This window comes from Mycobacterium lehmannii, assembly GCF_001499925.1.
In the GTDB taxonomy this organism is placed as follows: Bacteria; Actinomycetota; Actinomycetes; order Mycobacteriales; family Mycobacteriaceae; genus Mycobacterium; species Mycobacterium lehmannii.
This window is the reverse complement of record NZ_LQIR01000069.1, coordinates 1-112549: the sequence shown is the minus strand read 5'-3', so window position 1 is coordinate 112549 and position 112549 is coordinate 1. Positions and strand designations below refer to the sequence as shown.

The window sequence follows — 112549 nt, the reverse complement described above, 5'->3', positions numbered from 1 at the left end:
TCGCCCGCATCACGTTCAACCGACCGGAGAAGGGTAACGCGATCGTCGCGGACACACCGCTGGAGTTGTCCGCGCTCGTCGAACGCGCCGACCTCGACCCGAACGTACACGTGATTCTGGTTTCCGGTCGGGGCGAAGGGTTCTGCGCCGGATTCGATCTGTCCGCCTACGCCGAGGGATCGTCGTCTGCCGGTGGCGGTAGCCCCTACCGCGACACCGTGCTGTCGGGCAGGACGCAGGCCGTCAACCACCTGCCGGATCAGCCGTGGGACCCGATGATCGACTACCAGATGATGAGTCGGTTCGTCCGTGGCTTTTCCAGCCTGATGCACTGTGACAAGCCGACGGTGGTCAAGATCCACGGTTACTGTGTCGCCGGCGGCACCGACATCGCGCTGCACGCCGATCAGGTGATCGCCGCTTCAGACGCCAAGATCGGCTACCCGCCGACCCGCGTGTGGGGGGTGCCCGCGGCCGGGATGTGGGCCCACCGCCTCGGCGATCAGCGCGCCAAACGCCTTCTGCTGACCGGGGATTCGATAACGGGTGCGCAGGCCGCCGAATGGGGGTTGGCGGTCGAGGCGCCGCCGCCCGAGGAGCTGGACGCGCGCACCGAACGGTTGGTGGAGCGGATCTCCCGCGTACCGATCAACCAGCTGATCATGGTCAAGCTGGCGATGAACTCCGCGCTGTATTCGCAGGGGACGGCCAACAGCGCGATGGTCTCCACCGTCTTCGACGGCATCGCCCGCCACACCCCAGAAGGGCACGCATTCGTGGCACAGTCACGCGAACACGGCTTCCGGGAGGCGGTCCGGCAGCGCGACGAGCCGTTCGGTGACCACGGCCGCAGGGCTTCGGAAGTCTGATGGCGAAGTCGCTGTCGCGGATGACCGCCCGCTCCGTCGTGCTGAGCGTCCTGTTGGGGGCACATCCGGCATGGGCGACCGCGAGTGAACTGGTCAAGCTCACAGCAGATTTCGGCATCAGGGAGTCAACGGTGCGGGTCGCGTTGACGCGGATGGTCGGCGCAGGCGATCTGGTTCGTTCCGAGGACGGCTACCGGTTGTCCGACCGCTTGCTGGCGCGGCAACGACGGCAGGACGACGCCATCAACCCACGGACGCGGCCGTGGCGCGGCGACTGGACCACGGTGGTGATCACCAGCATCGGGTCCGACCCCCGCGCCAGGGCCGGTTTGCGAAGCACGTTGCAAGACGGCCGATTCGCCGAACTGCGCGAGGGGGTGTGGCTGCGACCGGACAACCTGGACACCGCGCTGCCAACCGAGGTGTTGCATCGGGTACGGCTGTTGGTTTCCCGTGACGCCAAACCCGCCGAGTTGGTATGCCTGCTGTGGGATCTGCCGGCCTGGGCGCGGGAGGGCCAGTCGTTGCTCGACGAGATCGGCTCGGCGCCCGAGGTTTCCGACCGGTTCGTCGCTGCGACCGCAATCGTGCGTCACCTTCTCACCGATCCGGTGTTGCCGGAGGAACTGCTGCCCGACGACTGGCCGGGCGCGGCGCTGCGCTGCGCCTACAACGACTTTGCCGCGGAGTTGTCTGCGCGGCGCGATAACACTGGATTGTCGCTCACGCGACGCGACCAACTGATGGAGGCGAGATGACGGGCGGAGTGCGGGTCGAGAAGAACGGCGCCGTGACAACGGTGATCATGAATCGACCCGAGGCGCGCAACGCCGTCAACGGCCCTGCCGCCGCCGGGTTGTACGCCGCTTTCGACGAGTTCGACAAGGACGACTCGGCCGCCGTCGCGGTGTTGTGGGGTGACAACGGAACTTTCTGTGCCGGAGCGGATTTGAAGGCATTCGGAACGCCCGATGCCAACCCGGTACACCGCACCGGCCCCGGCCCGATGGGTCCGAGTCGAATGGTGTTGTCCAAACCGGTGATCGCGGCGGTCAGCGGCTACGCCGTGGCCGGCGGTCTGGAGTTGGCGTTGTGGTGCGATATGCGCGTCGTCGAGGAGGACGCGATCATGGGGGTGTTCTGCCGGCGTTGGGGTGTCCCGCTGATCGACGGTGGGACCGTGCGGTTACCGCGGTTGATCGGCCATAGCCGGGCGATGGACCTCATCCTCACCGGCCGTGCCGTCGACGCGGCGGAGGCCTTTGCGATGGGTTTGGCCAACCGGGTGGTGCCCCCCGGTGAAGCGCGCCAGCGGGCGGAGCAACTCGCCGCGGATCTGGCCCAGCTGCCGCAGCAGTGCATGCGCGCCGATCGGCTGTCGGCTCTGAGCCAGTGGGGCCGCTCGGAGCCCGAGGCGATGGACTTCGAGTTCGGCAGCATGTCGCGCGTCGCCGCCGAATCCCTGGAGGGGGCAGCCCGTTTCGCGGCCGGTGCGGGCAGGCACGGCGCCAACGCCTAGCGCAGCCTGCGGACCGTCGACGCGGCGCGAGCGACCGCAAAGTGCCGCAGACCCGCGGCGTGTCTTGTGCAGACACGGCCTCTCGCGCAGAAGAGAGCGGGGTTTCAGCCCTTGGTGATCGTGTTGTTGTTGCCGGTGTCGTTGATGTTCGGATCACCGTCTTTGTAGGTCACCGTGTTGTTGAGGCCGACGACGCTGATCTCCTTGCCGACCCGCTCGAAGGTGACTTTGTTGTCGGCGCCGCCGATGTTCACATTCGCGCAGGTGCCCTTCACCGTGAGGGTGTTGTTCGACCCGCCGATGTTGAGCGATTTGCCGTCGGCGCAGTCGATGTCGGCGGTCGTGCCGAACGAGCCGTAGTTGATCGTGTTGCCGACCTCGACCTGGGCGCCCGACGTGCCCGCCGTCGCGGTGGGGGTGTTGGTGTCTGAGCTTTCGGATCCGCAGCCTGTGAACAGAAACGCGGCGGCGGCCGCACCGATGAGGGGATAGGCGATGGATGTGGCTCGCATGCTCATGCGGGTACCCGGTTGATGCGGTTGGTCATTCCCAGTTCACGTCCGCGGTCCAAGACGATCGGGTTGCCGCTCTTGTACAACACGGTCTGGTCCCACCCGTAGACCGTGATGTCGTTGATCACGTTGTCGGCGACGACGACATTGCCGTTGCCCTGCATCGTCACCGCCCAGCAGGTGCCCAGCGTGGTGATCTGATTGTTCGCGCCGTTGACGAGCAGCGTGGAGTTGGCGCAGTCGATCGTCTCGACAACGCCGATACCGGTGATGGTGGTGTCGGTTCCCTGATGGCGACCGACGACGCTGTTGTCGGCGCACTCGCGCGCCAACGGGTTGCAGACCACCGGTTCCGCCTGCGCCACGGGAGCGGCGAGGATCAGCGGGAACACCACGGCGGATGCCGTCAGTGACCGAGTCACAGCTGTCCACATCATGGAGGAAGCGTACGTCGCGACCGGCGAGATCCACAGACGTTCACCCGAGTCGCTATTGACGGTCGCGCTAGGTAGCGTGAGCGGCGATGCGTTGGCGGTTTCCGATTGCTGTCGCGGCGGTCGTGGCGGTGGTGACGGTGGCGGGGTGTGCTGAGACCGTCAGCGGAACCGCGCAGCGAGCCACGCCGGCCGTACCGGATCCCGAACGGAACTACGGTTACGTCGACGACCGCTGCGCCCTGCTCGACGACGACACCGTCGAGGAGATCCTGGGCGCCGAGAGCGTCGTGCGGCCCTACAGCGGAGCGGTCTGCCAGTACGTGGCGTTCCGCGGCGACGTGACGATCGACGCGACGTTCTCCTGGTTCCAGACCGGAAACCTCGATCGCGAACGCGCGTTGGCCACCGAGCGCGGCGCGAAGATCACCGAGACCGTCATGGAACGCCATCCGGCGTTCGTCGCGCGCCGCGACGTCACGGGCGCGGCGTGCTCGGTCACCGCCGCGGCGGGCAGCGGGGTGCTGAGTTGGTGGGTGCAGTTTCGCAATCAGCGCGCCGGTGATCCGTGCCGGGAAGCCCACCAGCTCCTCTCGGCCACCCTGAAGTCGGAGATGTGACCCGTGCCCGCGCGCTGGACTCGCCGACTCGTCGCGCTCGCCGCCTGCGCCGCCACGCTGACGGCCTGCGGATCGTCCGATGACGCGCCGGCCTCTCCGGCGCCTGCGAACCCGGACGGCGGATTCCGCAGCGTGGACTGCAACGGGATCACCGACGCCGACATCGCGGCGGCCGCCGGGACGGACGGGTTCACCAAGGCCGTCGTCAGCGACGCGGGCTGCTTCTGGCAAGAGAACACCATGTTCGGCACCGTCGGCGCGGGGATGGGCATCTCGACCTGGTGGTACCGCGGCAGCGATATGGACACCGAGCGGTCGTTGGAACAACAGGCCGGCCGCACCTTGACCGAACTCTCCGTCGACGGCAACAAAGGCTTCAAGGCGTTCGACGGAAATGCGTGCAGCTTCTATGTGGCCAAGGGTGGCGACGTCATCACCTGGTCCATCCAGACCATGAACCCCGCAACGCTGCCCGACCTGTGCTCGATCACCGAGCAACTCGCCGAGCTCAGTCAGGAGCGCGTCAACTGACTGCGAGCGTACTAGAGGTGTTAGTTTTCTCCGGGTATCAACCAGGACAGACCAGACGGCAGGGGGCGAGGCGCGCATGGCACAGCCGCCGAGCACGTCGACCAGGAAGGCCCCCCGGCTCAGTCGCGAGACGATCGTCAACGCCGCGCTGACCTTTCTGGATCGCGAAGGCTGGGATGCGCTGACCATCAACGCGCTCGCCACCCAGCTCGGCACCAAGGGCCCGTCGCTCTACAACCATGTCAACAGCCTCGAGGACCTGCGCAGAACAGTGCGGATGCGCGTTGTCGGCGATCTCATCGGCATGCTCACCAACGTCGCGGACGGCCGCACTCGCGACGATGCGGTGACCGCGATGGCCAGTGCTTACCGCAGCTACGCGCATCACCATCCGGGACGGTATTCGGCCTTCACCAGGATGCCGCTCGGCGGCGACGACCCGGAGTTCACCGAAGCCACCCGGGCGGCCGCCGCGCCCGTCATCGCGGTCCTGGGCTCCTATGGTCTCGAGGGTGAGAACGCGTTCTATGCGGCGTTGGAATTCTGGTCGGCGATGCACGGTTTCGTCCTGCTGGAGATGACCGGGGCGATGGACGGTATCGACACCGACGCGGTGTACAGCGATATGGTGATGCGGTTGGCCTCCGGGATGGAGCGTCGTTAGCCACATACGCCACAGGCCTCCGGAGAAGGTCTTCTGACCTGCGGTTAGGGCATAATCGACGGGTTTGGAGCGCTGCCCCTGTCCTGGTATTGTGGACGATCGTGCCTGGCAGATAAGGCGCTTCGCGGGGCCGTGTACGAAAAGGACCTGCTAAGCGTGCCTGCACGCCGGGCCAATTCGCATGTCGCCATGCTCCGAGAATTGAGGCAATGCTTCGAATTGTTTCGGGCGGGCGCGTGCGACACACCCGGTCGCGGGGTACGTGCCCGGGGTAAAAGCGCAGTACACAGACTTGACCAGAACTTAAGAAGCAGCAACACAGAAAGCCGGTAGATGCCAACCATCCAGCAGCTGGTCCGCAAGGGTCGCCACGACAAGCCCGCCAAGGCGAAGACCGCGGCCCTCAAGGGCAGCCCGCAGCGCCGCGGAGTGTGCACCCGCGTGTACACGACCACCCCGAAGAAGCCGAACTCGGCGCTTCGGAAGGTCGCGCGCGTCAAGCTGACCAGCGCGGTCGAGGTCACGGCCTACATCCCGGGCGAGGGCCACAACCTGCAGGAGCACTCGATGGTGTTGGTGCGCGGCGGCCGTGTGAAGGACCTGCCCGGTGTGCGCTACAAGATCATCCGCGGCTCTCTGGACACCCAGGGCGTGAAAAACCGCAAGCAGGCGCGGAGCCGCTACGGCGCCAAGAAGGAGAAGAGCTGATGCCGCGCAAGGGACCGGCGCCCAAGCGTCCGTTGGTCAACGACCCGGTGTACGGGTCGCAGCTGGTGACTCAGCTGGTCAATAAGGTTCTGATGGACGGGAAGAAATCGTTGGCCGAGCGCATTGTTTATGGTGCGCTCGAACAGGCCCGCGACAAGACCGGCACCGATCCGGTGGTCACCCTCAAGCGCGCTCTGGACAACGTCAAGCCGGCACTCGAGGTTCGCAGCCGTCGCGTCGGTGGCGCCACCTACCAGGTTCCCGTGGAGGTGCGTCCGGATCGCTCGGTCACGCTGGCACTTCGTTGGCTGGTCAGCTTCTCCAAGGCCCGTCGCGAGAAGACGATGATCGAGCGCCTGGCGAACGAGATCCTCGACGCCAGCAATGGTCTGGGTGCCGCCGTCAAGCGGCGTGAGGACACCCACAAGATGGCCGAGGCAAACCGCGCGTTCGCGCACTACCGCTGGTGAGCGTCGAAGCTCGCTTCGGCGCGCGAGCGTAGCGAGCACGGCGATCCAGACCAGCCTTTAGACCGTTTACTTCCCGAAGGGAATGCTGTGGCACAGAAGGACGTGCTTACCGACCTGAACAAGGTCCGCAACATCGGCATCATGGCGCACATCGATGCCGGTAAGACCACGACGACCGAACGCATCCTGTACTACACCGGTGTCAACTACAAGATCGGTGAGACGCACGACGGCGCTTCGACCACCGACTGGATGGAGCAGGAGCAGGAGCGCGGTATCACCATCACCTCCGCGGCTGTCACCTGTTTCTGGAATGACAACCAGATCAACATCATCGACACGCCGGGCCACGTCGACTTCACCGTCGAGGTGGAGCGCAGCCTGCGTGTGCTCGACGGCGCCGTCGCGGTGTTCGACGGTAAAGAGGGCGTGGAGCCGCAGTCCGAGCAGGTGTGGCGCCAGGCCGACAAGTACGACGTGCCGCGCATCTGCTTCGTCAACAAGATGGACAAGCTGGGCGCGGACTTCTACTTCACCGTGCGCACCATCGAGGAGCGCCTCGGCGCCACGCCGCTGGTGATTCAGCTGCCGATCGGCGCGGAGAACGACTTCATCGGCGTCGTCGACCTGGTCGAGATGCGCGCCAAGGTGTGGCGCGGCGAGACCGCCCTCGGGGAGAAGTACGAGGTCGAGGACATCCCCGCCGACCTGGCCGAGAAGGCCGAGGAGTACCGCACCAAGCTGCTCGAGGCGGTCGCCGAGACCGACGAGGAGCTGCTGGACAAGTACGTCGGCGGCGAGGAGATCTCGGTCGACGAGATCAAGGCCGCGATCCGCAAGCTGACCGTCAACTCGGAGCTGTACCCGGTGCTGTGCGGCAGCGCGTTCAAGAACAAGGGCGTGCAGCCCATGCTCGACGCGGTCATCGACTACCTGCCGTCGCCGCTGGACGTCGAGTCCGTGCAGGGTCACGTGCCCGGCAAAGAGGACGAGGCCATCAGCCGCAAGCCGTCGACCGACGAGCCGTTCTCGGCGCTCGCGTTCAAGATCGCGGTGCACCCGTTCTTCGGCAAGCTGACCTACGTTCGCGTCTACTCCGGCACCGTCGAGTCCGGTTCGCAGGTCATCAACTCCACCAAGGGCAAGAAGGAGCGGCTGGGCAAGCTGTTCCAGATGCACGCCAACAAGGAGAACCCGGTCGAGCGGGCTTCCGCGGGGCACATCTACGCGGTGATCGGTCTCAAGGACACCACCACCGGTGACACGCTGTCGGACGCCAACGAGCAGATCGTGCTCGAGTCGATGACGTTCCCGGACCCGGTCATCGAGGTGGCCATCGAGCCCAAGACCAAGAGCGACCAGGAGAAGCTCGGTACGGCGATCCAGAAGCTGGCCGAAGAGGACCCGACGTTCAAGGTCCACCTGGACCAGGAGACCGGCCAGACCGTCATCGGCGGGATGGGCGAGCTTCACCTCGACATCCTCGTCGACCGGATGAAGCGCGAGTTCAAGGTCGAGGCCAATGTGGGCAAGCCGCAGGTGGCCTACCGCGAGACCATCAAGCGCAAGGTCGAGAAGGTCGAGTTCACCCACAAGAAGCAGACGGGTGGTTCGGGCCAGTTCGCCAAGGTCATCATCGACCTCGAGCCGTTCACCGGCGAGGACGGGGCGACCTACGAGTTCGAGAACAAGGTCACCGGCGGCCGTATCCCCCGGGAGTACATTCCGTCGGTCGACGCCGGCGCGCAGGACGCCATGCAGTACGGCGTGCTGGCCGGCTACCCGCTGGTCAACCTCAAGGTCACGCTGCTCGATGGCGCCTACCACGAGGTGGACTCGTCGGAAATGGCCTTCAAGGTCGCAGGTTCGCAGGTGCTGAAGAAAGCGGCACAGGCTGCGCAGCCGGTGATCCTCGAGCCGATCATGGCGGTCGAAGTGACCACACCCGAGGACTACATGGGTGAAGTGATCGGTGACCTGAACTCCCGCCGTGGTCAGATCCAGGCCATGGAGGAGCGATCGGGTGCCCGCGTCGTCAAGGCGCTGGTACCGCTGTCGGAGATGTTCGGCTACGTCGGCGACCTTCGGTCGAAGACCCAGGGCCGGGCTAACTACTCCATGGTGTTCGACTCGTACGCCGAAGTTCCGGCGGCCGTGTCGAAGGAGATCATCGCGAAGGCGACGGGGCAGTGAGGACACGAGGGCGCCAGCCCGAGGCCCGGAGCTGGCTCGGAGTCGAGCAATCGATCATCGCGAAGGTGACGGGGCAGTAACCCCGGTTGGTTCGCGGCGAGAAACAACTGCAAAGATCAACACTGCTTTAGACAAGCACTAACAGTCCAGGAGGACCACACAGTGGCGAAGGCGAAGTTCGAGCGGACGAAGCCGCACGTCAACATCGGGACCATTGGTCACGTTGACCACGGCAAGACGACGCTGACCGCAGCAATCACCAAGGTGCTGCACGACAAGTTCCCGGAGTTGAACGAGTCGCGCGCATTCGACCAGATCGACAATGCGCCTGAGGAGCGTCAGCGCGGCATCACGATCAACATCTCCCACGTGGAGTACCAGACCGACAAGCGCCACTACGCGCACGTCGATGCCCCCGGTCACGCCGACTACATCAAGAACATGATCACCGGTGCCGCCCAGATGGACGGCGCGATCCTGGTGGTCGCGGCGACCGACGGCCCGATGCCGCAGACGCGTGAGCACGTGCTGCTTGCCCGTCAGGTCGGCGTGCCCTACATCCTGGTCGCGTTGAACAAGGCTGACGCGGTCGACGACGAGGAGCTCATTGAGCTCGTCGAGATGGAGGTCCGCGAACTGCTGGCCGCCCAGGACTTCGACGAGGAGGCCCCGGTCATCCGCGTGTCGGCGCTCAAGGCGCTCGAGGGCGACGAGAAGTGGGTCAAGTCGGTCGAGGAGCTCATGGAGGCCGTCGACGAGTCGATCCCGGACCCCGTCCGCGAGACCGACAAGCCGTTCCTGATGCCCGTCGAGGACGTCTTCACCATCACCGGCCGCGGCACCGTGGTCACCGGTCGCGTCGAGCGTGGCGTGATCAACGTGAACGAGGAAGTCGAGATCGTCGGCATCCGCCCCGACACCACCAAGACCACGGTCACCGGTGTCGAGATGTTCCGCAAGCTGCTCGACCAGGGCCAGGCCGGCGATAACGTCGGTCTGCTGCTGCGCGGCATCAAGCGTGAGGACGTCGAGCGCGGTCAGGTCGTCGTGAAGCCCGGCACCACCACGCCGCACACCGAGTTCGAGGGCCAGGTCTACATCCTGTCCAAGGACGAGGGCGGCCGGCACACGCCGTTCTTCAACAACTACCGTCCGCAGTTCTACTTCCGCACCACGGACGTTACCGGCGTCGTGACGCTGCCGGAGGGCACCGAGATGGTGATGCCCGGTGACAACACCGACATCTCCGTCAAGCTGATCCAGCCCGTCGCGATGGACGAGGGTCTGCGCTTCGCGATTCGCGAGGGCGGCCGTACCGTCGGCGCCGGCCGGGTGACCAAGATCGTCAAGTGATCTAGTTCTGTCGCGAAGCGGCGCTCACCTATCCGGTGGGCGCCGCTTTCGTCTGTGTGCTTCGCGAGACGTACAAGGGGGCTGCGATTCTTCGACGATCGCGACCCTGGTGTACGTCTCGCGAATGTGGGGAGTAACGCACGCGGACGCCGCGACGATGTACTTCGCGTATGCCCTGGTCGGGGCGAAGAAGGGTAAGGGTTCATGTTCGGTCGTCTCACCACGCTCGCCAGCGCCGCCGCGATCGCCGGCGCCGCATTCGCGGGTATTTCCACGGCTTCGGCTCAGGCCGCGCCCGGCTGCCCCGATGTGCACTGGTTCGGCGCCGCGGGGTCCGGACAGCGTGACGGCGATCTGAGCTCGAACGCCGGAATGGGCGACGACATCTACCAGTCCTACCTCGACGTGCAGCAGCTGGTGACCGCCGACGGGCGGACGATGACGGCCGAGGCCGTCGCATACCCGGCGATCGCGGTGCCCGATGACGACGGCGGCGTCGGGGAGTGGCTCGGCTTCATGGGCAGCGTCGACACCGGCGCAGCTGCTCTCGAGTCGCAGTACACGGCGTTCACCCAGCGTTGCCCGGAGTCGAAGGTGGTGCTCGCCGGCTATTCGCAGGGGGCGATGGTGGTGCACCGCAATCTGCACGCCGCGGGGACGAACCCGAACGTGGTGGCTGCGTTGCTGATCGCCGACGGTGACCGCCTGCCCGCCGACCCGACCATCAACATCGGCTCGGTTAGCAGCGTCCCCGGCGCCGGCAAGGGAGTCGCGCAGGACTGGCCGATTCTGGCTCACGCACCCAAGCCGCTCCCGCCGGCCATCGGCGCCCGAACGATCAGCGTGTGTGAGCTCGGCGATGCGGTCTGCGACTATGACCCCGACGCCGAAGAAGTGTCGAAGGTCGCGACGCTGATCCACACCAGCTATACGAAGTCTTCCGGTGGATACCGCTGGACTCAGCCGCTGTATCAACTCATCGGCCCCGGCCCCGTTACGCCTGATGTGCCCGAGGCTCTCCCGGTCATCCCGCTGGCCGCGGCGACGCCGATGGCTGCGACGGCGCCGAGCGAGTAACCGCTCGCCGGGCGGGTCCACAGCACGACCGCACCCGCACCCAGGAGAAGCGCACCGAGCGCGGCAAGTATCGACTTGATCGCCCGTGCAGCTGGTATTCCGTTGTGCTGCAACACTTCCAGTACGGTCGATCTAGGGCCAGCGATGCCCCTGCCGCCTCTCCGGCCCGCTCGGGACGCACCACCGCCTGCGTCGCGACCGTCGTGAACGCATAGACCAGTCCGAGAGTCAGACCGCACGCGCTGAGCGCGAGCAGATAGAGCGCCCACCCGCGGGATCCGGCGAGTGCGCAGAGGCTCACGGCGGCGACGACCGCCGCGCACCCATCACCACTACCGGTGCGCGACGGGTGGCGAGCCTGCCGGCCAGCACACCGCCGATGGCCGCGCCCGCCGGCCGGCCCAGAAAAATCAGCCCGGCGGTCAACGGGTCCAGTCCACGAACGTCCTGCAGGGACACCGTGGACAAGAAGATGGTCACCGCGTACGCGATGTTGGCGACCGCGGCGGCCAACACCAGAATCGTGAATCTCGCGTTGCGGGCCAGCGACAGATCGACCAGCGGCCACCGGACTCTGTTTTCGACGACGACGAAGGCGGCCAGCGCAAGCAGTGATCCGGAGAACGCGATCAGCGTCGTCGCCGAGACCCACCCTCAGCCGGGCGCGCGATCAAAGGTCAAGGGGAACAATCCGATTCCCGTGCTGATGAGCGCCAGCCCGGACACGTCGATTCGCGAGCGACACCAGGGTCAGAGGCAGGTTGAGCCAGAAGATCCACCGCCAGCCGATGGTAGCGGTGAACAGCCCGCCGATGAGTGGGCCTGCCGCGTTCCCCAAAGCCGCTATGCCATAGGCCAATCCGATCGCGTGGCTGGCCTTGCGGCTCTGGTAGGCGTTGGTCAGCACGCTGACGGACACCGGGGAAGATCAAGGCTGCGCCGATCCCTTGCCACCTGGAAGGCAATCAGCACGCCCAGAGACGGCGCCAGCGCACAGGCCACCGAAGCCGCCCCGAACAACGCGACGCCCGTCAGCAGCGTCCTTCGTCGGCCATCCGGGGAAGGGCGAGATTCATCGCGAAGTAGTCGATCTGCACACAGAACAGTGCCATCGCGACGGCCGTCAGGGTCCTCCTCGACCGGGTCTCTGCTCCCGACGGCATCGCCCGACGATACGGCTCCCAGGCGGTCGATTGGCGTTAATCTGACACGCAGGCCGCGGACGACGGGAGCGTGACAGGCGATGTTGTGGCGTTACATCAAGGTCCAAGCCTTCGTGCTGCTGTGCGGGATCGTCGGGCCGATCTTCCTGGTGATCTACTTCGCCACGGGCAGCGACCCGATGCTGAAGTGGATGTTCTGGACGGGCTTGCTGATCACCGCCGCCGACGTGCTGATCGCGCTGGCGATCACCGCGGGGGGAGCCCGATCGGCCGCCAGGACCGCCGAACTCGAGCAGACGGGAGTGCTGGCGCTCGCCCAAGTCACCGGTATTCACGAAACCGGAACGCGGATCGACGAACAACCGTTGGTGAAGCTGGACCTACAGATCGCCGGACCCGGCATCGTGCCGTTCGCCAGCCAGGATCGGGTGATCGCCTCGATCGCGAGGCTGCCGATGATCACCAACCGGAAACTGGTCGCGCTGGTCGACCCGATGACGAGTGAGTATCAGATCGATTGGGAGCGAAGCGGCTTGGTCAGCGGGATGATGCCCGCCACCTTCACCATCGCCGAGGACAACCGGACATACGATCTGACGGGTCAAGCCGAGCCGCTGATGGAGATTCTGCAAATCCTCAAGGCCAACAACATCGGTCTTAACAACATGATCGATCTGCGATCGAATCCCGCTGCGCGCCAACAGGTTCAAGAAGTGGTGCGCCGGGCTGCCGCACGCCAGGCGCGAGCCGCCGCAGCGCAGCCTCCTCCTGCCGCACCGTCCGCGACGGCCTCCACCGCGCCCCCTCAACCGTCGACCGCGCAGCGCTTGCAGGAACTGGAGACGCTGCGCGCGATGGGGTCGATCTCCGAGGACGAGTACTCGGCGAAGCGCCAGCAGATAATCGCCGACCTCTAGCCTTTGTCCGAAGTCACGCGGGCTTCTAGAACACGTTCCAGTTCGGCTGTTAACCTGTCGGAGGACTCTCACCTCCGGTGAGCGACCGCGAATGTCCGCGCCGGGGCGGCGTGTTGCGTACAGACACGGTCGCTCGCATGGGGCAGGTTCCTGGAAGGAGCAGCGGTGACGGGGATCAACCGACCACTGGAAGGCCGAGTGGCCTTCATCACCGGGGCCGCACGCGGCCAGGGCCGGGCGCACGCGGTTCGTCTGGCCACCGAAGGCGCCGACATCATCGCGATCGACATCTGCGCCCCGATATCGGAGACCATCACCTACCCGATGGGGACCTCCGAAGAACTGGCCGAGACGGTGCGCGCGGTGGAAGCGACGGGCCGCAAAGCGCTCGCCCGCGAGGTCGACATTCGGGACCTGGCCGCGCTGCAGCAGGTGGTGGCCGACGGTGTCGAGCAGTTCGGCAGGCTCGACATCCTGGTCGCCAACGCTGGTGTGCTCAGTTGGGGCCGCATCTGGGAGATGTCGGAAGAGCAGTGGGACACCGTCATCGACGTCAATCTGAACGGGACGTGGCGCACCATCCGGGCGGCGCTGCCTGCGATGATCGCGGCGGGTAACGGCGGATCGGTCATCATCGTCAGTTCATCGGCCGGGCTGAAGGCGACCCCGGGCAACGCGCATTACGCGGCGTCCAAGCACGGTCTGACCGCGCTCACGAACTCGTTGGCGATCGAGGCCGGCGAGTTCGGAATCCGGGTGAACTCGATCCATCCGTACTCCATCGAGACGCCGATGGTCGAGAAGGACGCGATGATGGCCATCTTCGCCAAGCATCCGAGCTATCTGCACAGCTTCGCGCCGATGCCGTACAACCCGCTCGACGAGGAGAACAAGGGTCTTCAGGGCTTCATGGAACCCGACGAAGTGGCCGACGTCGTCGCGTGGCTCGCCGGTGACGGATCGAAAACGCTTTCCGGCAGCCAGATCGCCGTCGACCGCGGCGCGATGAAGCACTGAAGCTAATTCGCTAGAACGGCCGCGAACTGGTCGACGGCCCAGTCGATCTCGTCGTCGGTGATCACCAGTGGAGGAGCGAACCGCAGGGTCGAACCATGGGTGTCCTTGACGAGGACGCCGCGGCGCGCCAAGCGCACGCTGACATCCTTGGCGGTACCCGAGCCCGGATCGATGTCGACGCCGGCCCACAGGCCCTTGCCGCGGACCGCGGTGACACCCCGGCCGATCAACTGCCGCAATCTCTGGTGCATGTGCGCGCCGAGTTCGGCTGAGCGGCACTGGAACTGGCCGCGCTGCAACATCGCCACCACCGTGGAGCCGATCGCTGCGGCCAGCGGATTTCCACCGAAAGTGGAGCCGTGCTCGCCGGGATGCAGTACACCGAGGATGCCGGAGTCGGCCACCACCGCCGACAATGGCATCACGCCTCCGCCGAGCGCTTTTCCGAGCAGGTAGACGTCGGGAACCACGTCCCAGTGCTCACAGGCGAACGTCTTCCCGGTGCGGGCCAGGCCGGACTGAATCTCGTCGGCGATCAACAGCACGTTGCGCTGTGAGCACAGCGACCGCAGACGCGGCAGGAAGTCGTCGGGCGGGACGATGATTCCGGCCTCACCCTGGATCGGTTCAATCAGCACGGCGACGGTGTTGTCGTCGATCACGTCGGCGAAGGCGTCGGTGTCACCGAACGGCACGGCGCGGAATCCTGGGGTGTACGGGCCGAAGCCGCGCCGGGCCGTCTCATCGTCGGAGAAGCTGACGATTGTCGTGGTCCGGCCATGAAAGTTGTTGTGCGCCACTACGATATTCGCCGCGTTGGCGGGGATGCCCTTGACGTCGGTGCCCCATTTGCGGGCCACCTTGATCCCGCTTTCGACCGCTTCGGCGCCGCTGTTCATCGGCAGCACCATGTTCTTGCCGCAGAGCCCGGCCAGTGCCGCACAGAAGGGTGCGAGCCGGTCGGAGTGGAACGCGCGGCTGACCAACGTCACGGTGTCCAGTTGCGCGTGTGCGACCGCGGTGATCTCCGGATTGCGGTGGCCGAAGTTGACCGCCGAGTAAGCGGCCAGGCAGTCCAGGTAGCGACGGCCCTGAACATCGGTGATCCACGCGCCCTCGGCGCTGGCTGCCACCACCGGTAGCGGGTCGTAGTTATGCGCCACACAGTGGTCGTCGATCGGGATCGCGGCACCCGTCGCTTCCAGCGTGATCACGAATGCACCTCCAACGTGCAGCATTTGATCGATCCGCCGCCCTTGAGCAGTTCGGAGAGGTCGACGCCGACGGGGTTGAACCCGGCGTCGCGCAGTTGGGCGGCAAAGTCGGTCGCCGCGGTCGGCAGCACGACGTTGCGACCGTCGGACACCACGTTGAGGCCGAAGGCGTAGGCGTCGGAACTGGTCACCTCGATCGCATCGGGGAACAGCGTTCGCAGGCTTACCCGAGAGGCGTTGCTGAACGCGGGCGGGTAGTACGCCACCGTAGTGTCGTCGAGCACCGCGAGGGCGGTATCGAGGTGGTAGAACCGAGGATCGACCAACTCGAAGCTGTACGTCGGTCGCCCGACCAACTGCGCGATCTCGCCGTGTGCACGTCGATCCGTCCGAAACCCGTATCCGGCCAACAGGATCGAACCGGCGACGAGAAGGTCGCCCTGACCCTCGTTGGTGTGGCGCGTCTGTACGGGTGCGTATCCATGGCGGACCATCCAATCGCCGTACGCAACCGCCTCGCCAGCGCGCTGCGGGTAGGCGAAGTTCGCGACCACCGCTGTAGCGCCGACCACCAGGCCGCCGTTGGCGGCGTACACCATGTCGGGCAGTCCGGAGACCGGCTCGACGAGGTCGACGACGTGCCCGAGTTCTTGGTACGTGCGCCTCAACGTCTCCCACTGGGTGAGGGCCAGCGCGGTATCGACGGGCGTTTCGATGTCCATCCACGGGTTGATCGAGTACTCGACAGCGAAGTGTGTCGGCGCGGTCATGACGTAGTGGCGCGCTCGAGCTTCACGTCTGCGGTGGCGACCCGACCGCGAGGGCGTCGCGACACTGAAAGTCGTCATGAATCAACGGTAGAGACGGTTTCTGCTGCAATCCATTGTTGTCTATTGCGTGTCTAGCAGCAATTTATTGTGTACAGTCACGCCAAGCGGTGATTTATTGTGCGGAGGTGACCGTGGACCGCCTCGACGCGACCGACGAGCAGATCCTCGCGGCGCTGACCGATGACGCCCGCGCGACATACGCCGAGATCGGGGAGCAGGTCAATCTGTCCGCGCCCGCGGTCAAACGCCGGGTCGACCGCATGCTCGACAACGGCGTCATCCGCGGCTTCACGACCGTTGTCGACCGGGCCGCCCTGGGCTGGACCACCGAGGCGTACGTGCAGGTCTTCCGTCACGGAACCATTGCCCCAGAACAGCTGCGGGCGGCGTGGATCGACATCCCCGAAGTCATCAGCGCAGCCACCGTCACCGGCACCGCCGACGCGATCCTGCACGTCGTGGCGCGCGACATGCGCCACCTCGAAGAGGCGTTGGAGCGCATCCGTTCGGCCGCCCACGTCGAGCGCAGCGAGAGCGTCGTCGTGCTGACCAACGTCATCGACCGCGATCGCGGCTGAGCGCCATTGCCCGGGGTGGCGGACAAAAGGCAGTAGGGATCGTGTAAGAAACTGCCCATGACCACATCAGCGGGCATCGTCATCGTCGGCGGCGGACTCGCGGCCGCCCGCACCGCCGAACAGTTGCGCCGGTCGGAATACAGCGGTCCGGTCACGATCGTCAGCGACGAGGACCATCTGCCCTACGATCGGCCCCCGCTGTCGAAGGAGGTGCTGCGCTCCGAGACCGACGACGTCAGCCTCAAGCCCGCGGAGTTCTACGAGGAGAACGACATCACCGTGCTGCTGGGCAACGGCGCGCGGTCCGTCGACACGGCCACCCAGACGTTGACGCTCGCCGACGGCACCGAGCTGCCCTACGACGAACTCATCATCGCTACGGGCCTGGTGCCCAAGCGCATTCCGTCCTTCCCCGACCTCGCAGGAATCCACGTGCTGCGCAATTACGACGAGAGCGTGGCCCTGCGGCAGGAGGCCGGTTCGGCTCGTCGCGCCGTCGTCGTCGGAGCCGGCTTCATCGGCTGCGAGGTGGCGGCGAGCCTGCGCAAGCTCGGCGTCGATGTCGCGTTGGTGGAGCCGCAACCGGCGCCCCTGGCGTCGGTTCTCGGCGAGCAGATCGGTGAGCTGGTGGCCCGGGTGCACCGCGCCGAGGGTGTCGACGTCCGCTGCGGCGTCGGCGTTTCGGAAGTGCAGGGCTCGGATCGCGTCGAGACGGTGGTGCTCAGCGACGGCACCGAACTCGAAGCGGATCTGGTGGTCGTCGGCATCGGATCGCGCCCGTCGACCGACTGGCTCGAAGGCAGCGGCCTCAAGCTCGACAACGGGGTGGTCTGCGACGACCACGGCCGCGCCAGCGCGCCGCATGTCTGGGCCATCGGCGACGTCGCGTCATGGCGACACAACCTCGGCCACCAAGTGCGCGTTGAGCATTGGAGCAACGTCGCCGACCAGGCCCGTGTCCTGGTGCCGACGATGCTCGGGCAGGAACCCCCGACCGCGGTCTCGGTGCCGTACTTCTGGAGCGACCAGTACGACGTCAAGATCCAATGCCTCGGTGAACCGGAGGCCGAAGACGTCGTCCACGTCGTCGAGGACGACGGTCGCAAATTCCTCGCCTACTACGAGCGTGACGGTGTGGTGGCCGGGGTCGTCGGCGGTGGCATGCCGGGCAAGGTGATGAAGGTGCGCGCCAAGATCGCCGCGCGCGCACCCATCGCCGACCTCCTCGGCTGACTAGAGCTCGCCGAGGTAAAAGCGGGTGCCCTGGTCGTCGGTGCACAGCGCGGACTTCCCGTAGGACTGCTGCGACGGCTCGTCGATGACCGTGCCGCCCGCCTCCCGCACCCGCGCCGCCGCGGCATCGATGTCGTCGACCGTCCACATCGGCACGGTCACCGCATCTGCGTTACCACCTGCGACGCCGGACATCGGATGCGTCTCGCGCACCCCCCAGCCATCGTCGACGTGCCCGGGTTCGAAACTCCAGAACAAGAACCTGCTGTAGAACTCCTTGAACGCGCTGGAGTCCGGAACCTGATAGGTGATGTACGAAAGTTCCCCCGGCCCAGTGCCGTTGAGGGCTGGACGCGGTGTGCCCGGCGCCGGCCGGAAGACCGCGAATGCCATCCCGGTGGGGTCGGTGGCGTCGATGACGGTACCGAAGTCGAACTCCTGAGTCCGGCCCACGCTGCCGCCGCCGTCGACGATCGACTGCCGCGCGCCGTCGAGATCGGTGACCGCATAGCAGCACAGCATGCCCTGCGGCCTGTCGACGCTGAAGATGCCGATCCGCTGGTCGGTGTTGGTCACCTGGTGGGTCACGGGGTCATAGGTCCAGCCGAGCACATGACCGTAGAACCGCGCGGCCGCCTCGGCGTCTGGCACCCACACCGACACGTAGCCGACGTCACCGTGCTGGATCGGGACGGCCGCAGCCGTCACGGGCCCGGTGAGCATCCAGCGGTGGCCGAACGGATCGACGATCGCTGCGCTGCGCGCGCCGTAGTTCTCGTACGGCTCGCGCTGCACCTCGGCGCCGTGCCTGCGAGCCCGTTCGAGCACCGTGTCCGTATCGGCGACATGCAGCATCAAGCTCACCGAAACAGACTGCCTTGCAGGAGCTCTCAGCCCGATCTCGGGATACTCGTCGGCGAGGTAGAGCACGCCGTCGCCGATCGCCAACTCGGCGTGGCCGATGCGGCCGTCGTCCATCTCGAAGGGTTCACCGACCACCGCGGCGTCGAACGCGTCGACGTACCACGCGATCGCATCGCGAGCATTGCGGACCGTCAGGTACGGAAGTGCCGCCGACCGGGGGACCGTTGGCGCGACGGTCGGCTCGGACAGTTCGGCGATGGCGGTATCGGTTCCACTCATGACGACCTCCTCGGTTCGATTCGGTAGGGAAAGCGCCGACTCCAGTCGGGCGCGCAGCGCGGCGGCGAAAGCCGGGTCGGGGGCGACCGGAAGTTCGTCGCCGCGCAGCACGGCCAGCGGATCGTGGCTGTTGTTCACGACTGCCTCCCTTCCGGTTCCGGGTAGTGAGCGCGAAACGCTTTGCGGGCCCGCACCAGCAGCGCCTCTGTCGCGTGCACCGTGCGGCCGATGAGCTCGGCGCACTCGGGCACCGAGCAGTCGTCCATGTAGCGCAGTGCCAGAACCGTGCGGTGCTGCTCGGGCAGCTTGGCGAGCACGCTTTCGGCGACGATGCGGTCGAGTTCGGCGTCCCAGTCGTCGGGCGGCTCGACGGGTTCGGGCAGTTCGGCGACCGGCGTGGTGAACCGGTCGTGGCGGCGCCGGTAGTGGTCGGCCAACTTGTGGCGCGCCACCCCGAGCAACCACGGCACGGTCATCGGTGGCGGAGCGGCTTTTCTGGCGGCGTCCATCGCCGCCAGAAAAGTTTCCGACGTCAGGTCTTCGGCGGTTCCACGGTCACCACAGCGTCGGACGAAGTATCCGTACACCACTGGTAGGGATTCGTCGTACAGCGCGAGCAGCTCCCGTGGAGCGTCGGTGCCATTCGGTTCGGCGCTCACACCCATATCGTCGCCGTTACGCGCCGAACTCCGACGGTTCCGGCGGAACTTTTTTGCGCTGGCGGACAGGGTTGCAGGATCAGCCCCGGTATTCGGGAGTCCACCGCACGTCGGTGATCCGCTGCGCCAGCTCGTCGGGCTTGCGGGTGGGTGCGAAGCCGTCGGCGACGGCTTGTGTCGCGACCGCCTGCGCAATGCGTATGGCCACATCGGGGATGTCCGACCACGCGGGCAGCAACGGTGCCCCGGCATCGACGAGCGCGGGGGACGCGTCGCCGAGCGCCGCGGCCGCGGCCCGCATCATCTCGTCGGTCACCCGTGTCGCCTGCGCCGCGGTGACGGCCAGGCCCATCGCGGGGAAGATGTAGGCGTTGTTGCATTGGGCGATCGGCCGCTCCACCCCGTCGCGTTCCAGCGGAGCGAACGGCGAACCCGTCGCCATCAATGCGCGTCCGCCGGTCCAGGTGTCGAGTTCGGCTGGGTGGGCCTCGGCCCGGCTGGTGGGGTTGGACAGCGGGAAGATGATCGGGCGATCGACCTTGGCAGCCATTTCGCGCACGATGTCCTCGGTGAACGCCCCTGTGGCGGTTGATAATCCGAGTAGGACGCCGGCATCGACATGATGGATGACGTCGGCGAGTTGAGCCGGCCCGGACAAGCCCCAGCTCGCCACCCGCCCGGCGGGTTGGGCGAAGGCCCGCTGGCCGGGGGACAGGTCGGTGCGGTCGTCGGTGAGCAGACCGTTGATGTCCACCACCCAGACCTGTGCCGACGCCTGCTGAGCCGACAGGCCCTCGCTGACCATCTGACGGTGCACCATCTGGAGCACCCCGATGCCTGCCGAGCCGGCGCCCAGCATCACCACCTGCTGCTGTGACAGCGGGCGTCCCACCACCTTGGCCGCGCCGTGCAGCGCGCCCAACGTGACCGCGGCGGTGCCTTGGATGTCGTCGTTGAAGGTGAGCAGCTTGTCGCGATAGCGCTGAAGGATCGGCAGCGCGTGCGCGGTGGCGAAGTCCTCCCACTGCAGAAGGACGTCGGGCAGCTCGTCGCGCACCGTGGTGACGAAATCGTCGATGAACGAGTAATACTCGTCGTCGCCGATGCGGCGGTGCCGCCAGCCGAGGTATTGCGGGTCTTCGAGCAACTCGACGTTGTCGGTACCCACGTCGAGTAGGACGGGCAGCGTGCGGGCCGGGTCGATGCCGCCGATCAGGGTGTACAGCGAGAGCTTGCCGATGGGAATACCCATGCCGCCGATGCCCTGATCGCCCAGGCCCAGGATGCGCTGCCCGTCGGTGACGACGATGACGTCTATCTCCCGCCTCGGACGGTTGCGTAGCATCTCGCGCAGGAACTCGCGGTCGGGGTAGGAGACGAACAGCCCGCGCGGGCGCCGGTAGATTTCGCTGAAGCGCTGGCACGCCTCGCCGACGGTCGGTGTGTAGACGATCGGCATGGTCTCGGCGATATGGTCGCGCAGCACGCGGTAGAACAGTGTCTCGTTGCGGTCCTGCAGGTTTCGAAGATAGATATGCCTGTCCAGCGGCTCGCGACGCCGACTGAACTCGCGCCATGAATGTTCGGTCTGCTGCTCGAGGCTCTTCTCGGCGGAAGGAAGCAGCCCCAGCAGACCGAATTGGCGGCGTTCTTCGTGGCTGAAAGCCGTGCCCTTCGTCCACAGGGAGTCGTAGAGCAGATCGTGGCCCGTCTTCTGTTCGGCGCTGTACTCGGCCATCGGCGTCCTTTCGCGACCGCCCCAAGCTATCGCGGTGGCCGAGCGCGCCGAGGTGATTCAGCGATCGAGTGCCCACAGCCCGTCGGCGACGGTGTCGAATGCCGCACCGAGCGCCTGAGCCAGGGAAACCTTCTCGTCGGCCAGCCAGTGTTCGTACGCCGAGAGCGCGACGCCGAGCATCGTCCACGCCACCGTCTGCGGTATCAGATCGCCTGCGGTGGCTTCGAGGCGTTTGGCGACGAACTCGGCAACTACGCCGCGCCAGCCGGCGTACATGGTCATCGAGTAGGCCTGCAGCGCGGCGGTCTCCAAAATCACCCGCATGCGCATCCGGTGGCGCGCCGTCTCGGCGGCATCGAAGCTGTTGAACGCCAGCAACGCGGTGCGCAGCGCCTCGCCGATGGGCACCTCGGGATCGAGATCGGCCAGCAGGTTTCGCATGTGGGCCAGATGAGCGTCGAAATCGCCCCAGGGCAGGGCATTCTTGGACGGGTAGTAGCGGAACAGCGTGCGCCGCGCGATTCCCGCGGCTTCGGCGATGTCGTCCACGCTGACGTCATCGAACCCTTGTGCGGCAAAGAGGTCGATGGCCACGTTGCTGATGTGGTCCCACGTCGTCGAGCGCCGGCGGCCCACCCGGTGCTGGTCCGGCCCCATAGGGGGTCCCCTTTCCATTTAGGCACTCGATGCCATATTATTGCGACCTCGATCACAGTTGTCGAGAACCGGTGATAACGAAAGGCGCAGCCATGGAGGGCCAAATGGAACCGCAGCAGCAGGACCAGACCGACGAGCTGGTTACCGAGACGCTCGTCGAAGAGGTGTCGATCGACGGGATGTGCGGGGTCTACTGATCGTGACCTCGTCGTCGGCGGTGCCCGAGGAAGGCATCGCATTCGACCCGGAGCTCGGCTGGCGGCTGCACCACCAGGTGGCGGTGCGGCCGGAGCCGTTCGGGGCGCTGCTCTACCACTTCGGGACGCGCAAGCTCTCATTCCTGAAGAACCGGACCATCGTCGACGTCGTCAACACTCTGTCCGACCATCCCGACGTCCGATCCGCCTGCCGTGCCGTCGGTATCGACGACGCGCAGCAGGCGCCGTACCTGCAGGCACTCGGCGTGCTTGCTCGATCGAAAATGCTGGTGCCGCAATGACATCGACCGAAGCCGTACGTGTGCCCAAGCTGGTCGACCAGTTCGAGCACGGACTCGACGCCCCGATCTGCCTGACCTGGGAACTGACCTACGCCTGCAACCTCGCGTGCGTGCACTGCCTGTCGTCGTCGGGTAAGCGCGACCCGCGCGAGCTGACCACTGCGCAGTGCAAGGACATCATCGACGAGCTCGAGCGCATGCAGGTCTTCTACGTCAACATCGGCGGCGGCGAGCCGACCGTGCGTTCGGACTTCTGGGAGCTTGTCGACTACGCCACCGCCCACCACGTCGGGGTGAAGTTCTCCACCAACGGGGTGCGCATCACGCCCGAGGTCGCGGCCCGGCTGGCCGCCAGCGACTACGTCGACGTGCAGATCTCCCTCGACGGCGCGACCGCGGAGATCAACGACGCCGTCCGCGGGGCGGGGTCCTTCGCGATGGCGACCAGGGCCCTGCAGAACCTGGCCGATGCCGGTTTCAAGGACGCCAAGATCTCGGTGGTCGTGACCCGCCACAACGTCGACCAGCTCGACGACTTCGCCGCTCTCGCAGCGAAATACGGTGCAACGCTGCGGATCACACGGCTGCGCCCGTCGGGTCGGGGTGCCGATGTCTGGGACGAGCTGCACCCCACCGCCGACCAGCAGGTCCAGCTCTACAACTGGCTGGTCGCCAAGGGTGACCGGGTGCTCACCGGCGACTCGTTCTTCCACCTCGCCGGGTTGGGTGAACCCGGCGCGCTCGCCGGGCTGAACCTGTGTGGCGCGGGCCGGGTCGTCTGTCTGATCGATCCCGTCGGCGACGTCTACGCGTGCCCGTTCGCCATTCACGACCGGTTCCACGCCGGAAACATCCTGACCGACGGCGGTTTTCAGAATGTCTGGCAGAACGCGCCGCTCTTTCGTGAGCTGCGCGAACCGCAGTCGGCCGGTGCGTGCGGCAGTTGCGGGCACTATGACAGCTGCCGCGGCGGGTGCATGGCCGCCAAGTTCTTCACCGGGCTGCCGATGGACGGCCCGGACCCCGAGTGCGTGGAGGGCTACGGCGCTCCCGCCCTGGCTCAAGAACGGGTCAAGCCGAAGTCCAGCGTCGACCACTCGCGATCGGGTCCGGTGATGCTGAAGCTGCTCACGACGCCTCCCCGATCCGATGTCGGCGCCGGGGCGCCTCCCCGATCCGATGTCGGCGCCGGGGCGCCTCCGAAACGTCTCTGCAACGAAAGTCCGGTGTGATCATGGCCGACACCTGGTTCGAAACGGTCGCCGCCGCTCAGGAGCGGGCGAAGCGCCGGCTTCCCAAGCCGGTCTACTCGGCGCTCATCGCCGCCAGCGAGAAGGGCGTGACGGTCTCCGACAACGTCGAGGCGTTCGCCGAGTTGGGCTTCGCGCCGCACGTCGTCGGCGCCACGGAGAAGCGCGATCTCGCCACCACCGTGATGGGACAACAGATTTCGCTGCCGGTGCTGATCTCCCCGACCGGCGTGCAGGCGGTCCACCCAGACGGTGAGGTCGCGGTCGCACGCGCGGCCGCCGCGCGCGGCACCGCGATGGGCCTGTCGTCGTTCGCCAGCAAGCCGATCGAGGAGGTGATCGCGACCAACCCCAAGCTCTTCTTCCAGGTGTACTGGCTGGGCGGGCGCGACGCGATCGCGGCACGGGTCGAGCGCGCGCGGCAGGCGGGTGCGGTCGGTCTGATCGTCACCACGGACTGGAGCTTCTCGCACGGCCGCGACTGGGGCAGCCCGAAGATCCCCGAGCAGATGGACCTGCGCACCACCGTGCGCATGCTCCCAACTGGGCTGACCAAACCGCGGTGGATGTGGCAGTGGGGTAAGACCCTGCGGCCGCCGAACCTGCGGGTTCCCAATCAGGCCTCGCGAGGCGAGGAGGGCCCGCCGTTCTTCGCCGCGTACGGCGAGTGGATGGGCACCCCGCCGCCGACCTGGGAGGACATCGCCTGGCTGCGCGAGCTGTGGGGCGGTCCTTTCATGCTCAAGGGCGTGATGCGTGTCGACGACGCGAAACGTGCTGTGGACGCCGGTGTTTCAGCGATCTCGGTGTCCAATCACGGCGGTAACAACCTGGACGGGACGCCGGCATCGATTCGCGCCCTGCCGCCGATCGTCGAGGCGGTCGGTGACGACATCGAGGTGGTGCTCGACGGAGGCATCCGGCGGGGCAGCGACGTGGTCAAGGCGGTCGCGCTCGGTGCCCGCGCGGTCATGATCGGGCGGGCGTACCTGTGGGGTCTGGCCGCCAACGGGCAGGCCGGTGTCGAGAATGTGCTCGACGTCCTGCGGGGAGGCATCGATTCTGCATTGATGGGTCTGGGTCGCGCGTCGGTACATGATCTTGGGCCCGACGACGTCCTGGTCCCTCCCGGGTTCATCCGGGAGCTCGGCGTGCCCGGAGGTTCGGCCACCTGACGGCGGGCCCTGCGGTCGGGAACGTGCTGGTACAGGCGGGGCGCAGGGGGCTGGGGGGACGACGCCGGCGCCGGCGGCGAGAAATTCGGTGAATCAATTGCTGCGCATGCTTCAACAATTGGCGCACGACAGGTGAATTCGGCCTACCATCGGCGGGTGCCATCTGTCAGCTCGCTCGCGAATGCGACGTCGAAGCAGCTGCAGAGCAAGCCGTCAGCCCTCCTCGTGCCCGTCGGATCCACCGAGCAGCACGGCCCTCATCTCCCGCTGGACACCGACACCCGCATCGCGACGGCCGTTTGTGGGGCGGTTGCTGACCGGCTCGCCGACACCGACGGCGTGAACTGGATGGTCGCCCCCGCCATCGGTTACGGCGCGAGCGGCGAGCACGAGGAGTTCAGCGGCACCGTTTCGATCGGGACATCCGCGCTGAGGCTGTTGCTGGTGGAGTACGGCCGGTCGGCATCCCGGTGGGCGTCACGGCTGGTCTTCGTCAACGGCCATGGCGGCAACGTCGAAGCGCTGGCCGCCGCGACCGCTTTGCTGCGCTACGAGGGCCGGGACGCGGGATGGTGCTCGTGCACGGTGGCGGGTGCCGATGCGCACGCGGGCCATACCGAAACCTCTGTATTGCTACATATTTCGCCGCAGGACGTCCGTATCGACGAGCGGGTGCCCGGCAACATGGCGCCCCTTCGCGAGTTGATCCCCGAACTGCGGCGGGGCGGAGTGGCCGCGGTCAGTGAGGTCGGTGTGCTCGGCGATCCCACCACCGCGACCGTGGAGGACGGCGCCCGCATTTTTCCCGATATGGTCGAAACATGCCTTCGGCGGATCACGCGCTGGGCGCCCGACCGCGACGGGATGCTCACATGACGGGACCGCGACTGCCCGACGGTTTCGCCGTTCAGGTGGACCGCCGGGTGAAGGTGCTCGGCGACGGGTCGGCCCTACTCGGCGGCTCCCCGACCCGCCTCCTTCGGTTGGCGCCGGCGGCGCAGACCATGCTCAATGGCGGCAGGCTCGAAGTGCACGACGCCGTCAGCGCCCAGTTGGCCCGGACCCTTCTCGACGCGACGGTCGCGCACCCCCGTCCCGCCAGCGGCCCTTCGCACCGGGACGTGACCGTAGTGATACCGGTGCGCGACAATGCTTCTGGGGTCCGTCGGCTGCTCACCGCCGTGCGCGGTCTGCGGGTGGTCGTCGTCGACGACGGCTCTGAGACACCACTCGAGGCGGCCGACTTCGCCGACGTCCACGCCGGGGTCCAGGTGGTGCGACACGAGCGCAGCCGCGGACCCGCGGCCGCCCGCAACACCGGTCTGGCCGCGTGCACGACCGACTTCGTGGCTTTCCTGGACAGCGACGTCGTACCACGGCGCGGCTGGCTGGAGGCGCTGCTGGGCCACTTCTGTGACCCCGCCGTGGCCCTGGTCGCACCGCGCATCGTCGGCCTCCGCGAACCGGACAATGTGGTCGCCCGCTACGAGGCGGTGCGCTCCTCGCTGGACCTGGGTCTGCGGGAGGCCCCGGTGATGCCCTACGGCACGGTGTCCTATGTACCCAGTGCCGCGATCATCGGCCGGCGGGCCATGCTGGGGGAGGTCGGCGGCTTCGACGAGACGCTGACCTCGGGTGAGGATGTCGATCTGTGCTGGCGACTCATCGAATCCGGTGCGCGTCTGCGCTACGAGCCCATCGCGTTGGTGGCGCACGACCATCGGACCCAACTGCGAGAGTGGTTCTCGCGCAGGTCTTTCTACGGTGAAGCCGCCGCGCCGCTGTCGGTGCGTCATCCCGGTAAGACCGCTCCGCTGGTGATCTCGGGCTGGACGCTGGTGGCCTGGATGCTGATGGCGATGGGTTCGTCGATCGGATATCTGGCCTCGATCGTCGTCGCAACCATCACCGGCAGGCGCATCGCCAAGTCCCTGTCGAGTGTGGAGCCCGAACCCAAGGACGTCGCGGTCGTGGCCGCACACGGACTGTGGTCCGCAGCGATGCAACTGGCATCGGCGATCTGCCGGCACTACTGGCCGGTCGCGCTCGTCGCGGCGCTCTTGTCCCGACGATGCCGACAGGTCGTGCTCGTGGCCGCGGTGGTGGAAGGGGTCGTCGACTGGCTGACCCGGAGCCGAAACACCGAAGACGAAACCCAACGGGTCGGCCTGCTCACCTACATCGCCCTCAAACGCCTCGACGATATCGCCTACGGGGCAGGTCTGTGGACTGGTGTTGTCCGTGAGCGTCATCTCGGTGCGCTCAAACCCCAGATCCGGACCTGAGGCGACCCTGCCGCGTGCGCAGTGCTCCAATACCTCCCCTCCGCAGTGACGTCCTGATCGTCGGTGCCGGCAGCGCCGGATCCGTTCTGGCCGAGCGGCTCTCCGCCGACCCGGCATGCACCGTCACCGTCGTCGAATCGGGTCCCGGGCCGTCCGACCCCCGGGTCTCGGCGCAGATCAACGACGGGCTACGGCTGCCCATCGGCACCGCGAGTTCAGTGGTGCGGCGGTACCCGACCACCTTGACCGTCGATCCGCTGCGTCATGCGATGCTCATGCGTGGCGAGGTGGTCGGAGGATCGGGCGCCGTCAACGGCGGCTACTTCTGCCGTGGGCTCCCGTCGGATTTCGACGACTGGCGCCTGCCCGGCTGGGCATGGCCGGATGTGCTCCCGCACTTCCGGGCCATCGAAACCGACCTCGACTTCGACAACGCCATACACGGCTCGGAAGGGCCGATACGGATACAGCGTGTCACCGAATTCGATGGTTGCACAGCGTCGTTCGTGACGGCGGCCACCGAAGCCGGGCATCCGTGGATAACCGATCTGAACGGTTCGACGGACGACGCGCCGGTGGGCGCCGGAGTGGGCGCGGTGCCGCTGAACATCCACCAGGGTGCCCGCATGGGTCCCGGCGGGGCCTTCCTGCAACCGGCTTTGGACCGTGCGAACCTCACCTTGCTCACCAATACCCGCGTGCACCGCATCCGCATCACCGCCGGGCACGCGGTCGGCGTGGAGTGTGCAAGCCAGGACGGTGCCACTTATCTCGAGGCGGACCGGATAGTGCTGTGCACCGGAGCAATCGGGTCGGCGCACCTTCTGATGCTCTCGGGCGTCGGCCCCCCCGAAACCCTCGAGCGGGTGGGAATACCGGTGGCAGCGAATCTGCCGGTGGGAGCGGTGATGTCGGACCACCCCGAGTGGGTGCTGCCGGTGAACTGGACGGAGACACACGGACTCCCACCTCTCGAGGCCGTGCTCACCACCGACGACTGGCTCGAAATCAGGCCGTACACAGCCGGTTTCGGAGCTATGGTGAGCGGGCGGCGCGACGACTCCGGCGACCATCCCCATATCGGCGTGACATTGATGCGGCCGAAGTCGCGAGGCGTCGTCACGGTTGTCAGCGACGACCCCGATGTGCCTCCGGTCATCGAGCACCGCTACGACAGCGAGCCCGACGACGTCGAGAAGCTGCGCGCCGGAATCGCGTTGTCCCGCGATCTCGTCGGGGCAGTCGAGGTTGGGCAGGCGTCATGGTCGACGTCGCAGCATCTCTCGGGGACCGCACCGATGGGCGACGATGACGACGACATCGCGGTGGTGGACCCGAGGTGCAGCGTGCGCGGGGTCGAGGGGCTCTGGGTGGTCGACGGGTCCGTGCTACCGGTGATCCCCAGCCGCGGCCCGCACGCCACCATCGTCATGGTCGGGCACCGAGCGGCCGAGTTCATCGTCTGACCGTGAGACGACCCTCTCAATGAAGCGAAATTGCCTTCCGTCTCGGCCGGGTGCCCACAGCGCGATGAACGCCGCGGCAACGGCGCAGAGGACACCGAGGGCGATCAGCGAGATGTGCATGGCTTCCAGGAAGGCCAACTGCGCGAGCTCAGAGAGCCGGTCGCCCTGCGGACCCAGCCGCGCGGCCACTTCGAGCGCCTCAGCCAACGAGTTCGATGCGGGCGTGCGGAGCGCCTCGGGTAGTGCCTTCAGATGCGGCGCGAGCCGGTCGCTGTACTGCGCGGCGAGCACCGAGCCCGCCACCGCGATACCCAGAGCCGCGCCGACCTCGCGGGTGGTGTCGTTGACCGCCGACGCGACACCTTGCTTCTCGTTGGGCACCGCACCCATGATCGCCGAAGTTGTTGGCGCCGTGCACAATCCGATACCGGTGGACATGATGAGCAGCGGGAGCGCCAAGTCCAAGTACGGCGAGTCGACCTCGAGTGTCCTCGCATAGAACAGCCCCGCCGCGATCAATGCCAGACCCGTCGACACCACGAGGCGGAGACCCAGTCGCGGCAGATACCACGGTGTGGTGATGCTGAGCAGCAGAACCGGAGCCATCAGGGGAGCCAACGCCAACGCGGTCTGCAACGGGGAGTAACCCAGCAGCAACTGCATGTATTGCATTGAGACGAAGAAGAATCCGAAGTTGGCGAGGAAGAAGAACGTCACCCCGACGGCGCCGGTGGTGAAATCTGGCTTGGCGAACAGGCGGATGTCGAGCAGCGGATGCGCGCTGCGCAGCTCCCATACCGCGAAAGCGGCCGCCAACGCCACCCCGACAGCCATGCATCCGTACACCACCGGATGGGTCCAGCCGCGGATCGGCGCCTCAAGGACGCCGTAGACGAACACCGCGACGGCCCCGCCCACCAGCACCGCACCGGGCCAATCCAATGGCGTCGCTTCCTGATCGCGAGACGAGGCCACCGTGCAGGTGAGCACGAACAGTCCGAGACCCGAGACGACGAATGCCCAGAAGATCGACTGCCACGACCAGAAGTGAAGTAGCACACCGGATCCCAGGAAGCCGACCACCGCACTCGAGCCCGCGACGCCCGCCCAGATGCCGACGGCTTTGTTGCGCTCCGCTTTCGGGTATGCGGCCGTCAACAGCGACAGGGTGGCGGGCATGACGAACGCCGCGCCGACGCCGGCCACGGCCCGGGCGATGATCAGCGCCAGCGGACCGTCGACGATCAGCGGCACGCCCGAGGCTAGCGTGAAGATACCGAGACCCGCGAGCAGAGCACCGCGGCGGCCGTACCGGTCGCCGATCGCGCCGGCCGGCAGCAACAGACACGCCAGCACCAGGGTGTAACCGTCGACCACCCACGTCAGCTGCGCCTGGGTGGCCGTGGTTTCCACCGCGATGTCGGGCAGGGCGGCGTTGAGGGCGACCATCGAGCTGATCACCAGCGCGACGCCCATGCAGGCGACGGTGAGTAGCCAGACGCGCGAACGGGAGGACAGGTCTGCGACGCTCGCGCCGATATCCTGGTCAGACCGGCTGAGGGTGTCGACCATACGTCGCTCTCTTCCGAAGGAGATTTTCGAGACTAACAGTCTTGTTGGGAGACCGATAGTCTTGTTCCCGGCGAGGAGGTGGGTTAAACGATGAGCGGGGCGAGCACCGACCCGAGGCCGGCCCGGTCGCGCGCCCGCCTGCTCGACGCGGCGACGACGCTGCTGCGGGCGGGCGGTCCGAGCGCGGTCACGATCGACGCGGTCACAAGAACCGCCAACGTCGCGCGGGCCACGCTGTACCGTCACTTCCCGAGCGCCAACGACTTGATGGCGGCGGCGTTCATGAGCCTGCTCAATCCGGCGCCGATGCCGCCCGCCGAAGGCAGCCTGCGCGACCGGCTGATCGCGGTCGTCGTCGGGTGGGCGGAGTCGATCGCCGAGGTGCCCGCGATGATCACCGCCATGACATGGATGGCGTCCGGTCCCGACGTGGGGACGTACTCCGAAGTGCAGCAGTCGGATTCGGATGCCGTGGGCACCCTGAGGTCACGCATCATCGCGCTGTATTCGGCACCCTTCGACGCGATCCTCGACGGCGCCCAAGCGGCCGAAGAACTCGACGAGGTGGACCGGATCCAGACGATCGCACTTCTCATCGGCCCGCTGATTCTCGGGAGGCTGTCGACGGTGGCCGACTTCGACTACCGCGCGTGCGCGGAGGCCTCCGTCGACGGATTCCTGGCCACCCACGAGAAGAGGCCGAGCGAGATCACTTCAGCGAGTATCGAATCGGAAGATGTTTGAGCCCTCCGACGAACACTGTCGCGGCTAGTTCGGGTTCCCCGGCCAGCTCGATCGAGTCCAGCCTCGGCAGCAGTTCGGTGAATAGGCTGTTCATCTCCATACGCGCCAACGCGGCACCGAGACAGAAGTGCACCCCGTAGCCGAACGAGAGATGCTTGTTGGGATCGCGGCCGACGTCGAACTTGAACGGTTCGTCGAAAATCTCCTCGTCGCGATTGGCCGAAGCGTAAGCGAGATAGACGGATTCGCCCTTGGCGATCGGGACACCACGGACCTCGGTGTCTTCGGCGGCGGTGCGCATGAACTCCTTGACCGGCGTGGTCCAGCGGATCATCTCCTCGACCGCGGTGCCCATCAATTCCGGTTGTGCCTGAAGCCGTGCGAGTTGGTCGGGATTGTCGATCAACGCGCGGAGGCCCCCGGAGATCGCATCCTTGGTGGTGTCGTGGCCTGCGGTGGCCACGATGACGTAGTACGACGCGGTGTCCACATCGGAGAGCGGCTCACCGTTGATGGTTCCGTTGGCGATCGCCGAAGCGAGGTCATCGGTCGGGTTCGCCCGGCGTGAGGCGGTCAGCTCGTGGAAATAGGCGAAGAACTCGATCACCGTCTGCAGCTTCTCCTCGGGGGTGGTGCCGCGCTGGTACTCCTCGTCGTCGCCGCCGAAGATCTCCTGGGTCAGCTTGAGCATGCGCGGGAAGTCCTCCTCGGGCAGGCCGAGCAGCGACAGGATCACATAGAGCGGGTAGTGCACCGCGATGTCCTCGACGAAGTCGCACTCGGGCCCGATGTCGCGCATCTTGTCGACGTAGCGCTTGGCCAGCTCGTCCACCCGAACCTTCAACTCGCGCATTGCCTTGGGGCGGAACCAATCCGCGCCGATCTTGCGGACATCGCGATGATGCGGGTCGTCCATGTGGATCAGCGTTCGCAGTCCCATGCCCGCTTCCAGCTGTGCCCGTGCCAGGTCGTCGGCTTCGGCGGTCGCAAGCAGTGGCCGCGGCTCGCTCAGCCACAGGTTGTTGTCGCGCTCGATCGCCATGATGTCGGCGTGCTTGGTGATCGCGTAGAACGGCCGGTACGGCGGGTGGTCCACATAGGGCACCGGGTTGTGGGCCCGAAGATGAGCAAAGGCGGCATGCAGCCGATCGCCGTCGGCATAGGCCTTGGGATCGGCGAAGACCTTCGCGGCTTCCTGTGATTTCTGGTCCATCGTCGGCGTGCTCATGGGCTCCCTCACATCCGGTATAACGAACTTGACGGGTGTCAAGCACAGTCTATGTGACCGACACCACTTCGCGCCGCGAGGGCGGCTCCCATCACCACAACGGGTTCGACTTCAGCGCAGCGAGTATCTGATCGGCAGGTGTTTGAGTCCGCCGACGAAGATCGTCGCGATGAACTCCGGATCGCCGGCCAACTCGATCGATTCCAGCCGTGGCACCAGCTCGGTGAAGAAGCTGTTGATTTCCATACGTGCCAGCGCGGCACCGAGGCAGAAGTGCACGCCGTAACCGAATGAGAGGTGCTTGTTGGGGTCACGGCCGACGTCGAAGCGGAACGGCTCGTCGAAGACGTCCTCGTCGCGGTTGGCCGAAACGTAGGACAGCAGCACCGATTCGCCCTGCCTGATCGGCACACCGCGCACCTCGGTATCGGCGGTGGCGGTGCGCATGAACTCCTTGACCGGAGTGGTCCAGCGGATCATCTCCTCGACCGCGGTGCCCATCAGCTCGGGGTGGGCTTTCAACCGAGCGAGCTGGTCCTGGTTCTCGATCAGCGCCAGCAGACCGCCCGAGATCGCCGCGCTCGTGGTGTCGTGGCCTGCGCTGGCGACGATGACGTAGTAGGACAGGCAGTCGACGTCGTTGAGGTACTCGCCATCGATCTTCGCGTTGGCGATCGCCGAGGCCAGGTCGTCGGTGGGGTTGGCCCGGCGCTCGGCGGTCAGCGCGGTGAAGTAGCGGAAGAAGTCGGTGATGACCTCGTGCAGTTCCTGCGCGCTCTTGCCGCGGGTGAACTCGTCGTCGTCGCCGCCGAACATCTCCTGGGTGAGCTTGAGCATGCGCCCGAAGTCGGATTCGGGCAGGCCGAGCAGCGACAGGATCACGTAGAGCGGGAAGTTCACCGCGACCTCTTGGACGAAGTCGCATTCGGGACCTTTTTCGACCATCTTGTCCACGTAGATCTTGGCCAGTTCGTCGACGCGGGCCTTCAGCGCGCGCATCGCCTTGGGCCGGAACCAGTCCGCGCCGATTTTGCGGATGTCGCGGTGCAGCGGGTCGTCCATGTGGATCAACGTGCGCAGTCCGCCGCCGGCGGCGAGGTTGGCCTGTGACAGATCGTCCGTGGCGGCCGTGACGAGCATCGGGCGCGGCGCATTGATCCAGAGTTCGTTGTCGCGCTCGATCGTCATGATGTCGGCGTGCTTGGTGACGGCCCAGAACGGTCGGTAGTCGGGCACGTCGACATAGGACACCGGGGCGTTCTCGCGCAGGTGGGTCAATGCGGCGTGCAGGCCCGCCTCGTCGGTGTAGGCCTTCGGATCGGCCAGCACCTTAGCGGCGTCCGCGATGATCGGCGTGCTCATAGGTTCCCTCGCTCGGGGTCATTCTTGACAGCTGTCAAGTATGCACTCTAAGCGATGGTCCGGGCCGGGGGATCCGCGCCGCGTCAGTACGCTCGCGAGGTGGCGAGTGCAAGGGGCGGCCAGCCTGTCCGGCGCGGGGTCGGTCGCGCTGCGGCGGCGCTCGTCCTGTTGGCCGCCGCGGTCTCCGGTTGCGCCGAGGGTCAGACCGCTGCGGTGGAGGTGCCCGACGACCCCGGGGTGGTGCGAACCGTTGCGGGCGCGGTCCGCGGGACCGTCGCCGACGATCACCGGTACTTCGCTGGAATCCCTTACGCCGCACCGCCTCTCGGTGTACTGCGCTGGCAGTCGCCCGCGCCGGTCGAATCGTGGACGGGATTCCGTGACGCGACTCGCCCCGGTTCGCGCTGCATCCAGGACACCAGCTCCGACGTCGACCGACGCCCGCCCAGCGAGGATTGCCTGACCCTCAACGTCTGGACGCCGCCGCCGTCGGACGAACCGCAGCCGGTGATGGTGTGGATCCACGGAGGCAGCTTCCTGAACGGCAGCGGAGACATCTACCCCGCGCGGCGGTTGGCCGGTCGCGGCGTCGTCGTCGTCACGCTCAACTATCGCCTCGGGGCGCTGGGCTTCCTCGCTCATCCCGCGTTGGGTTCCGGCGGCGACGTCGGCAACTACGGCCTCGCCGACCAGCAAGCCGCGCTGCGGTGGGTCCGCGAAAACATCGCCGGATTCGGCGGGGATCCGGACAGGGTCACGATCGCCGGCGAATCGGCGGGCGGGATGGCGGTGTGCGACCACCTCGTCGCGCCCGGGTCCCGAGGGTTGTTCAGCGCGGCGATCATCCAGAGCGCGCCATGTCAGGCGCAGTACGACCTGCCGGCCGCCCAGGAGGCCAGCACCGCATACGCAGCCGATGTCGGATGCGCCGATCCCCGCGTCGCGGCGGATTGCCTACGGTCTCTGCCCGCCGATCGGCTAGCGGCCCCGCTGACGTACGCCCGGTTCGGGACCGAACGCCTGAGTGGTCCGGTGGCGGGCACCGAGGCGCTACCCGAGAAGTCGTTCACCGCAATCACCAGCGGTGAGGCCGCCCGGGTGCCGGTGATGATCGGCACCACGCAAGACGAACACACGCTGTTCGCGGCGCTGCAGGCGTTGCGCGGGCGGACATTCGACGCCGCGACCTACCCCGGACTGCTGGCCGAGGCGTTCGGACCGCACGGGCCCGCCGTGGCGGCGCGGTATCCGCCGGAACGGTACGGCGGGAACGTCGCGCTGGCGTATTCGGCGGCGGTGACGGCGGCCGAATACGCGTGCGTGACCGACCGGATGGCCGACGCCCTTGCCGACCAGCCCGTCTACGCCTACGAATTCGGCGACCGTGACGCGCCGGCACCCGAACCGTTGCTCGAGGCGCCGTTCCCGGTGGGGGCGGCGCATTCGTTGGAGCTTCGCTACCTGTTCGACGTCGGCGGCGCACCACCGCTGGACCCTGCCCAACAGCGGTTGTCCGAGGAGATGGTCGACTACTGGGCGCGGTTCGTCGCGACCGGCTCACCAGGGCCCGGTTGGCCGGAGCTGACCAGCGGGCCCGCGGGTGAGCGGATGTGGCTGCAACCGGACGGCAGCCGCGTCATCACCGATTTCGAGCAGAAACACCAGTGCGCGTTCTGGGCCGGCCTGGGAAGCTGAACCCGGACGGACGCGGACTCGACGGCACCGCTGCAGTCACGGGTACGGTGGCCCTCCGGGCCCGGCGTCAGGGCCAGCGGGTATCCCGTGGCCAGGGATTTGGAGCGTGCCGTTTTCTAGGGCATACTGTTCGGGTTGCCTTGAGCCGGGACGGTGCCTGTTCGGACCGCGTGGCCGGGGCATACGACCGGCGCCCAACCGGGCGCATCCGGTGCCAATCTCGATCGCGAAGATTTTCCGAGCGGACGAGTGCGTGTGCGGGCGACACACCCGACCGCGGGGGCCGGTGGACCACAGACAGAAGAACAGCGGCGGCATGCAGCGTGACTGCGCCGGTGAGAACGGCCCGATTCCGGGCCCAGTATGAGTGAGGTAGGAGAAGCGTGGCGGGACAGAAGATCCGCATCAGGCTCAAGGCCTACGACCACGAGGCGATCGACGCCTCGGCGCGCAAGATCGTGGAAACGGTCACCAGAACCGGCGCCAGCGTGGTTGGTCCTGTGCCGCTGCCGACCGAGAAGAACGTGTACTGCGTCATCCGCTCCCCGCACAAGTACAAGGACTCGCGGGAGCACTTCGAGATGCGTACTCACAAGCGGCTGATCGACATCCTCGACCCGACGCCGAAGACCGTTGACGCCTTGATGCGCATCGATCTGCCGGCCAGCGTCGACGTCAATATCCAATAGACATCTCAGTAGGAAGTGATACCAGGACATGGCTAGCGGTAATAAATCCGCCGCCCCGCGGCGTGGCATTCTGGGCACCAAACTGGGCATGACGCAGGTGTTCGACGAGAACAACCGGGTCGTGCCGGTGACGGTCGTCAAGGCCGGGCCCAATGTGGTGACGCGTATCCGTACCCCGGAGCGCGACGGCTACAGCGCGGTGCAGTTGGCCTACGGCGAGATCAGCCCGCGCAAGGTCAATAAGCCTGTCACGGGCCAGTATTCGGCCGCCGGGGTCAACCCGCGCCGGCATCTGGCCGAGCTGCGGCTCGATGACGAGTCCGCCGCCGCCGAATACGAGGTGGGCCAGGAGCTGACCGCCGAGATCTTCGCCGACGGCAACTACGTCGACGTGACCGGCACCAGCAAGGGCAAAGGTTTCGCAGGCACGATGAAGCGGCACGGTTTCCGCGGTCAGGGCGCCAGTCACGGCGCGCAGGCTGTGCACCGCCGCCCCGGTTCGATCGGTGGCTGCGCCACGCCCGGCCGCGTGTTCAAGGGCACGCGCATGTCGGGCCGCATGGGCAACGACCGCGTGACGACGCTGAACCTGGTGGTGCACAAGGTCGATGCCGAGAACGGCGTGCTGTTGATCAAGGGCGCAATCCCCGGCCGTAACGGCGGGCTCGTGATGGTCCGCAGCGCAATCAAGAGGAGCGAGTAATGGCTCTCAAAGTTGATGTCCACACGCCGGCGGGAGCGAAAGACGGCTCCGTCGAGCTACCCGCTGAGCTGTTCGACGTCGAGGTGAACATCGCGTTGATGCACCAGGTGGTCACCGCGCAGCTGGCCGCGGCGCGGCAGGGCACGCACTCCACCAAGTCGCGCGGTGAAGTCCGCGGCGGCGGTAAGAAGCCGTACCGGCAGAAGGGCACCGGCCGCGCGCGCCAGGGCTCGATTCGGGCGCCGCAGTTCACCGGCGGAGGCATCGTGCACGGCCCCAAGCCGCGCGACTACAGCGAGCGGACCCCGAAGAAGATGATTCGGGCCGCCCTGCGCGGTGCGCTGTCCGACCGGGCGCGCAATGACCGGATCCACGCGGTCACCGAGATCGTCGCGGGCCAGACGCCGTCGACCAAGAGCGCCAAGGCGTTCCTGGCCACGCTCGTCGCCGACCGCAAGCTCGAGAAGAACAAGGTGCTCGTGGTGATCGGCCGCGCCGACGAGGTCAGCGCCAAGAGTGTGCGCAATCTCCCGGGCGTGCACGTGATCTCACCCGACCAGCTCAACACGTACGACGTGCTGAACGCTGACGACGTGATCTTCAGCGTGGAGGCGCTCAACGCCTACATCAGCGCCAACCAGACTGCGAAAGAGGAGGTGTCGGCCTGATGGCGACCGTCACTGACCCCCGCGACATCATCCTGTCGCCGGTCATCTCCGAGAAGTCGTACGGGTTGATCGAGGACAACGTCTACACGTTCATCGTGCATCCAGACTCGAACAAGACGCAGATCAAGATCGCGATCGAGAAGATCTTCGGTGTCAAGGTCGACTCGGTGAACACCGCCAACCGGCAGGGCAAGCGCAAGCGCACCCGCACCGGATACGGGAAGCGCAAGAGCACCAAGCGCGCCATCGTCACGCTGGCCGCGGGGAGCAAGCCCATCGACCTGTTCGGAGCACCGGCTTGATTTCGTCAAGCCGGCGACTGAGGAAGACCTAGAGAATCATGGCAATTCGCAAGTACAAGCCGACGACCCCCGGTCGCCGCGGTGCCAGCGTCTCCGACTTCGCTGAGATCACTCGCGACCACCCGGAGAAGTCGCTGGTTCGGCCGCTGCACGGCAAGGGTGGTCGAAACGCGCACGGCCGCATCACCACCCGGCACAAGGGCGGTGGACACAAGCGTGCCTACCGGGTGATCGACTTCCGTCGCCACGACAAGGACGGCGTCAACGCCAAGGTCGCGCACATCGAGTACGACCCCAACCGCACCGCCAACATCGCACTGCTGCACTACTTCGACGGGGAGAAGCGCTACATCATCGCCCCCGAGGGTCTCAAGCAGGGCACCGTCGTCGAGTCGGGGCCCAACGCCGACATCAAACCGGGTAACAACCTGCCGCTGCGCAACATCCCCGCGGGCACCCTGGTGCATGCGGTGGAACTGCGGCCAGGCGGCGGCGCCAAGCTCGCGCGCTCGGCCGGCGCCAGCATCCAGTTGCTGGGCAAGGAAGGCACCTACGCGTCGCTGCGTATGCCCTCCGGTGAGATCCGCCGCGTCGACGTGCGCTGCCGCGCCACCATCGGCGAGGTGGGCAACGCCGAGCAGGCAAACATCAACTGGGGCAAGGCCGGTCGCATGCGGTGGAAGGGCAAGCGCCCCTCCGTCCGTGGCGTCGTGATGAACCCGGTCGACCACCCCCACGGCGGTGGCGAAGGTAAGACCTCCGGTGGTCGTCACCCGGTGAGCCCGTGGGGCAAGCCCGAAGGCCGCACCCGCAAGCCGAACAAAGCGAGCAACAAGCTCATCGTCCGTCGCCGGCGCACCGGCAAGAAGCGCTGAGAGTAGGCAGGTACAAGGAATATGCCACGCAGCCTGAAGAAGGGTCCGTTCGTCGACGACCATCTGTTGAAGAAGGTCGACGCGCAGAACGAGAAGAACACCAAGCAGGTCATCAAGACCTGGTCGCGTCGGTCGACCATCATCCCCGACTTCATCGGGCACACCTTTGCGGTGCATGACGGCCGCAAGCATGTCCCGGTGTTCGTCACCGAGGCGATGGTCGGGCACAAGCTCGGCGAGTTCGCCCCCACCCGCACCTTCAAGGGTCACATCAAGGATGACCGGAAGGCGAAGAGGCGCTAATGACTACAGCGATTGAATATCCGTCCGCGACGGCGAAGGCGCGCTTTGTGCGCGTATCGCCGACGAAGGCGCGCCGCGTCATCGACCTGGTGCGCGGTAAGTCGGTGTCCGAAGCGCTGGACATCCTGCGGTGGGCTCCGCAGGCGGCCAGCGAGCCGGTCGCCAAGGTCATCGCGAGCGCCGCGGCCAACGCGCAGAACAACGAGGGCCTGGATCCGTCCACTCTCGTGGTCGCGACCGTCTACGCCGACGAGGGGCCGACCGCCAAGCGCATCCGGCCACGCGCGCAGGGCCGTGCGTTCCGGATTCGCAAGCGCACCAGCCACATCACGGTGATCGTGGAAAGCAGAGTGAGCCAGGAGCAGCGTGGCGGCGGCCAGTCGGCCAGCGCGGCTCGGGCGCGTCGCGCTCAGGGCAGTAAGGCCAAGAGCGCTGAAGCGGCCAAGAAGGCTCCCGCCAACAAGACCGCAGAGCAGGCGCCCGCCAAGAAGGCACCAGCCAAGAAGGCCGCACCCAAGAAGTCGGCCGAGGGCACCAAGGCTGAGAAATCGACTGCTGAAGCGTCCGATGCGAAGGAGGGCTCGGAGTAGTGGGCCAGAAAATCAATCCCCACGGCTTCCGGCTCGGTATCACCACCGACTGGAAGTCCCGGTGGTACGCCGATAAGCAGTACAAGGATTACGTCAAGGAAGACGTCGCGATCCGACGGCTGCTGGCCACCGGTCTCGAGCGCGCCGGCATCGCCGACGTGGAGATCGAGCGCACCAGAGATCGCGTGCGCGTGGACATCCACACCGCACGCCCGGGCATCGTGATCGGCCGCCGTGGCACCGAAGCCGACCGTATTCGCGCCGACCTGGAGAAGCTGACCGGCAAGCAGGTGCAGCTGAACATCCTCGAGGTGAAGAATCCCGAGTCGCAGGCGCAGTTGGTGGCCCAGGGCGTTGCCGAGCAGCTGTCCAACCGCGTGGCCTTCCGCCGCGCCATGCGCAAGGCGATCCAGTCCGCGATGCGTCAGCCCAACGTCAAGGGAATTCGCGTGCAGTGCTCCGGTCGCCTCGGTGGCGCCGAGATGAGCCGCTCGGAGTTCTACCGCGAAGGTCGCGTGCCGCTGCACACGCTGCGCGCCGACATCGACTACGGCCTGTACGAGGCCAAGACGACGTTCGGCCGTATCGGCGTGAAGGTGTGGATCTACAAGGGCGACATTGTCGGTGGCAAGCGTGAGCTGGCCGCGGCCGTGCCCGCCGGTGCGGATCGCCCGCGTCGTGAGCGTCCTTCGGGCACCCGGCCGCGTCGCAGCGGCGCATCGGGCACCACCGCGACGAGCACCGAAGCCGGCCGTGCCGCTTCGGGCGGCTCCGAGAGCGGCACGGCTCCGGCCGGAAGCGTCGCAGACAACGCCGCGGCTTCGCAGGCCGCAGCTGCGGCCGAGACGCCGACAGAAAATACGGAGAGCTGAATCATGTTGATTCCCCGCAAGGTCAAGCACCGTAAGCAACACCACCCGAGGCAGCGCGGCATCGCCAGCGGCGGCACGACGGTGAGCTTCGGTGACTACGGTATCCAGGCGCTCGAGCACGCGTACATCACCAACCGGCAGATCGAGTCCGCTCGTATCGCGATCAACCGGCACATCAAGCGTGGCGGAAAGGTGTGGATCAACATCTTCCCGGACCGCCCGCTGACCAAGAAGCCGGCCGAAACCCGCATGGGTTCCGGTAAGGGTTCGCCCGAGTGGTGGGTGGCCAACGTCAAACCGGGCCGCGTGCTCTTCGAGTTGAGCTACCCCGATGAGGCGACCGCCCGGGCGGCGCTGACCCGTGCGATCCACAAGCTGCCGATCAAGGCACGCATCGTCACCCGAGAGGAGCACTTCTGATGGCAGTGGGAGTGACGCCGGGCGAACTGCGCGAGCTGACCGACGACGAATTGAAGGATCGGCTGCGCGAGTCCAAGGAAGAGCTGTTCAACCTGCGCTTCCAGATGGCGACCGGCCAATTGTCGAACAACCGCCGGCTTCGTACGGTGCGTCAGGAAATCGCGCGCGTGTACACCGTGCTGCGCGAACGTGAGTTGGGTCTGGCCTCCGGACCCGTGGGTGAGGATTCGTAACAATGGCAGACAACGCTGCAAAAGGGCCCAAGTACACCCCGCGCAAGGACGAGGAGCGGGGCCGCCGCAAGACGGCCATCGGGTACGTGGTTTCGGACAAGATGCAAAAGACCATCGTGGTCGAGCTGGAGGATCGTAAGAGCCACCCGCTCTACGGCAAGATCATCCGCACCACCAAGAAGGTCAAGGCACACGATGAGGACGACAGCGCGGGCATCGGCGACCGGGTGTCGCTGATGGAGACGCGTCCGCTGTCGGCGACCAAGCGCTGGCGGCTCGTCGAGATTCTCGAGAAGGCCAAATAGGCTGGACCGCAAGGAAAACCCCCGAACACTTCAATGTGTCGGGGGTTTTCGCTCTGCGCTCAGTCTTCTGCAGGCCGCAGGACCGCCAGCACGGTCAGGAGCAATATCTTGAAATCCAAAAGCAGCGACCAGTTGTCGATGTAGTAGTTGTCCCATTCGGCGCGGTCGGCAATCGAGGTCTGTCCCCGGTAACCGTGCACCTGGGCCCAACCCGTCATGCCCGCCTTCACCCGGTGGCGTTGGCCGTAGCGACGCACGTGCATCTCGAACAACTCGACGAACTCCGGCCGCTCGGGGCGCGGACCCACCAGGCTCATCTCTCCACGTAGCACGTTGATCAGTTGAGGCAGTTCGTCCAGCGATGCCTTGCGCATGATGCGGCCGATGCGGGTGCGTCGGTCCTCGCCCTCGACTCCGCCCGGCGCCGTACCCTTCTCGGGTTCGAAACCCGCAGCGGCCTTCTCGGGTTGTCGCATGGTACGGAACTTCAAGCACCCGAAGACCTTTCCGTCGCGTCCGATCCGCTCTTGACTGAAGAAGATCGGGCCCGGCGAGCTGAATTTCACCGCCATCGCGAGCACGAGCAGCAACGGCGAGATGAGCACAAGTCCGACCAGCGCGGCCACGCGATCACCGCCATGCTTGACGGCGAATTGCCAGCCTTTCGGATTGACGCGGGTCAGCACCATGAGCGGTACGCCGCCCATGTGCTCGATTCGGGTGCCGCTGCCCACCGAGTCCATCAACCGCGGCACCACGCGCACACGCAACCCGAGTTCCTGAGCCAATTGCGCGGTCCGCGAAAGGTGTTCGTCGGGCAACGGCGACGGGGCGATGATGAGCTCCTCGGCCCGCGTGGCGCGCGCGGCGCTTTCGAGTTCGTTCGTACCACCCAGGTAAGGGACGTCGAACATCTCGACATCTGTGGGCCGCGTGTCGTCCAATACACCGACCGGGCACATGCCGTAGTCCCGGATCTGACGCATGCGGGAAATGAGCTGATGGGCGACCGGACCGGAGCCGACGACCAGTGCCGGCCTGCCGACTTCGAACCTTCTGCGCAGCCATCGGTTCACCAACGACCGAGCCAGGCGCACCACGGGAATGAGAATGGCGGCGAACACCCAGATCTTCAGGACGAGCTCGCTCGGGCGGACATACGGCGTGAGAACCTCACCGACCGGCAGCCGGGGCACCAGGAGCACCATCAGCGTCAACGTGGCCAAAGCGGCCACCGCGATCGACGTTGCCACGGGCTCGAACTGGTCCAGGAAGCCCTCGTTCAGCTTCTGTCGATACATCGACCGGGTGGTCATCACGATCAGCAGCATCGGGACGAAAAGCCACGAGAACAGGGCGATGTTGCGGTCCTGCTCCATGTCGCCCGGGATCCACCACTGGGCCAGCGCCACTGCGGCCACGGCCAGGATGGCGTCGATCGCCACGGTGATCACCGAGTACCACGGATCGACACGGAGAACTTCGACCCAGCGGGGTGTCGGATTGGGCGAAGGAGCCGGCACGACCTTCAACCGCGGCACCGTCGGACGGCTACTAGGCGCGTGCTCCGAGACATCCGCCTTAAGCTGCATTTATCACTCTCTCGGACGGAACTGGCAACTATGTTAGATGCACTGTACCGACCCCGATCTCAAAAAGCGCAGTCACGGCAATCGTTGAACACGCGCGTTGGCGTACCACGGATATCCAGGTTTGCTGAAGTTCCGTTATCGGGCGTTTGAAGTGGGAGGGACGCTGAAAATTCGTTCCGTAGTCAGTTGCGCGAGGTCGCTCAAAATCTGGACATGGCCGGTGCTCCACTGCCTTGGCTTGCTGTCGGACACACACAGCGTGCCGATCGCGTGGCCATCTTGATCGATCAGGGGTATGCCGAGGTAGGCGGCCATCGCACCGCCGCGCACCACGGGGTGGTTCATGAACACGGGGTCGGTCCGTGCGTCTTCGATGACCAGAGCGGCTCCATCGGCCACGGTGTACTGGCAGATGGATTGGTCGAACGGCATCGCTCGGTCCTCGATCGAGAGCTTGCCCATCCCGGCGGTGCTCTTGTAGAACGTACGGTCGGCATCGACCAGGCTCACCGCCGCAAACGGGGTCCCCAGCGCTTCTGCGGCCGCTCGGGAGATCCGGTCATAGGCAGGGTCCGGCGGCGAGTCGAGTAGTCCGGTCGAGCGCAGTGAGCTCAGTCGATCGGGGTCGTTTACCACCGTCGACACGTCCGGCATGGCATCGCTGTTCAGCACTCCTGATTCGGACAGGTGCGAGAGCAGTTCCTTCGCCGAGACGTTTGTGCGCATCTGGTCGGCGACCATTTGTGCTGCGACCGCACGTGCGACGTAGGTTTCCACGTCCGTGCCGGCATTGCGTGCGCATTCTTCGAGTTGGCGGTTGAGCCACTCATCGAAACGCCGAAACGAGCGAGTCACAATGCGAAACGGTATACGAATTGGCCGATCTGCAAGTGTTGGTCGAATATCCACCGGTCGCGGGCGTCGTCGCGTCCGCTAACCGATCCTGGTGGCGATGCCGTCGAGCAGTTGACCCAATCCGGAACGGAAGTCGGCGGAAGGGTCGTTGTCGGTGGGGTCGAAGACACCCTCATGCAGCGCTGCGGCCAGTGCCGGGAACTTCTCCGGGTCGAGCAGGCCCCGAAGGAGCGCCGGATAGCCCGGCCAATCGGTTCGACCAGCCTCGATGTCGGCTGCCGCTGCGCCACGGACGAAGTGCAGGACCGCCATGACCGCGGCGAACTTGTCACGCTCGCTGAGCCCGGTGTCGGCGAGGGCGGCCAGCCCCGCGTCCAGCCACGCCACCTGGCCCGGATCGGCCGGCGGCCCGGCAGACACGGCCTGTAACACCCACGGGTGCCGGTGGTAGACGTCCCACAATCCGTCTGCCCAATTCGTCAGTGCCTCAGCCCAATTGGCGGGCGCACCGGTCGGTGGACGGCCGACCGCAACAGCCGACATGAAGATCACGAGCTCGTCCTTGTTGGCGACATGTCGGTACAGCGACATCGTGCCGCACCCCAGACGCTCGGCCAGTCGGGCCATGGACAGTGCGTCCAGACCGTCGGCGTCGGCCAGTTCAACGGCGGTACGCACAATGCGCTCCCGGTTCAGTCCAGTGGAGCGTGCGGGCTCGCTCGGCTCATTCCAGAGGAGCTTCAGTGCACGCGGTAGGGATTCGCTCATCGATGGTCAGCCTAAGCCACTGGACATCGAGCGCGTATGCCGTACGCTCTGTGCGTATGTCATACGCATCTCGTCAGACTTCTCGCCGGTGGGCGCTTGCACTCGCGGTCGTCGTGGCGTGCTTTCTGGGCTTCTCCGTACCCCCGTATCTGGCCGGCGGCACCCGGGTGCCCGCCACGTTCTGGCTGCACTACCCGCTGTTGGTGTTTCACGTCATGTTCGCGAGCGTCGCGATGGTCGCGGCGGTGGTGCAGATCTGGCCTCGGCTTCGTACTTCTCACCCGGCACTGCATCGCCGTTGCGGTCGCATCTACGTCGTCGCTGCACTTCCGGCCGCCGTGTCCGCGATGGTGATCGGCGCGGTCACTCCGTTCGGACCACTTTTGGCTGTCAGCAACGTGACGTTGGGCGCGTTGTGGCTGTGGTTCACCGCGAGGGGCTATGCCGCGGCCCGGGGTCGCCGTATCTCCGAGCACCGGCGGAACATGGTGCGCAGCGCGGCGCTGGCACTGTCTGTCATCACCAACCGAATCTGGACGCCTGTCATCTATGTCTCCTTTCAACCGTTGCAGGACAACGTCTTTGGTGGCAATGCCGAACATTTCCAATGGTTTGCCGCCGGAGTCGGTGCATGGCTGGGGTGGACGGTCCCTCTCGGAATTGTTCAGTGGTGGCTGACCAGACGGGCGGTGACGGCGTCGTCGTCGAATCGTCAGCTAACCGAGACACCCCACGTGTAATCTCCGGGCCACACTGCGACGCGACACCGGACAAGGCTGGGCATGGCAACCGAATTCAACGGCAAGATCGAACTCGACATCCGCGACTCGGAACCGGACTGGGGCCCGTACGCCGCACCGACCGCCCCCGAAGGCGCCCCCAACGTGCTCTACCTCGTCTGGGACGACATCGGTATCGCCACATGGGACTGCTTCGGCGGCCTCGTCGAGATGCCCACGATGAGCCGTATCGCCGAACGCGGCGTTCGACTGTCGCAGTTCCACACCACCGCGCTCTGCTCGCCGACCAGGGCGTCCCTGTTGACCGGCCGCAACCCGACGACCGTCGGCATGGCGACGATCGAGGAGTTCACCGAAGGCTTCCCCGGCTGCAACGGGCGGATCCCGTTCGACACCGCACTCCTGTCCGAAGTGCTGGCCGAACACGGATACAACACCTATTGCGTCGGCAAGTGGCATCTGACGCCGCTCGAGGAGTCGAATCTGGCTTCCACCAAACGACATTGGCCCCTGTCGCGCGGCTTCGAGCGGTTCTACGGGTTCATGGGCGGCGAAACCGATCAGTGGTACCCGGAGCTGGTCTATGACAACCACCCTGTCGCGCCGCCGGCGGCACCAGAGGAGGGTTACCACCTGTCAAAGGATCTGGCAGACAAAACCATCGAGTTCATCCGCGATGCGAAGGTGATCGCACCGGATAAGCCGTGGTTCTCGTACGTCTGCCCAGGAGCCGGACACGCCCCGCATCACGTCTTCGCCGAGTGGGCCGACCGCTACGCCGGCAAGTTCGACATGGGCTACGAGCGATACCGCGAGATCGTGCTGGACAACCAGAAGAAGCTCGGCATCGTGCCCTCCGACACTGAACTCTCGCCGATCAATCCGTACGGAGACGTCAAGGGGCCCAACGGTGAACCGTGGCCGACACAGGACACGGTGCGGCCATGGGACGAGCTCGGCGACGACGAGAAGCGCCTTTTCGCGCGCATGGCCGAAGTGTTCGCCGGATTCCTGTCCTACACCGATGCGCAGATCGGTCGCATCATCGACTATCTGGAGGACTCGGGTCAGCTCGACAATACGATCATCGTCGTCATCTCCGACAACGGCGCGAGCGGCGAGGGCGGCCCGAACGGCTCGGTGAACGAGGTCAAGTTCTTCAACGGATACATCGACACCGTCGAGGACGGCCTCCGTCTCATCGACAACCTCGGCGGCCCGGAGACCTACAACCACTATCCGACCGGCTGGGCGATGGCGTTCAACGCACCGTACAAGCTTTTCAAGCGCTACGCCTCACACGAAGGAGGGATCGCGGACCCCGCAATCGTCTCCTGGCCCAAGGGGATCGCCGCACACGGCGAGGTGCTAGACAGCTACATCAACGTCTGCGACGTCACACCGACGATCTATCAGCTCCTCGGCATCACCCCGCCCGACACGGTCAAAGGAGTGCCCCAGAAGCCGCTGGACGGGGTGAGTTTCGAGGGGGCGCTGCGGGATTCGTCGGCGGCAACCGACAAGCGCACGCAGTTCTACACGATGCTCGGCACACGGGGGATCTGGCACGACGGCTGGTTCGCCAACACCGTGCACGCCGCATCACCGGCAGGCTGGTCACATTTCGACAGCGACCGATGGGAGCTGTTCCATATCGAAGCCGACCGCAGTCAGTGCCACGACCTGGCCGCCGAAAACCCGGACAAGCTCGAAGAACTCACCAAGCTGTGGTTCGCCGAGGCTGACAAGTACAACGGGCTGCCGCTTGGCGACCTGAACATTTTCGACACCATTTCGCGGTGGCGGCCGGGGGTGGCGGGCCGGCGCGACTCGTACCAGTACTACCCCGGCACCGCCGACGTCGGAATGGGAGCCGCGGTCGAGATACAAGGGCGGTCGTTCGCGGCCATGGCCGAGATGGTGATCGACACGTCGGGCGCCGAAGGCGTGATCTTCAAACACGGTGGCGCGCACGGCGGTCACGTGATGTTCGTGCAGGACGGGCGGCTTCATTACGTGTACAACTTCCTGGGCGAGGACGAGCAGCGAATGTCGTCGCCGGATGCGGTGCCGTTGGGGCGGCACTCGTTCGGGGTCGCGTATGTGCGCACCGGAACCGCCGAGGGCAGCCACACCCCGATCGGAGACGCGGCTTTGTATATCGATGACCAGCAGGTCGCGACGTTGCGCGAAATGCGCGTCCATCCGGGGACGTTCGGGCTCGCCGGCGCGAGTCTGAGCATCGGCAGGAACGCCGGATCTCCGGTTTCGGGCTCGTACAGGCCGCCGTTTGCGTTCACCGGTGGCACCATCGTCGAGGTCAACATCGACGTCTCGGGCAAGCCGTATCTGGACCTGGAGAGGGAGTTCGCGCGCGCCTTCGCGAAGGACTGATCACACCGAGCGTGGAGGCGGGACGGAATCGATGAAGTACGCCGTGGGGCAGGCGATCGCGCTGACGTGGCTGCTGACCGCGTGTGTCGACAACAGCGAAGGCGTACCGATCGCAGAAGAGGCCGTCGTCTCCGACACGACGATCTCCGCCACCGCGACGCCGCCGTCGACCGCGCCGTCCGACCCGCCGGTTGACACCGCCCAGCCGGGCATCGTGCCGACCCCACAACCGTCGGCGGCCGATCGCGCTTGCGGCACGCCGCGCCCCGATCAGGTGTCGGCCGCGGTGCCTGATCCGGCTGCGCCCAAGATCACGGTGGCTCTACCGGCGGGATGGTTCACGGCGGCGGGACAGGGGGATGTCGCGCTGCGGCTGACCGGGCCGGACGGGATGTGGGCGACGGTCACCATTGCCGAGACGACGCTGCCGCCGGCCGAAGCGTTCGAACGCTATGCCGACGACGCTGTGGCGGCAGCCGATATCAGCACGCTGAGCGTGCTGCCGGCCGAACTGTGCGGCTACAGCGGTCAGAAGCTGCTCGGGTCGTGGGCGGGCTCGCCGGGACCCGCGGTGCAGTTCGGCGACCGGCTCGCCCATATCCCGACGAGCACCGGCGACTACCTGGTGGCGGTGCACGTCGAAGCTCCCGCCCAGACGGCGGGCTTCGACCCGCTCGGCTCGCCGCTGCTGGGGGAGTTCGGCATCGTCATTCCCTGAGCGATCACCCATCGAGTCGACGCGACGTCGCTGATTACAGGACGCTCGGGGTCCCGCGAGCGTGCAAAAAGTGTCGAGAATCCGCGGCGGGTCGTCGACAAACACGCACGCTCGCGCTGCAGGGGAGGGCGTGATCAGCGACGATTTGGCTTCCTGCAGGTCCTCCCATAGAATCAAGCGGTTGCCTTGGGCAGACCTCGGCCAGTCGCGTGCGGCGGGCCCCGCGTGCCTTTCGGTGACAGCAAGACCGCGTACGTCCAGGTCGGTATCTGGCGTGCATACAAAAACCAGGTCGAGGAGATCGAGTGATTCAGCAGGAATCGCGGCTCAAGGTCGCCGACAACACGGGCGCCAGGGAGATCCTGTGCATCCGCGTGCTCGGCGGCTCGTCGCGGCGCTATGCCGGCATCGGCGATGTCATCGTGGCGACCGTAAAGGAAGCCATTCCCGGCGGCAACGTCAAGCGCGGCGAGATCGTGAAGGCCGTCATCGTGCGCACCGTCAAGGAGCGCCGTCGCGCCGACGGAAGCTACATCAAGTTCGACGAGAACGCCGCCGTCATCATCAAGGCCGACAACGACCCGCGCGGTACCCGCATCTTCGGTCCGGTCGGCCGCGAACTGCGCGAGAAGCGCTTCATGAAGATCGTCTCGCTTGCTCCGGAGGTGTTGTAGATGAAGGTCCACAAGGGCGACACCGTGCTCGTCATCTCCGGCAAGGACAAGGGCGCCAAGGGCAAGGTGCTGGTCGCCTACCCGGCGCGCAACAAAGTCCTCGTCGAGGGCGTCAACCGGATCAAGAAGCACACGGCGGTGTCGAGCAACGAGCGCGGCGCACAGTCCGGCGGCATCGTCACCCAGGAGGCGCCGATCGACGTCTCCAATGTGATGGTCGTCGACTCCGACGGCAAGCCGACCCGCATCACGTACCGGGTTGACGAGGAGACCGGCAAGAAGGTCCGCATCGCCAAGACCAACGGCAAGGACATCAACTGACATGACCACTGTCGAAAACACCGCAAAGGCCCTGCCGCGCCTCAAGCAGCGCTACCGCGAAGAGATCCGCGATGCGCTGGCCAAGGAGTTCGGCTACGCGAACGTCATGCAGATCCCCGGCGTGGTAAAGGTCGTCGTCAACATGGGCGTCGGCGACGCCGCCCGTGACGCGAAGCTGATCAACGGTGCGGTCAACGATCTCGCACTGATCACCGGTCAGAAGCCGGAGGTGCGCCGGGCGCGTAAGTCCATCGCCCAGTTCAAGCTTCGCGAGGGCATGCCGATCGGCGCCCGCGTCACGCTGCGCGGCGACCGGATGTGGGAATTCCTCGACCGGTTGATCTCGATTGCGCTGCCGCGTATCCGCGACTTCCGCGGGCTGTCGCCCAAGCAGTTCGACGGCACCGGCAACTACACCTTCGGACTCACCGAGCAGTCGGTGTTCCACGAGATCGATGTGGACTCCATCGACCGCCCCCGTGGCATGGACATCACCGTCGTCACCACGGCGACGACCGACGACGAAGGACGAGCGCTGCTGCGGGCGCTGGGCTTTCCGTTCAAGGAGAACTGAGTTATGGCAAAGAAGGCACTGGTCAACAAGGCCAACAAGAAGCCGAAGTTCAAGGTGCGCGCCTACACCCGCTGCCAGCGCTGCGGGCGGCCGCACGCCGTCTTCCGCAAGTTCGGCCTGTGCCGGATCTGCCTGCGCGAGATGGCACACGCCGGCGAACTGCCCGGCGTGCAGAAGAGCAGCTGGTAACCCAGCCCGAACCGACCAGACCAACCAAACAGGTTGCGGCAGGCCCGGATACCGGGAACCACCGCGAGAAAGGTGAACCGGCTGTCATGACTATGACGGACCCGATCGCAGACTTCTTGACACGTCTGCGCAACGCCAATTCGGCGTACCACGACGAGGTGACACTGCCCCACTCCAAGCTCAAGGCCAACATCGCCGAGATCTTGAAGAAAGAGGGCTACATCGCCGATTACCGGACCGAGGATGCTCGGGTCGGCAAGTCGCTTGTCGTGCAACTGAAGTACGGCCCCAGCCGGGAGCGAAGCATCGCCGGCCTGCGCCGCGTGTCCAAGCCCGGTCTGCGGGTCTACGCGAAATCCACCAATCTGCCGCGGGTTCTCGGCGGCCTCGGCGTGGCGATCATCTCCACGTCGTCGGGGCTCCGGACCGACCGCCAGGCAGCCCAAGAGGGCGTGGGCGGCGAAGTCCTCGCGTACGTGTGGTAGGCGAGAGGGAGTAGAGCTCAAATGTCGCGTATTGGAAAGCAGCCGGTCCCCGTCCCCAGCGGGGTCGACGTATCGATCGACGGGCAGAACGTGTCGGTCAAGGGGCCCAAGGGAACTCTCGAACTGGCAGTGGCCGAACCGATCCGGGTCGCCCGTGACGACGACGGCGCCATCGTGGTGTCGCGACCCGACGACGAGCGGCGCAGCCGTTCGCTGCACGGTTTGTCGCGCACGCTGGTGGCGAACCTGATCACCGGCGTCACCCAGGGTTACACCACCAAGATGGAGATCTTCGGTGTTGGTTACCGCGTGCAGCTCAAGGGTTCCAACCTCGAGTTCGCGTTGGGCTACAGCCACCCGGTGGTCATCACCGCCCCCGAGGGGGTGACGTTCGCGGTGGAGACACCGACGAAGTTCTCGATCTCCGGCATCGACAAGCAGAAGGTCGGCCAGGTCGCGGCGAACATCCGCCGCCTGCGCAAGAGCGATCCCTACAAGGGCAAGGGCATCCGCTACGAGGGCGAGCAGATCCGCCGCAAGGTCGGAAAGACAGGTAAGTAAATGGCTTCGACAACAAATTCGGCAGCGCCGACGCGCAAGCCCGTGGGCCAGAACATCTCTGAGACCCGGCGGGTGGCGCGGCTGCGTCGGCACGCTCGCCTGCGTAAGAAGATCTCCGGCACGGCAGAGGTGCCGCGGTTGGTGGTCAACCGTTCGTCGCGGCACATCCACGTGCAGCTGGTGAACGACCTCAACGGCACCACGCTGGCCGCGGCGTCCTCGATCGAGGCCGATGTGCGGGCGGTCGACGGTGACAAGAAAGCCCACAGCGTGCGGGTCGGTCAGCTGATCGCCGAGCGCGCGAAGGCCGCAGGGATCGACAAGGTCGTGTTCGACCGCGGTGGGTACACCTACGGCGGACGGATCGCGGCGCTGGCCGATGCGGCGCGCGAAGGCGGGTTGGAATTCTGATGACTGAGCTCAACACAATGGGAAGGACTGCATGATGGCCGAACAGGCAACAGCCGGCGGCCCCCAGGACGGCCGCGGGTCGCGGGGCGACCGCGACGGACGTGGTCGCCGCGACGACCGTGGCGGTCGTGGCCGCGACGGCGGCGACAAGAGCAACTACCTCGAGCGCGTCGTCTCGATCAACCGCGTCTCCAAGGTGGTCAAGGGTGGCCGCCGGTTCAGCTTCACCGCGCTGGTGATCGTCGGCGACGGCAAGGGCATGGTCGGTGTCGGATACGGCAAGGCCAAGGAAGTTCCCGCCGCCATCGCCAAGGGCGTCGAAGAAGCACGCAAGAACTTCTTCCGGGTTCCGCTGATCGGCGGCACCATCACCCACCCGGTGCAGGGCGAAGCCGCCGCCGGTGTGGTGATGCTGCGTCCGGCCAGCCCCGGTACCGGTGTGATCGCCGGCGGTGCGGCTCGCGCGGTGCTGGAATGCGCCGGCGTGCACGACATCCTGGCCAAGTCGCTGGGCAGCGACAACGCGATCAACGTGGTGCACGCCACCGTTGCCGCGCTGAAGCTGCTGCAGCGTCCCGAAGAGGTCGCCGCCCGACGCGGGCTGCCGATCGAAGATGTGGCGCCTGCGGGCATGCTGCGGGCGCGCCGGGAGGCCGAGGCGCTTGCCGCGTCGGCAGCGCGTGAAGGGTCGTCGTAAATGGCAGAGCTGAAGATCACCCAGGTGCGCAGCACCATCGGTGCACGCTGGAAGCAGCGGGAGAGCCTGCGGACGTTGGGGCTGCGCAAGATTCGCCAGTCCGTAGTCCGCGAGGACAACGCGCAGACGCGCGGCCTGATCAAGACCGTGCATCACCTCGTCAAAGTTGAAGCAGTAGAGGCCGGCGATGAGCGCTCGCGCGAAGAGCGGAAGGCTAAAGCATGACACCTATCAAACTGCACGACCTGAAACCGGCGCCCGGTTCGAAGACGGCCAAGACCCGGGTGGGTCGCGGCGAGGGTTCAAAGGGTAAGACCGCGGGTCGCGGCACCAAGGGCACCAAGGCCCGCAAGAACGTCCCCGCGACGTTCGAGGGCGGTCAGATGCCGATCCACATGCGGCTGCCGAAGCTCAAGGGCTTCCGCAACCGCTTCCGCACCGAGTACGAGGTCGTCAACGTCGGCGACATCAACAAGCTGTTCCCCAATGGCGGCGACGTCGGTGTGGACGAGCTGGTCGCCGCGGGCGCGGTGCGCAAGAACGCACTGGTCAAGGTACTCGGCGACGGCAAGCTCACCGTGAAGGTGAACGTCACCGCGCACAAGTTCAGCGGCAGCGCCCGCGAGAAGATCTCCTCGGCGGGCGGTTCGGCGACCGAGCTGTAACCCCGCGTCGACCGGGAGCCCCTGCCGTGGAGGCGGGGGCTTTCGTGTCGGGCGGTCGTAACGCGAGGCGCCGTCCGACGATATGGTGCGTAGGCGTGACACATCAGGAGCAGATATGACTTACCTCCGCCGTCTCACTGCCGTCGCTGGGGCAGCCGGTATCGCGTTGTTCGGCGGCGTGGCGACCGCCCACGCCCAGGACGACGATGCGAAGTTCGCCGATCACGTCGAGGCGCTGCAGATTCCACTCGGTGAAACCGACCTGCCTGCGTTGGGTCAGGGTATCTGCGACATGCTGACCGCGGGCCTGGACGGCAGCGCCAACCCGGTTCCTGTCGTGCGCGGTGTGGTCAACCGCCTTACCGGCACCGGTATGGATCGCGGGCAGGCCGCGGGGCTGATGCGCGCGGCGGTCGCCGTCTACTGCCCCCAGCACGGCCGCTTCATGGGGCGCTGACCGGGCTTCATTCGAGTCGACGCGGCTTCACTTCAGCTGCGGAATCACTTCTGCCGCAAGACGTTCCATCTGTTCGCGGTCTTCGGAGACATCCTCGCCGACGGGGTTGAGCAGTAGCATCTCGGCGCCTGCGTCGACGACATCGCGCAGCCCGCGGACCACGTCGGCGGGTGTGCCGGATACCGGGACCTCGTCGATGCCGGCCATACCGCCGTAGATGCGGCGCAGGCCGGCCAGTACCCGCTCCCTGGCGCGCAAGGGGTCATCGTCGACGATCAGGTACACGCGCTTGCCGACAGTGAAATCCTCTGCATCCCTTCGTTGTTCGGCCAGTTCGTGATGAACGGTTCTGACCGCTTCGGCGAACGCGGCCGTCGTCGACGAACCCGCCCCCAGGAACGCGTCGCCGTGGCGCACCGCCCTGGCGATGGCGCGAGGAACGTTGGCGCCGAACCAGAGCGGCGGATGCGGTCGCTGGACGGGTTTGGGTTGGATCGGCAGCCCGTCGACGTCACGAAACCGGCCGTGAAACGTCACCTTGGGTTCGTCGGACCAGGCCGCCTTCATCAACTCGAGCCCTTCGGTGAAGTTGCCGACGAACGTGGCCCGTTCTACGCCGAACGCCGCGAACTTGCGGGTGCCGCCACCAGGGGCCACCCCGAGGTCGAGCCGTCCGTGGCTGAGGTGGTCGACCGCCGTCACCGCTGAGGCCAGTTGAAGCGGTTCGTGCAGGGAGGTCACGAGGACGGCCACCCCCAGGCGGATCCGCTCGGTGTGTGCGGCGGCCCATGCGAGCATCTCCAGCGGTGCGAGCAGCGGTGAGGGCCCGATCGTCTGCTCCAGCGTCCACGCGCCGGTGAAGCCCAGTGCTTCAGCACGGATCAGGTAGTCGCGTGTGGCGCAGGCATCGAAGCCGCCCGCGACGCGCTGGGGGACGGAGATGTCGAATCGCACGGCACCACGGTAGACGCGCTCGCCGGGCCGAGGCGCTGCGCGGCGTCGGTAGGCTCGCAGCATGTCCGTTTTCCTGCCCGGCATGTCCGGACTCCCCGGTCTCGACGACGTGCGCGCGCTGGCGCGGCGCATCGACACCGCCCGCCACAACGGTGTCCCGAACGGATGCGTGCTCGAACTCGACCTGACGTCGGTGCCGAGCGAGACCGCCGGGTTCGACCCGCTGGCATTGATCTCCGGGGCGGGCCGTCCGCTTCTGTTGCGGGAGGCCGTCGCGGCGATCCACCGGGCGGCCGAGGACGACCGGGTCGCCGGCCTGATCGCTCGGGTGCAGCTGCCCGCTGCGTCGCCGGGCCCGGTGCAGGAACTGCGTTCAGCCATCGCGGCGTTCAGCGACCTCAAGCCGTCGTTGGCGTGGGCCGAGACCTATCCCGGCACGCTGTCGTACTACCTGGCCTCAGCATTCCGCGAGGTCTGGATGCAACCTGCGGGCACGGTGGGACTGGTGGGTTTTGCGACGAACGCACTGTTCCTGCGCGGCGCGCTCGACAAGATCGGAGTCGAGGCGCAGTTCATCGCGCGCGGTGAATACAAGTCTGCGGCAAACCGTTTCACCGAAGACGGTTACACCGAGGCCCATCGCGAGGCCGACGAACGGTTGATTCAAAGCCTGCACACCCAGGTGCTGGAGGCGGTCGCACAGTCGCGTCACCTCGAGCCCGAGGACGTCGACGCGCTCGCCGACAAGGCGCCGTTGCTGCGCGAAGACGCGCTCGCCGGAAGGTTGATCGACCGCGTCGGCTTCCGTGACGAAGCCTATGCACGCATGGCCGAACTGGCCGGCGCACCGGACTTCACGGCAGGCGCGGACGCCGACTCCGACGACGCGCCGCCGCGGCTGTTCCTGTCGCGTTATGCGCGTGCCACGGCGGAACGCCCGGCTCTGCCCGTGCCGTCCATCCCCGGACGCAAGAAGGCGACGATCGCCGTGGTGACCCTGCACGGCCCGATCGTCAGTGGTCGCGGCGGCACGCAACCGCTGCCGTTGGGCAGTTCGAGCGCGGGCGGCGACACGATCGCCGCGGCGCTTCGCGAAGCCGCGGCCGCCGAAGACGTTTCGGCGATCGTGTTGCGGGTGGACAGCCCCGGCGGCTCGGTGACCGGATCGGAAACCATTTGGCGCGAAGTGCAACAGAGCCGCGACAAAGGCAAGCCGGTGGTCGCGTCGATGGGCGCCGTCGCGGCATCCGGCGGCTACTACGTGTCGATGGCCGCCGATGAGATCGTCGCCAATTCCGGCACCATTACCGGCTCGATCGGTGTGCTGGCGGGCAAGCTGGTGGCTCGCGAGCTCAAGGGGCGTCTTGGCGTCGGCTCCGGGACGGTACGTACCAACCGCAACGCCGACGTCTGGTCGCTCAACGAGCCGTTCACCGACGAGCAGCATGCACACGTGGAGGCCGAGGCGGACCTGCTCTACACCGATTTCATCGAGCGGGTCGCCGTGGGCCGCAAGATGAGCGTCGAGGATGTCGACGCCGTCGCGCGCGGTCGGGTTTGGACCGGTGCCGACGCGCACGAGCACGGTTTGGTCGATCACCTCGGCGGCCTGCGCGCCGCGATCACGAGGGCCAAAGTGTTGGCGGGGATCGACGTCGACGCCGAGGTGCGCATCGTCACGTATCCGGGTTCGTCGCTGCTGGACCGGTTGCGGCCCAAACCGTCGTCGCTGCCGGCGGCATCGCTACCGGACGCCGTCGCCGGACTGCTCGGGCGGTCCGTGGTGCAGTTGGCCGACGAGACGGAGCGCTCGCTCAGTGGCGTCAGCGCGCTGTTGTTCGGCGATTACCGGTTCTGAGCGATCGGGTCAGAGCGAGGGGTTCAAGCAACTGCGCCCACCGGCGCGCCACTGAACGACAGAATTCCGTCGTCGATCGGATCCTCGAGCAGCAGCCGACAGTCCTTCTCGTAGTGCATGAGTACCTTCCAGGGAACGGCAGACCCTTGGCGAGGCAGAAGGTTTTGCGCGCGTCGAATGTACCCAGAATGCAAGTCGTCCATAACGCTCGCAGCTGTCGAGCAGGCATTGGAATCGCAAGGTCTTGCGACGGCGAATGCATTGTCGTCCATGTGTTTGAGCAGCCGGCACAAGTAGGCGCTCGCGATGTCGGCCTTGAGCGTGTACGCCGCATTGATGTAGCCGAACAACCAGGCGAAATTCGGCACGTCCTCGACTAGGACACTCTTGTAAGTCATGCGAGTGCTGGGATCACATGGCACGCCGTCGACCGTCAACTGCATCCCACCGAGAAACTGAAGGTTCAGCCCGGTCGCCGCGACGATAAGGTCGGCCTCGAGTTCACATCCGGACTTCAGAAGGATTCCGCCTTCGGTGAAGCGCTCGATCTCGTCGGTGACGATGGATGCAGACCCAGACTTCACTGCCTTGAAGAAGTCGCCGTCGGATGCGACGCACAGCCGCTCATCGAACGGCATGTATCGAGGCGTGAAATGCCGCATGTCAATCGAAGGACCCACCCGTCGACGAACGTGCCTTAGCAAGAGTCTCCGGGACAGCCGCGGCCAACGCCTGCACGCCAGATAGACCTTGCGTTGCATGACGATGTTGCGCTTGCGGGCAAGTCCGTACACCGTCTCTTCGGGAAGGACCCGCCCCAAGAATTCCGAGACCTTGTCGAATGCCGGCAATGACATCACGTAAGACGGCGAGCGTTGCAGCATCGTGACATGCTCAGCGCCGCTTGCCATTGCGGGGACAACGGTGACAGCGGTTGCCCCGCTGCCGATTACGACGACGCGCATACCCGTGTAGTCCAGATCCTGGGGCCAGTGCTGAGTGTGCACGAATCGCCCATTGAACTGGTCGGCGCCTGGAAAGTCGGGAAGATACCCGACGTCATAGTTGTAGTAACCGGTGCAGTTGATGAGGAACCCACAAGAGTAGTGGCGGATCTCCCCGGTGGCCTCATGCACGGCGTTCACTGTCCACCGGCAGTGGGTGGTGGACCATTCTGCGCTCAAGACTTTGAATCCATACAGAATCTTCTCGGCGATGCCGAACTCGGCTGCTGTATCGGCGATGTACTGGCGGATCTTGTCACCTCTCGCAACTATGTCGGGGCTACGCCAAGGGCGGAACCCGTATCCGAGCGTCAGCATGTCGACGTCGGACCGGATGCCGGGGTAGCGGAAAAGGTCCCACGTGCCACCCAGGTGCTCGCGTCGCTCGAGCAGCGCCAAGCTCTTATGCGGGAGGCTTCTTGTCACGTGGCAAGCGGCGCCCACTCCTGCCAGTCCCGCGCCGATGATCAGTACATCGAAATCCGGTGCGCTCATGCCAGTAGCGTGGCGGCGCACGGCATTGACCGTCTTGACATTTTCCGACACACTTTTACCACTTCGCGACACCTTGGGGGTGGCCGAATGAGTGGCATGATCCGCGGCACGGCCCTGCGTGGGTATCCCGAGCTTGTTCGAGAGCTCGGAGGCGATCCCGCGGCGTATTACGCAAGATTCGCCATTCCCGCCGGCGTCGAAGAATGCGAAGACGCTCTGATACCGGTGCTTCCCTTCGGAAACATGATCACGGCGACCGCCGACGAACTACGGTGCGTGGATTTCGGTCTCCGGTTGTCTTGCATGCGTGGCATCGCCGTCGGGGGCCCCATCGCGGTAATAGTCCGGAATTCCGAATTCGTGGCGGACGCCATCCAGGCTGGAATGCGCTACAGCTACGCGCATTCCACGGCGTTCAAACTTGCCCTTGTGCCGCATACCGATACAGCCACCCGGCTCACATACGAGGTGATTGAACCGGACCTCGGGTACTACCCCTTGCAGGCGTACGAGATGAGTGTGGGGACCCTCGTTCAGGTCTTGAGGGTACTCGCGGGCAGGGAAACACCGGCCACTGTGGCATTCCGGCACGCCCGGCTGAGCCCGGAGAGCGTGTACCAAGACGCCTTGGGCTGCCCGGTGCGCTTCGAACAGAGCTGGTGCGGTATCGAGCTGCCGACCTCCGTGCTCCACCGGCGCATCGACAACGTAGACCCCTTGGCCAAGCGCATCGCGGTCAAGTATGTCGAAGTCACGCATACCCCGAGCGATGGGCAATTATCCGATCGTGTCGCCGATCTGGCGCACCGCCTCCTGCCCGCTGGACTGTGCACGGTCGAATCCATCGCCGAGCAACTAGCACTGCATCCAAGGACGCTGCAGCGGCGGTTGGCAGCCGAAGGCGTTAGTTGTCAAGACCTGATCGACAGAGAACGCCGAGTGCAAGCGGCGAAGTACATGGCGATTTCAACCCTGCATCTGAGTCAGATCGCGCACCTACTGGGCTACTCCGAACAAAGTGCGTTCAATCGGTCGTTCCGCCGCTGGTTCGGTACGACGCCGCGGGAGTTTCGCGAACGTGCACATCTGTAGGGATTTTCGCGGCGCGTCGTGTGCAAACGCGCACGCTCGCGCAGCTTCGGGTCAGCGTTTGATCGCCGACAGGTAGCTCATATCGCTGAAAAAGCCGATCGTGCTGTCCTCGTCGAACGTGAAACCGTTGGCGGCATAGGCATCCGGCATGCTCTGCGTCGTGACGTCCCATCCGCGGTCGGTCAGATAGTCGACGACGTCGTTGCGCTCACCGTGATAGATGAGCTCACCCATCTCGATGTTCTGTCCGTAAGCCTGCAATTTCTCGGCGATCTCCCGGGCCCGCTCGTCGGAGAACATGCTGACGTCGGGGATGTGCTCGGTGGCCACCCGGCTATCCGGTGCGCTCAGTTCATCGATCCGGTCGAACAGCAGGTCCTGCGCTTCGGGCGGCAGGTAGATCAGCAGCCCCTCGGCGATCCAGGCCGTCGGTCGCATAGGGTCGAAGCCGTTGTCCAGCAACGCTTTCGGCCAGTCATCGCGCAGGTCGATCGCCACCACGCGCCGGTTCGCGGTCGGTTCGGCCCCCAACGCCGAAAGGGTGTCGCTCTTGAACGCGATCACCTCCGGCTGGTCGAGCTCGAACACGGTGGTGCCCGTCGGCCACGACAGGCGGTAGCCGCGGGCGTCGAGCCCCGCGGCCAAGATCACCGCTTGGCGGACACCACCAGCCGTGGCGTCGGCGAACAGCCGGTCGAAATGGCGGGTCCGCACAGCCATTCCCTCGGCGGCGCGGCGCGTGTTGAAGCGAGGGTCGATGTCGTCCAGGGATATCTCGCCGTCGAGCGCCCGGATGAAGAAGTCGAGCCCGACCGCGCGCACCAGAGCTTCGGCGTACGGGTCGTCGATCAGGCCCTCGCGGTGGCTCAGTACGCGCTGTGCGGCGACCATGGTCGCGGTCGAGCCGACGCTGGATGCCATATCCCAGGTGTCGTTGTCGGTGCGGGCCATTCGTGCTCCTCAGTTGCGGGTTGCGGTGATCGCGAGCGAATCACGCATCGGGGCAAGCAGTTCCGTGTCGGGAAATTCTCGGCCGTATCCCGCAAACACCTCGGGACGGCTCTTGGTGGAGACCTGCCAACCGTGCTCGGTCAGATAGTCGACGACGTGGCTGCGCTCGCCCTCGTAGAAGAGGTGCGAGATGTCGAGGTGGACGCCGTTCTCACCCCACTGTTTGCTGATCGCCTTACTGCGTTCGCCGATCGTCGCGGCGGCGTCGGGATGGTATTCGGTGGCGAGCCTGCTTCCCGGTGTGCTCAGCGTGCCGATGTCGTCGAACAGCTTGTCCTGCGCTTCCGGCGGCAAGTAGACGAGCAGTCCTTCCGCGCTCCACGCTGCGGGCTGTGCCAGGTCGAAACCGATGTCGCGCAACGCGTTCGGCCAATCATCGCGCAGGTCGATACCGACAGTGCGCAGCTGGGCAGAGGGGGAGGCCCCCAGCGAGGCCATCGTCGCGGTCTTGAACTCGATCACCTGCGGCTGGTCGATCTCGTAGACAACGGTCCCGTCGGGCCACGGCAGCCGGTAGGACCGCGAGTCCAGACCCGAGGCCAGAATCACCGCCTGCCGGATTCCACCTCCGGTGGAGGTGAGGAAGAAGTCGTCGAAGAACCGTGTGCGCACCGCGATCATCCTGGCCATGAAGTCGGCACCGGCGCCGTCGATGTCGTTGCCCTCGATGCCCCCGTCGACCAGGCCCGTGAAGAAGTCGATGCCGACCGCACGCACCAGCGGCGCGGCGTACGGATCGACGAAGAGCGGGTCACTTTCGCGGCTGGCGATCGCGCGTGCGGCGGCGACCATTGTGGCCGTGGTCCCTACGCTGGATGCGGGGTCCCAACTGTCCGAATCCGTTCGGCTCATTTCTCGAGTATGCCGCTGATGTACTGCATCTCACCGAACCTGGCGTCGTCGTCCTCCGGCAGCGGAGGCAGTCCGTTCTCGGCCAGCAGCTCGCCGACCGCGCGGCGGGTCAGGCGCCAGCCCCGCTCCTCGAGGTAGGCTCCGGCCTCGTTGCGCTCGCCGATGTAGACGAGTTCGGAGAAGTCGAGTTCGAAGCCGTGTTCGCGCCACCGCTCCGCTGATTCCTGCATCCGGGCCAGCACCTTCTCGCGAGCGGCGGGGTCGCTGCTGGACGGGCCGCTCTCTACCGCGACCCGGCTACCCGGGGCGCTCAACTCGGTGATCGTGTCGAGCAGCTTGTCCTGTGCCTCCGGCGGCAGGTATCCGAGCAGACCCTCGGCGCTCCAGGCGGTCGGCAGGGCGGGGTCGAAACCCGCGTCCTTCAATGCCGCGGGCCAGTCGAAGCGCAGGTCGATTGCCACCGCCCTGCGCCGTGCGGTCGGCTCGGCGCCGAGATCGGCCATCGCCCGGGTCTTGAACGCGATGACGTCGGGCTGGTCGATCTCGAAGACCGTCGTCCCCGCCGGCCATGCCAACCGGTAGGCGCGCGCGTCGAGCCCGGAGGCCAGGATCACCGCTTGCCGGACACCATCTTCGGCGGCCTCTGAGAAGAACTCGTCGAAGAACTTGGTCCGCACGGCCATGTTGTCGGTCATCCGGGCCATCCCGACCGTGGCCCCATCCGAGGTGCCACCGTCGAGGTCCTCGAGCGTGAGCTCACCGCTGGCCAGGCGGGTGAAGAAGTCCACGCCCACGGCGCGCACCAACGGTTCGGCGTACGGATCGCAGATCAGCGCGTCGGCACCCGTGCTGGCGATCGCCCTCGCCGCCGCGACCATCGTCGCGGTGGCACCGACGCTGCTGGCGAGGTCCCAGGTGTCTCCCTCAAAACGTGGACCCGTACGTGCCATCTCAACTCCTGACGTATTGATTAGTGGATATAACGAGATCGGTTCCACGGTATGTTCCCGGCCTGAGAGGTCGCTGTGAGGCGGGACGATCAGCGGGATGCGGGCCCACGGGGCCCCAACTGTTACTCTCGTAGACTGTTTGACGGGTAACTCTGCAGGCTGCGCGCTTGACGGGGGTCCGCACACGACTTAACCAAGACGCTGGTCGAATCCAGCCCCATCCGCACGCCGCGATCAACAGGCCGGCTGCGCAGGAGGAAGAGTGCTTTCGGCTTTCATCTCTTCACTCAGGACGGTCGACCTGAGGCGAAAGATCCTGTTCACCCTGGGCATCGTGATCCTTTACCGGGTCGGGGCCGCGATCCCGTCTCCCGGGGTGAACTACCCGAACGTGCAGGAGTGCATCGCTGAGGTCACCGGCGGTGAGTCCGGCCAGATCTACTCGCTGATCAACCTGTTCTCCGGCGGCGCGTTGCTGCAGTTGTCGGTGTTCGCCGTCGGTGTGATGCCTTACATCACCGCGAGCATCATCGTGCAGCTGCTGACCGTGGTGATCCCGCGGTTCGAGCAGCTGCGCAAAGAAGGCCAGTCCGGCCAGGCCAAGATGACGCAGTACACGCGCTATCTGGCCATTGCGCTGGCCATTCTGCAGAGCACCAGCATCGTGGCGCTGGCGGCCAACGGCGGCCTGCTCCAAGGCTGCTCGCTGGACATCATCCAGGGCCAGAGCGAGGGGCTGAACATCTTCACCCTCGTGGTGATGGTGCTGGTGATGACCGCGGGCGCGGCGCTGGTGATGTGGATGGGCGAGCTGGTCACCGAGCGCGGCATCGGCAACGGCATGTCGCTGATCATCTTCGCGAGCATCGCCTCGGCGATCCCGGGCGAGGGTCAGACCATTCTCGAGAGCCGCGGCGGCCTGGTGTTCGCGCTGGTCTGCGCCGGTGCGCTGGCGATCATTGTCGGCGTGGTGTTCGTCGAGCAGGGCCAGCGCCGAATCCCTGTGCAGTACGCCAAGCGGATGGTTGGCCGCAAGATGTACGGCGGCACCTCGACGTACCTGCCGTTGAAGGTGAACCAGGCAGGCGTCATCCCGGTGATCTTCGCCTCGTCGCTGATCTACATCCCGCAGCTCATCACCCAGCTCATCCAGAGCGGAAGCTCGAATCCGAACAGCACCAACTGGTGGAACACGTTCGTCGCGAACTACCTGACAGATCCCAGCAGCCTGGCCTACATCGGGGTCTACTTCGCGCTGATCGTGTTCTTCACCTACTTCTACGTCTCCATCACGTTCAACCCCGATGAGCGGGCCGACGAGATGAAGAAGTTCGGCGGCTTCATCCCCGGCATCCGGCCTGGCAAGCCGACCGCGGACTACCTGCGTTACGTACTGAGCCGGATCACCCTTCCAGGTTCGATCTACCTGGGTCTGATCGCCGTGCTGCCGAACCTGTTCCTCTCCGTGGGGAGCAGCGGGCCCGTGCAGAACCTGCCGTTCGGTGGTGTGGGCGTACTGATCCTCGTCGGGGTCGGATTGGATACCGTCAAACAGATCGAGAGCCAGCTGATGCAGCGCAATTACGAAGGGTTCCTGAAGTGAGAGTCGTTCTGCTCGGACCGCCCGGCGCCGGCAAGGGAACACAGGCCCAGAAGCTCTCCGAGAAGCTCGGAATTCCGCAGATCTCGACCGGCGACCTCTTCCGCAAGAACATCGGCGACGGCACCCCGCTGGGGCTGGAAGCCAAGAAATACCTCGACGCGGGCGACCTGGTGCCATCGGAGCTGACGAACAAGCTGGTCGAGGACCGCATCGAACAGCCCGACGCGGCCGACGGGTTCATCCTCGACGGCTACCCCCGCTCCGTGGAGCAGGCCAAGGCGCTCGACGACATGCTCAAGCGCCACGACACCAAGCTCGATGCGGTGCTGGAGTTCAAGGTTTCCGAGGACGAGCTGTTCAAGCGTCTCAAGTCCCGCGGCCGCGAAGACGACACCGAAGACGTGATCCGCAACCGCATGCAGGTCTATCGCGACGAGACCTACCCCCTGCTCGAGTACTACAGCAGCAACAACCTGCAGCAAGTCGACGCGGTCGGCGCTCTCGACGAGGTTTTCGCGCGCGCACTGCAGGCGCTCGGTAAGTAGCGGATATGGGCCTGATGGGCCTGCGCGGACGCAAGGTCGTACCGCAGCGCACCCCCGATGAACTCGACGCGATGGCCGTCGCGGGAGCCTTGGTGGCGTCGGCGCTGGCCGCGGTCCGTCAGGCCGCCGCCCCCGGCGTGACCACACTGGCGCTCGACGAGGTCGCCGAGTCGGTGATCCGCGACGGCGGAGGTGTGCCCTCCTTCCTCGGCTACCACGGGTATCCCGCGAGCATCTGCTCCTCGGTCAATGACCGTGTAGTGCACGGTATTCCGTCTGCGGCAGAGACCCTGGCGTCCGGGGACCTGGTGTCCATCGACTGCGGGGCGATCGTCGACGGCTGGCACGGCGACTCGGCGATCACGTTCGGGGTCGGGACGCTGATCCCGGTCGACGAGGCGTTGTCGCAGGCCACCAAGGAAGCCATGGAGGCCGGCGCATCCGCGATGGTGCCCGGCAACCGGCTCACCGACGTTTCACACGCCATCGAGACCGCGGCGCGCGCCGCCGAGAAGCGGTACGGCCGCAAGTTCGGCATCGTCGACGGCTACGGCGGACACGGCATCGGACGGCAGATGCACATGGACCCGTTCCTGCCCAACGAGGGTGCGCCCGGGCGCGGACCCTATCTGGCGGTCGGTTCGGTGCTGGCCATCGAGCCGATGCTGACGCTGGGCACCACCAAGACCGTGATCCTCGAGGACGAGTGGACCGTCGTTACCACAGACGGATCGCGGGCGGCCCACTGGGAGCACACCGTGGCCGTCACCGAGGACGGGCCGCGGATCCTCACTCAGTAGGCCGCCCGCGCGAAATCATCTAAGGGCGGTTAGCCCTCGCCCATACCCTGCACGGGTTCGGGTGCGGCGTCCCCGCGGACCGCCTTCTCGATCCGGGCGCCCAGATCGTCGTCGACATTGCGCCAGTACTCCAGCGACCGGTCGAGCACCTCGCCGGTCACCCCGTCGAGGCTGCCCGCGATCGTCTCGACCGCCGCGGTGCGTTGCGCGTCGTTCCACACCTTGCGCACCATCGTGCCGGGCTGGCCGAAGTCGTCGTCCTCGGCGTGCAGCGCGTAGGCCGAGCGCACCAGTTCGGCGTCTGCCTCCCAGCCGTCCTCGGCCGGGCCGGTGGTGTCCGACCACGGACGTCCGCCGCTGTTCGGCGCGTAAACCGGTGCCGCGCCGGAGTGGTGGTAGGTCATCTGGCCGTCGAACATGTAGGAGTTCATCGGCACCCCGTCGCGCGGCTGGTTCACCGGCAGCTGGTGGAAGTTGGTGCCGATCCGGTTACGCTGCGCGTCGTTGTAGGCGAACGCGCGGCCGAGCAGCATCTTGTCCGGCGACAGGCCGATACCCGGCACCGTGTTACCCGGGGAGAACGCCGCCTGTTCGATCTGGGCGAAGAAGTTCTCCGGGTTGCGGTTGAGCGTGAAGCTGCCGACCGGAATCAGCGGGTAGTCCGCGTGCGGCCACACCTTGGTCAGGTCGAACGGGTTGAACCGGTAATCGGCCGCCTCGGCATACGGCATCACCTGCACCGAGAGCCGCCAGCTTGGGTGCTCTCCCCGGTTGATCGCATCGAAGAGGTCCCGGCGGTGGAAGTCGCTGTCCTCACCGGCCAGGGCGGCGGCCTCGTCGTTGGTGAGGAACTCCATGCCCTGGTCGGTGTGGAAGTGGTACTTCACCCAGAACTTCTCGCCTGCGGCGTTGACCCACATGTAGGTGTGCGAGCCGTAGCCGTTCATGTGGCGCCAGGTCCGTGGCAGGCCGCGCTCACCCATCAGGTAGGTCACCTGGTGGGCGGACTCGGGGTTCAAACTCCAGAAATCCCACTGCATCTGTGAGGACCGCAGGCCGGAGTCGGGCAGCCGCTTCTGGCTCCGGATGAAATGGGGGAACTTCATCGGGTCGCGGACGAAGAAGATCGGCGTGTTGTTGCCGACCAGGTCGTAGTTGCCTTCTGAGGTGTAGAACTTCAGCGAGTATCCGCGCACATCCCGCCACGTGTCCGGGCTGCCCTGCTCACCGGCCACTGTCGAAAAGCGAATCAGCAGATCGGTTTTCGCGCCCTTCTGGAACAGTGCGGCCTTGGTGAACTGCGAGACATCCTCGGTGGCGGTGAACACCCCGAAGGCGCCGGAGCCCTTGGCGTGCGGGCTACGTTCGGGGACACGCTCACGGTTGAAGTGGGCCATCTGCTCCAGGAAATGCACGTCGTGCAGGACGAGTGGTCCGTTCGAGCCGACGCTGAGACTATTGCGGTCGCTGAAAGCCGGTGCGCCGGTGCCGGTGGTGGAGCCGAATTTCGAAGCGGTCATCAGAATCTCCATTCAAATGGGTTGTGTGCTGCCATTGCAGTCGGGGCACAGGCCCCAGAAAGTCACTTCGGCCTCGTCGATCGCGTAGCCGGTTGCACCGTCGGCATGTAGGCACGGGGCTCGCCCGGTGGCGCACTCGACGTCGTCGATGGCGCCGCACGATCGACAGACCACGTGGTGGTGGTTGTCGCCGGTCTGCAGTTCGAAGCGGGCGCGTGAGCCGGCCGGTTCGACGCGGCGTAACAAGCCCGCGCCGGTGAGGGCGTAGAGCACGTCGTAAACCGCTTGTGTCGACAGCGATCCGATGCGCCGACGCGCTCCGGCGGCGATCTCTTCGACGTCGGCGTGCGGATGCTTCTGGACCTCAGCGAGCACCGCGAGTCGGGGTTTGGTGATTCGCAGCCCGGCGGCGCGCAGATCGTCGTGCCAACGACTCGCGGACATGCGGCCCCTCCGAATACTTGAACCAGTCAAGTTTCCATTCTGCCCCAATCCCTTGCATTCTGCAAGTCTTGCAAAAAGCAATACCTAGGAGGTCAGCAGTGCTGACTGGGTGTGCCCGCGTGCGACAATTTCGGCATGCACGCGCCCGGAATACCGACGTGACCAAGACACCAAAAGAAGAGCTGACGGCGTTCGAGGTGGCGGCCAGGGATTTGGTGGGCCTGGCGCTGCGCAGTGTCGAAGAGGTGGACGTCTCGCTGCCGCAGTTCCGGTTGCTCGCGGTGTTGCAACAGCGCGGTCGATCGACGTCGACTGAATGCGCCAAGGCGCTCGGAGTGGTCGGATCCACGGTGACGCGTCTGGCCGACCGACTGCATGCCTCTGGCCACCTGGTGCGCGGCTCGGATCCGTCGAACCGCAGCGTCGTCACCCTGGAGTTGACTGCTTCGGGCCGCAAACTGGTGCAGCAGGTCACCGCTCGTCGGCGCCGCGAACTGGCCCGGGTGCTCGACCACATCGACCCAGCCGAGCGGGCGGCGTGCGCGGCGGTGCTGCGCACCCTGCATGAACGGTTCGCCGAGAACCAAGCAGGTGCCCGGCGCAACTCCGTCCCGCTGTGAGGATGCAGCGCCGATACTGAACCGGACGACCGCCAACCTCGTGTCTAGGGCGGAGGTTGAAGTTGGACGACCCGGACGCGACCGTCATGCGGGTGCTCTATACCGAGCACGCCGCCGCGATCTGGCGCTATGCGGTCCGGCTGACCGGCGACACGGCCCGGGCGGAGGATGTGGTGCAGGAGACGCTACTGCGGGCGTGGCGACACCCCGAGGTGACGGCCGACGCCTCGAGGTCGGCGCGACCGTGGTTGTTCACCGTGGCCCGCAACCTCATCATCGACGAGACACGCAGTGCCCGCTTCCGTAGCGAAGCCGGCACCGCCGACATGGAGACGACCGCGGACCGGGCCGGGCCCGACGAGGTGGAGGCTGCGTTGAACCGAATGATGCTCGGCGAAGCCGTCGGTGCGCTGTCCGAGGAGCACCGCGCGGTCATCAGCCGCGCGTACTACCAGGGCTGGACCACGGCGCAGATCGCAGCCGACCTCCACATCGCCGAAGGCACCGTGAAGTCACGGCTGCACTACGGGGTACGAGCGCTCAAGCTCAAGTTGGAGGAGATGGGGGTGACACGGTGACGGCATTCGAACCCGTCCTCGGCCGAGCGGACGACGATCGGCACGCCACGTGGGACGCCGCCTACGTCCTGGGCTCGCTGACCGAACAGGACCGCCTCGAGTACGAGGCACATCTTGCGACCTGTGAGCGTTGCACGGCCGCGGTCGCCGAACTGCGCGACATCCCCACTCTGCTGGGCACGGTCGAACCGGCCGAGTTCGACGGCCATGAGCCCGCGCACGCACAACCCCCGCCAGAACTGTTGAGCGGGCTGTTGAACAGGGTGCGCGCGCGACGCAGGCGGTCGCGGTGGATGACCTCGGCAGCCATCGGTCTGGCCGCCGCCGTGCTGGTGGTCGGCATCGCGATCGCGGTCCGTCCGGAGACGTTCGGGTTGCAAACCGGCACACCGCCGCAGGCGTCCGGTCAGCAACTGGAGATGGCCAAGGTTTCCGAGACGCCGATCAACGCGACCATCTCGATGACGGGGTACGGCTGGGGCACTCGAATCGACATGGCATGCACCTACGGCGACTGGGGCCAACGCGATGCGCCGCCCCAGAACCTGGGGATGGTTGTGGTGGGACACGACGGCAGCCGCAACCAAGTGGCGACGTGGCTGGGGCTGTCGGGCGCGACCGCACTGCCGAGCGCCACTACGCCGATGCAGATGGACGAAATCGCTGCTGTGCAACTGGTTTCACCCGAATCCGGTGAAGTGCTTCTCGAGCGTTCGCTGTGAATGTTCTGAACCGATGAACTCCGCCTGCCCGCGCACCGTGTAACTCGCTGAAGTCCGAAAGCAGGTGAGAGATGGGCCATCGAGTCGTCGACCACATCGTCGAGTACCTTGCGGCGATCGGCGTGCAGTTCATCTTCGGTGTCGACGGTGCCAACATCGAGGATCTCTACGACGCGGCGTATTTCCGTTCCGACATCGACGCCGTGCTCGCCAAGCACGAGTTCTCCGCTGCCACCATGGCCGACGGATACAGCCGCGGCGGCTGCGGAATCGGCGTGGTGGCGGCGACGTCGGGTGGTGGCTGCCTGAACACCGTTCCCGCACTGGGGGAAGCGTTGGCCAGCCGAGTGCCGGTACTGGCGTTGATCGGACAACCGCCGAGCGCACTCGACGGTCGAGGCGCGTTCCAGGACACCAGCGGCCGCAACGGGGCACTCGATGCGCACGCGCTGTTCTCGGCGGTGTCGGTGCATTGCCGGTGGATACTCACGCCCGCGGACATCGTGACCGCACTTCCCGCAGCGATCGAGGCCGCAGCGGCCCGGCGAGGGCCGTCGGTGCTGTTGCTGCCCAAAGACATCCAGCAAGCCGCGGTGCCTGTCAACGGCGGTGTGGTGGTCGGCGAGCGTGTCGGTGTGACACCGGCTGCCCCGCATGCGGTCGCGCGGGCGCTTCGGCGAGTCGAGGGTCCCGTCACGATCATCGCGGGAGAACAGGTTGCCCGCGACGACGCGCGTGCCGAGCTCGAGGCGCTGCGGGCATTGCTGCGCGCCCGGGTGGCCACCGTGCCCGACGCGAAGGACGTCGCGGGCACACCGGGGATGGGATCGTCGTCGGCGCTGGGCGTCACCGGAGTGATGGGTCATCCGACCATCGCCTCGGCACTGGCCGACAGTGGGTTGTGCCTCCTGGTGGGCACCAGGATGACGGTCACGGCGCGGGCCGGCCTCGAGAACGCCCTGGCCTCGGTTCCCGTGTTCTCGATGGGCTGCGCCCCACCGTATCTCGCATGCACCCACGCGCACACCGACGATCTGCGCACCTCGCTTCGGGCGCTCACTGACGCGCTGTCAGGTGCGGGCCGGCCTGCGCGCCTGCGGGTGCCCGACACGGTGACCCGTGACGAGTTGCAGCCGCCGCCCCATCTCGGAACCGGCGTCCGGTATCGCGACGCGATGCTGGCGCTCGACGCGACGTTGCCCGACGGCGTGGACATCGTGGTCGACGCGGGCAATATCGGGGCGGCGGCGATTCATCACCTGCCGGTGCGGCGCGACGGCCGGTTCGTCGTCGCGCTCGGCATGGGGGGCATGGGATACAGCTTCGGCGCAGGAATCGGAATGGCCTTCGGCCGGGGCAGGCGGACGCTGGTGGTAGCGGGCGACGGCAGTTTCCTCATGCACGGCATGGAGATTCACACCGCGCGCGAGTACGGGCTGCCGGTGACGTTCCTCCTGTTCGACAACCACGCGCACGCGATGTGCCTCACTCGCGAGCAGGTGTTCTACGGCGATCGGTACAGCTACAACCGGTTCGGGCCGAGCCGGTTGGGGGCCGGACTTGGCGCGATGTTCCCGGGACTGCGCACCGCCGACATCGAGGACGTCGCGTCGCTGCCCGCCGCACTCACAGCTGCGCTCGAGACCGACGGCCCCGCCGTCATCAGCATCGAATGTTCTGCCGATGAGATTCCGCCGTTCGCGGCGTTCCTCGACCGAGACAGCGTCAAACCATCTGCCGCAGAGGAGATCCGCAACCATGTCCCTGCCCGCCCTTGACGACATCACCACCCATCGCGGCACTGGCGAGCCGCTCGACGGCCTCATTCGCGTCGAGACGTCACCGCGTGAGAAGGCCACCCCGATCATCATGGAGATGATGCGGTCGGTCTATCCGCACGACTACGTCTACGGCGAGTACTGCACCGTCAACGAGTACGTCGACTGTCCGCCCGGCGCGCTATTCGAATACCTCTCCGACACAAGGTGTCTGGAGGAATGGACCTACAGCCTGCGCGGTTTCGCCCCCACCGAGGAACCAGGGCTGTGGGTGGCCTACGACCGGCTGGGCTCGCAGACGCAGATATTCACCCGCACGGTCGCCAACGAGGCGGCCATGACGGTGGATTACCACTGCGCGTGGGATCAGGGCAGGCACCTGTGGATGATCTACCTGATGCGTGTCGTCGATGCCCAGCTCGTGTTCGACAAACCCGGTTCGGTGGTGCTGTGGACCAACTGTCATCACCCGTTCTATGACCGCAACCCGTATCCGGAGTCGGCCCCACCCGAGCGACCCGTATGGGTGGGCGACTTCTGGGACATGTTCGGCCCCGGCCACCTGCTCGAGTTGCGCAATCTCAAGGCCATCGCCGAGTACCGGCACCGCAACGGCCTTCCCGTGACGCCCGATTGGATGAGGTGAGTTCGGTATGACCGTCAGCCTTCTGGACGTATCGACGTACCTGCCGGGTGAGCCGATCGGCGCCGAATACTATGCGCAGTTCGCCGAATCCGACGATCTGCGGGACAACATGATGTTCCGCGCCCCCAGATTCCGCCATCATGTCGCGCCCGACGAGACCGCCGTCGACATGGTCGAGCGTGCGGCCGCCGGCCTGATCGAGCGTCGCGGCCAGGACGCCGTCGCCGGCGCCGACGTACTGATCACCCACACCCAGATGCCCGACGTCCCGTTCTACGGTGGCGGCGGTGCCATGGCGCACCGACTCGGTATGAAGCCGACATGGGTGCTCGATCTGCACAACGGCGGCTGCGCGGCGTTCGTGTTCGGGCTGCAGGTGGCGCGGCAGCTGCTGTCCTCCGGCGCTGGACGCACGGCGCTGGTCGCCGTCGCGCAGAACGCCGCCGGTCAGGTCTTCGACCAACCCCAGGTGCGGCGTAAGGCCCAGGCGTCGGTGCCGGGCGACGGTGCGGCCGTCGGCCTGCTGGCGGTGTCGGAGCAGTCACCGATCCTCGACGTCGAATGTCGCACCTACGGCGAGTTCGCCGGCGATATGACGATCGCGTCCGACCCGCCGCGCAAGTGGTGGCAGCCGGGCCCTGGGGAGGGTTACATCGGTTTCACCGAAAGCAAGATCACCAAGGTGCTGGCGCGAGGCAACCGCCAGGTTCCCGAGGTGTCGTACGCGGTATGCGACCGCATCGGGGTCAAGCCTCCCGATCTGAACCTGCTCGTCACCAACCAGCCGAACCGGGTGTTCTTGCGCAACTGGCGAGAAGCGCTCGAACTCCCGCCCGAGCGTCACGTCGACACCTTCGACCAGTGCGGCAACCTGTTCGCCGCGGGCATTCCGGTCAATCTCGATCGTGCAATTGACAGCGGAAGACTCAAACCGGGGGAGGTCGTGTTGATGGCGGCGTTCGCCCACGCCGGTGATTTCGCCGGGGCGGCCGCAGTGCGGTGGGGCGGCCGCGGCTGATGTCCGAACCGATGCACAGGGGAGCGGAGGCGCTCGGCGCGCTACCCACCTCGTTGGACCCGATGGCCCTGTCGCTCAACGAGAATCCCTTCCCACCACTGCCGTCCGTGCGTTCGGCGCTGAGCGCTTCGATCGAGGCGGCCAACCGGTATCCGGAGTATCTGCCCGAGCGGCTGCGCTCGCTGATCGCCGGACACACGGGCCTGCGCGACGAGCAGGTCGTGGTCGGGGCCGGCGCCACCGGTGTGATCATGCAGGTGTTGCATGCGGTGACGGATCCCGGTGATCGAATCGTCATGGCCACGCCGACGTTCGACGGATATCCGATCTTCGCGCAGATGGCGCGGCTGGAATCGGTCGCCGTTGCGTTGGACGCGCACGGTCACCACGATCTCGACGCGATGGCGTCGGCCGCGACCGGTGCCAGGGTCGTGGTGGTGTGCCGTCCGCACAACCCGACCGGCACAATCGAGCACGCCGCCGAACTCGAGCGGTTCCTTCGGTGCCTGTCGCCGGAGACAGTGGTCCTTCTCGACGAGGCCTACGCGGAGTTCCTGGCGCCGGAGTACCGCATGGACGCCGTCGGATTGGTCGCGCGGCACCCCAATGTGGTGGTGCTGCGGACGTTTTCGAAGGCCTACGGGTTAGCCGGACTTCGCATCGGGTACGGCTTCTGCGCCCCGCAGCTCGCCGGCAGGCTGTGGAGCATGCAACTGCCTTTTGGTGTCGCGATCACCGCACTCGTCGGGGTCGCGGCGTCGTTCGACGCGGAAGCCGAGCTGAGTCAACGCATCCGGATGATCACCAGCGAGCGTCGACACCTGCGCATGCGGCTGCGGTCCATGGGGGTGTACAGCACCGAGAGCAACGCCAACTTCGTCTATGTACCGGACTGTGGCCGTGGCTGGGGGAAGGTCTTCGAGACGAACGGAGTGCGTGTCCGCCAGTACGCCGACGGCGGCGTGCGCATCACCGTGGGAGACCGAAGATCCACCCGCGCCGTGGTGGCCGCGGTCGCCAAGGCCATGCGCTGAAATCTGCTGACCGCGCCGATCGATGCGGTATGAAGAGGCGTGGCCCCCCAACCGTCGCGGCAGGATGACCATGACCCGATCGCGCTCGCGCGGGCCAACTGGGAGCGCTGCGGGTGGGGCGAGGTCGCCGACGGCATGGTCGCGGTGACATCGGTGATGCGGGCCCACCAGATCCTGCTGGCGCGCGTCGAAAGCGCACTACGGCCCTACGATCTGAGTTTCTCGCGGTTCGAGTTGCTGAGGCTGCTGGCGTTCACCCGCAACGGCGCGCTGCCGATCACCAAGGCCTCCGATCGGCTGCAGGTGCACGTCACCAGTGTCACGCACGCGATCCGGCGGCTGGAGGGCGACGGTCTCGTCGAGCGGATCCCCCATCCGACCGACGGGCGCACCACGCTGGTTCAGATCACCGACCTCGGCCGCTCGACTGTCGAGGACGCCACGGTGACGTTGAACAACGAGGTCTTCGCCGACATCGGAATGTCGAGCACCGAGTCGCGGGCCCTTGCCGATTCGATCCAGACGCTGCGCCGCAACTCCGGGGACTTCTAGGTCCGGTCGGTGCGGGTCATGCCGCGTTCTGCCGCGCCACCCAGTCGTGGAAGGACAACAGATCGGGGTTCAGCGTCCGTACGAACGCCAGATCGCGCGCAGCGGTGAACCGTTCGGAGTCCTCGGCGTAGAACTGGAACATGTTGCCCATCTCGACGGCGCCGGGGAATCCCATGGCGCGCAGCTCATTCCAGGACTGCGGTCGGTAAGCTACCGGTTCTCCGTGCAGCCTGGAGAGTTCGGCGGCGAACTCGTCGCCGGTCAAGTGGTCACCGGCGATGCTCACGGTCTGGCCGATGAACTCCGGGCCCCGCTTGAAGATGCCGAGTGCGGTTCGGCCGATGTCGCCGACGGCGATCGCGGCCATCGGGCGGTCCGCCATCGGCAGCGTCAGCACCAGGTGCCCGCTCGGATCGCGGACTGGTTGGAGGTCGGAGAGGAACCCCTCGTAGAACCCGGCTGTTCGGAGAAATGTCGTGGGCACACCGTGTTCGGCGAAGGCGGCGTCCGCCTCTGCCTTCGCGTCGAAGTGCGGCACCTTGTACCGCCCCTCGACCGTCGGCACCCGTGCGTCGTCACCGAAGTGGTCCCGGGTGTCCTCCAACGTCGACCAGATGACGTGCGCCACGCCCGCTGACTTCGCCGCGCGCGCCGCCGTTTCGGCTTGGTACAGCTCCGATTCCGCCCGGGTGCGGACGGCTTCCTCTTCTGCCGTCCGCTCCGCCCAGTAATTGGTGACGACGAACGCCGCCTCGGCTCCCTCGAATGCGCGCTGCATGCCCGCGACGTCGTACAGGTCGGCCTCGACGACTTCCGCGCCCCCTGCGGCGAGCCGCTTGGCCTGCGTGGAGTGCCGGTTGCGCGTCACCGCACGAACCGAGAACTGCCCGCCGGGATCGGACAGGATCGCTCGGGCCAGTCCGCCGCCCTGGTTGCCGGTCGCTCCCACAACGGTGATCACATGCTGTGCCATGGTCATCTCCTCCTAGGTTGATACGTCAACCCCTTCGAGGGTAGTTGGCCGAGTTGATATGTCAACCTGATCCGGTAGGATCACCGTCATGGCTGGTAAAGGGCGGCTGACCGAGGAAGAACTGGGCGCCTGGCGCGCATTCGTGACGATGCGGCACAAGCTCGAGCGCCACCTGGTGATGCACCTGCAGCGCGAGTTCGGGCTCTCGGATGCCGACTTCGAGATATTGGTCAACCTGTCGGAGGCGCCGAAGGGGCGGATGCGCGCCTACGAGCTCGGCAGGGCCACCCACTGGGAGAAGACCCGGCTGTCACACCACCTGACCCGGATGCAGAAGCGTGGCCTGATCCGCCGGGAGGAGTCGACGGGCCGTTATCCCGACATCGTGCTGACCGATACCGGCCGCGCGGCGATAAAGGCGTCCGCACCGGCCAATGCGGAACGGGTGCGGGAACTGTTCATCGACGTGCTCGGGCCGAAGCGCCTCGAGGCTTTCCGTGAAGCCTCCCACGAGGTGATCGCCGCCATCGAGGAGCACCTCGCGAAGGACTGCACCCTGGAGTGACGCGGGCCTACTCCAGCACGGTCGGCAGCGGAATCGTCGCCGTCACCGCCGTCCCCGCTCCCGGGCGGGACCGGATGTTGAGCCGACCGCCGACGATCTCGGCGCGCTCGGCCATCGACAGCAGGCCGTAGCCGCCCATGTCGTCGCCGCCCAGCGGATGTTCGAAGGTATCGAAACCCACTCCGTCGTCGATGATTTCGAGACGTGCGACGTCGCCGCTGTCACCGGGGTCGACGGCGAACGTCAGCCGGGCCGACGTGGCCTTGGCGTGTTTGACGACGTTCTGCAGGCACTCCTGGGCGATGCGGTACAGCGCGAGCTCGATGTGGTCGGGGAGGCGGCGCTCGGCCAGATCCACCTCGATGCCGATCTGCGGTATCGATCGGGCGAGGCTGGCCAGTCCGCCGGCCAGTCCGAGGTCGTCGAGAACCGGCGGGCGCAACCCGCTGATCGCCGCGCGGGCCTCCTGCAGTGTCAGGTCGACCAACTCGCGTGCCTTGCCGAGCTGTTCGGCGACGATCGCGGGTTCGTCGGAACGGGTCGCGGCGTCCAGCCGATAGGACAAGGTGACCAGCCGCTGGGAGATACCGTCGTGGATATCGCCTGCAAGCCTTCGTCGTTCGAGCTCCTGAGCCTCGATCACCTGCTCGACGAAATTCTCGTGGGCCCGTTCGCGGGCCACCAGCTGCCGGTGCAGCCGGGCCTGGTGCATGGCCCCTGCGATGAGCCTGCCTATCACCACGAGCAACTCGACGTCGCGCTCGGCGAAGTCGCGGCGCTCCACGGTGTGCACGTTCAACACGCCGACAAGGCCGCCGGGGTCGGTCTCCATCGGCACCGACACCATCGACGTGAAATCGCTGCCCCGCAACGACTGAAACGGCATGTAGCGCGGATCGGACTCCTTGTCCTGCGTGATCACCACCGGCTCTCGGTGGCTGGCGACCCAACCCGAGATGCCCTGACCCAGAGGCAGTCTGATCTTTCCTATCTCGGCGTCGAACGGCGGTGTGGCACCGGCCAGCGTGAGCGACCGGTCGCTGTCGTCGAGGACATGCACGAAGCACACGTCGCTGGCGGTGGCCGCAGTGATCATCCGCGCGGCCGCGGCGGCCAGCGGTTCGACACCGGGACCCTTGGACGCGGCCTGGATCAGCTCGCGCAGCAGGGCCAGCTCGCGGTCGGCGGCCAGCGCGTACTGGCTCAGCTCCCGCACCGCGTCCGACGGACCCGATTCCGTCGTCACTTGAAGATTCCCTCGCGCAGGGCCGTCGCGACGGCGCCGGTGCGGTCGCTGACCCCGAGCTTGCGGTAGATCGAACTGAGGTGGGTCTTGACCGTCTCGTCCCCGATGACCAGCTTGGCCGCGATCGCCCGGTTGGACAGCCCGTTGACGACGAGCGAGAGGATCTCACTCTCACGCTGGGTCAACCCCTGGCGCGCGCCGGGCCAGAACTCGTCGCGCTGAAGCCGCGCCGCGGTGTCGACGGCCCTGGCCGCCATGCCCGGGTCGATCGCGGTCTCGCCACGGTGGACGAACTCCAGCTGCCGCACCAGTTCGTCGCTGCTGATGCTCTTGAGCAGATATCCGGACGCCCCGACCCGAAGGGCCTGGAACAGGTATTGCTCGTCGTCGTAGACCGACAGCATGACGATCTTGCGGTCGGCGTTGCGTTCGCGCAGTTCGGCGCACAGGTCCAGGCCGCTGGCACCCTGCATCCGCACATCGCACAGCACGATGTCGGGATCGAGATCGTCGATGACCGCGGTTGCGCGTTCGGCGCCGACGGCCTGCCCGACGACCTGTACCCGGTCGGCGAACGCCGCCAGCATGGCCTTGAGGCCCTCGATGACCATTTCGTGGTCGTCGACCAGCACAAGACGTACCGGTGGGCTGCTCGGCATGCACCTACCTTAGAGGTGCCATTTCCCAGGTGAAGCATGTCGGCGGGGTGCGGCGGGCCGAAGCGGCACCGACGATCCCCCGATTGGGGGAGGACGTCGCGTGTGATGGGGGCCACGCTCTACATATGCCGACAACGCAGGAGACGACGTGGCGCGCGGGCCGATTCTGGTGGGACTGTTCCCCTCCTGGTGCGGCGCCGGGTTCCGGCTGTGCCGTGCGCGGTCTGGTGTTCGACCTCGACGCACTGACGGACATCGAATGCGACGGCCACCGGGTCGCCTACAACGCCGCCTTCGCGACGCACGGCCTGGATTTCCAGTGGTCGGTGCCGCGCTACCGACAGCTGCTCGCGCTCACCGATGAGCGCCAGAGGGTCGCCGCCGAGCTTCGCAAGCGGTGCGTGGCCAGCGAGGCCGACGTGCTCACCAAGCTGCTGGCCGACGAGATCTACACCACCAAGACGATGCTGTTCGACGAGCTGATCCTCGAGCGTGACCTGACGCCGCGCGCCGGCCTGGTCGACTTCGTGATGGACGCGGTCGGCTGCGGGGTTCAGGTGGCCGTCGTGGTGAACGGGCAGCGCGGCTGGGCCGAGCCGCTGGTGCGCCAGCTGGTCGGCGAGGGACTCGTCGAGGTCGTGGTCTCCGCCGAGGACGTCGTCAAGCCGATGCCCGACTCGGAGGCCCACCGCCACGCGCTGTGGGAACTCGGCGTGTCGGCCGACGAGGCGTTCGCGATCAGTGGTTCGGCATCCGGGCTGCGGGCGGCCACCACCGCAGGCATGCCCGCCCTGGTGATCACGGGGGAGGGGACCCCTGACATCCCGTCCGCGGTGGCGGTGCGCCCGGACTTCGGCGGCGCCAGCCCGCTGCGATTCGCCGATTGCCAGCGCCTGCACGCCAACTGGTCGCGCGGCCGCAAGCAGACGGCCGCCTAGCTGCTCGAACCGGGCGCGTCCGCGCGCCGGCCGGCGGTAGCGTCGACCCATGACCGAGATCCCCACGACCGAAGACGCGCTCGCCCGCCTCGACATGCCGCTGGTCGACGCGATGATGACCCAGCGTGCCGTGCGCCGCGTACTACCCGACCCCGTCGACGACGCCGTCGTGCTGAAGTGCATCGAGCTGGCGCTGCGAGCTCCCACCGGGTCGAACGGGCAGAACTGGGAGTTCATCGTGGTGAAGGACCAGGCCGTCAAGGATCAGCTCGGCAAGCGTTACCGCCAAGCCTGGTCGCTGTACGGCGGAATCGGCCGGCGTCTGGCGGCCGGCGACGAATCGATGCAAAAGATTCTGCGGGCGGTGCAGTGGCAGGTCGAGCACTTCAGTGAGATCCCGGTCCTCGTCGTACCGTGCCTGCGCGGCGGTTCACGGCTGCCGTACATGCCGTCCCCGTTCGTCGGCGAGTCGTCGTTCTTCGGGTCGATCTACCCCAGCGTGCAGAATCTGTTGTTGGCTGCGCGGGCGATGGGTCTCGGTGCGTCGCTGATCACCCTGCCGCTGTGGAGCGTGACATCGGCCCGGCGAACCCTGGGACTGCCGCTGACCGTGACACCCATCTGCGTCGTGCCCTTGGGCTGGCCGCGTGGCCGGTACGGACCGACGACGCGCAAGCCGGTGGGACAGGTCGCCCACCTCGACACGTACGGCGAGCGCGCCTGGGTCGACGCCGACGCTCGGTGACGCCGGGTCAGTTGCCCCGCAGCGCCTCGATCACCGCGCTGAAGTCCTTGTCGGCATGGTCGGCGGCGAACTTCTTGTAGATCTCCGCGGCGTGGCTGCCCAACGGCGCTTTCGAACCGGTCGACTCGACCGCGGCCATGGCCAGGCCGAGATCCTTGTTCATCAACGCGGTCGCGAAACCGGGTTTGAAGCCGTTGTTGGCCGGTGACGTCGGGACCGGTCCCGGGACAGGACAATTGGTGTGCACCGACCAGCAGTTGCCGGTTGCCCCGGTGATCACGTCGAACAGCGACTGCGCCGGCAGTCCCAGCTTCTCGGCGAGCACGAACGCCTCGCCGATCGCGATCTGCTGCACCGCGAGCACCATGTTGTTGCACAGTTTGGCGGCCTGGCCGGTACCGGAGGCGCCGCAGTGAATGATCTTGCCCGCCAACGGTTCGAGCACAGGCCGGGCGCGTTCCACCGCTTCGTCCTCGCCGCCGACCATGAACGCCAGCGTGCCTGCGGTGGCACCCTTCACCCCGCCCGACACCGGGGCGTCGAGTTGCGCGAAGCCACGCTCGAGCGCCTGCTGATGAATGCTGCGCGCGTCGTCGACAGAAATGGTGGAGGTGTCGATGAACAGCGCGTTGTCCTTGGCCGCGGGGAGCACTTCGGCATAGCACGCTTTCACGATGTCGCCGTTGGGCAGCGAGGTGATCACGATCTCGGCCTCGCCGACCGCCTCAGCGCCGCTGCCGAAAACCGATACGCCCTTGTCGGCCGCGGCCGATTTCAGCGTCGGCTGGGGGTCGAACCCGCGGACCGTCTGGCCGGCGGCAACCAGGTTCGCCGCCATCGGCCCGCCCATGTTGCCCAGCCCCAAGAACGCGATCGTCGTCATTGATGACCTCTCCTAAGCGGACGCCCGCACCTTGGCGGCCTGCGACCGCCCGATGACCACCCGCATGATTTCGTTGGTTCCCTCGAGGATCCGGTGTACCCGCAGGTCCCGGACGATCTTCTCCAACCCGTACTCGTTGAGGTAGCCGTAGCCGCCGTGCAACTGCAGCGCCTGGTCGGCGACCGTGTAGCAGGCGTCGGTGACGTAGAGCTTGGCCATCGCGCACAGCTCGACCTTGTCGGGATGGTTCTCGTCCAGCGCAGTCGCCGCGCGCCATAACAGGTTTCGCGAGGTCTCGAGCGCGGTGGCCATCTCGGCCAGGGTGAACCGGATGGTGGGCTCGTCGAGAAGTGGGCCGCCGAACGCTTCGCGGTCTCGCACATACGCGGCGGCCTTGTCGTAGGCGGCCTGCGCACCGCCGAGCGAGCACGCCGCGATGTTGATCCGGCCGCCGTTGAGCCCGTTCATCGCGATCCCGAAGCCGGTGCCCTCGCCGTCGGCGCCGCCCAACATCGCATCGGCGGGAACGCGGACGCCTTCGAAGATCACCTGAGCCGTCGGCTGGGCGTGCCAGCCCATCTTTTCTTCGTCGGCCCCGAAAGTCAGCCCAGCAGCGTCCTTTTCGACGAGGAAGGTGGAGATGCCCCGCGGTCCCTCCCCACCGGTGCGCGCCATCACCACGTACACGTCGGAGGACCCGGCGCCGGAGATGAACTGCTTGACCCCGTCGAGAACGTAGTGGTCACCGTCCCGAACGGCCCTGGTGCGCAACGCACTCGCATCGGACCCCGCACCGGGCTCGGTCAGGCAGTAGCTGGCGATCGACTCCATCGACGCCAGCCGCGGCACCCAGCTCTTGCGTTGTTCGGGCGTGCCGTAGGTGTCGACCATCCACGTGCACATGTTGTGGATGGACAGGAACGCCGCCACCGTCGGATCCGCCGTCGCGAGCTGTTCGAAGATCCGCACGCCGTCGAGCCTGCGCAACCCGCTGCCACCGACGTCTTCGTTGCAGTACACCGCCGCCATTCCAAGCTCGGCGGCTTCGCGCAGCACGTCGGTGGGGAAGTGGTGCGTGCGGTCCCACTCCAGCGCGAACGGCGCGAGCCGCTTCTCGGCGAACGCGACCGCCGTCTCGGCGATCACGCGCTCGTCGTCGTCGAGCCCGAAATAGTCCATGCTGCCGGTGTTCTCGTGCGCTACTTCATGGTCGGCAGGACGAACTCCGCGCCGTCCTTGATGCCGGAGGGCCACCGCTGCGTGACGGTCTTCGTCTTGGTGTAGAACAGGATCGAATGTGGACCGTGCTGATTGAGGTCCCCGAAACCGGACCGTTTCCAACCGCCGAAGGTGTGGTAGGCCACCGGAACCGGGATCGGCACGTTGACGCCCACCATGCCGACCTGCACGCGTGACACGAAATCGCGGGCGGCATCGCCGTCGCGGGTGAAGATCGCCACGCCGTTGCCGTACTCGTGCTCCGAGGGCAGCGCCAGCGCCTCCTCGTAGTCCTTCGCGCGCACAATGCACAGCACCGGCCCGAAGATCTCGTCGGTGTAGATCGACATGTCGGTGGTGACGTGGTCGAACAGGGTGGGGCCGATGAACCAGCCGTTTTCCAGGCTGTCGTCGCCGAATTGCAGTTCGTCGCTGGCGCGTTCGCGGCCGTCGACGACGATCTCGGCGCCCGCCTCGACGCCGGCGTCGATGTAGCCGCGCACCCGCTGCAGCGCCGCCTCGGTCACCAGCGGCCCGTAATCGGCCTTCGGGTCCAGGCTGTGGCCCACCCGCAGGTTGTTGATCCGCTCGACGAGCCGGGCGCGCAAGCGATCTGCGGTCTCATCGCCAACAGGGACCGCGACGCTGATCGCCATGCAGCGCTCGCCCGCACTGCCGTAGCCGGCGCCGATCAGCGCGTCGACGGCCTGGTCGAGGTCGGCATCGGGCATCACGATCATGTGGTTCTTCGCGCCGCCGAAGCACTGCGCGCGCTTGCCGTTGGCCGTCGCGCCCGCGTAGATGTACTGCGCGATATCGGAGCTGCCGACGAAGCCGACGGCCTGGATCGCCGGGTGTTCGAGGATGGCGTCGACGGCTTCCTTGTCACCGTGCACAACCTGGAAGACGCCGGGGGGCAGGCCCGCCTCGAGGAACAGTTCGGCCAGCCGGACCGGCACCGAGGGGTCCCGCTCGGACGGCTTGAGTATGAACGCGTTGCCGCACGCCAAGGCGGGGCCGGCTTTCCACAGCGGGATCATCGCCGGGAAGTTGAACGGGGTGATGCCCGCGACGACGCCGAGCGGCTGGCGCAGCGAGTACACGTCGATACCCGGTCCCGCGCCCTCGGTGAACTCACCCTTGAGCAGGTGCGGGATGCCGACGCTGAACTCGATGACCTCGAGGCCGCGCTGGATGTCGCCGAGGGAGTCGGCGTGGGTCTTGCCGTGCTCGAGAGACAGCAGTTGGGCGAGCTCGTCAGCATTCTGGTTGACCAGCTCGATGAACTTCATCAGCACGCGGGCCCGGCGTTGCGGGTTCCATGCCGCCCATGACTTCTGCGCCTCGGCCGCACCCGTGACCGCCACGTCGACGTCGGCGGCCGACGCCATCACGACCTGCGCTTGCACCTCACCCGTGCTGGGGTTGAAGACGTCGGCGGTGCGGCCCGACTGGCCATTGCTGCGCTTACCGTCGATGAAATGCGGAACCTGGGTGGTCATGAGCGTGCCCCTCACTACTAGATAGTTGGATATCCTAGTAATGCGGTGGCATGTGACGCAAGGGGCTCCGGCACGTGCGAGAGGGTGCTAGAGGCCCAATAGCCGGATGCTCTCGGCCCGCATCTCCACCTTGCGCACCTTCCCGGTCACCGTCATCGGAAACTCATCGACGATGTGGACGTAACGGGGGATCTTGTAATGCGCGAGCCTGTCCGTCGCATACGCGCGCACCGCAGCGGCGTCCACCGGAGCGCGGCCCGAACGCATCTTGATCCAGGCGCAGATCTCCTCGCCGTACTTCTCGTCGGGCACGCCGACCACCTGGGCATCCTCGATATCCGGGTGGGAATGCAAGAACTCCTCGATCTCGCGTGGGTAGACGTTCTCACCTCCACGGATCACCATGTCCTTGATGCGCCCGACGATCTGGCAGTAACCGTCGTCGCGCATCACGGCGAGGTCGCCGGTGTGCATCCAGCCGTCCGAATCGACGGCCTCGCGGGTCTTGATCTCGTCGTCCCAGTAGCCGGTCATCACCGAATAGCCCCGGGTGCAGAACTCCCCGGGGACGCCGCGTTCGACCGTCTCGCCGGTATCGGTGTCGACGATCTTGATCTCGACGTGCGGATGGACTCGTCCGACGGTGGCGGTCCGCCGGTCCAGGTCGTCGTCGATCCGGGTCTGGCACGACACCGGAGACGTCTCGGTCATCCCGTATGCGATCGACACCTCCGACATGTTCAGCTCGTTGATGCAGCGCTTCATGAGTTCCATCGGGCAGGTGGCCCCCGCCATGATTCCCGTCCGCAGGGTCGACATATCCCGGTGGGACAGATCCGGATGGGCCAACATCGCGACGAACATCGTGGGCACCCCGTAGACGGCGGTGCAGCGTTCGGTCTCGATGGCCGCCAACGTTGCGGCCGGGTCGAACCCGGGGGCCGGGATCACCATGGTCGCGCCGTGGGTGCTGCAGCCCAGATTGCCCATCACCATGCCGAAGCAGTGGTAGAAGGGCACCGGGATGCACAGCCGGTCGGCTGGCCGGAAGTTGATCAACTCCGTGACGAAGAATCCGTTGTTCAGGATGTTTCGGTGCGACAGCACCGCACCTTTCGGGGAACCCGTTGTGCCCGAGGTGTATTGGATGTTGATCGGGTCCGACGGCATCAAACCGCTCATCCGGGATCGGAGTCGGTCGGGCGATACGTCGCGGCTGCGGTCGCGCAGTTGTTGCCAGTCGTCGCTGCCGAGGAACACCACTTCGGTCAGGTCGGGCACCTCGGGGCGCACCTCGGCGACCATGTCTCGGTAGTCGGAGGACTTGAACTCGGTTGCCGACACCAGCATCCGGATGCCCGAGTGCCGCAAAACGTACGCCAGCTCATGCGTGCGGTAGGCCGGGTTCACCGTGACCAGGATCGCACCGACTTTCGCGGTGGCGTACTGCAGAATCGTCCACTCCGCGCAGTTGGGCGCCCAGATACCGACCCGGTCACCCTGAGCGATACCGCTGGCCATCAAACCTCTTGCGAAAAGATCGATTTCGGTATTGAACTCGGCGTAGGTCCAGCGACGTCCGGAGCCGATGTCGACCAGGGCCTCGACGCCGGGATGGGTCGAAACCGTGCGCTCGAGGTTGTGCCCGATGGTTTCCTCCAGCAGAGGCACATCGGTCGGCCCGGACAAGTAGGACAGGGGCGCGCCATACGCGCTGCGCAGCTCGTTCTTCAGGACCTTGCCTGCGGCGTTGCGGGGTAGCTCGTCGACGATCACGATGCGCCGCGGCAGCTTGTAGGCGGCCAGGTGCGCACGGCAGTGCGACTCGACCTCGGCCGTGGTCGGCGGATCGGCGGGATCGCGCGGGACGATCACCGCCAGCGGTGTCTCGCCCCACTCCGGGTCGGGCACGCCGATCACGGCTACCTCGGCGACCTTCGGTTGGGCCGCCAGCGCGTTCTCGACCTCGGCGCTGTAGATGTTCTCTCCGCCCGAGATGATCATGTCCTTTTTCCGGTCGACCACGTAGATGTAGCCGTCGTCGTCCTGCCGGACGAGGTCGCCGGAGTGGAACCAGCCGCCGCGGAAGGCTTCGGCGGTCTCCCTGGGCTTGTTCCAGTACTCCTTCATCACCAGCGGGCCCAGATAAACGATCTCGCCGACGGTGCCGGGGGTGACGTCGTTCATGTCCTCGTCGACGATGCGCACCTCGACGTTGAGCATCGGCCTGCCCACCGAACCGATCTTGCGGATCGAGTCCTCGCCCCGCAGCAGACATGTGATGGGGCTGCACTCGGTCTGCCCGAACGCCGCGATGACCTCGGCCTGGGGGAATGCCTCGATCATCCTCTGTAACAACGTCGTCGAGGCCGGTGCCGCACCCCACCACACGCGGCGCAGACGGGACAGATCCCAGGTCGCGAGGTCGTCCATCGCGCAGACGCTCTGCCACTGCGTCGGCGTCATGAAGCACGACGACACCCGCTCGCCGACGATCGTGCGGATCGTGGTCTCGGCATCGAAGCCGCCCGACGGCGTGATCACCACTTTGCCGCCGGTCAGGAACGTCGGCAACATTCCCGAGATACCCGCGGTGTGGAACAGCGGGGCGACCCCCATCCAGCAGTTGTCGTCGTCCCGGTGGCCGAGGCTGGCGATCGAACTGAACGCATGCAGGTAGAGGTTGCGGTGAGTGAGCACCGCGCCTTTCGGGAAACCCGTGGTACCCGAGGTGTACATCAGGAATGCGGGGTCCTCGTCGGCGAGCGCGGCGCTGGGCGCGCCGTCGGGGTCGGCACCGGCGATGGCCTCCTCGAAGTCGCCACCGATCGTCAGCATGCTGTGCACCGATGGCGCGGTGGCGCGGGCCTGGTCGGCAACGCTCGTCAGGGACGCGTCGACGACCAGCGCCGCTGAACCGCTGTCGGAGAGCACATACCCGACCTCATCGGCGACGAGGCGGAAGTTCACGGGCACCACGATCGCACCGAGACGCAGTGCAGCGAACCATGTTTCGATCAGCTCGAGGCTGTTCATCCCCAGCACGGCGACCCGGTCGCCGTGGCCGATGCCACGTGCGGACAGCGCATGGGCCAGCCGAGTCACCCGACCGTCGAGCTCACCGAAGGTGCATCGGCGCCGGCAGTCGACGAACGCGACGTCGTTCGGACGCACGCGGGCGTGCCGGGCCAGAACGTCGCTGAGGGAGATTCCCGTGGACGGCGAGGGAACCGCCACGGTTGGTGTACTGGTCATCGTCGGCTCCTCCCGGATGCGGGGCTACAAACCGACACGGTCGGCGAGCAGCGCGCGGTGGTGGGTGCTGCTGCCGAACAGTGCCTCGGTGGTCTTGGCGCGGCGGAAGTACAGGTGAACGTCGTGCTCCCAGGTGAACGCTATGCCACCGTGCACCTGGATCGCCGAACCGGCGCACAGCGCGAAGGTGTCGGCAGCCTGCGCCTTGACCAGAGGCGCGGTTATCGCCAGCTGGTCGGGCTCTGCCGCACTCATCGCGGCGAACATGACAGCGACGCGGGTGGCGTCGATCTCGATCATCATCTCGGCGCACGCGTGCTTCACCGCCTGAAACGAGCCGATCGGACGGTCGAACTGTCTTCTGCTGCCGGCGTATTCGACGGACAGCGCGAGACACGCTTCGGCGCCGCCGAGCATCTCGGCGGCCAACAGCACCCTAGCCACGTCGAGCACACGGTCCAATCCGTCCGAACCGGTCAGCGGCTCCGCCGGCGCGTGCGCAAATGTCAGGCGGGCCACGGGTCGGGTGGCGTCGAACGACGGCAGCGGTTGCACGGTGACTCCCGGTGCATCGGCGGTCACGACAAAGGGGGTGACGGTGCCGTCGGTTTCGGCAGGGACAACGAACAGGTCCGCAACATGTCCGTGTAACACCGGCGAGCACTCACCGTGCAGGACGGGGAGGCCACTGCGGAGGCCAGCTCGCACGGTGGCCGTCGCGGGGTCGGCGGCATCGGGTCCGGCGGCGGTGAACGCCCCGATTCGCTCACCGCTCAGCAGTCCGGGCAGTAAGCGCTGTCGTTGCTCGGCATTGCCCGCCCGCAGCACGGTCTCGATAGCGAGGACACTGCCCGCCAACGGAACCGGTGTGAGCGCCCGGCCCAGTTCCTCGAAAGCGATGGCGGCCTCCGCCACGGTGCCGCCGGCCCCGCCGTACTCGGGCGGGAGGTGCAGTGCGGGCAGTTCCAGCTCGCTGCAAACCCGCTGCCACAGGCGCTGATCGTGGCCGCCCAAGCCCGCGATGTCACGCACCCGCGGCAGGGGTGCCGCCTCGGCGAGGAAGCCGCGCAGCGCGGCGCGGAAGTCGACCTGCTCGGTGCTGTAGCGGAAATCCATATCAGCGAGCTTCCTTGGGCAGCCCCAGCAGCTGCTCGCCGATCACGTTGCGCTGGATCTGCGAACTACCCGCGTAGATCGTGGCGGCCCGCGCGTACAGCAGTTCGTCCATCCAGCAGCCGACGGAGTTCGGCGTCCCGGCCACCGGAACCATCAGTGCCGCGCCGTTTCCCGGGCCGTGCGGGCTCAGCGCGTCGAGCGCGAGGATCTCGACCGCGAGTTCGGTGTAGCGCCGGAAGTACTCACTCCAGATCACCTTGTTGATCGCGGCATCGGCGCCCGGACGTTCGCCGCGCAGCAACGCGGTCAGGCCACGGTAGCCCTGATACCGCAGGATCTGGACACGTGAGTAGCACCACGCCAGCTCGTCGCGGATGTGGGGATCGGTGTGCCGTCCGCGGTCGCGGGCCAGGGCTATCAGCCGCTCCAGGTCCCTGCCGAATTCCACTGCGGCGGTGGTGATCTGCGAGCCACGCTCAAAGCCGAGCAGTGTCATCGCGGTGTGCCAACCGCCACCGACACCGCCGAGCACGTCGGCTGCCCGTGCACGGGCATCGGTGAAGAAGACCTCGCTGAAGGACGCGTGCCCCGCCGCGTTCACGATCGGCCGGACCGTGACGCCGGGTTGGTCGATCGGCACCAGCAGTACCGACAAGCCTTTGTGCTTGGGCGCAGCCGGATCGGTGCGCGCGAGCACGAAGATCCAGTTCGCCGTCGGTCCGGCCGACGTCCAGATCTTCTGTCCGTTGATCACCCACTCGTCGTCGTCGAGCGCCGCCTTCGTCCGTACCGACGCCAGATCCGAACCGGCTTCGGGTTCGGAGAAGCCCTGGCACCAGCGGTCCTCTCCGGACAGGATGCGCGGCAGGAATCGGCGCTTCTGCTCCTCGGAGCCCAACGCGATCATCGTGTTGCCCAGTAGGTCGATGCCGAGTAGGTCGTTTTCCGCGCGGTCCGGTGCACCTGCGCGGGCGAACTCTTCGGCGAGCACCGACTGTTCGATCGCCGAAAGCCCACCGCCGCCGTACTCCTTCGGCCAGGCCACCGCGATGAGGCCCCGGTCGGCGAGCACCTTGCGCCATCGAACCCCGAGTTGTTCACGTTCGTCCGGGGGCAGGACGCCGGCGCCGCCCCACTCGGCGGGCAGGTGTTCGGCCAGAAACGCCCGAATCTGGTCGCGGAAGGCGATCGCCTCGGGCGGGTAGTCGATGTCCACTTCTGGTCTCCGGTCAGGGCCGCCGCTTGGCCGCGGGCAGGATCTCCGGTGTCAGCCGCCAGTCCTCGAGGCCGTACTCGACACTGCCGATGCCCAAAGTATTGCCGGTCACGTCGGCCCAATGGGCGTGGTTGAGTTGGTGCAGCGAAAAGCAGGCGTCGAGCGCAGCGCCGAAACCCATGGCATCGACGGTCTGGTTCACCGACTCTTTGATCAGCAACGCCGTGAGTGGCGGCAGCTTGGCGATCCGGCGGGCGAATTCGACTGTGGCGTCCGGCAGTTCGTCACCGTCGAACACCTTGCTGACCATGCCGAGCGCATGCGCGTCGTCGGCAGTCAGGGCGTCCCCGGTGAGCAACAGCTCCTTGGCCTTGCGCGGGCCGAACTCCCACGGATGGCCGAAGTACTCCACTCCGCACATTCCCAGGCGAGTGCCCACGACGTCGGCGAAGATCGTGTCGTCGGCGGCGACGATCAGGTCGCAGCACCATGCCAGCATCAGGCCGGCCGACAGGACCATCCCGTGCACCTCGGCGATGGTGATCTTGCGCAGGTTGCGCCAGCGTTTGGTGTTCTGGAAGAAGTAGTGCCACTCCTGGCGATGGCGGGTCGCCACCCCGCCTAACGTCCCGCCGTTGCAGTGATACGTCGGGTGCTGACCGGGGCCCGACGATCGCTCGCGGATGTCGTCGGCGGAACCCAGGTCATGGCCCGCCGAGAAGCATGGTCCCGCACCGCGCAGGATGACCACCCGCACGGTGTCATCCTCTTCGGCGAGTTCGAACGCCGCTCCCAGCTCGACCAGCAGCCCGCGGTTCTGCGCATTGCGCTGTTTCGGGCGATCGAGCGTGATCACGGCGATTCGGCCGTCATCGAGCAGTTCGTAGTCGATGTAGTCGAAATGCTGCACGAAGTGCTCCCTTCAGGTCGTCACCGCTCGGCGCGCGGTCACGCTGCTGAGCTGCAGGCTACGCGGCGTGAAAGCAAAATGTCCATAGCCAGTACGGCAATCATAAAACTTTTGGTGAAGTAAATCACCAAGACAGTCGCCTACTTGCGCTCAATGAAGTATCTTGCTAGTACTGTGGTGCACATCGCAGCAAGCCGTCGGACGAGCGACCACTACCGAGAGGGTTGAAGATGGAACTGGGACTTTTCCTGATGCCGGCGCACCCGCCGGAGCGCAGCCTGTACGACGCAACCCAGTGGGATCTCGAGCTGATCCAACTCGCCGACGAACTGGGTTACGTCGAGGCGTGGGTCGGCGAGCATTTCACCGTGCCCTGGGAGCCGATCTGCGCACCGGACCTGCTGCTGGCTCAGGCGCTACTGCGGACGAAGTCGATCAAGCTGGCGCCCGGCGCCCATCTGCTTCCGTACCACCATCCGGTGGAGCTGGCCCACCGCGTGGCCTATTTCGACCACCTCGCCCAAGGCCGCTTCATGCTCGGGGTGGGTGCCAGCGGCATCCCCGGCGACTGGGCGCTGTTCGATGTCGACGGGCAGAACGGTGAGCACCGCGAGATGACCCGGGAAGCACTCGAGATCATGCTCAAGGTCTGGACTGAGGACGACCCGTGGGAGTACCGCGGAAAGTACTGGAATGCCAACGGGATCGCCCCGATGTTCGAAGGCCTGATGCATCGGCACATCAAGCCCTTCCAGGCGCCTCACCCGCCGATCGGGGTCACCGGATTCAGCGCCGGCTCCGAAACGCTCAAGCTTGCCGGTGAGCGCGGCTATCTCCCGATGAGCCTCGATCTGAACACCGAGTACGTCGCGACGCACTGGGACGCCGTGCTCGAGGGTGCCGCGCGCAGTGGCCGCACTCCGGACCGCCGCGACTGGCGACTGGTGCGCGAGGTCGTCGTCGCCGAAACCGACGAACAGGCTTTCCGTTACGCCGTCGACGGCATGATCGGCCGCTTCATGCGCGAGTACGTCCTGCCGACGTTCCGGATGTTCGGCATGACCAAGTACTACAAGCACAACCCCTCGGTTCCCGATGAGGACGTAACACCGGAATACCTGGCGGAGAACACTTTTGTGGTCGGCTCCGTCGAGACGGTGGTCGACAAGCTGGAGGCCACCTATGACCAGGTCGGGGGGTTCGGTCACCTGCTGATTCTCGGCTGCGATTACAGCGACAACCCTGGACCGTGGAAGGAGTCGATGCGGCTGCTTGCCGAGGAGGTCATGCCCAAGCTCAACGCTCGCATCGCCAAGAAGTCCACGGTCGCCATCGCCTAGCGCTCAACCGAAGGACATCCCGATGGAGGCGCAGAAGATCACCGTCCGGTATTCGGATGGAACGTGCAAGACGATGACGGCGCAGCCCGACCAGTCCATTCTGGAGGCGGCCGAAGAAAACGGCATCGCAATCGTCAACGAGTGCCAGAGCGGGATCTGCGGCACCTGCGTGGCCACCTGCCGGTCGGGTGATTACGAGATGGGCCGTACCGAGGGACTGTCCGAGGTCGAACGCGACGCACGAAAGGTATTGACCTGTCAGACTTTCGCCAACTCCGAATGCCTGATCGAACTGCAGTATCCGATGGACGGCAACGCGGCCAGCTTGGTGACGGGGCACGCGACGGTGATCGGGGTAGAACTGGTCTCGTCCACCACGGCACTTCTGCGGCTGGATGTTTCGGGTATGCCGCCGCTGACGTTCAAGGCCGGCCAGTTCGCGCAGTTGCAGGTCCCCGGCAGCGGGGCATGGCGCAACTACTCCTACGCGCACCCCGCCGGCGGGTGCGATGAACTCGAGTTCATCATCAGGTTGCTCCCTAGCGGGGTGATGTCGGACTACCTGCGCGACCGGGCGAAGCCGGGCGACCGAATCGCGCTGCGGGGCAGCAAGGGCAGCTTCCATCTGAGGCCGGTGCAGCGGCCGGTGGTGCTGGTCGCCGGTGGCACCGGGTTGTCGGCGATCCTGGCGATGGCGCAGAGCATGGCGCACAATGCCGGTCAGCCCGTCCACCTGCTGTACGGGGTGACCGACGTCGCGGACCTCTGCAAACTCGACGAACTCGACCGACTGCAGCGTCTGATCCCCGACTTGCATGTGCACACCATCGTGTCGCGTCCGGACGCCCACTGGTCCGGGCCGGTGGGGCTGGTGACCGACCTGCTGGACGACGCCATGTTCGGCGGCGGCGATGCCGACGTGTACCTGTGCGGCCCGGCCGGGATGGTCGAGGCGGTCCGGAATTGGCTGGACGAACGCAATATTCATCGCGTCGGCCTCTACTACGAGAAGTTTGTGCCGAGCGGTGCCGCGCGGCGGCGGGCCCCGCTGCGGCTGGACTATGCCGATGTCGACATGGCCGACGTGCGGCGGCGCGGCAGCGGCACCGCCGTGGTCATCGGGGGCAGCATTGCTGGCATCACCGCCGCCAAGATGCTGACCGAGTTCTTCGAGCGGGTGATCGTGCTGGAGAAGGATGACCCGCACCGCCGCCGCGAGGGCCGGCCGGGCGCGGCGCAGGGCTGGCACCTGCACCATCTGCTCACCGCGGGACGCATCGAGTTGGAGCGCATCTTTCCCGGCATCATCGACGATATGGTGCGCGAAGGCGCATTCGACGTCGATATGGCCGCCCAGTACCGCATCCGCCTGGGCGGCACCTGGAAGAAGCCGGGAACCGGCGACATCCAGATCGTCTGCGCCGGTCGTCCGTTGCTCGAGTGGTGCGTGCGCCGTCGGTTGGACGACGAACCGCGCGTCGACTTCCACTACGAGGCAGAGGTCGCCGATCTGGTCTACGACAGCGCCGCCAACACCGTGATCGGGGTCGCGGTGGACAGGCGTGGTGAATTAGAGGTCATACCGGCCGAATTCGTGGTGGACGCCTCGGGCAAGAACACCCGTGTCCCAGAGTTCCTCGACCAGGTGGGGATTGGGGCGCCCGAGGTCGAACAGGACATCATCAACTGCTTCTACTCGACCATGCACCACCGGGTGCCACCTGAACGACAGTGGCGGGACAGGGTGATGATGATCTGCTACGCGTACCGACCGTACGAGGACACCTACGCGGCGCAGTACTACACCGACAGCTCGCGCACGATCCTGTCCACCACACTCGTTGCCTACAACTGCTATTCGCCACCACGGACCGCCGAGGAGTTCCGCCGATTCGCCGATTTGATGCCCTCACCGGTTGTCGGCGAGAACATCGACGGGCTGGCGCCGGCGTCGCAGATCTACAACTTCCGCTATCCGAACATGTTGAGGCTGCGTTACGAGAAGAAGCGCAACCTGCCGCGCGGGCTGCTGGCGGTAGGCGACGCCTACACCAGCGCCGACCCGGTATCGGGGCTTGGTATGACGCTGGCGCTCAAGGAAGTCCGCGAGATGCAGACGCTCCTCGCCAACCACGGTCCGGGTGATCCTGAGCTGCCACGGCGGTACTACCGCCGGATCGCAAAGCTGGCCGATACGGCGTGGTTCGTGATCAGGGAGCAGAACCTTCGGTTCGACTGGGTGAAAGATGTGACCAAGAAGCGCCCGTTCTACTTCCGCGCGCTGACCTGGTACATGGACCGGGTGATGGAACTCGTTCACGACGACCCAGACGCCTACCGGGAATTCTTGGCGGTCGTCCATTTGGTCAAGCCACCCGCGGCGTTGATGTCGCCGAGGGTGGCCGGGCGGGTCCTGGGCAAGTGGGCGCGGACCAGGCTCTCGGGCCAGCAGACATTGATAGCCCGCAACTACCAGAACCGCACCATCCCGCCTCCCGACCATCTGGAGCGATCCGAGGACCCGGCAGTCGATTTCGTCGCAAGCCATTCCCGCTAGAGAAGGGACGCACATGTCGCAGATATCGCAGCTGTCGCCAATCCATCGGTTGCTCGACTGCCGCGGAACCCGCATCCACGCCGTGGAGCAGGGTGAGGGACCGCTGGTGATCCTGGTGCACGGCTTCCCGGAGTCGTGGTACTCGTGGCGCCACCAGATTCCCGCGCTGGCCAACGCGGGATACCGGGTGGTGGCGATCGACCAGCGTGGCTACGGGCGCTCGTCGAAGTACCGGGTGCAAAAGGCGTACCGCATCAAGGAATTGGTCGCCGACATCGTGGGTGTCATCGACGCCTACGGCGAGAAGCAGGCGGTCGTCGTCGGCCACGACTGGGGCGCCCCGGTGGCGTGGACGTCGGCCTGGTTGCATCCGGAGAGGTGCCGCGGCGTCGTCGGCATCAGTGTTCCGTTCGCCGGCCGTGGGGTGATCGGCCTGCCCGGTAGCCCATTCGGTGAGCGCAGGCCCAACGATTACCACCTCGAGCTGGCCGGTCCCGGGAAGCTGTGGTACCAGGATTACTTCTCCGAACAAGATGCCATCATCGCCGAGATCGAAGAGGATCTCCGCGGCTGGCTGCTCGGCCTGACCTATACCGTGTCGGGTCAGGGAATGATCGCGGCCACCCAGGCGGCGGTGGCCGCCGGCGTGGATCTGGCGTCGATGGATCCCGTCGAGGTGATCCGCTCCGGTCCGTTGTGCCTACCGGAAGGGGCGCGCCTGAAGGACGCGTTCATCTACCCGGAAACGATGCCGGACTGGTTCACCGATGCCGATCTCGACTTCTACACCGCAGAGTTCGAACGATCCGGGTTCGGCGGGCCGTTGAGCTTCTACCACAACATCGACAACGACTGGTGCGACCTCGCCGAGCAGGACGGCACGCCGCTGACCCCGCCGGCGCTGTTCATCGGGGGCGAGTACGACGTCGGGACGACATGGGGCGCCGAGGCGGCCGAACGGGCCCACGAGGTGATGCCCAATTACTGCGGCACCCACATGATTTCCGATGTCGGGCACTGGATCCAACAAGAAGAGCCCAAGGAAACCAACCGGCTGCTGCTCGATTTCCTGGCGGGGCTGCACTAGTGGAACTGCACCCCCCACCCATTGACGGCGCCGAACTGCGACGGGTATACGGCTGCTACCCGTCCGGGGTGACCGCCGTGTGCGCGATGGTCGACGGAGAGCCGGTGGGGATGGCGGCGAGTTCGTTCACGTCGGTTTCGGTCGAACCGCCGCTCGTCTCGATCTGTATCCAAAACGACTCCAGGACGTGGCCACGGTTGAAAAAGGCCGCGCGGCTGGGCCTCAGTGTGCTGGCCGAGGACCACGGCGATGCATGCCGCAGTCTCTCGCGCAAAGACGGTGACCGGTTCGCCGGTGTGCCCTGGAGGGAGCTGGCGACCGGAGCGGTGGTCGTGTCGAGGGCCAGTGCCTGGCTGGACTGCCGACTACGCAGCGAGCTACGAGCAGGTGATCACACGATCGCGGTTCTCGAGGTCTGTGCCTTGGACGCGGATGCCGCCATGCCGCCACTTGTGTTTCACGGCAGCCGGTTTCACCGGATCGCCCGTGCGAACTTACAGGAGCAGATATGAAGACGACCGACACCAGGGTCCGTCGCGCAATCACGGCAGTGGGCGTCGGGCGCCCCGTGGTCATCACGATGGGCCCGGAGAACGACCATGAGGGATATCTCGCTTTCGCCGCCGAAGCGGCCACGCCCCAGTTACTGGCCTTCACGGTCCGGCATTCCTCGGGCTATGTCAGGGTCGCGCTGCCGACCGCCGAATGCGAGCGGCTGAACCTGCCGCCGATCTGCCACCGCGGCGACACCCACTCCGATACGGGCGCCCATCGGGTGGCGGTCGACTGGCAAGGTACCGGCACCGGGATATCGGCGACCGACCGGGCGGCGACAATCACCGCGCTGGCGGCGAAAAGCTCTGAGGTATCGGACTTTCGCCGGCCCGGGCACGTGGTTCCGGTCGAGGTGGCTCCAGACGGCGTGCTGGGACGGCCGGGTCCTGCCGAGGCAGCCCTCGACCTCGCCCGCCTCGCAGGCCGGCCAGAGGCCGCGGGGATGTGCGACATCGTGTCCCGCCACCGGCCCACCGCGATGGCGCGAGGTGGCGAACTGCTCGAATTCGCCTTCGAACACGGGTTGGCCGTCGTCTCCGTCGCGGAGCTCGTCAGCTATCGACGGCGCGTCGAGCCCCAGGTCGTGCGAATGGCCGAGACAGTGCTGCCGAACGGGGGCAGCGCGTTCCGTGCCATCGGGTTCCGTGACGCGCACGGCGACGGTGAGCACCTGGTGATCATCATCGGTGATGTCGGCGCCGGGGTGCCGGTACCGCTGCACGTCCACGTCGAGTGTCTGACATCAGATGTCTTCGGTTCGACCGCCTGCCGATGCGGTACCGATCTGGACCGCGCGCGCAGCGATATGAGGGCGCAAGCCGGCGGGGTCGTCATCTATTTGCGCCCGCCCGGTCCGATGCGCGCCTGCGGCCTGACGAACACCGAAGAGTTCGATTCGGAAGCGATCTCACAGACGGTAGCGTGGATTCTGCGCGATCTGGGCGTCTACACCGTCCGGCTTTCCGACGACGCACCGGGATTCGGTTTGGTGATCTTCGGCGCGATTCGCGAGCACGGGCTACGGGTCGCGGGGTGAAATGGCAGGGTGGCGACACGACCCGAGGTGATTCGATGACACATCCAGACCTCGCCGGAAAGGCCGCGATCGTGACCGGTGCGGGCGCGGGCATCGGCCTCGCCATCGCCGAACGACTCGCCGCCGAGGGCGCTCGCGTGCTGTGCGCCGACATCGACGGCTCGTCCGCCGAGAGGGCAGCGGCGACGATCGGGTCCGGCGCGGTCGCGCATACTGCCGATGTCAGCGACGAGCGGCAGGTGATCGCCATGGTCGCCGCCTGCACGGCTGCGTTCGGAGGCGTCGACAAGCTGGTCGCCAATGCCGGTGTGGTGCACTTCGCGTCGGTGCTCGACACCACGGTCGAGGATTTTGACCGCGTTGTCCGGATCAACCTGCGCGGTGCGTGGTTGTGCACCAAGCACGCCGCGCCGAAGATGATCGAACGCGGCGGGGGAGCCATCGTCAACATGTCGTCGCTGGGTGGCGTGGTCGCTGCGGCGGGCACGGCGGCATACGGCATGTCGAAGGCGGGAATCATCCATCTGAGCCGCATCACGGCGGCCGAATTACGGTCGGTCGGAGTCCGATCCAACGCGGTGCTGCCGGCGTTCGTCGACACTCCGATGCAGCGGACCGCGATGACGACGTTCGACGAGGTGCTCGGCGAAGGCGGGGCGGACACCATGATCGGCCGGCTGCAGGGCCGGATGGCCGGACCGCAGGAGATGGCCGGCGTGGTTGCGTTCCTACTGTCGGATGACGCGTCGATGGTCAACGGCACGGCACAGCTCGTCGACGGTGGCACCGTCGCCGCCCTGTGGTGACCGGATCCCTCATTCACGTTGCGGCAGTGAACAGTTGACCGAGAAATTCGAGCAGGAGTCGATTCGTTCCCCCAATGACACTCCTGCTGAATCCAGTGACCTGCGGAGGAGATCACCCAGCCTCCACGATAGACAGACAATTTCTCGTCCGCCCGTCCCATCGCCTCGGCTCCCCATACCGTGGCGATGTCGTATTTACCGCCGATGAACATCGCGGGCGGCGTCAGCGGTTCGTTCGCGACGTCCTCCAGTACCTGCCATCCCGCATCGACGTTGTGATAGAACGCCAGCCCACCGGAGAGGCCGGCGTACTCGAACTCGTTGGCATAGAAGTCCAGATCGTCGCCGGTGAACCATTCCGGCATCGCTTCGGGATAGACGAACGCAGCCGACAGCCGCGCCCCGTCGGCCAAACAGAGCGGCCCATAGCGCAACGCCACGACCGGATCCTCGGGTACCCCGCCGGCCGCAACCGCGGCAGCCGCTTCTCCGGAGACCGTGTAGACGAGGCCCAGGAGCCACCGCTGACCAAATCGTTCAAGCGGGCCTTCGACGCGACGCCGGCGGAGCTGCGTCGAGCGCCTTCGAGCGCTTAGTCCCGAGCAAGCCTGCACCGAGAACAGCGCAAGAGCATCCAAGACGGTGATGCCGCGCCGGTCGCACACTTTCGACCATGAATGCGAAAGACGCGGTCCGGTTCGGCAGCTTCGAGGGCCGACATGCCGTTGTGATCGGTGCAAGCACCACGGGCCTGGTTGCATCGGCCGTGGCCGCGCGCCATTTCGACAGGGTCACGACCATTGACCGAGACCGCCTTCCGGATGGCCCGACGTGGCGTAAGGGTGCGCCGCAATCCCACCACGGCCATCTGCTGCGCGGCGGACAGAACGTGTTCAACCACTATTTTCCCGGTGACCACCGACCTGCTCGGCAAGGGCTCGGTTGAGGTGGACATGGCCAACGACATCTGTTGGTACCACTCCGGTGGCTGGAAGAAACGCTTCGACAGCGGCCTGACGATGTTGTGCCAGACCCGGGGCTTTCTGGAGTTCCACCTTCGCGAGCGGCTTCTTCAGCTGCCGAACGTGACGCTGCTGCAAAACACCAAGGTGACCGGCTACCAAGCCACTGGCAAGCGGATCACCGGAGTGGAACTCGCCGGCGGGACGACACTGGACGCAGACCTGGTGATCGACGCGAGCGGTCGCAACTCCGAGACGCCCCGACACCTGTCTGCGATGGGATTCGGGTCGCCGGAAGTCAGCGAGCTGAAGGTCGATATCGGGTACTCCACAACACTTTTCAGTCCAGGTGATGAGTTTCGTGATTGGAAGGGGATGTTGATTCACTCCGCCGCCTGCCACCCGAACCGCGGCACTGCTCCCCACCGAGGGTCGCCGATGGATCGTGACGCTGCTCGGCTGGCAGGGTGACTACGCCGGAGGAGACCTCGAAAGCTTCCTCGAATGGGCGAAAGGATTGCCGGTACCGGGTCTGTACGAGGCGCTGCGCGAGGCGACCTGTCTGGAGGAGGTGCACCGGTGGCGGTTCCCGGCCAATCTCCGCCGCCACTACGACAAGCTGACGTCGCTACCGGAAGGTTTCGTCGTCGTCGGCGACGCGAACACCTCGCTGAACCCCCTGTACGCACAGGGCATGTCGCACGGTGCCATCGGCACGACCATCCTGGACAGATGTCTGAGCGAGCAACGGGACGCGGTGGCGCCGTCCCGAATTGAGGGCCTTTCCAGGCGCTTACACCGGGCTTATAGTCGATTCCTCGACGAGTGCTGGTTCACCTCGACCGTGGAGGACTACGGTGCGGTGTCTGCGAATGGTGGCGGCAGGTTGGTGTCGATGGCGGCGAGTTGGAATCTCGGTAAGGTGACGGAGATGACCTGGCGGGACGCCGGCGTCGCGCGGGAGTTCATCGATGTCATGCATCTCCACGCGCACCCACATCGCTGATGCGCCCATCGATTGCGCTCAAGGCTCTCATGCCGTCGTCTGCGGCCGCCCACCAAACCCGGCCGATCCGCGCGTGAGCCGCTTCGATGCAATGGGCTCGACGGACGTCAGCGCCTGCTGGTCAGAATCGACAGTGCGAGCGCGGTGATCTCCTCGGCCACGCCGGAATAGCGCGTGAGATGCCATGTGCGAGAAACGTCGTCGACGAAGCTGTCGGCGGCCGCCACCAGTAGGCGTGCCTGTGCGACGGTGGTTTCGGGTACCAGTTTGCGGATGAGTTCACTCCACACCGCCTCTCGATCCGCCTGGCTCCTGGAATAGCCGTCCCGAACCTCATCGGAGGCGTGGGCCAGCTCGGTGATCGAGACCGCCACCAGATTCGGATCGTCCAGGCTGATGCGGACCCGCCCCGCGACGAGTCGGCGCAGGCTCTCGGCGTCGTCACCGTCGGCCCGCAGCGCGCGGACGCATTCGAGGGTCCACCATTCTTCGAGACGGTGGATCAGGGTGTCCAGGATGGCCTGTTTCGAGGAGAACGACCGGTACAGACCCGGTCCCGCGATGCCGACCGACTTCCCGATCTCGCTCGTGCTGACGGCTTGGTAGCCCTGAGCCCGAAACAGCCGCGCGCCCGCGGCCAACAGCGTCTCGTGTCGGGAGAACAACGCGCGTTCATCATGCCGCTGCACCGTGGTGGGCGAAAGGTCGCTGACCGGAGGCGTCCTCGCCGCAGCCATACAGGCCTGATAGAGAACGTCTTTCAGCTCCTCCCGTGGCAACGTGAGTGAGTGCCTGCCAAGGCTGGTCAGCGTGCTGGACACCGCCCAGGCGCGCAGTTCGGAGTGCCGGCCGCTCAATTCGGGCACTTCTAGGCGGACACCGGCCTGCATGCCCGCCACGATGGCGTTGATCCTGCTGCGTACCTCTGCGCGGTCGCCGTCGTTGAGATAGCGCGCCTCGCGCTGCCACAATACGGTGAGGGCGCGGGTGGCTACGGCGGCGGCGATGAGATCCGGTAGCTCGTCGCTCAGCGGCTGATCGGTCGCGTCCGATTCCCGGCCCAGCGGCCGGCGCACGCTCTGATACTCGTCCTGCGCGGTGATGATCGCGGCGGCGAGCAGCGCCTGCTTGTTCTCATAGTGGCGGTACAGGGCACGGGCGGTGACACCCGCCGCCTCTGCGATCTCCTCCAAGCGCACCGAGTGGAAACCGCGCTCGGTGAAGAGCCGCACGGCTTGCTGCAGGATCTGCTTCTTGCGATCCTTCGGGCGGCGCTTGACCGCGCCCGCGACCGGCTCCATGTCTCGCCCCCTTCCGTTTCACGACCTGCACGATCCGGACCACCTCGAATCCTGCCAGAAGTGCCTATCGTGACACTGCTACAGCTTGAACCCGCTTTGGCGTTCGAAGTCTGCGAGGTCGAAATAGTCACTGAAGCGGGTGATGCTGCCGTTCGCCGTCTCGAACACACCCGTCACGGGCAATTCGACCTTGCCGCCGTCGTTGAGCGTGAAGTAGTCGACCCGTTCGACGAGTGCCAGACCGGGCGCGGCGGCGAGCGAGACGATGTCCAGCTTGGCCTCGGCGAAGGCGTCAAGGAACGCCTGAAAGATCGCCCGGATGTCGGTGATGCCGGCAACCGGGTCCACCGGCACGTTGTGGTAGACGGCATCGTCGGCGAAGGCCGAACAGATCGTGTCGAGATCCCTTGTGGTCCATGCGCCGAGAAAGTCGCGAACAAGCGTTTCCGTTGCCTGTGCAGTGTCGGTCATCGAGACCTCCTTCGAGCCCGCCCCGCGTCTACCGCATACTAACAGTATCGTCAGAGGACTTGCTAATTTACAAAGCAAGTCGTCACAAGCTTTTTGGGTCTTGAACAGTCATGCGAAGTGATACCGATGATAGACATAGATGCCAAGCGGTTTGCGTAGTGCATCGACCCCGGACGCATCGGATTACCGAAAGGCCTTGCGTCAGCCGACTTTGGGCACGCTGGCCAGGCGCACATAGGCCGATGCCGCCTCGGCACGGTTGGTCGCGTGCAGCTTTCGCAGCACCCTCTTCACGTGGGACTTCACCGTGCCGGCCGAAATCACCAGCTCATCGGCAATCTGTTGGTTCGTGCGACCGGCCGCCATCAGCCGAAGCACCTCGACCTCGCGGCGCGTCAGCATCGCCATCACCCTCGTCTGGACCTCGGCCAACGATCGCGCCGCGGGGCTGCGCTCCAGCGGCTCGATCTTGCGCAAGTCCAAATCCGCGTCCTGTAACGCACGTGCCGCTTCGTCCGCTGACGCCAATGCGTTGCGTACCTCCGCGTGCTGGCGGCGCATCCTTTCCAACAGAACGGTGCGCTCGTAGGCGTAGCCGAAGCCCTCCGCGAACGCCCACACCGTGTCGCGGTCGATCTCGTCGACCATCCGGCCGGAGTACAACCGGTCGGCATGGAGGAAGCCGATCACCTTGCCGGTCGGCATGACCGGCGCCGCAACGTAGGAATGGGTCATCGAGAAGTCGACGATCGGCCTGTTGACGCGGGGGTCGTTGCGGGCGTCGCGCACGATCGCCGGCGCGTGGCGGCGGATCATCTGCGTCTCCAACAGCATGTGATTGAGCGGAGGCGCCACTGACTGGGCGAACGCAACCATCTTCTCGGCGCCCTCGCGGTCCTCGCCGAAGTACGCCGATTCCATGAACATCCGGCCCTCGTGCACGCGGAACAGCACCGCGCGATCGAACCCGCATGACTCCACCAATTCCAGTGGCGCCCGGTCGACGATCGTCGCGACGTCGTCGACCACGCGCAGCTTGCTCAAGCCCTCCTGCACCTGCAACAGCGCGAAGGTGCGCCGTCTCGCACCGTCCTCGATCAACTCTCGTTCGAGCGCGCACAGATCGAGCACCGATTCGAGCGCTAGGAGCGCCTCGTCGTCACCGCACGCTTCCAACGCATTTCGCACCTCGGTGGCCTTGCTGTCGATGGCTTCCGACACCACGGCCATCGGATCATCGGTGGGGTCGACACCCCAATCGGAAAATGTCTCCCGGTAGCGGCGAGCGGCCTCGCTTTCCCTGGCCGGGCGTGACGCCCAGCCAGGATGGCCGGTCAACGACTCGGCCGAGTCGGACTCGGGTGCGCCGCCGGCCATGATCATGGTGCCCACTGTCCTCCGGCGGCGGCTGCGTTGCGGTCAGAACCGCAAATTGCCCTCGTACGGGAGTGGGAGTACTCCCCAACGGGGGATCGCTTTGCTGCCGCGGCTGGCCGAGGCTGATGGACATGTCATCTACCACCATTTCGGCGCTCGAGCTGTTGACGACGCCACAGGGCATCGCCGACCCGTATCCGCTATACGACCAGCTGCGGGCCCACTCACCGGTCCCGGGCTACCGGGACTGGCCGCCGGGCACCGTGCCGGGTGCGGACGAACCCGTCACCGCCTGGGCGCTTTTCCGCTACGACCAGATCTTCGAGGCGGCGCGCGACAGTGCCACATTTTCGTCGCGGGACCCGCTGCAGGAGGCCTCGTCCGCGCCCAGCCTGATGCTGGTCAACACGGACCCGCCCAAGCACGAAGTAGAACGAAAGTTGGTCGGGCAGGCGTTCTCTCCGCGACGCGTCAAGCGGCTGGAAACCTGGCTCAACGGGTTGATCCCGCAACTGCTCTCCGATCTCGGCGAGGGTGAGGTCGACGTGATGACGTTCGCCGCCGAAATCCCCACCAGGGCCATGGTGCGCCTGCTGGGTCTGCCCGAAGGCGACCACGTCCGGTTCAGGCGATGGGCCAACGCATTCATGTTGTCCTCGGCGCTGACCCCGGAGGAGCGCATGGCAAGCAACGAGGAGATGGTCGCGACGTTCGCCGCCCGGCTGGCCGACCACACCGCACGGGTGGCCCAGCAGGGGACGAGCGAAGACATCGACGACGCCGAGGACCTCATCTCGGCGCTGTTACGCGCCGAGGTGGACGGTCAGCGGCTGACACCGGAGGAGATCGTCCGATTCTGCGTCACGCTGGTGGTCGCGGGCAGCGAGACCACGACCTTCCTCATCGGCAACCTGTTACATGCCCTCGCGCGCGAACCCGAGATCGCCGCGCGCATTCGCGCCGACCGGGCGCTGCTGACTGTCTTCATCGAAGAGACGATGCGGCTCGACGGGCCGCCGCAACGCCTGTTCCGGATCACCACCCGTGATGTGGAGGTGGGGGGCAAGCTGATCCGCGCGGGGGACTGGGTGGCGCTGTTCTTCGGTTCGGCCAATCGCGATCCAGCGGTATTTCCCGATCCGTCGCGGCTGGACATCGATCGCCCGAATCTGCGCAGACAGCTCTCATTCGGTCACGGGCTGCATTTCTGCCTCGGTTCCTCGCTGGCCCGGCTGGAAGTGACGGCGATGCTCAACGGGGTGCTCGACCGTTATCAGCACATCGCGTTGAGCGACGACCCCGGCACGAAGCAGACCGCCAGCCTGCTGACGCACGCGTATGTCCGTCTGCCCCTTCGCCTGTCATGACCGCCATCACCGAAGAGGCACGTAACATCGAGACGACGAAGGCCATCTACGCCGCAGTACCCGCGGGAGACCTGAACACCGCGCTGCGGCACCTCGATCCAGATGTCCGCATCACGTACTACGGCACCGAGGCGATCCCGTATGCCGGTGATTACCAAGGGATCGCGGAGGCGATGACGTTCTTCACCAGGGTCGGGCAGACCATCGAGATCGTCGAGATGGAACCGTGGAAGTTCATCGCACAGGGTGACGACCTCGCGGTGTGGGGCCGGCAGCGCTTCCGCAGGCTCGACACCGGGTACGAATGGCAGTCCGAGTTCGCGCACATCATCACGCTCCGTCGCGGGCGCTGGCTGCATTTCCGCGACTTCATGAACTCCGCCCTGAGCCAGGAGGCGTTCAGCCGATGAGAATCACCGCCGACCGGGAAATCTGCATGTCCGCAGGGATGTGCGTGATGACCGCTGGCGAGTTCTTCGATCAGGACGAAGGTGGTGTCGTCGTGCTCGCTTGCGCGGCGGTGCCCGACGACGAGCAAGCACGGGTCCGGCTCGCCGTCGGACTGTGCCCGTCGGGCGCCATCCAGGTGTTGCCGAGGTGACTGCGCCATGCAGATTGTTCGATATCGACAAGATACTTGATTCGCGATAAGTGACTGTTAGAGCGTCAATTAATGTTCCATGATGCGCTCTTAAGGCGTATTGGCTATGGACATAACTGTGACGGACCGCGTACCCTCGCCAATGTCACACGTCCACATCGACCTGCCCGGAGGGAGGTGCACGGCGCCATGGTGATCGACGCGCAGACGATGGCCAAGCCCGTGCGCGCGGTCGGTGGATTCTTCGCCATGTCCATGGACACCCTCGTGATGATGTTCCGGCCGCCGTTCGCGTGGCGCGAATATCTGATCCAGTGCTGGTTCGTAGCACGGGTGTCGACCCTTCCGGGACTGCTGATGACGATCCCATGGGCGGTGATCTCAGGGTTTCTGTTCAACGTCTTGTTGTCCGACATCGGAGCCGCCGATTTCTCCGGCACGGGTGCCGCGATTTTCACTGTGTCCCAAAGCGGTCCGATTGTGACGGTGTTGGTCGTCGCCGGCGCCGGTGCCACCGCCATGTGCGCCGATCTGGGGGCGCGGACCATTCGGGAGGAACTCGACGCGCTGCGGGTGATGGGCATCGACCCCATTCAGGCCTTGGTTGTTCCGCGGGTGCTGGCGGCCACAACGGTGTCGCTGGCACTGAACTCGGTGCTGATCGTGACGGGTCTTGTTGGCGCGTTTCTGTGTTCGGTGTATCTCATGGACGTCTCGGCGGGCGCGTGGGTGGCCGGTCTGACCACGTTGACCGGCTTGGCCGACGTCATCATCTCGATGATCAAGGCGACCCTTTTCGGGCTGACGGCCGGGCTGATCGCTTGCTATCAGGGCATGTCGGTGGGCGGTGGTCCGGCCGGGGTGGGTCGCGCGGTGAACGAAACGGTGGTGTTCGCGTTCATCGTCTTGTTCCTGACCAACATCATCGTGACCGCCGTCGGCGTTCCGTTCATGGTGTCGTGAGGTGAAGCGATGTCGCTGAGTGTCCCGAGCGCGCTTCATCCACGGTTGCAGCGCACCGCGAAGGCCGGGGTGGGCGGGTGGCACCGACTCGGAGAGCAGACGCGCTTTTATGCCACCACGCTTGCCGGGATTCCCGATGCGGTGGTCAAGTACCGCAGTGAGCTGTTGCGAGTGATCGCCCAGATGGGTTTGGGCAGTGGGGCTTTGGCGGTGATCGGTGGAACGATCGTAATTATCGCGTTCCTGACGATCACCACGGGGGCGATCGTGGCGGTGCAGGGTTACAACCAGTTGGCCTCGGTGGGGGTGGAGGCGCTGACCGGGTTCGCGTCGGCCTTCTTCAACACCCGCGAAATCCAGCCGGGCACGGTGATGGTGGCGCTGGCGGCGACCATCGGTGCCGGCAGTACGGCTCAGTTGGGCGCGATGCGGATCAACGAGGAGATCGACGCGCTCGAGGCCATCGGTATCCGCACCGTGAGTTACCTGGCGTCGACGCGGGTGGTGGCCGGAGTGATCGTGGCGGTCCCGCTGTTCTGTGTGGGGCTGATGACGGCCTTCCTCGCCGCTCGGCTAGGCACCACCGCCGTCTATGGGCAGGGATCCGGTGTCTATGACCATTACTTCTACACCTACCTCAGCCCCACCGATGTGTTGTGGTCGTTGGCCGAGGTGGCCGCGGTGGCACTGATGATCATGCTGATGTGCACCTACTACGGCTATACGGCCAGCGGCGGGCCGGCCGGGGTGGGAGAGGCTGTGGGCCGGGCGGTGCGGGCGTCGATGGTCGTGGCGTCGTTGTTGATCCTGGTCATGACGCTGGCGATCTATGGCCAGTCCGGCGACTTCCACCTGGCGGCTTAGTGGCATGAACCGCAGGGCAGGGACACACCGCATCTCCACCGGGTGGTGGACGCTGATATTGCTGTTGGCGATCGCGTTGTTCTTGTTCGGGTCCGCCGCGGCGTTTTGGGGCACGTTCCGGTCGTACGTGCCGGTGACGTTGACCTCGGAGCGGGCGGGGCTGGTGATGGAGACTGACGCAGATGTGATGTTGCGTGGGGTGCGGGTGGGCCGGGTCAGTCAACTCGGCAGCGATGCGGACGCCACCAGGCTGCGGTTGGAGATCGACCCCGACCAGATCCGCTACATCCCGGCCAATGTGGGGGCCCAGATCAGTGCGACCACCGCGTTCGGCACGAAGTTCGTTGAGCTGATGATGCCATCGGATCCGAGCCCCAAGCGGTTGGCCGCCGGGGCGGTCTTGCATGCGGAGCGGGTCAGCACCGAGATCAACACCGTGTTCGAGAACGTCGTCGAGCTGCTCAAGATGGTCGACCCGCTGAAGCTGAACGCGGTGTTGACCGCGGTTGCCGAGGGCGTGCGCGGACAGGGCGAGCGGATGGGCCAAGGGATCACCGATCTGAACCAGGTGTTGTCGGCGCTCAACGCGCGCAGCGACACTATTGGGCAGAACTGGGTTTCGCTGACGGACTTCACCGACACCTATGGTGCGGTCGCCGAGGACATCGCGACAATTCTGGACGCCGTCAGTACCACCAGCACCACGATCACCGAGCACGCCGGCGCATTGGATGCGTTGTTGTTGAACGTGATCGGCTTGTCGGACGCGGGCACCACCCTGCTGGGCGCAAGCAAGGACGATCTCGTCGAGGCGGTCAACGTCCTCGAGCCCACCACCGGTCTGCTGCTGCACCACAACCCGGTGTACACGTGCTTCTTGCAGGGCACCACGTGGTATCTGAACAACGGCGGCTATGCGGCGTGGGGTGGTGACGGGCGCACGCTGCAGCTCGACGTCGCGCTGTTGTTGGGTAACGACCCCTACGCGTACCCGCAGCACCTGCCCGTCGTTGCGGCCAAGGGCGGACCCGGCGGCAAGCCGGGTTGCGGGTCGCTTCCGGATGTCACCAAGAACTTCCCGGTGCGCCATCTTGTCACCAACACCGGCTGGGGCGCCGGCGTGGACATTCGCCCCAATCCCGGTATCGGACATCCATGCTGGGCGAATTACTTGCCGGTGACCCGCGCCGTGCCCGAGGCGCCGAGCATCCGCCAATGCATTCCGGGCCCGGCGATCGGGCCGGTGCCCTACCCGGGAGCCCCGCCCTACGGCGCGCCGCTGTACGGGCCGGGTGGAACGCCGTTGTGGCCGGGCCTCGCCCCGGCCGGGCCCGCGCCGGGCCCGGCGCAGCCCCACGGGAATGGACAGGGTCCACCGTGATCGCCGCCGCGACCGTGACCGTTGATACCCGACAAGAACAGGACGAAAGTCGTGGCTGACCTCAAGGGCGTCATCTGGCGGCTGGCCATCTTCTTGACCGCGTGTGCATTCGTCGCATTCCTGCTCGTGGTGACATTCGGACAGTTTCGCTTTGATGCGGGCAACACCTATTACGCCGAGTTCACCAATGTCTCCAACATGCGGGAAGGCACGATCGTGCGGATCGCCGGGGTGGAGGTCGGCAAGGTCGGCGACATCTCCATCAACCCGGATGCGACGGTGCGGGTGGCGTTTTCGGCCGACAAGTCGGTCGTGTTGACCGAGGGTTCTCGGGCCGTGATCCGCTATGACAATCTGGTCGGCGACCGCTACCTGGCACTGGAGGAAGGCACCGGCGGGGTCAAGACGCTGCATCCCGGACAGACGATCCCGCCGACCCGCACCGAACCCGCGCTGGATCTTGATGCGGTGATCGGCGGTTTCAAGCCGCTGTTTCGGGCGCTCGACGCTGACCAGGTCAACACACTCAGTGCGCAGTTGATCGAGGCGTTCCAGGGGCAGGGACCCGCCCTCGGCTCGTTTCTGGCCCAGGCCGCGGCGGTGACCAACACGTTGGCCGACCGGGATGTGTTGATCGGGCAGGTCATCGACAACCTCAATGTCGTCCTGGGCTCGCTGGGCGGACAAAGCGAGCGGCTCGACACCGCGGTGTCATCGCTGTCGGAGCTGATCGACGGACTGGCCCAACGGCGCACCGATGTGTCCAACGCGGTGGCCTACACAAACGCCGCGACCGGGTCACTCGCCGACCTGTTGGCGCAATCGCGCGCCCCGTTCCGCAAGGTGGTGCATGAGACCGACCGGGTGGCCGAGATCGCCGTGGCGGACCGCGACTATCTGGACAACTTGCTCAACACGCTGCCCGACAAGTACCAGGCACTGGTGCGCCAAGGGATGTATGGCGACTACTTCAGCTTCTATTTCTGTGATGTCGTGCTCAAGCTCAACGGCAAAGGCGGACAGCCGGTGTATGTCAAGGTGGCCGGTCAGAGCACCGGGCGGTGCGCGCCCAAGTGAAGTCCTTTGCAGAGCGCAGCCCGATCCTGATCGGGACCATCGGCATGGTGACCGTCGGCGCGATGGTGCTGGCGGCGCTGCAGTACCAGAAGTTGCCCTTCCTCAATTCGGGCACCCACTACTCGGCGTATTTCGCCGACGCTGGGGGGTTGAACACCGGTGCCGCCGTTGAGGTCTCGGGCTATCCGGTGGGCAGCGTCACCGGAATCGAACTGGAGGAGGCCGGCGTGCTGGTCACCTTCATGATCGGTGAGGATGTTCGCCTCGGCGACCGCACCGAGGCCGCGATCAAGACCAAGAGCCTGCTGGGCGCCAAGATCGTCGACGTGACTCCCCGCGGGGACGACCGGCTCCGCGGCACCATTCCGTTGGCGCGTACGGTCTCGCCGTATCAATTGCCCGATGCACTGGGGGATTTGGCCACCACCATCAGCGGGCTGAACACCAACCAGCTGTCGGACTCGCTGGCCACGTTGGCCCATACCTTCTCCGACACGCCCCCAGACCTCAAGGATGCGGTGGCAGGGGTGGCGCGGCTCGCCGAAACGCTCAACACCCGCGATGATCAACTGCGCCGTCTGCTCGACAACGCGGCCCAAGCGACCGGGGTACTGGCCAACCGCACCGACCAGATCGTGAGCTTGGTGGGTGACACCAATGCGCTGCTGGCACAACTGCGGACACAGAGCGCGGCGTTGGATCAACTCTGGGCCAACATCTCGGCGGTCTCCCGGCAGCTGGGTGGGTTCATCGCCGAGAACCGCGCACAGCTGCGGCCGGCGCTCGACAAGCTCAACGGGGTGCTGGCGATCGTCGATGACCGCAAAGAGCGGGTGGCCCAAGCGATCAAGCTGGTCAACACCTACGCGATGTCGCTGGGTGAGTCGATTTCGTCCGGCCCGTTCTTCAAGGCCTATGTCGCCAACCTGTTTCCCGGCCAGTTTGTGCAACCGTTCGTCGATGCCGCGTTCTCCGACCTCGGGCTGGGCCCGGCGACCTTGCTGCCCTCGAAGCGCACCGATCCGCAAACCGGCCAGCCCGGCACCCCGGCGTTGCCCATGCCCTACCCGCGCACCGGCCAGGGCGGCGAACCGAGGTTGCAGCTGCCCGACGCGATCACCGGCAATCCCGGCGACCAAGCGTGCGGGCCGGCGGGCATCGCGTTGCCCGGCCCGGGCTGCTACCCGCACCGCCCACCGCCGCCGGCGCCTGCCCCCGGTGGCCCGCCGCCGGGCCCGCCCGCGCTTGCCCCGCCCGAGTTGGCCGCCACGCCCGAGCCGACCCCCGCGCCGGTCTACCTGCCGGCACCGGGTGAGGCACCGTCATCCCCGCAGCCCGGAGGCCAATCATGATCCGGCGGCTGTCGAACCCGCGCGTGGTGGTGGCCGGCGTGCTGGTCGTGCTGTTGGGTGCGGGCCTGTTCGTCGCGGTTCGCCAGCCCATCCAGACCGACCGCATGACCGTGGTGGCCTACTTCGAGAACAGCACCGGGGTGTTCGCCGGTGATCATGTGCGCATCCGAGGCGTGTCGGTGGGCAGGGTCGAAAAGATCGAACCCGAGCCGCAGCGGGCCAAGGTCACGATGTGGGTCGACGCCAAGTACCGGGTGCCCGCCGACGCCAAGGCCGCGATCCTGTCGCCGCAGCTGGTCACGGCCCGTGCCATTCAGCTGACACCGCCCTACAGCGGCGGGCCGACAATGGCCGACGGGGCGGTCATCGGTCTGGATCGCACCGCGGTCCCGGTGGAATGGGACGACCTGCGGGTCCAACTCGAGCGGGTGACCGAACTGCTCAAACCCGATCAGCCCGGCGGCGTAAGCACGCTGGGTGCGTTGATCAACACCGCCGCAGACAACGTGCGTGGGCAGGGACCGTCCATTCGTGACGCGATACTCAAACTGTCCCAGACGGTGTCGGTGCTGGCCGATCACAGCACCGACGTGTTCGCCACCGTCAAGAACCTCTCGACGCTGGTGTCGGCGCTGCGAGACAGCGCCGATCTGCTCGAAGCGCTCAACCACAACCTGGCCGCGGTCACCGCGCTGCTGGCCGACGACCCCGACAAGGTGGGCCAGGCCGCCGAGGATCTCAACGCGGTGGTCGCCGATGTCGGAGAGTTCGCCGCCGAGCACACCGAGGCGATCGGCACCGCCTCTGACCAGATGGCGTCGATCACCGGCACGCTGGTCGACAGCATCGATGACATCAAGCAGACGCTGCACATCGCCCCGACGGTGTTGCAGAACTTCGCGAACCTCTACGAGCCCGCCAACGGTTCACTCACCGGTGCGCTTGCCATCAACAACTTCGCCGACCCGATTTCGTTTCTGTGCGGCGCGATCCAATCGGCCTCCCGACTGGGCGGCGAGCAATCGGCCAAACTGTGCGCGCAATATATGGCGCCCATCATCAAGAACCGCCAGTACAACTTCCCGCCGATCGGCGAGAACCTTTTCGTCGGCACCCAGGCCCGGCCCAACGAGATCACCTACAGCGAGGACTGGATGCGGCCCGACTTCGTTCCGCCCGCCGCCGAGACGGGGCCCGTAGCGGCGATTGCCACCGATCCGACCGACGGCCTGCCCGGCATGATGACCCCGCCCGAGGCCGGCTCATGACATCGCGATGGCGGGGTCGCAGGGCGGCCAGCCTGCTGCTGGTGGCGATCGTGTCGGTATCGGCAAGTTGTGGTTGGCAGGGGCCCAATTCGTTGCCGCTGCCTGGTGTGCAGGGTAAGGGGCCGGACTCGTTTGTGGTCCAGGCGCAGCTGCCCGATGTCAACAACATCCAACCGAATTCGCGGGTGCGTGTCGCCGACGTCGCGGTCGGGCATGTCACCAAGATCGAACGCCAGGGCTGGCATGCGTTGCTGACCATGCGACTCAATGCCGACGTCGACCTACCGGCCAACTCGACGGCCAAGATCGGTACCACCAGCCTGCTGGGTTCCTTGCACATCGAGCTTGCGCCTCCCACAACCGAACCCCCGAAGGACAAACTGCATGACGGTTCGCTGATTCCGCTGGCCCGTGCCGGCGCCTATCCGAGCACCGAGCAGACGCTGGCCGCGTTGGCGATGGTGCTCAACGGCGGCGGGGTGGGCCAGGTTCAGGACATCACCGAGGCGTTCACCACCGCGATGCGGGGTCGCGAGCACGACGTGCGCAGCTTGATTGGCCAACTCGACGAATTCAGCGCCCACCTCAATGAGCAGACCGGCGACATCGTCGCGGCCACCGACAGCCTCAACCGGCTGGTCGGCACGTTCGCTGACCAGCAGCCCGTGCTGGACCGTGCGCTGGCCACCGTCCCCGACGCCCTCGAGGTGCTCAACGCCGAGCGCGACAACCTCGTGGAAGCCGCTGATCGCCTCGGCGAGTTCAGCGCCCTGACCGTGGACACCGTCAATCAGACCAAGGACAACCTGGTCGAGGAGTTGCGCGACGTCGGACCGGTGTTCGAGTCGCTGGCCAACGCCGGTACCAGCATGACGCGGGCCCTCAGCCTGCTTCTGACGTTTCCGTTTCCCAATGAAACCTTCGAGAACTTCCAGCGCGGCGACTACGCGAATCTGACCGCCATCATCGACCTCACGCTCAGCCGCATCGACCAAAGCATCTTCACCGGCACCCGGTGGGAGTGCGATCTGACCGAACTCGAACTGCAGTGGGGCCGAACCATCGGCCAGTTCCCCAGCCCCTGCACGGCGGGCGGACCCAACAATCTCGGGAATCCGCTGACCGTCGCGTACCGGTGGGACCAGGGGCCTTAGCGTGCACCTGAACCGAAAGATCTGGATCCAGCTGACCATCTTCACCGTGGTCGCGGTTGGCGCGGTCGCGTTGCTGATGCTGCAATTCGTCAGCCTGCCGGCAACGATGTTCGGTGTCGGGCGCTACACGGTGACGATGGAGCTGCCCAAATCCGGCGGGCTCTACGAATCCGGCAACGTCACCTATCGCGGCACCAAGGTTGGCCGGGTGGAATCGGTGCAGCTGACCGACACCGGCGTCGAGGCGGTGCTATCGCTGAAATCGGGTATCGACATTCCCTCAGACCTGCAGGCCGAAGTGCACAGCCAGTCGGCGATCGGCGAATCCTACGTGCTGCTGCTGCCGCGTAACGCCACGTCGCGGCCGCTGCGCAACGGCGACGTGATCAAACTGGCCGACACCTGGGTTCCGCCCGACATCAACGCCCTGCTGGCCACCGCCAACACTGGTCTGGCGGCCATCCCGCGCGACAATCTCAAGACGGTGATCGACGAGTCCTACACCGCCGTGGGCGGACTGGGCCCGGAACTGTCGCGGCTGGTCAAAGGCACCTCCACGCTGGCCATCGATGCCCGCACCAACCTCGACGCGCTGACCACGCTGATCGATGATGCCCAACCTGTGTTGGATTCCCAGACCGCCACTTCCGAGGCGATCGAGGCGTGGGCAACACAGCTGGCTACGGTGACCGAAGAAGTGCGCGATCACGACCAGGCCGTCGCCGGTGTCATCGACGCCGGCGGCCCGGCGGCCGCCCAAACACGACACCTCGTCGAGCGGCTACAACCCGCCCTGCCGATCCTGATGGCCAACCTGGTCTCCGTCGGCCAGGTCGCGCTGACCTATCAGAACGACGTCGAACAACTGCTGGTCGTCTTCCCGCGGGTCATCGAGAACAACCAAGCCGGCATCCTGGCCAACCTGGACACGAAACAGGACTACAAAGGCCAATACCTGAGCTTCAACCTCAACCTCAATCTCCCACCCCCTTGCACCACCGGCTTCCTGCCTGCCCAACAACAGCGCGTCGCCACCTTCGAAGATTCTCCACCGCGGCCCCCCGGTGACCTGTACTGCCGAGTGCCCCAGGACTCCCAGTTCAATGTGCGTGGGGCACGTAACATTCCGTGCGAGACCGTGCCCGGCAAGCGCGCGCCCACGGTGGCGTTGTGCGAGAGCGACGAACAGTATGTGCCCCTCAACGACGGTTTCAACTGGAAGGGCGACCCGAATGCGACGTTGTCGGGCCAGGCGGTCCCCCACCTGCCCCCGGGATCTGCGAACC

At 66.2% G+C, this 112549-nt stretch carries 121 protein-coding genes and 2 pseudogenes (1 of these 123 cut by a window edge); 84 read left to right on the top strand and 39 right to left on the bottom strand.

Annotated elements, in window-relative coordinates; all coding sequences use genetic code 11:
- The 3 genes in view from AU192_RS24625 to AU192_RS24615 are tightly spaced (each overlapping or abutting the next) and all read left to right on the top strand, a layout consistent with a single transcriptional unit that may run on beyond the window.
- Nucleotides 1-869: the 3' portion of a crotonase/enoyl-CoA hydratase family protein gene (locus AU192_RS24625; RefSeq protein ID WP_064400147.1), read on the top strand. The gene continues 70 nt to the left of window position 1, outside the view; only the last 869 of its 939 coding nucleotides appear in the window; the start codon falls outside the window, past its left edge; the stop codon is at nt 867-869.
- Complete coding sequence (locus AU192_RS24620; protein ID WP_064400146.1) at nt 869-1627, top strand: PaaX family transcriptional regulator C-terminal domain-containing protein; 759 nt, start codon at nt 869-871, stop codon at nt 1625-1627. The genes AU192_RS24625 and AU192_RS24620 overlap by 1 nt, the downstream gene beginning before the upstream one ends.
- Nucleotides 1624-2388 carry a crotonase/enoyl-CoA hydratase family protein gene (locus AU192_RS24615; RefSeq protein ID WP_064400145.1) on the top strand — a complete coding sequence of 255 codons (765 nt, stop codon included), beginning with the start codon at nt 1624-1626 and terminating at the stop codon, nt 2386-2388. Before AU192_RS24620 ends, AU192_RS24615 begins: the two co-directional genes overlap by 4 nt.
- A 104-nt stretch (nt 2389-2492) precedes the next feature.
- Here the strand turns inward: AU192_RS24615 and AU192_RS24610 are convergent, their stop codons facing one another.
- Both AU192_RS24610 and AU192_RS24605 read right to left on the bottom strand, forming a co-directional pair.
- Nucleotides 2493-2900, bottom strand: coding sequence for a DUF3060 domain-containing protein (locus AU192_RS24610; RefSeq protein ID WP_064400144.1), 408 nt, complete (start codon nt 2898-2900; stop codon nt 2493-2495).
- A gap of 2 nt (nt 2901-2902) precedes the next feature.
- Nucleotides 2903-3337, bottom strand: a complete 435-nt coding sequence (locus AU192_RS24605; RefSeq protein ID WP_064400143.1) for a DUF3060 domain-containing protein — start codon at nt 3335-3337, stop codon at nt 2903-2905.
- An 86-nt stretch (nt 3338-3423) separates the two neighbouring features.
- On the opposite strand from AU192_RS24605, the gene AU192_RS24600 reads away from it, so the two are divergent.
- The 8 genes from AU192_RS24600 (at nt 3424) to AU192_RS24565 (ending at nt 10950) form a co-directional block, all read left to right on the top strand.
- A complete protein-coding gene (locus AU192_RS24600) occupies nt 3424-3954 on the top strand; it encodes a DUF3558 domain-containing protein (RefSeq protein ID WP_064400142.1) in 531 nt (176 codons plus the stop codon).
- Between the two features lie 3 nt (nt 3955-3957).
- On the top strand, nt 3958-4485 hold the full coding sequence (locus AU192_RS24595; RefSeq protein WP_064400141.1) for a DUF3558 family protein: 528 nt from the start codon (nt 3958-3960) through the stop codon (nt 4483-4485).
- Between the two features lie 76 nt (nt 4486-4561).
- Nucleotides 4562-5149 (top strand): TetR/AcrR family transcriptional regulator, encoded by a 588-nt coding sequence (locus AU192_RS24590; RefSeq protein WP_064400140.1) that lies wholly within the window; start codon nt 4562-4564, stop codon nt 5147-5149.
- 333 nt (nt 5150-5482) lie between these two features.
- The gene (gene rpsL, locus AU192_RS24585; protein WP_064345572.1) at nt 5483-5857 is read left to right on the top strand and encodes a 30S ribosomal protein S12; all 375 of its coding nucleotides are present in this window, start codon (nt 5483-5485) and stop codon (nt 5855-5857) included.
- Nucleotides 5857-6327 (top strand): 30S ribosomal protein S7, encoded by a 471-nt coding sequence (gene rpsG, locus AU192_RS24580; RefSeq protein ID WP_064400139.1) that lies wholly within the window; start codon nt 5857-5859, stop codon nt 6325-6327. Before rpsL ends, rpsG begins: the two co-directional genes overlap by 1 nt.
- Before the next feature lie 87 nt (nt 6328-6414).
- The gene (gene fusA, locus AU192_RS24575; RefSeq protein ID WP_082693965.1) at nt 6415-8520 is read left to right on the top strand and encodes an elongation factor G; all 2106 of its coding nucleotides are present in this window, start codon (nt 6415-6417) and stop codon (nt 8518-8520) included.
- A 162-nt stretch (nt 8521-8682) separates the two neighbouring features.
- Nucleotides 8683-9873, top strand: coding sequence for an elongation factor Tu (tuf, locus tag AU192_RS24570; protein ID WP_064400138.1), 1191 nt, complete (start codon nt 8683-8685; stop codon nt 9871-9873).
- A 204-nt stretch (nt 9874-10077) separates the two neighbouring features.
- A complete protein-coding gene (locus AU192_RS24565) occupies nt 10078-10950 on the top strand; it encodes a cutinase family protein (protein WP_064400137.1) in 873 nt (290 codons plus the stop codon).
- 297 nt (nt 10951-11247) lie between these two features.
- On the opposite strand, the gene AU192_RS26075 is transcribed toward AU192_RS24565, so the two are convergent.
- The 3 genes from AU192_RS26075 to AU192_RS26185 form a co-directional block, all read right to left on the bottom strand.
- Nucleotides 11248-11463 (bottom strand): hypothetical protein, encoded by a 216-nt coding sequence (locus tag AU192_RS26075; protein WP_235630231.1) that lies wholly within the window; start codon nt 11461-11463, stop codon nt 11248-11250.
- Nucleotides 11464-11620: 157 nt separating this feature from the next.
- The gene (locus tag AU192_RS26070) at nt 11621-11869 is read right to left on the bottom strand and encodes an MFS transporter (protein WP_235630232.1); all 249 of its coding nucleotides are present in this window, start codon (nt 11867-11869) and stop codon (nt 11621-11623) included.
- 112 nt (nt 11870-11981) lie between these two features.
- Entirely contained in the window at nt 11982-12113 is a 132-nt protein-coding gene (locus AU192_RS26185) for a hypothetical protein (RefSeq protein ID WP_278183977.1), read from the bottom strand.
- Between the two features lie 80 nt (nt 12114-12193).
- Between AU192_RS26185 and AU192_RS24555 the strand changes: the two genes are divergently transcribed.
- Nucleotides 12194-13030, top strand: a complete 837-nt coding sequence (locus tag AU192_RS24555; RefSeq protein WP_064400136.1) for an SHOCT domain-containing protein — start codon at nt 12194-12196, stop codon at nt 13028-13030.
- Nucleotides 13031-13216: 186 nt separating this feature from the next.
- The gene (locus AU192_RS24550; protein WP_064400207.1) at nt 13217-14047 is read left to right on the top strand and encodes a mycofactocin-coupled SDR family oxidoreductase; all 831 of its coding nucleotides are present in this window, start codon (nt 13217-13219) and stop codon (nt 14045-14047) included.
- Between the two features lie 2 nt (nt 14048-14049).
- On the opposite strand, the gene rocD is transcribed toward AU192_RS24550, so the two are convergent.
- Both rocD and ddaH read right to left on the bottom strand, forming a co-directional pair.
- On the bottom strand, nt 14050-15285 hold the full coding sequence (gene rocD / locus AU192_RS24545) for an ornithine--oxo-acid transaminase (RefSeq protein ID WP_082693966.1): 1236 nt from the start codon (nt 15283-15285) through the stop codon (nt 14050-14052).
- A complete protein-coding gene (gene ddaH, locus AU192_RS24540) occupies nt 15258-16109 on the bottom strand; it encodes a dimethylargininase (protein ID WP_064400134.1) in 852 nt (283 codons plus the stop codon). Before ddaH ends, rocD begins: the two co-directional genes overlap by 28 nt.
- Nucleotides 16110-16222: 113 nt before the next feature.
- Between ddaH and AU192_RS24535 the strand changes: the two genes are divergently transcribed.
- Together AU192_RS24535 and AU192_RS24530 are read left to right on the top strand one after the other, a co-directional pair.
- Nucleotides 16223-16669, top strand: coding sequence for an Rv2324 family transcriptional regulator (locus AU192_RS24535; protein WP_064400206.1), 447 nt, complete (start codon nt 16223-16225; stop codon nt 16667-16669).
- Nucleotides 16670-16726: 57 nt separating this feature from the next.
- Nucleotides 16727-17902 (top strand): NAD(P)/FAD-dependent oxidoreductase, encoded by a 1176-nt coding sequence (locus tag AU192_RS24530; protein ID WP_064400133.1) that lies wholly within the window; start codon nt 16727-16729, stop codon nt 17900-17902.
- On the opposite strand, the gene AU192_RS24525 is transcribed toward AU192_RS24530, so the two are convergent.
- The 4 genes from AU192_RS24525 to mftR all read right to left on the bottom strand — a co-directional run bounded on the left by AU192_RS24525 (nt 17903) and on the right by mftR (nt 22099).
- Nucleotides 17903-19183 carry a VOC family protein gene (locus tag AU192_RS24525; RefSeq protein WP_064400132.1) on the bottom strand — a complete coding sequence of 427 codons (1281 nt, stop codon included), beginning with the start codon at nt 19181-19183 and terminating at the stop codon, nt 17903-17905.
- A complete protein-coding gene (locus tag AU192_RS24520) occupies nt 19180-19704 on the bottom strand; it encodes an RNA polymerase sigma factor (protein WP_064400205.1) in 525 nt (174 codons plus the stop codon). Before AU192_RS24520 ends, AU192_RS24525 begins: the two co-directional genes overlap by 4 nt.
- Before the next feature lie 79 nt (nt 19705-19783).
- Nucleotides 19784-21442 carry an NAD-dependent malic enzyme gene (locus AU192_RS24515; RefSeq protein WP_064400131.1) on the bottom strand — a complete coding sequence of 553 codons (1659 nt, stop codon included), beginning with the start codon at nt 21440-21442 and terminating at the stop codon, nt 19784-19786.
- A 57-nt stretch (nt 21443-21499) separates the two neighbouring features.
- The gene (mftR, locus tag AU192_RS24510; protein ID WP_064400130.1) at nt 21500-22099 is read right to left on the bottom strand and encodes a mycofactocin system transcriptional regulator; all 600 of its coding nucleotides are present in this window, start codon (nt 22097-22099) and stop codon (nt 21500-21502) included.
- A gap of 104 nt (nt 22100-22203) precedes the next feature.
- Between mftR and mftA the strand changes: the two genes are divergently transcribed.
- The 7 genes from mftA to mftG all read left to right on the top strand — a co-directional run bounded on the left by mftA (nt 22204) and on the right by mftG (nt 28774).
- Nucleotides 22204-22296, top strand: coding sequence for a mycofactocin precursor MftA (gene mftA, locus AU192_RS26305; RefSeq protein WP_082693978.1), 93 nt, complete (start codon nt 22204-22206; stop codon nt 22294-22296).
- Complete coding sequence (gene mftB / locus AU192_RS24500) at nt 22281-22598, top strand: mycofactocin biosynthesis chaperone MftB (protein ID WP_064400128.1); 318 nt, start codon at nt 22281-22283, stop codon at nt 22596-22598. The genes mftA and mftB overlap by 16 nt, the downstream gene beginning before the upstream one ends.
- Nucleotides 22595-23830 carry a mycofactocin radical SAM maturase gene (mftC, locus tag AU192_RS24495; RefSeq protein WP_064400127.1) on the top strand — a complete coding sequence of 412 codons (1236 nt, stop codon included), beginning with the start codon at nt 22595-22597 and terminating at the stop codon, nt 23828-23830. The genes mftB and mftC overlap by 4 nt, the downstream gene beginning before the upstream one ends.
- Before the next feature lie 2 nt (nt 23831-23832).
- Nucleotides 23833-25023, top strand: coding sequence for a pre-mycofactocin synthase MftD (gene mftD, locus AU192_RS24490; protein ID WP_064400204.1), 1191 nt, complete (start codon nt 23833-23835; stop codon nt 25021-25023).
- Nucleotides 25024-25155: 132 nt separating this feature from the next.
- Nucleotides 25156-25899 carry a mycofactocin biosynthesis peptidyl-dipeptidase MftE gene (gene mftE, locus AU192_RS24485; protein WP_064400126.1) on the top strand — a complete coding sequence of 248 codons (744 nt, stop codon included), beginning with the start codon at nt 25156-25158 and terminating at the stop codon, nt 25897-25899.
- Nucleotides 25896-27308, top strand: a complete 1413-nt coding sequence (mftF, locus tag AU192_RS24480; protein ID WP_064400125.1) for a mycofactocin biosynthesis glycosyltransferase MftF — start codon at nt 25896-25898, stop codon at nt 27306-27308. Before mftE ends, mftF begins: the two co-directional genes overlap by 4 nt.
- A gap of 14 nt (nt 27309-27322) precedes the next feature.
- On the top strand, nt 27323-28774 hold the full coding sequence (mftG, locus tag AU192_RS24475) for a mycofactocin dehydrogenase MftG (RefSeq protein WP_242657012.1): 1452 nt from the start codon (nt 27323-27325) through the stop codon (nt 28772-28774).
- Here the strand turns inward: mftG and AU192_RS24470 are convergent.
- Nucleotides 28697-30346 carry an MFS transporter gene (locus tag AU192_RS24470; RefSeq protein WP_064400124.1) on the bottom strand — a complete coding sequence of 550 codons (1650 nt, stop codon included), beginning with the start codon at nt 30344-30346 and terminating at the stop codon, nt 28697-28699. The two genes, mftG and AU192_RS24470, sit on opposite strands and share 78 nt — an antisense overlap.
- A 90-nt stretch (nt 30347-30436) precedes the next feature.
- Between AU192_RS24470 and AU192_RS24465 the strand changes: the two genes are divergently transcribed.
- A complete protein-coding gene (locus AU192_RS24465; protein WP_064400123.1) occupies nt 30437-31090 on the top strand; it encodes a TetR/AcrR family transcriptional regulator in 654 nt (217 codons plus the stop codon).
- Here AU192_RS24465 and AU192_RS24460 read toward each other — a convergent pair.
- Together AU192_RS24460 and AU192_RS24455 are read right to left on the bottom strand one after the other, a co-directional pair.
- Nucleotides 31056-32318 carry a cytochrome P450 gene (locus tag AU192_RS24460; protein WP_064400122.1) on the bottom strand — a complete coding sequence of 421 codons (1263 nt, stop codon included), beginning with the start codon at nt 32316-32318 and terminating at the stop codon, nt 31056-31058. The two genes, AU192_RS24465 and AU192_RS24460, sit on opposite strands and share 35 nt — an antisense overlap.
- Before the next feature lie 111 nt (nt 32319-32429).
- Entirely contained in the window at nt 32430-33680 is a 1251-nt protein-coding gene (locus AU192_RS24455) for a cytochrome P450 (RefSeq protein WP_064400121.1), read from the bottom strand.
- 54 nt (nt 33681-33734) lie between these two features.
- Here AU192_RS24455 and AU192_RS24450 point away from each other — a divergent pair, with 54 nt between their 5' ends.
- From AU192_RS24450 to rpsQ, 12 genes are all read left to right on the top strand, one after another.
- The gene (locus AU192_RS24450) at nt 33735-35375 is read left to right on the top strand and encodes a carboxylesterase/lipase family protein (protein ID WP_082693967.1); all 1641 of its coding nucleotides are present in this window, start codon (nt 33735-33737) and stop codon (nt 35373-35375) included.
- 383 nt (nt 35376-35758) lie between these two features.
- Nucleotides 35759-36064, top strand: coding sequence for a 30S ribosomal protein S10 (rpsJ, locus tag AU192_RS24445; RefSeq protein WP_003883485.1), 306 nt, complete (start codon nt 35759-35761; stop codon nt 36062-36064).
- Nucleotides 36065-36092: 28 nt separating this feature from the next.
- Entirely contained in the window at nt 36093-36767 is a 675-nt protein-coding gene (rplC, locus tag AU192_RS24440; protein ID WP_064400120.1) for a 50S ribosomal protein L3, read from the top strand.
- Nucleotides 36767-37435: a 50S ribosomal protein L4 gene (gene rplD, locus AU192_RS24435; protein WP_064400119.1), complete on the top strand. Its 669-nt coding sequence runs from the start codon at nt 36767-36769 to the stop codon at nt 37433-37435. The genes rplC and rplD overlap by 1 nt, the downstream gene beginning before the upstream one ends.
- On the top strand, nt 37435-37737 hold the full coding sequence (gene rplW / locus AU192_RS24430) for a 50S ribosomal protein L23 (RefSeq protein WP_064400118.1): 303 nt from the start codon (nt 37435-37437) through the stop codon (nt 37735-37737). The genes rplD and rplW overlap by 1 nt, the downstream gene beginning before the upstream one ends.
- Before the next feature lie 38 nt (nt 37738-37775).
- Complete coding sequence (rplB, locus tag AU192_RS24425) at nt 37776-38612, top strand: 50S ribosomal protein L2 (protein ID WP_064400117.1); 837 nt, start codon at nt 37776-37778, stop codon at nt 38610-38612.
- A gap of 21 nt (nt 38613-38633) precedes the next feature.
- Nucleotides 38634-38915: a 30S ribosomal protein S19 gene (rpsS, locus tag AU192_RS24420; RefSeq protein WP_007167837.1), complete on the top strand. Its 282-nt coding sequence runs from the start codon at nt 38634-38636 to the stop codon at nt 38913-38915.
- A complete protein-coding gene (rplV, locus tag AU192_RS24415) occupies nt 38915-39505 on the top strand; it encodes a 50S ribosomal protein L22 (protein WP_064400116.1) in 591 nt (196 codons plus the stop codon). Before rpsS ends, rplV begins: the two co-directional genes overlap by 1 nt.
- Nucleotides 39505-40377: a 30S ribosomal protein S3 gene (rpsC, locus tag AU192_RS24410; RefSeq protein WP_064400115.1), complete on the top strand. Its 873-nt coding sequence runs from the start codon at nt 39505-39507 to the stop codon at nt 40375-40377. The genes rplV and rpsC overlap by 1 nt, the downstream gene beginning before the upstream one ends.
- Before the next feature lie 3 nt (nt 40378-40380).
- Nucleotides 40381-40797 (top strand): 50S ribosomal protein L16, encoded by a 417-nt coding sequence (rplP, locus tag AU192_RS24405; RefSeq protein ID WP_059101353.1) that lies wholly within the window; start codon nt 40381-40383, stop codon nt 40795-40797.
- A complete protein-coding gene (rpmC, locus tag AU192_RS24400) occupies nt 40797-41030 on the top strand; it encodes a 50S ribosomal protein L29 (RefSeq protein ID WP_059101354.1) in 234 nt (77 codons plus the stop codon). The genes rplP and rpmC overlap by 1 nt, the downstream gene beginning before the upstream one ends.
- Before the next feature lie 2 nt (nt 41031-41032).
- Nucleotides 41033-41335, top strand: a complete 303-nt coding sequence (gene rpsQ / locus AU192_RS24395; RefSeq protein WP_064400114.1) for a 30S ribosomal protein S17 — start codon at nt 41033-41035, stop codon at nt 41333-41335.
- Between the two features lie 59 nt (nt 41336-41394).
- On the opposite strand, the gene AU192_RS24390 is transcribed toward rpsQ, so the two are convergent.
- The 3 genes from AU192_RS24390 to AU192_RS24380 form a co-directional block, all read right to left on the bottom strand.
- On the bottom strand, nt 41395-42927 hold the full coding sequence (locus AU192_RS24390) for a sugar transferase (protein ID WP_064400113.1): 1533 nt from the start codon (nt 42925-42927) through the stop codon (nt 41395-41397).
- A gap of 135 nt (nt 42928-43062) precedes the next feature.
- Nucleotides 43063-43836 (bottom strand): GAF domain-containing protein, encoded by a 774-nt coding sequence (locus AU192_RS24385; protein WP_341271769.1) that lies wholly within the window; start codon nt 43834-43836, stop codon nt 43063-43065.
- 24 nt (nt 43837-43860) lie between these two features.
- Nucleotides 43861-44550 carry a TetR/AcrR family transcriptional regulator gene (locus AU192_RS24380; RefSeq protein ID WP_064400111.1) on the bottom strand — a complete coding sequence of 230 codons (690 nt, stop codon included), beginning with the start codon at nt 44548-44550 and terminating at the stop codon, nt 43861-43863.
- 56 nt (nt 44551-44606) lie between these two features.
- On the opposite strand from AU192_RS24380, the gene AU192_RS24375 reads away from it, so the two are divergent.
- The 14 genes from AU192_RS24375 to AU192_RS24310 all read left to right on the top strand — a co-directional run bounded on the left by AU192_RS24375 (nt 44607) and on the right by AU192_RS24310 (nt 53436).
- Complete coding sequence (locus tag AU192_RS24375; RefSeq protein ID WP_064400110.1) at nt 44607-45290, top strand: DUF2306 domain-containing protein; 684 nt, start codon at nt 44607-44609, stop codon at nt 45288-45290.
- Between the two features lie 42 nt (nt 45291-45332).
- Complete coding sequence (locus tag AU192_RS24370; RefSeq protein ID WP_064400109.1) at nt 45333-47684, top strand: arylsulfatase; 2352 nt, start codon at nt 45333-45335, stop codon at nt 47682-47684.
- 31 nt (nt 47685-47715) lie between these two features.
- Nucleotides 47716-48402 (top strand): hypothetical protein, encoded by a 687-nt coding sequence (locus AU192_RS24365; RefSeq protein ID WP_064400108.1) that lies wholly within the window; start codon nt 47716-47718, stop codon nt 48400-48402.
- 305 nt (nt 48403-48707) lie between these two features.
- Nucleotides 48708-49076 (top strand): 50S ribosomal protein L14, encoded by a 369-nt coding sequence (gene rplN / locus AU192_RS24360; protein WP_064400107.1) that lies wholly within the window; start codon nt 48708-48710, stop codon nt 49074-49076.
- Nucleotides 49077-49397, top strand: coding sequence for a 50S ribosomal protein L24 (gene rplX, locus AU192_RS24355; protein WP_064345605.1), 321 nt, complete (start codon nt 49077-49079; stop codon nt 49395-49397).
- Nucleotide 49398: 1 nt separating this feature from the next.
- On the top strand, nt 49399-49971 hold the full coding sequence (gene rplE / locus AU192_RS24350) for a 50S ribosomal protein L5 (protein ID WP_064400106.1): 573 nt from the start codon (nt 49399-49401) through the stop codon (nt 49969-49971).
- A 3-nt stretch (nt 49972-49974) separates the two neighbouring features.
- Nucleotides 49975-50160 carry a type Z 30S ribosomal protein S14 gene (locus tag AU192_RS24345; protein ID WP_059101363.1) on the top strand — a complete coding sequence of 62 codons (186 nt, stop codon included), beginning with the start codon at nt 49975-49977 and terminating at the stop codon, nt 50158-50160.
- 86 nt (nt 50161-50246) lie between these two features.
- Nucleotides 50247-50645, top strand: coding sequence for a 30S ribosomal protein S8 (rpsH, locus tag AU192_RS24340; RefSeq protein WP_064345607.1), 399 nt, complete (start codon nt 50247-50249; stop codon nt 50643-50645).
- Between the two features lie 21 nt (nt 50646-50666).
- Nucleotides 50667-51206 carry a 50S ribosomal protein L6 gene (gene rplF, locus AU192_RS24335; protein ID WP_064400105.1) on the top strand — a complete coding sequence of 180 codons (540 nt, stop codon included), beginning with the start codon at nt 50667-50669 and terminating at the stop codon, nt 51204-51206.
- Nucleotides 51207-51617 carry a 50S ribosomal protein L18 gene (gene rplR, locus AU192_RS24330; protein ID WP_064400104.1) on the top strand — a complete coding sequence of 137 codons (411 nt, stop codon included), beginning with the start codon at nt 51207-51209 and terminating at the stop codon, nt 51615-51617.
- A gap of 34 nt (nt 51618-51651) precedes the next feature.
- Nucleotides 51652-52314, top strand: coding sequence for a 30S ribosomal protein S5 (gene rpsE, locus AU192_RS24325; RefSeq protein WP_064423144.1), 663 nt, complete (start codon nt 51652-51654; stop codon nt 52312-52314).
- A complete protein-coding gene (gene rpmD / locus AU192_RS24320) occupies nt 52315-52539 on the top strand; it encodes a 50S ribosomal protein L30 (RefSeq protein ID WP_064400102.1) in 225 nt (74 codons plus the stop codon). It abuts the gene before it with no gap.
- Nucleotides 52536-52979, top strand: coding sequence for a 50S ribosomal protein L15 (gene rplO, locus AU192_RS24315; protein ID WP_064400101.1), 444 nt, complete (start codon nt 52536-52538; stop codon nt 52977-52979). Before rpmD ends, rplO begins: the two co-directional genes overlap by 4 nt.
- Nucleotides 52980-53094: 115 nt before the next feature.
- A complete protein-coding gene (locus tag AU192_RS24310; protein WP_064400100.1) occupies nt 53095-53436 on the top strand; it encodes a DUF732 domain-containing protein in 342 nt (113 codons plus the stop codon).
- Nucleotides 53437-53463: 27 nt separating this feature from the next.
- Here the strand turns inward: AU192_RS24310 and AU192_RS24305 are convergent, their stop codons facing one another.
- Complete coding sequence (locus tag AU192_RS24305) at nt 53464-54390, bottom strand: LLM class flavin-dependent oxidoreductase (protein ID WP_064400201.1); 927 nt, start codon at nt 54388-54390, stop codon at nt 53464-53466.
- A gap of 61 nt (nt 54391-54451) precedes the next feature.
- Here AU192_RS24305 and sppA point away from each other — a divergent pair, with 61 nt between their 5' ends.
- Nucleotides 54452-56248: a signal peptide peptidase SppA gene (gene sppA / locus AU192_RS24300; RefSeq protein ID WP_064400099.1), complete on the top strand. Its 1797-nt coding sequence runs from the start codon at nt 54452-54454 to the stop codon at nt 56246-56248.
- Between the two features lie 23 nt (nt 56249-56271).
- Here sppA and AU192_RS24295 read toward each other — a convergent pair whose 3' ends face one another.
- A complete protein-coding gene (locus AU192_RS24295; RefSeq protein WP_064400200.1) occupies nt 56272-57747 on the bottom strand; it encodes a flavin-containing monooxygenase in 1476 nt (491 codons plus the stop codon).
- Between the two features lie 87 nt (nt 57748-57834).
- Here AU192_RS24295 and AU192_RS24290 point away from each other — a divergent pair, with 87 nt between their 5' ends.
- Nucleotides 57835-58839, top strand: a complete 1005-nt coding sequence (locus tag AU192_RS24290; RefSeq protein WP_064400098.1) for an AraC family transcriptional regulator — start codon at nt 57835-57837, stop codon at nt 58837-58839.
- Between the two features lie 51 nt (nt 58840-58890).
- Here AU192_RS24290 and AU192_RS24285 read toward each other — a convergent pair whose 3' ends face one another.
- From AU192_RS24285 to AU192_RS24275, 3 genes are read right to left on the bottom strand one after another with little or no spacing between them, the layout of a single operon-like run.
- Entirely contained in the window at nt 58891-59790 is a 900-nt protein-coding gene (locus tag AU192_RS24285; protein WP_064400097.1) for a class I SAM-dependent methyltransferase, read from the bottom strand.
- Nucleotides 59791-59799: 9 nt separating this feature from the next.
- Nucleotides 59800-60702, bottom strand: a complete 903-nt coding sequence (locus AU192_RS24280; protein WP_064400096.1) for a class I SAM-dependent methyltransferase — start codon at nt 60700-60702, stop codon at nt 59800-59802.
- Nucleotides 60699-61652: a class I SAM-dependent methyltransferase gene (locus AU192_RS24275; protein ID WP_064400095.1), complete on the bottom strand. Its 954-nt coding sequence runs from the start codon at nt 61650-61652 to the stop codon at nt 60699-60701. Before AU192_RS24275 ends, AU192_RS24280 begins: the two co-directional genes overlap by 4 nt.
- A 262-nt stretch (nt 61653-61914) precedes the next feature.
- Between AU192_RS24275 and secY the strand changes: the two genes are divergently transcribed.
- Genes secY through map form a run of 3 tightly spaced genes read left to right on the top strand, consistent with a single transcriptional unit; the run spans nt 61915 to nt 64600 of the window.
- Complete coding sequence (secY, locus tag AU192_RS24270) at nt 61915-63255, top strand: preprotein translocase subunit SecY (protein WP_064400094.1); 1341 nt, start codon at nt 61915-61917, stop codon at nt 63253-63255.
- Entirely contained in the window at nt 63252-63800 is a 549-nt protein-coding gene (locus tag AU192_RS24265; RefSeq protein ID WP_064400093.1) for an adenylate kinase, read from the top strand. The genes secY and AU192_RS24265 overlap by 4 nt, the downstream gene beginning before the upstream one ends.
- Nucleotides 63801-63805: 5 nt before the next feature.
- On the top strand, nt 63806-64600 hold the full coding sequence (gene map / locus AU192_RS24260; protein WP_064400092.1) for a type I methionyl aminopeptidase: 795 nt from the start codon (nt 63806-63808) through the stop codon (nt 64598-64600).
- 29 nt (nt 64601-64629) lie between these two features.
- Here map and AU192_RS24255 read toward each other — a convergent pair whose 3' ends face one another.
- Complete coding sequence (locus AU192_RS24255; protein WP_064400199.1) at nt 64630-66120, bottom strand: catalase; 1491 nt, start codon at nt 66118-66120, stop codon at nt 64630-64632.
- A gap of 12 nt (nt 66121-66132) precedes the next feature.
- Nucleotides 66133-66564, bottom strand: coding sequence for a Fur family transcriptional regulator (locus tag AU192_RS24250; protein ID WP_064400091.1), 432 nt, complete (start codon nt 66562-66564; stop codon nt 66133-66135).
- A gap of 158 nt (nt 66565-66722) precedes the next feature.
- Between AU192_RS24250 and AU192_RS24245 the strand changes: the two genes are divergently transcribed.
- The 8 genes from AU192_RS24245 (at nt 66723) to AU192_RS24210 (ending at nt 73512) form a co-directional block, all read left to right on the top strand.
- Nucleotides 66723-67184, top strand: a complete 462-nt coding sequence (locus tag AU192_RS24245) for a MarR family winged helix-turn-helix transcriptional regulator (RefSeq protein WP_064400090.1) — start codon at nt 66723-66725, stop codon at nt 67182-67184.
- Between the two features lie 62 nt (nt 67185-67246).
- Nucleotides 67247-67762, top strand: a complete 516-nt coding sequence (locus tag AU192_RS24240; RefSeq protein ID WP_064400089.1) for a sigma-70 family RNA polymerase sigma factor — start codon at nt 67247-67249, stop codon at nt 67760-67762.
- A complete protein-coding gene (locus AU192_RS24235) occupies nt 67759-68484 on the top strand; it encodes an anti-sigma factor family protein (protein ID WP_064400088.1) in 726 nt (241 codons plus the stop codon). Before AU192_RS24240 ends, AU192_RS24235 begins: the two co-directional genes overlap by 4 nt.
- Nucleotides 68485-68555: 71 nt before the next feature.
- Entirely contained in the window at nt 68556-70262 is a 1707-nt protein-coding gene (locus AU192_RS24230; RefSeq protein WP_064400087.1) for a thiamine pyrophosphate-binding protein, read from the top strand.
- A complete protein-coding gene (locus AU192_RS24225) occupies nt 70243-70908 on the top strand; it encodes a hypothetical protein (RefSeq protein WP_064400086.1) in 666 nt (221 codons plus the stop codon). The genes AU192_RS24230 and AU192_RS24225 overlap by 20 nt, the downstream gene beginning before the upstream one ends.
- 7 nt (nt 70909-70915) lie before the next feature.
- On the top strand, nt 70916-71926 hold the full coding sequence (locus AU192_RS24220) for a 3-oxoacyl-ACP synthase III family protein (protein WP_064400085.1): 1011 nt from the start codon (nt 70916-70918) through the stop codon (nt 71924-71926).
- A complete protein-coding gene (locus AU192_RS24215) occupies nt 71926-72960 on the top strand; it encodes a pyridoxal phosphate-dependent aminotransferase (protein ID WP_064400198.1) in 1035 nt (344 codons plus the stop codon). The genes AU192_RS24220 and AU192_RS24215 overlap by 1 nt, the downstream gene beginning before the upstream one ends.
- Nucleotides 72961-72999: 39 nt before the next feature.
- A complete protein-coding gene (locus tag AU192_RS24210) occupies nt 73000-73512 on the top strand; it encodes a MarR family transcriptional regulator (RefSeq protein WP_064400084.1) in 513 nt (170 codons plus the stop codon).
- Between the two features lie 16 nt (nt 73513-73528).
- Here AU192_RS24210 and AU192_RS24205 read toward each other — a convergent pair whose 3' ends face one another.
- On the bottom strand, nt 73529-74485 hold the full coding sequence (locus tag AU192_RS24205; RefSeq protein ID WP_233151378.1) for an NmrA/HSCARG family protein: 957 nt from the start codon (nt 74483-74485) through the stop codon (nt 73529-73531).
- Nucleotides 74486-74573: 88 nt separating this feature from the next.
- On the opposite strand from AU192_RS24205, the gene AU192_RS24200 reads away from it, so the two are divergent.
- Nucleotides 74574-75050 carry a MarR family winged helix-turn-helix transcriptional regulator gene (locus AU192_RS24200; RefSeq protein ID WP_064400082.1) on the top strand — a complete coding sequence of 159 codons (477 nt, stop codon included), beginning with the start codon at nt 74574-74576 and terminating at the stop codon, nt 75048-75050.
- Nucleotides 75051-75057: 7 nt separating this feature from the next.
- On the opposite strand, the gene AU192_RS24195 is transcribed toward AU192_RS24200, so the two are convergent.
- The gene (locus tag AU192_RS24195; RefSeq protein WP_064400081.1) at nt 75058-76296 is read right to left on the bottom strand and encodes a GAF domain-containing sensor histidine kinase; all 1239 of its coding nucleotides are present in this window, start codon (nt 76294-76296) and stop codon (nt 75058-75060) included.
- Nucleotides 76293-76955, bottom strand: a complete 663-nt coding sequence (locus tag AU192_RS24190) for a response regulator (RefSeq protein WP_064400080.1) — start codon at nt 76953-76955, stop codon at nt 76293-76295. Before AU192_RS24190 ends, AU192_RS24195 begins: the two co-directional genes overlap by 4 nt.
- Nucleotides 76956-77080: 125 nt before the next feature.
- On the opposite strand from AU192_RS24190, the gene AU192_RS24185 reads away from it, so the two are divergent.
- Both AU192_RS24185 and AU192_RS24180 read left to right on the top strand, forming a co-directional pair.
- Nucleotides 77081-77893, top strand: coding sequence for an HAD family hydrolase (locus AU192_RS24185; protein WP_064400079.1), 813 nt, complete (start codon nt 77081-77083; stop codon nt 77891-77893).
- A 49-nt stretch (nt 77894-77942) separates the two neighbouring features.
- Nucleotides 77943-78638 carry a nitroreductase family protein gene (locus AU192_RS24180; RefSeq protein ID WP_064400078.1) on the top strand — a complete coding sequence of 232 codons (696 nt, stop codon included), beginning with the start codon at nt 77943-77945 and terminating at the stop codon, nt 78636-78638.
- Nucleotides 78639-78645: 7 nt separating this feature from the next.
- Here AU192_RS24180 and mmsB read toward each other — a convergent pair whose 3' ends face one another.
- From mmsB to AU192_RS24145, 8 genes and pseudogenes are all read right to left on the bottom strand, one after another.
- Complete coding sequence (gene mmsB, locus AU192_RS24175; RefSeq protein ID WP_064400077.1) at nt 78646-79521, bottom strand: 3-hydroxyisobutyrate dehydrogenase; 876 nt, start codon at nt 79519-79521, stop codon at nt 78646-78648.
- Nucleotides 79522-79533: 12 nt separating this feature from the next.
- Entirely contained in the window at nt 79534-80700 is a 1167-nt protein-coding gene (locus tag AU192_RS24170) for an acyl-CoA dehydrogenase family protein (protein WP_064400076.1), read from the bottom strand.
- A gap of 20 nt (nt 80701-80720) precedes the next feature.
- The gene (locus AU192_RS24165) at nt 80721-82241 is read right to left on the bottom strand and encodes a CoA-acylating methylmalonate-semialdehyde dehydrogenase (RefSeq protein WP_064400075.1); all 1521 of its coding nucleotides are present in this window, start codon (nt 82239-82241) and stop codon (nt 80721-80723) included.
- Between the two features lie 87 nt (nt 82242-82328).
- Nucleotides 82329-83939 (bottom strand): AMP-binding protein, encoded by a 1611-nt coding sequence (locus tag AU192_RS26060; RefSeq protein ID WP_233151384.1) that lies wholly within the window; start codon nt 83937-83939, stop codon nt 82329-82331.
- A gap of 21 nt (nt 83940-83960) precedes the next feature.
- Nucleotides 83961-85496 (bottom strand): annotated as a pseudogene (locus AU192_RS26055) (long-chain-fatty-acid--CoA ligase); the annotation flags it as partial.
- Between the two features lie 24 nt (nt 85497-85520).
- A complete protein-coding gene (locus AU192_RS24155) occupies nt 85521-86612 on the bottom strand; it encodes an acyl-CoA dehydrogenase family protein (protein WP_064400074.1) in 1092 nt (363 codons plus the stop codon).
- A gap of 1 nt (nt 86613) precedes the next feature.
- A complete protein-coding gene (locus tag AU192_RS24150) occupies nt 86614-87828 on the bottom strand; it encodes an acyl-CoA dehydrogenase (RefSeq protein WP_064400073.1) in 1215 nt (404 codons plus the stop codon).
- Between the two features lie 13 nt (nt 87829-87841).
- A complete protein-coding gene (locus AU192_RS24145) occupies nt 87842-88738 on the bottom strand; it encodes an enoyl-CoA hydratase (RefSeq protein ID WP_064400072.1) in 897 nt (298 codons plus the stop codon).
- Nucleotides 88739-88968: 230 nt separating this feature from the next.
- On the opposite strand from AU192_RS24145, the gene AU192_RS24140 reads away from it, so the two are divergent.
- From AU192_RS24140 to AU192_RS24115, 6 genes are read left to right on the top strand one after another with little or no spacing between them, the layout of a single operon-like run.
- A complete protein-coding gene (locus AU192_RS24140; RefSeq protein ID WP_064400071.1) occupies nt 88969-90078 on the top strand; it encodes an LLM class flavin-dependent oxidoreductase in 1110 nt (369 codons plus the stop codon).
- 22 nt (nt 90079-90100) lie between these two features.
- Nucleotides 90101-92635: a 2Fe-2S iron-sulfur cluster-binding protein gene (locus tag AU192_RS24135; protein ID WP_064400070.1), complete on the top strand. Its 2535-nt coding sequence runs from the start codon at nt 90101-90103 to the stop codon at nt 92633-92635.
- Between the two features lie 31 nt (nt 92636-92666).
- Entirely contained in the window at nt 92667-93722 is a 1056-nt protein-coding gene (locus tag AU192_RS24130) for an alpha/beta fold hydrolase (RefSeq protein ID WP_099048083.1), read from the top strand.
- Nucleotides 93722-94234 (top strand): flavin reductase family protein, encoded by a 513-nt coding sequence (locus AU192_RS24125; RefSeq protein WP_064400068.1) that lies wholly within the window; start codon nt 93722-93724, stop codon nt 94232-94234. The genes AU192_RS24130 and AU192_RS24125 overlap by 1 nt, the downstream gene beginning before the upstream one ends.
- A complete protein-coding gene (locus AU192_RS24120; RefSeq protein WP_064400067.1) occupies nt 94231-95313 on the top strand; it encodes a 3,4-dihydroxy-2-butanone-4-phosphate synthase in 1083 nt (360 codons plus the stop codon). Before AU192_RS24125 ends, AU192_RS24120 begins: the two co-directional genes overlap by 4 nt.
- 35 nt (nt 95314-95348) lie before the next feature.
- Nucleotides 95349-96119, top strand: coding sequence for a glucose 1-dehydrogenase (locus AU192_RS24115; protein ID WP_064400196.1), 771 nt, complete (start codon nt 95349-95351; stop codon nt 96117-96119).
- Nucleotides 96120-96132: 13 nt separating this feature from the next.
- Here AU192_RS24115 and AU192_RS26230 read toward each other — a convergent pair.
- Nucleotides 96133-96640, bottom strand: a pseudogene (locus AU192_RS26230) (alpha/beta fold hydrolase); the annotation flags it as partial.
- A 390-nt stretch (nt 96641-97030) separates the two neighbouring features.
- On the opposite strand from AU192_RS26230, the gene AU192_RS24100 reads away from it, so the two are divergent.
- Nucleotides 97031-97552 carry an FAD-dependent oxidoreductase gene (locus AU192_RS24100; RefSeq protein ID WP_064400064.1) on the top strand — a complete coding sequence of 174 codons (522 nt, stop codon included), beginning with the start codon at nt 97031-97033 and terminating at the stop codon, nt 97550-97552.
- On the top strand, nt 97527-98087 hold the full coding sequence (locus tag AU192_RS24095; RefSeq protein WP_064400063.1) for a hypothetical protein: 561 nt from the start codon (nt 97527-97529) through the stop codon (nt 98085-98087). The genes AU192_RS24100 and AU192_RS24095 overlap by 26 nt, the downstream gene beginning before the upstream one ends.
- A 107-nt stretch (nt 98088-98194) precedes the next feature.
- Here AU192_RS24095 and AU192_RS24090 read toward each other — a convergent pair whose 3' ends face one another.
- The 3 genes from AU192_RS24090 to AU192_RS24080 form a co-directional block, all read right to left on the bottom strand.
- The gene (locus tag AU192_RS24090; RefSeq protein WP_064400062.1) at nt 98195-99388 is read right to left on the bottom strand and encodes a TetR/AcrR family transcriptional regulator; all 1194 of its coding nucleotides are present in this window, start codon (nt 99386-99388) and stop codon (nt 98195-98197) included.
- Between the two features lie 78 nt (nt 99389-99466).
- Nucleotides 99467-99859 carry a limonene-1,2-epoxide hydrolase family protein gene (locus tag AU192_RS24085; protein WP_064400061.1) on the bottom strand — a complete coding sequence of 131 codons (393 nt, stop codon included), beginning with the start codon at nt 99857-99859 and terminating at the stop codon, nt 99467-99469.
- Between the two features lie 201 nt (nt 99860-100060).
- Nucleotides 100061-101242 (bottom strand): LuxR C-terminal-related transcriptional regulator, encoded by a 1182-nt coding sequence (locus tag AU192_RS24080; protein WP_064400195.1) that lies wholly within the window; start codon nt 101240-101242, stop codon nt 100061-100063.
- A 125-nt stretch (nt 101243-101367) separates the two neighbouring features.
- Between AU192_RS24080 and AU192_RS24075 the strand changes: the two genes are divergently transcribed.
- The 11 genes from AU192_RS24075 to AU192_RS24025 form a co-directional block, all read left to right on the top strand.
- Nucleotides 101368-102603 (top strand): cytochrome P450, encoded by a 1236-nt coding sequence (locus AU192_RS24075; protein ID WP_064400194.1) that lies wholly within the window; start codon nt 101368-101370, stop codon nt 102601-102603.
- A complete protein-coding gene (locus AU192_RS24070; protein ID WP_064400060.1) occupies nt 102600-103013 on the top strand; it encodes a nuclear transport factor 2 family protein in 414 nt (137 codons plus the stop codon). Before AU192_RS24075 ends, AU192_RS24070 begins: the two co-directional genes overlap by 4 nt.
- Nucleotides 103010-103204, top strand: a complete 195-nt coding sequence (locus AU192_RS24065; protein ID WP_064400059.1) for a ferredoxin — start codon at nt 103010-103012, stop codon at nt 103202-103204. Before AU192_RS24070 ends, AU192_RS24065 begins: the two co-directional genes overlap by 4 nt.
- A 189-nt stretch (nt 103205-103393) precedes the next feature.
- On the top strand, nt 103394-104167 hold the full coding sequence (locus tag AU192_RS24060) for an MlaE family ABC transporter permease (RefSeq protein ID WP_064400193.1): 774 nt from the start codon (nt 103394-103396) through the stop codon (nt 104165-104167).
- Between the two features lie 9 nt (nt 104168-104176).
- A complete protein-coding gene (locus AU192_RS24055; protein ID WP_064400058.1) occupies nt 104177-105031 on the top strand; it encodes an ABC transporter permease in 855 nt (284 codons plus the stop codon).
- A gap of 4 nt (nt 105032-105035) precedes the next feature.
- Nucleotides 105036-106412 (top strand): MCE family protein, encoded by a 1377-nt coding sequence (locus AU192_RS24050; protein WP_064400057.1) that lies wholly within the window; start codon nt 105036-105038, stop codon nt 106410-106412.
- A 51-nt stretch (nt 106413-106463) separates the two neighbouring features.
- A complete protein-coding gene (locus AU192_RS24045) occupies nt 106464-107489 on the top strand; it encodes a virulence factor Mce family protein (protein WP_198957217.1) in 1026 nt (341 codons plus the stop codon).
- Nucleotides 107486-108841 (top strand): virulence factor Mce family protein, encoded by a 1356-nt coding sequence (locus tag AU192_RS24040; RefSeq protein ID WP_064400056.1) that lies wholly within the window; start codon nt 107486-107488, stop codon nt 108839-108841. The genes AU192_RS24045 and AU192_RS24040 overlap by 4 nt, the downstream gene beginning before the upstream one ends.
- Complete coding sequence (locus AU192_RS24035; protein WP_064400055.1) at nt 108838-110109, top strand: virulence factor Mce family protein; 1272 nt, start codon at nt 108838-108840, stop codon at nt 110107-110109. Before AU192_RS24040 ends, AU192_RS24035 begins: the two co-directional genes overlap by 4 nt.
- On the top strand, nt 110106-111263 hold the full coding sequence (locus AU192_RS24030; protein WP_064400054.1) for a virulence factor Mce family protein: 1158 nt from the start codon (nt 110106-110108) through the stop codon (nt 111261-111263). The genes AU192_RS24035 and AU192_RS24030 overlap by 4 nt, the downstream gene beginning before the upstream one ends.
- 1 nt (nt 111264) lies before the next feature.
- On the top strand, nt 111265-112549 hold a 1285-nt coding region (locus tag AU192_RS24025), incomplete at its 3' end, for an MCE family protein (RefSeq protein ID WP_064400053.1).

Coding starts and splice junctions, on each gene's coding strand:
- AU192_RS24620 (WP_064400146.1), top strand. CDS start 869: ATGGCGAAGTCGCTGTCGCGGATGACCGCCCGCTCCGTCGTGCTGAGC.
- AU192_RS24615 (WP_064400145.1), top strand. CDS start 1,624: ATGACGGGCGGAGTGCGGGTCGAGAAGAACGGCGCCGTGACAACGGTG.
- AU192_RS24610 (WP_064400144.1), bottom strand. CDS start 2,900: ATGCGAGCCACATCCATCGCCTATCCCCTCATCGGTGCGGCCGCCGCC.
- AU192_RS24605 (WP_064400143.1), bottom strand. CDS start 3,337: ATGATGTGGACAGCTGTGACTCGGTCACTGACGGCATCCGCCGTGGTG.
- AU192_RS24600 (WP_064400142.1), top strand. CDS start 3,424: ATGCGTTGGCGGTTTCCGATTGCTGTCGCGGCGGTCGTGGCGGTGGTG.
- AU192_RS24590 (WP_064400140.1), top strand. CDS start 4,562: ATGGCACAGCCGCCGAGCACGTCGACCAGGAAGGCCCCCCGGCTCAGT.
- rpsL (WP_064345572.1), top strand. CDS start 5,483: ATGCCAACCATCCAGCAGCTGGTCCGCAAGGGTCGCCACGACAAGCCC.
- rpsG (WP_064400139.1), top strand. CDS start 5,857: ATGCCGCGCAAGGGACCGGCGCCCAAGCGTCCGTTGGTCAACGACCCG.
- AU192_RS24565 (WP_064400137.1), top strand. CDS start 10,078: ATGTTCGGTCGTCTCACCACGCTCGCCAGCGCCGCCGCGATCGCCGGC.
- AU192_RS26185 (WP_278183977.1), bottom strand. CDS start 12,113: ATGCCGTCGGGAGCAGAGACCCGGTCGAGGAGGACCCTGACGGCCGTC.
- AU192_RS24555 (WP_064400136.1), top strand. CDS start 12,194: ATGTTGTGGCGTTACATCAAGGTCCAAGCCTTCGTGCTGCTGTGCGGG.
- rocD (WP_082693966.1), bottom strand. CDS start 15,285: ATGCTGCACGTTGGAGGTGCATTCGTGATCACGCTGGAAGCGACGGGT.
- ddaH (WP_064400134.1), bottom strand. CDS start 16,109: ATGACGACTTTCAGTGTCGCGACGCCCTCGCGGTCGGGTCGCCACCGC.
- AU192_RS24530 (WP_064400133.1), top strand. CDS start 16,727: ATGACCACATCAGCGGGCATCGTCATCGTCGGCGGCGGACTCGCGGCC.
- AU192_RS24515 (WP_064400131.1), bottom strand. CDS start 21,442: ATGGCCGAGTACAGCGCCGAACAGAAGACGGGCCACGATCTGCTCTAC.
- mftR (WP_064400130.1), bottom strand. CDS start 22,099: ATGGGGCCGGACCAGCACCGGGTGGGCCGCCGGCGCTCGACGACGTGG.
- mftA (WP_082693978.1), top strand. CDS start 22,204: ATGGAACCGCAGCAGCAGGACCAGACCGACGAGCTGGTTACCGAGACG.
- mftC (WP_064400127.1), top strand. CDS start 22,595: ATGACATCGACCGAAGCCGTACGTGTGCCCAAGCTGGTCGACCAGTTC.
- mftD (WP_064400204.1), top strand. CDS start 23,833: ATGGCCGACACCTGGTTCGAAACGGTCGCCGCCGCTCAGGAGCGGGCG.
- mftF (WP_064400125.1), top strand. CDS start 25,896: ATGACGGGACCGCGACTGCCCGACGGTTTCGCCGTTCAGGTGGACCGC.
- AU192_RS24470 (WP_064400124.1), bottom strand. CDS start 30,346: ATGGTCGACACCCTCAGCCGGTCTGACCAGGATATCGGCGCGAGCGTC.
- AU192_RS24465 (WP_064400123.1), top strand. CDS start 30,437: ATGAGCGGGGCGAGCACCGACCCGAGGCCGGCCCGGTCGCGCGCCCGC.
- AU192_RS24460 (WP_064400122.1), bottom strand. CDS start 32,318: ATGAGCACGCCGACGATGGACCAGAAATCACAGGAAGCCGCGAAGGTC.
- AU192_RS24455 (WP_064400121.1), bottom strand. CDS start 33,680: ATGAGCACGCCGATCATCGCGGACGCCGCTAAGGTGCTGGCCGATCCG.
- AU192_RS24450 (WP_082693967.1), top strand. CDS start 33,735: ATGGTCCGGGCCGGGGGATCCGCGCCGCGTCAGTACGCTCGCGAGGTG.
- rplC (WP_064400120.1), top strand. CDS start 36,093: ATGGCTAGCGGTAATAAATCCGCCGCCCCGCGGCGTGGCATTCTGGGC.
- rplD (WP_064400119.1), top strand. CDS start 36,767: ATGGCTCTCAAAGTTGATGTCCACACGCCGGCGGGAGCGAAAGACGGC.
- rplW (WP_064400118.1), top strand. CDS start 37,435: ATGGCGACCGTCACTGACCCCCGCGACATCATCCTGTCGCCGGTCATC.
- rplB (WP_064400117.1), top strand. CDS start 37,776: ATGGCAATTCGCAAGTACAAGCCGACGACCCCCGGTCGCCGCGGTGCC.
- rpsS (WP_007167837.1), top strand. CDS start 38,634: ATGCCACGCAGCCTGAAGAAGGGTCCGTTCGTCGACGACCATCTGTTG.
- rplV (WP_064400116.1), top strand. CDS start 38,915: ATGACTACAGCGATTGAATATCCGTCCGCGACGGCGAAGGCGCGCTTT.
- rplP (WP_059101353.1), top strand. CDS start 40,381: ATGTTGATTCCCCGCAAGGTCAAGCACCGTAAGCAACACCACCCGAGG.
- rpmC (WP_059101354.1), top strand. CDS start 40,797: ATGGCAGTGGGAGTGACGCCGGGCGAACTGCGCGAGCTGACCGACGAC.
- rpsQ (WP_064400114.1), top strand. CDS start 41,033: ATGGCAGACAACGCTGCAAAAGGGCCCAAGTACACCCCGCGCAAGGAC.
- AU192_RS24390 (WP_064400113.1), bottom strand. CDS start 42,927: ATGCAGCTTAAGGCGGATGTCTCGGAGCACGCGCCTAGTAGCCGTCCG.
- AU192_RS24380 (WP_064400111.1), bottom strand. CDS start 44,550: ATGAGCGAATCCCTACCGCGTGCACTGAAGCTCCTCTGGAATGAGCCG.
- AU192_RS24375 (WP_064400110.1), top strand. CDS start 44,607: ATGTCATACGCATCTCGTCAGACTTCTCGCCGGTGGGCGCTTGCACTC.
- AU192_RS24370 (WP_064400109.1), top strand. CDS start 45,333: ATGGCAACCGAATTCAACGGCAAGATCGAACTCGACATCCGCGACTCG.
- AU192_RS24365 (WP_064400108.1), top strand. CDS start 47,716: ATGAAGTACGCCGTGGGGCAGGCGATCGCGCTGACGTGGCTGCTGACC.
- rplX (WP_064345605.1), top strand. CDS start 49,077: ATGAAGGTCCACAAGGGCGACACCGTGCTCGTCATCTCCGGCAAGGAC.
- rplE (WP_064400106.1), top strand. CDS start 49,399: ATGACCACTGTCGAAAACACCGCAAAGGCCCTGCCGCGCCTCAAGCAG.
- AU192_RS24345 (WP_059101363.1), top strand. CDS start 49,975: ATGGCAAAGAAGGCACTGGTCAACAAGGCCAACAAGAAGCCGAAGTTC.
- rpsH (WP_064345607.1), top strand. CDS start 50,247: ATGACTATGACGGACCCGATCGCAGACTTCTTGACACGTCTGCGCAAC.
- rplF (WP_064400105.1), top strand. CDS start 50,667: ATGTCGCGTATTGGAAAGCAGCCGGTCCCCGTCCCCAGCGGGGTCGAC.
- rplR (WP_064400104.1), top strand. CDS start 51,207: ATGGCTTCGACAACAAATTCGGCAGCGCCGACGCGCAAGCCCGTGGGC.
- rpsE (WP_064423144.1), top strand. CDS start 51,652: ATGGCCGAACAGGCAACAGCCGGCGGCCCCCAGGACGGCCGCGGGTCG.
- rpmD (WP_064400102.1), top strand. CDS start 52,315: ATGGCAGAGCTGAAGATCACCCAGGTGCGCAGCACCATCGGTGCACGC.
- rplO (WP_064400101.1), top strand. CDS start 52,536: ATGACACCTATCAAACTGCACGACCTGAAACCGGCGCCCGGTTCGAAG.
- AU192_RS24310 (WP_064400100.1), top strand. CDS start 53,095: ATGACTTACCTCCGCCGTCTCACTGCCGTCGCTGGGGCAGCCGGTATC.
- sppA (WP_064400099.1), top strand. CDS start 54,452: ATGTCCGTTTTCCTGCCCGGCATGTCCGGACTCCCCGGTCTCGACGAC.
- AU192_RS24295 (WP_064400200.1), bottom strand. CDS start 57,747: ATGAGCGCACCGGATTTCGATGTACTGATCATCGGCGCGGGACTGGCA.
- AU192_RS24290 (WP_064400098.1), top strand. CDS start 57,835: ATGAGTGGCATGATCCGCGGCACGGCCCTGCGTGGGTATCCCGAGCTT.
- AU192_RS24285 (WP_064400097.1), bottom strand. CDS start 59,790: ATGGCCCGCACCGACAACGACACCTGGGATATGGCATCCAGCGTCGGC.
- AU192_RS24280 (WP_064400096.1), bottom strand. CDS start 60,702: ATGAGCCGAACGGATTCGGACAGTTGGGACCCCGCATCCAGCGTAGGG.
- AU192_RS24275 (WP_064400095.1), bottom strand. CDS start 61,652: ATGGCACGTACGGGTCCACGTTTTGAGGGAGACACCTGGGACCTCGCC.
- map (WP_064400092.1), top strand. CDS start 63,806: ATGGGCCTGATGGGCCTGCGCGGACGCAAGGTCGTACCGCAGCGCACC.
- AU192_RS24255 (WP_064400199.1), bottom strand. CDS start 66,120: ATGACCGCTTCGAAATTCGGCTCCACCACCGGCACCGGCGCACCGGCT.
- AU192_RS24250 (WP_064400091.1), bottom strand. CDS start 66,564: ATGTCCGCGAGTCGTTGGCACGACGATCTGCGCGCCGCCGGGCTGCGA.
- AU192_RS24230 (WP_064400087.1), top strand. CDS start 68,556: ATGGGCCATCGAGTCGTCGACCACATCGTCGAGTACCTTGCGGCGATC.
- AU192_RS24225 (WP_064400086.1), top strand. CDS start 70,243: ATGTCCCTGCCCGCCCTTGACGACATCACCACCCATCGCGGCACTGGC.
- AU192_RS24220 (WP_064400085.1), top strand. CDS start 70,916: ATGACCGTCAGCCTTCTGGACGTATCGACGTACCTGCCGGGTGAGCCG.
- AU192_RS24215 (WP_064400198.1), top strand. CDS start 71,926: ATGTCCGAACCGATGCACAGGGGAGCGGAGGCGCTCGGCGCGCTACCC.
- AU192_RS24205 (WP_233151378.1), bottom strand. CDS start 74,485: ATGGCACAGCATGTGATCACCGTTGTGGGAGCGACCGGCAACCAGGGC.
- AU192_RS24200 (WP_064400082.1), top strand. CDS start 74,574: ATGGCTGGTAAAGGGCGGCTGACCGAGGAAGAACTGGGCGCCTGGCGC.
- AU192_RS24190 (WP_064400080.1), bottom strand. CDS start 76,955: ATGCCGAGCAGCCCACCGGTACGTCTTGTGCTGGTCGACGACCACGAA.
- AU192_RS24185 (WP_064400079.1), top strand. CDS start 77,081: ATGCCGACAACGCAGGAGACGACGTGGCGCGCGGGCCGATTCTGGTGG.
- AU192_RS24180 (WP_064400078.1), top strand. CDS start 77,943: ATGACCGAGATCCCCACGACCGAAGACGCGCTCGCCCGCCTCGACATG.
- mmsB (WP_064400077.1), bottom strand. CDS start 79,521: ATGACGACGATCGCGTTCTTGGGGCTGGGCAACATGGGCGGGCCGATG.
- AU192_RS24170 (WP_064400076.1), bottom strand. CDS start 80,700: ATGGACTATTTCGGGCTCGACGACGACGAGCGCGTGATCGCCGAGACG.
- AU192_RS24165 (WP_064400075.1), bottom strand. CDS start 82,241: ATGACCACCCAGGTTCCGCATTTCATCGACGGTAAGCGCAGCAATGGC.
- AU192_RS24155 (WP_064400074.1), bottom strand. CDS start 86,612: ATGGATTTCCGCTACAGCACCGAGCAGGTCGACTTCCGCGCCGCGCTG.
- AU192_RS24140 (WP_064400071.1), top strand. CDS start 88,969: ATGGAACTGGGACTTTTCCTGATGCCGGCGCACCCGCCGGAGCGCAGC.
- AU192_RS24135 (WP_064400070.1), top strand. CDS start 90,101: ATGGAGGCGCAGAAGATCACCGTCCGGTATTCGGATGGAACGTGCAAG.
- AU192_RS24120 (WP_064400067.1), top strand. CDS start 94,231: ATGAAGACGACCGACACCAGGGTCCGTCGCGCAATCACGGCAGTGGGC.
- AU192_RS24115 (WP_064400196.1), top strand. CDS start 95,349: ATGACACATCCAGACCTCGCCGGAAAGGCCGCGATCGTGACCGGTGCG.
- AU192_RS24090 (WP_064400062.1), bottom strand. CDS start 99,388: ATGGAGCCGGTCGCGGGCGCGGTCAAGCGCCGCCCGAAGGATCGCAAG.
- AU192_RS24085 (WP_064400061.1), bottom strand. CDS start 99,859: ATGACCGACACTGCACAGGCAACGGAAACGCTTGTTCGCGACTTTCTC.
- AU192_RS24080 (WP_064400195.1), bottom strand. CDS start 101,242: ATGATCATGGCCGGCGGCGCACCCGAGTCCGACTCGGCCGAGTCGTTG.
- AU192_RS24075 (WP_064400194.1), top strand. CDS start 101,368: ATGTCATCTACCACCATTTCGGCGCTCGAGCTGTTGACGACGCCACAG.
- AU192_RS24070 (WP_064400060.1), top strand. CDS start 102,600: ATGACCGCCATCACCGAAGAGGCACGTAACATCGAGACGACGAAGGCC.
- AU192_RS24065 (WP_064400059.1), top strand. CDS start 103,010: ATGAGAATCACCGCCGACCGGGAAATCTGCATGTCCGCAGGGATGTGC.
- AU192_RS24060 (WP_064400193.1), top strand. CDS start 103,394: ATGGTGATCGACGCGCAGACGATGGCCAAGCCCGTGCGCGCGGTCGGT.
- AU192_RS24055 (WP_064400058.1), top strand. CDS start 104,177: ATGTCGCTGAGTGTCCCGAGCGCGCTTCATCCACGGTTGCAGCGCACC.
- AU192_RS24050 (WP_064400057.1), top strand. CDS start 105,036: ATGAACCGCAGGGCAGGGACACACCGCATCTCCACCGGGTGGTGGACG.
- AU192_RS24035 (WP_064400055.1), top strand. CDS start 108,838: ATGATCCGGCGGCTGTCGAACCCGCGCGTGGTGGTGGCCGGCGTGCTG.
- AU192_RS24030 (WP_064400054.1), top strand. CDS start 110,106: ATGACATCGCGATGGCGGGGTCGCAGGGCGGCCAGCCTGCTGCTGGTG.